Raw genomic sequence first — 81,184 nt, 5'->3', positions numbered from 1 at the left:
ATAGAGCCAAATAACACGACACTATCAACTCCTTCTGGACTTCGATGAACTGAAGCAAACCGCTGTCTAATCTTGCATAACTCTTTGTTTAACAAGGAGTTTTACGTTTCGACTGCGCCGGAAGTGGGGCGAATTATAGACTTCTAGGATCTGCGGTCAAGCGTTAATTACGCTTTTGTTGCAGAGGGTGCTTTTTTAGCAATAAGTCGGGGGATTCGGCGCGCTACCGGCGGTACACGCAACACCAGGAGCAGCGCACCTATAGAAGCATAGATCGCCCATTCCTTCAGATCGGCCCGCACGATCCACAACATATGCAACAAACCAAGCCCAAGAATCACATACACCAGACGATGCAGCTTCTTCCAACGACTACCCAGTCGGCGTTGGCTATAGCGATTGGACGTCACCGCTAGCACCAACAAAGACAGGAACCCTAATGCCCCGACAATAATGTAAGGCCGCTTACGCAGCTCCACACCCAATTGCGACCAATCCAGTCCCAGGACAAACACACAGTACGCCGCCAAATGCAGCACTACATAAGCAAAGCACCACAACCCAAGCTGCCGACGCACCGCGATCCACCCCGCCCAACCGCTCAGTTTCTGCAGCGGCGTCATTCCCAGAGTAATCAGCAGCAGGATCAAAGTGCCCAAGCCCAGCCGATCAACCAGCACCTTGCCCGGATCCGGCCCCAAGGCAAAACTCCACGCTTCATATAGCCATAACAATGGCCACACTGCCGCAGTCATAAAAACGCCAATGCGCCAGACGGGGTAACGCATCAGTAGTTCTTCCGCAGATCGAGACCGGTATATAAGGAGGCAACCTCATCCGAGTAGCCATTGAACATCTGCGTCTCACGCACATTGGGACTGAACAGGCCGCTTGGCAGACGGCGCTCCCGCGCCTGGGTCCAACGAGGATGATCCACTGTGGGGTTCACATTGGCATAGAAGCCATACTCATCTGCCGCGATGCTCTGCCAGGTGGTTTTTGGCTGCTCACTCACAAGGCTGATGCGCACGATGGACTTAACGCTCTTAAAACCGTACTTCCATGGCACCACCAGACGTAGCGGCGCACCATTTTGATTAGGTAACTCGCGCCCATACATGCCAACGGCAAGAATCGCCAAAGGGTTCATCGCTTCATCCAGCCGCAACCCTTCTACATAAGGCCAGTCGATCAAGCCAAAACTCGAACGCTGCCCAGGCATACTCTTGGCATCCTGGAGGGTTTCAAAACGGATGTATTTGGCCTTGGAGGTCGGCTCAACCTGCTTGAGTAAGGCAGAGATCGGAAAACCCATCCACGGGATGACCATCGACCACGCCTCTACACAGCGCAAACGATAGATCCGCTCTTCTAATTGATAGGGCTTCATAAAGTCTTCAAGCGCATACCGCCCCGGCTTGGCAACTTCACCATCAATCACCACACTCCAGGGCTCGGTTTTGAGTGAGCCTGCATTTTTCGCAGGATCGCCCTTGTCTGTACCGAACTCATAAAAGTTGTTGTAGTGGGTTGCATCCTTGAACGGGGTGATGGACTCATCCTTGACCGTCACCGCCTGCCATTTCGTTGCCGGCAATTTTTCGGCAAACCAATTGGGCGCCTTGCCAGCCTCAACATCGGGATAACGCGCGGCCTCGTCAGCACTGGCCCAACGCGGCAGGCTGCTGGCAGCAATGCCGACAAGCGCACCACCGAGCAAGCTACGGCGAGAAAGGTAGAAGGACTCAGGCGTGACATCCGATTCTTGGCAATCGGACGCTTTGGGCAATTTGATTAACATGGCAACTCCGCAGCATTGGAGAACTGATGCACCAATAGACTGCGGAGTATGGGGGAAATTACATTAAGGCAACGTTTTGTCCCGACGCATATGCAGCAAGTACTGAATTGGCCCCGAAGCGGCATAGACCAGGAAGGCCAACAGCAGAATCCGAGGAGGGTCACTGAAGACCACCGCAAACACCAGTACCACTGCCAGGATCGCCACAAAAGGTACACGCCCTTTGAGATCAAGCTCCTTGAAGCTGTTGTACTTGATGTTGCTGACCATCAACATACCGGCCGCAGCAACCATCAGAGCCACCAGGAACGACATTTTCGACCCCTGGATGCCGTAGTCGCTGAACGCCCAGACAATACCCGCCACCACGCCTGCCGCTGCCGGACTAGCCAAACCAATGAAGTAACGCTTGTCAGCAGTTCCCACCTGGGTATTGAAGCGCGCCAGACGCAGCGCCGCACCTGCGACATAGATGAAGGCAACCATCCAGCCAACCTTACCCATATCACCCAGCGCCCAGGCGAAGGCCAGCAGTGCAGGCGCAACACCAAAGGCAACCATGTCCGATAGCGAGTCATACTCGGCACCAAAGGCGCTTTGGGTGTTGGTCATGCGCGCCACGCGACCATCAAGGCCGTCCAGCACCATGGCCACGAAAATTGCGATGGCAGCAAAGCCGAAATACTTGCTGGCGCTCGCCGCATCACCCGCCGCCAGTGCGCTCTGGGCACTCATGGAGTTGATAATGGAATAGAACCCGGCAAACAAGTTTGCCGTAGTGAACAGATTGGGCAGCAAATAGATGCCACGATGCCGGACCTTGCGGCCTTCAGCGTCATGCCCTTCTTCGACATGCTCATCGATCGGCAGCAGGCTTTCGGCGTCAGAAGCCTGGTTTGGCTCTTCGGGACGTTCGCTCATGGACTTTACCTTGCAACGGTGTGAAAAAAATTCGACCAATACTTGCGGCGAGTGTTCGCCCGCAAACGATGCAGCTTTATACCAGAACCCGCCCCCCAAACGAAAAAACGCGGCCTAAGCCGCGTTTTCTGTTGATGCGTACGACTTAGTTTTTAGCTTTATCGACGATCTTGTTGGCACCGATCCACGGCATCATGGAGCGCAGTTGCTCGCCGATGACTTCGATACCGTGCGCAGCGTTGTTGCGACGCTTGGCGGTCATCGAAGGGTAGCCGGTAGCGCCTTCGCTGATGAACATTTTGGCGTATTCGCCATCCTGAATACGTTTCAGGGCGTTGCGCATAGCCTGGCGGGACTCGGCGTTGATCACTTCCGGGCCAGTCACGTACTCGCCGTATTCGGCGTTGTTGGAGATCGAGTAGTTCATGTTGGCGATACCGCCTTCGTACATGAGGTCAACGATCAGCTTCAGTTCGTGCAGGCATTCGAAGTAGGCCATTTCCGGCGCGTAGCCAGCTTCAACCAGGGTTTCGAAACCGGCTTTAACCAGCTCAACGGTACCGCCGCACAGAACGGCTTGCTCGCCGAACAGGTCGGTTTCGGTCTCGTCCTTGAAGGTGGTTTCGATGATGCCGGTACGACCGCCACCTACGCCAGCAGCGTAAGACAGCGCAACGTTCTTGGCGTTGCCCGAAGCATCCTGGTAGATCGCGATCAGGTCAGGGATACCGCCGCCTTTAACGAACTCGGAACGTACGGTGTGGCCCGGAGCCTTAGGCGCGATCATGATCACGTCGAGGTCAGCGCGCGGCACAACCTGGTTGTAGTGGATCGCGAAGCCGTGGGAGAAGGCCAGGGTGGCGCCCTTCTTGATATTCGGCTCGATTTCGTTCTTGTACAGCGCGGACTGGAACTCGTCCGGGGTCAGGATCATGACCAGGTCGGCAGCAGCAACGGCGGAAGCAACGTCAGTCACTTTCAGGCCGTGGGCTTCCGCCTTGGCAACGGTGGCCGAGCCTTTACGCAGGCCAACAGTCACGTCAACGCCGGAGTCTTTCAGGTTGCAAGCTTGCGCGTGCCCCTGGGAGCCGTAGCCGATGATGGCGACTTTCTTGCCCTGGATGATCGACAGGTCACAATCTTTATCGTAATAAACTTTCATGAGGTTCCTCTATATATCCAGGCCTTAAGGCCATTCGCTAATTTGGGTTAGATGCTGAGTACTTTGTCGCCACGGGCAATCCCGGTGACACCACTGCGTACCGTTTCCAGAATCGAGGCCGTCCCGATCGACTGGATGAAGCTGTCCAGTTTGTCGCTCGTACCGGTCAGCTGAACGGTATAAACGCTGGCGCTCACATCGACGATCTGCCCGCGATAAATATCGGTAGTGCGCTTGATCTCGGCACGCTGGGCACCCGTGGCCTTGACTTTAACCAACATCAGCTCGCGCTCGATGTGGGCACTCTCCGACAGGTCGACCAGCTTGACCACTTCGATCAGCTTGTTGAGGTTCTTGGTAATCTGCTCGATCACCTCATCATGGCCAACGGTGGTCAACGTCAGGCGCGACAGGGTCGGGTCTTCGGTCGGCGCCACGGTCAGGCTTTCGATGTTGTAGTTGCGTTGCGAAAACAGGCCGACAACACGAGACAGAGCGCCGGGTTCGTTCTCCAGAAGCAGGGAGATAATGTGCCGCATGATTAAGTACGCTCCGTCTTGTTCAGCCACATATCGCGCATAGAGCCGTCTTTGATCTGCATCGGGTAGACGTGCTCGCTGGTATCCACCTGAATATCGAGGAACACCAGGCGGTCCTTCATGGCGAACGCTTCTTCCATCTTCGGCTTCAGATCTTTCAGATCGGTGATGCGAATGCCAACGTGGCCATAGGCTTCAACCAACTTGATGAAATCCGGCAACGATTCCATGTAGGAATGGGAATGACGGCTACCGTAGCTCATGTCCTGCCACTGACGAACCATACCCAGCACACCGTTGTTCAAGCAGACAATCTTCACGGGAAGACCGTACTGCAGGCACGTCGACAGTTCCTGGATATTCATCTGAATGCTGCCTTCACCGGTGACGCATGCGACGTCAGAGTCCGGGAAACTCAGCTTCACACCCATGGCTGCTGGGAAACCAAAGCCCATCGTGCCCAGGCCACCGGAGTTGATCCAGCGGTTAGGCTTGTCGAACTTGTAGTACTGCGCGGCGAACATCTGGTGCTGGCCTACATCGGAGGTCACAAAGGCGTCGCCCTTGGTCACTTCGCAGAGGGTCTCGATCACGGTCTGTGGCTTGATGATGCTGCCGTCGCCCTTGTCGTAAGGGAACAGGCCACGGTCACCACGCCATTCGTCGATCTGCTTCCACCAGCTGGCAACGGATTCCTTGTTCGGCGTCTCGCCGATGTCCTTGAGCGCAGCGACCATTTCAGTCAATACACTTTCAACAGGACCTACGATCGGCACATCGGCCTTGATGGTCTTGGAGATGGACGCCGGGTCGATGTCGATATGGATGATCTTGGCATTCGGGCAGAACTTGCTCGCGCCATTGATCACGCGGTCATCGAAACGCGCGCCCACAGCCAGGATCACGTCGGCGTGATGCATGGTCAGGTTGGCGGTGTAGCTGCCGTGCATGCCCAGCATACCCACGAACTGACGGTCCGTACCCGGGAATGCGCCAAGGCCCATCAGGGTGTTGGTTACCGGCAGGTTGAGCAGCTTGGCCAGTTCGGTCAGCGGTGCGGAACCGCCGCCCAGAATCACGCCACCACCCGAGTACAGCACTGGACGCTTGGCCGCCAGGAGCATCTCTGCCGCCTTGCGGATTTGCCCCGAGTGCCCACGGACGGCCGGGCTGTAGGAACGCAGCTTGGCTTTCTTCGGGAAAACGTATTCGAATTTTTCAGCCGGGTTGGTCATGTCTTTCGGGATATCGACCACGACAGGGCCCGGGCGACCGGACTGCGCGAGGTAGAAGGCCTTTTTCATGATTTCCGGGATTTCCGACGCATGCTTGATCATGAAGCTGTGTTTCACGATCGGCCTGGAGATACCGATCATGTCGGTTTCCTGGAACGCATCGGTCCCCACCATGGTGCTTGGCACCTGGCCGGAAATGATCACCATCGGGATGGAGTCCATATAAGCAGTCGCAATGCCAGTAATGGCATTGGTTGCGCCTGGACCGGACGTTACCAGTACCACGCCGGCTTTACCGGTGGCACGGGCGTAACCGTCAGCCATATGGGTCGCGGCCTGCTCGTGGCGAACCAGGATGTGGGTAACAGCCGGTTCCTTGAACAGTGCGTCGTAGACATGCAGCAGAGCACCACCTGGGTACCCGTAGATATAGTCGACGCCTTCGTCACGCAAAAAGCGGACGAGCATCTCACCGCCAGATAAAAGCTCCACGTTGTTCACCTCTAAAACGCCAGAATACCGTCCGTTGAAAACCGACGGGTCTTAATAGGTTTACTTCTCAACAGAGCATGAGCGACGGTGGTCGCCGACTACGTCAGCACTGACTGAGCAAGTATTGGGATCGTCCCAAGTGTTGCGGGCTTTTCCCACCCAGCGCGAGGTAACGCGTTGCGGGTGTAACAGGTCGGCGCGGATGTGCGCCTCATGATCTGCTGAGCGGGCCTGCTTCTGGCAGTCCCGATACAGCGGACTTTGGATTCTTCTGTTTCAGGCCTCTCAAGTCAAGCAATAATTGCGCTTTTTTCCAACTAAGCGCATGAGAACGCAGAAGAAAGGGCTTTGATGAGGGATAAAACTCGCCTGAATGTCGTCAAGCGGTAGAAATGTGCGCAAGACTGCCGGAAAAACCGGCAGCCAGGCAATTAACGAGCGTCGACGATCAGTTGATCGAACTTTTTCAGCGCATTACGCAAGCCAAGGCTCTCTCGCGGCCGATCGGCATAGACCATCTCGGCCATTTCGAGAATGCCTGAAGCATTGGGCAACGGCAGATCCTGTTCGAGGATCTGTTTCATGCGCACCAGGAAGATCCATTGCAGCCACTGGTGGAAGTCCAAGGTGTCGACAGAGAACGGCTCAACGCTGCTCAGTGCTTCGGCGCTGGGGGACACTTCGTCCCACCAGCCCTGCACACGCAATTCGCGCTCGATCAGCAATAACTGTTCGGCAATCGCGGGAAAACGTACATCCATCAGAGGCTGACCTTGGCTTTCTGCCGGGCCTGGGCAGCGCCGGCGGCGTCACCTTGTGCCGCGCGCGCATCACCAATCAAAGCCCACAGACTGGCTTGAAGGTCAGGACGGCCGTTGGCCAGGGTTAGGCCACGACGCGCAAATTGCTCAGCCTGCGGCGCATCGCCCTGGGCCATGCGTACCTGAGCCAGGCGATACAGCACTTGCGGCTCGCGCGGTGCAACACGTTGCGCACGCTCAAGGCTGGATGACGCACCATTCAGGTCACCACCCGCCTGCTGTTGCTGGGCAGTGGTCAGCAACGCCAGTACCGGACCGTCCAACTGCTCGTCAGCCGACAGGCCGCCAGCGCTGGAGGACGATGGAATGCCACTCGGCGTCGACGGCATGTTGTAGGTGCCCTGATTGATCGGCGCGGTCTGCATCGGCGCGGAATCGATCGGCCCGGAGGCACTTGGCCCAGGCGTCCAAGGCTCGGCACTGATTGGCGCCGAGGTGGCCGCACCGCCGCCTGGCACCATTACGACCACACCCGAATCCTGCGGCACCGCCTGAGGTTTGGCCTGGGCCGGACGGTTGGTCACGGTTTGGCGAAAACCACCGTTGGCCGAGATCCGGTCGTTATTGGAAACAGCTGTACTCGAATCCACCACAGGAATAGAGCCGCGCTGCACGCTGGAGCAACCGCCGAGCAAAGCCAGAGCTGTAATAGCTGGAATAAACCACTTGTTCACTTGAAACCCTCTTTGCTTAATTCATCCAGCCCTTGACCCAATCCATCACCGATTCCGCATCTGCAGGGGCACCGCCACCGCACGCAGCACCGGGTGGTGGTTCGCTGCCGCGAATATACGGCATCTGCACCGCGCCCGGACAGTTTGCATCGGAGCCCTGGCCGGTATGCGGATCAATCCAGGCCTGCACAATGTTATCCGGCTGCGGCATGTTCAACGGCAGCGGGTCAGCCTTGCGCATAAAACTGGTCCAGACCTGCAATGCGCCGGTGGCACCGGTAAATGGCGTCTTGCCATTATCGTCACGACCCAGCCATACCACTGCGAGCACATCCTGACCGAAACCTGCGAACCAGCTATCGCGCGAGTCGTTACTGGTACCGGTCTTACCCGCCAGCGTCAGGTTGGAAGGCAACACCTTATAGACCGAGCTACCGGTACCTTCACGCATGACACGTTGCATGGCGTTCTGGATCAGATAGATGGAGCCCGCATCGAAACGCTGCTGAATTTGGAACGGATAGCGCTTGAGCGGCTCACCCTCAGCCGTCAGTACACTGCGAATCCCGCGCATCGGAGTATTGAAGCCACCGTTGGCGAGGGTCTGGTACATGGTCGCCACCTCAATCGGCGTCATGGCGCCGGCGCCCAGCAGAATCGATGGGAAGGCCGGGAATTCGCGGGTAATGCCCAGGCGAGCGAGTGTCTTGAGGACATTCGGCACGCCAACCTCAAGCCCCAGCCGAGACGTGGAAATGTTGTAGGAATGCGCCAAGCCCTGATACAGGAACACCGTGCCGTGGGAGCGGCGATCAAAGTTCTGCGGCGTCCAAACCTGGCCGTCGGCCCCTTTGACCGACAGCGGGTCATCCGACAGCCAACTGGTGAGGGTGTATTTACTCGGTTTTTCCAACGCCGTCAGGTAGACCGCTGGCTTGACCAGCGAGCCGATCGGCCTCACCGCATCCAGTGCGCGATTGAACCCGGCAAAGCTGGCCTGGCGGCTGCCGATCATGGCCTGGACTTCACCGGTTTCCGGGTTAGTCACCACCATTGCGGCTTCTACTTCGTCGGCCCCCTTACGGCCCGTCAAGCGTTTGAAGGTGTCGTTGACCGACGCTTCTGCCTTCATCTGCAGAATCGGGTCGAAGCTGGTGAAGATCCGCAGGCCCTCTTCGGTCAAGTCTTCGTCGCGATAGTCTTCACGCAACTGGCGCTTTACCAGATCGATAAAGCCTGGGAATGAACTGTCTGCCAACTTCCCGCGGGTTGTCACACCCAGTGGCATTTTCTTCGCTGCGGCAACTTGTTCAGCCGTGGCAACGCCTTGCTGCTCCAGCACATCGAGCACCAGGTTACGGCGCTCCAGCGCACGCTCGGGATTGCGACGCGGGTTGTAGTAGGACGGCCCCTTGACCATGCCCACCAACAAGGCCACTTGATGCAGCTTCAACTCGGACAGCGGCTGACCGAAGAAGAACTGGCTGGCCAAACCGAAACCGTGCACCGCGCGCTGGCCATCCTGGCCGACGAATACCTCGTTGAGGTACGCCTCAAGGATCTCCTGCTTGCTGTAGTGCAGTTCAAGCAGCATCGCCATCATGGCTTCGGTGAGCTTACGGGTCAGGCTGCGCTCGTTGGTCAGGTAGAAGTTTTTCACCAACTGCTGGGTCAGCGTACTGCCGCCCTGGGTCATCCTGCCGCCGGAAGTATTCACCCAGACGGCACGGGCGATCGACTTCGGCGAAACACCCCAGTGACTATAAAAGTCACGATCCTCTACAGCGACCAACGTTTCGAGCAGATACGGCGGCACCTGATCAAGCTTGATCAGGATGCGATCTTCAAGATTCTTCGGGTAAATCCCGCCGATCATCAGCGGTTCAAGGCGTACCACCGGTAACTTCGAGCCGTTGAGCGAGGACAGCTCGGCCACATAGTCGCCGGAGAAGCGCACGCGCACCGGCTGGGCTTTTTCCAGGCCTTCATAGAACTGAAAGCCGCGCGTATTGAGGTCGACGGTATTGCCGCTGACCGCCGCCGCGCCCGGACCATTGCTCACGGGTTCGCGTCGGTAGCCCAGGGCGTCGAGCTCGGTGAGGAAATCATCCTTGCTCAGCTTCTGGCCGGTGAACAGCTCCAGTGGGCGTGCATACACCTTGGCCGGAATGGTCCAGCGCTTGCCGGAGAATTTCTCCTGGACCACAGCGTCGAGGTACACCGCAAAGCCGGCGAGCACCACAAGGCCCACCAAGCCGAGCTTGAGCGCCCAGCCAAGCCACGGACGCAGGCCGCGGGAAGGAGGTTTTTTACGGGAACGAGGAGATCGGGATCGAGTCATGGCGGCGGATTATACGCACTTTATTGATGATCAACATGAGCCGGACAGCGGTTTGCACGACCGCCCGTAGCAGCCATAATGCGCGCCATGATTTCCCCCCGACTCTGAAGGATCGCCCGTGAGCCAGTCACTGATCGCAGCCCTGCAAAACCCGGCTTTGTACCCTCATCCGGTTGAAGCGTTCCAAGTCATCGAAACGCATATTTCCTGGGTCATCCTGACCGGTCCCTACGCCTATAAATTGAAGAAACCGATGAACTTCGGGTTTCTGGACTTCACCGACCTGGAAAAACGCGGGCATTTCTGCAACGAAGAACTGCGCCTCAACCAGCGTCTGACAACCGATTTGTATCTGGACGTGTTGCCGATTACCGGGACTGCCGACGCCCCGCAATTAGGTGGCGACGGTCCGGTGATCGAATACGCACTAAAGATGCGTCAGTTCCCGCAAAGCCAACTGCTCAGCACCCTGCAGGCCAATGGCGAACTGACCGCCGCACACATCGATGAAATGGCCAGGCAGATCGCGCACTTTCACCTCACCGCACCTAAAGTGCCGCAAGACCATGTGGCCGGCACCCCGGATGAAGTGATGGCGCCGGTACGGCAGAACTTCGACCAGATCCGTCCATTCCTCAGCGACAAAGCCGACCTGATCCAACTGGAAGCCCTGCAAGCCTGGGCCGAAAGCAGCTTCGAGCGCCTGAAACCACTCCTGGCACAGCGCAAGCTCGACGGTTTCACCCGCGAATGCCACGGTGATATCCACCTCGGCAACGCCACCTTGATTGACGGCAACGTGGTGATCTTCGACTGCATCGAGTTCAACGAACCGTTTCGCTTCACCGATGTGTACGCCGACACCGGCTTTCTGGCCATGGACCTGGAAGACCGCGGCCTCAAGTCCCTGGCCCGTCGCTTTATCAGCCAGTACCTGGAACTGACCGGTGACTATCAGGGCCTTGAAGTGCTCAACTTCTATAAAGCCTACCGCGCCCTGGTCCGTGCCAAGGTGTCGCTGTTCAGCATGCCGAGCGAGGCAAGCCCGGTGCAACGCGCCACAACCCTGCGCCAGTACCGCAACTACGCCAACCTGGCGGAAAGCTACAGCACCATTCCATCGCGCTTCCTGGCGATTACCCATGGCGTCTCGGCAGTGGGCAAAAGCCACGTTGCCATGCGTCTGGTGGAAGCACTGGGCGCTGTGCGCGTGCGCTCGGACGTGGAGCGCAAGCGCATGTTCGGCGAGCAGCAGGTGGAAAACACGCCACAGGCCGGCATCTACGCATCCGACGTCAGCGCCAAGACCTACGCGCGCTTGAATGAAATCGCGGATACCGTACTGCGCGCCGGCTTCCCGGTAGTACTGGATGCCACCTTCCTGAAACGCGAACAACGCGACGCAGCAGCCAAGGTTGCCGAAGCAACGGGGGCGCCGTTCCTGATTCTGGACTGCAACGCGCCACACGCCGTTATCACCAGTTGGTTGGCGCAACGTCAGGCAGACAAAAACGATCCGTCCGACGCGACCCTAACCATTATCGAAGAACAGCAGGCCAACCGTGACCCACTGACCGCCGAAGAACTGCTGTTGAGCAAACGCGTCGAAACCAATCAAAGCGGGACTCTCGATGCGTTGGTGGCACAAATTCGCCAGCGCCTGCCAGGACTGTAAGAAAAATTTCTTGGTCGTGTCGCCTCCTTGGGCGCACGCCCAAGGAATAGTGGCACTATAATGGCGTCATAAATCCAACAGGAGTCGTTTTCATGAGTCAGCCCAAGCTTCTAGACACACCGCTCTACGCACTCCTGCATAAAGACGACATTCGTGGTTTTAATCAGCAGCGCCCTGCAGACGGCATTATCGATATGCGTGGTGGCGATTTCCGTGGCCTGGACTTACGTGAACTGAACGCCATCGGTGTGGATTTCACCGACGCGTATTTTCGCTCCACCGACTTGCGCGGCCTGGATTTGCGCGACTGCTCTTTGGAAGGCGCCAGCCTGGCCCACGCGCAGATTTCGGGCACCTACTTCCCGCCTGAGTTGACTGCCGACGAGATCCTCATGTCGGTCAATTTCGGCACGCGCCTGCGCTATCGCACCAAGTAAGATTCGATCCAAGCCCGACTACGCGCAACGCGTAGCGGGCGCTTCACGCATGCCCGCCGTCAAAATCCCCGCGCCATTCTTATAAGCTTTTGGCCGTTTCGGACCAAAGAACCACGCTTTTCCTACTGAGCGCTACACTCCTGTTCAGGCTGTCCTGGTCACGATACCCACCGCACCATTCGGCCGTCGCAAGGAGGCTTGATGAACGATGAGCTGCAACACCTGAAAAACCTCGGCAAGACGTCAGCACAGTGGCTGCATGCGGTGGGCATCCACAGTGCGTCAGACCTGCGCCGCCTGGGAGCCGTCGATGCGTATCGAGCAGTCAGGACGCGCGGGTTCCGCGCATCAAAAGTGTTGCTGTATGCAATCGAAGGGGCACTGATGGATGTGCACTGGAACGACATTCCGGTCGAGCGTAAGGAGGCGTTGAACCGCCAGCTGGACGCTATTTCAACTCGGCAGAAGAATTAGCTCGGCTAGTAGGCCCAATATTTACGGACATTTCGAACGGACGTTTGATGAAAACGGAAAATCGTCCGAAAACAATTGTTGACTCTCAAATGAGAATCGTTATGATTATCACAACTGGTCGCGAGATCAGCCGATAACTGAAAGACCATTGGTTCGGACTCTCAGATTATCTCCTCATCAGGCTAATCACGGTTATTTGACCCGGCTCTTGCCGGGTCTTTTTTTGCCTGAAAAAAGGCACACCTCAGCGCGCAATGATCAGCGGGTGACCACGCTCCGGATGCGGCTGCACCAATACATCCAAGCCAAACACTGCTTTAAGCGGCTCAGGCCGAAGCACCCTCACCGGCGTATCCAACGCATGAGGACGCCCCTGCTCCAGCAGCAGGATACGATCACAGTAACGGGCCGCCAGGTTAAGGTCATGGAGGATCACCAGCACCGCCGCACCCCGATCGGCAAAGGTGCGAATCGCTTGCAGGGTCGTATGTTGATGCAAGGGATCCAGCATCGATGTCGGCTCATCCAACAGCAACGTCTGCCCCGCCTCACCTGGCCATAGCTGCGCCAGCACCCGCGCCAGGTGTACGCGTTGACGCTCGCCGCCAGAAAGCGCCAAGTAACTACGACCGCTCAAGTGGTCGACATCCGCCGCCTGCAAGGCTGCGCGGATAACTTCATCATCGCGCACACGCCCCGTCTGATGGGGCAGACGGCCCATGCCAACCACTTCTTCGACACGGAATGCGAAGTCCAGGGTCGAAGTTTGGGGCAACACTGCGAGTCGCTGTGCACGCTGCGATCCGCTCCAGTCTTTCAACGCCTGCGAACCCAGCCACACGCTGCCCTGATCGGGATGTAACTCACCGCACAACGCCCCCAGCAACGTACTCTTGCCTGCGCCATTGGGCCCCAGCACACCAAGCACTTCACCCGGCAGCAGGTCCAGCGTGACATCCGCCAGCACGATCTTGCGGCCACGCCGGATCTGCAGGTCTTCAACACGCAGCATCAGGCACGTCCCCGCAACAACAGGTAAAGAAAAAACGGTGCGCCAATAAACGCCGTCACGATACCAATCGGCAATTCAGCCGGCGCCAAGGCCAGTCGCGCGACCAAATCGGCAAACAGCAACAAACTCGCGCCCGCCAGTATTGACGCCGGCAACAGCACGCGGTGATCCGGCCCGGCCAGCAACCTGACCAGGTGCGGCACCACCAGCCCGACAAAACCAATCATGCCCGCCGCAGCCACCGCAGCGCCCACACCTAATGCGGTACAGAACACCAACTCGCGCTTGAGCCCTTCAACATCAATACCCAGGTGACTGGCCTCGGATTCGCCGAGCAACAGCGCATTCAACGCCGTGGCCCGGCGCGGCAACCAAAGCGCCACACCGGCACTGACCAGCAATAAGGGCCATAGCCGCGAATAGCTCGCGCCGTTGAGACTGCCCAGGTTCCAGAACGTCAGGGTACGCAGGGTGGCGTCGTCCGCCAGGTAGGTGAACAGGCCCACCGCCGAACTTGCCAGCGCAGTGAGGGCAATACCGGCGAGCAGCATCGTCGCCACATTGGTCTGACCGTTGCGCCGCCCCAGTCGATAGACCAGCGCAGTCACGCCCAGCCCGCCAAGAAACGCGCATAACGACAGCAGATAGGGCCCGAACGCCTCCGGCAACCCGCCGAAAAACGAACCGCCGACAATCGCAATTGCCGCCCCCAGTGCCGCCCCGCTGGAAACCCCGACCAACCCCGGATCGGCCAACGGGTTGCGAAACAGCCCTTGCATGGCCACGCCCGACAGTGCCAATACGCCGCCAACCGCCAGGCCGAGCAACGTACGCGGCAAACGAATCTGCCCCAGGATCAACTCAGCCTGCTCCAGGCCTTGCGCCTCGATCGGCACGCCCAGCAAGCGCAATGCTGCCTTGAGTGTATCCAGCAACGGCAAGCTCACCGGTCCCAATGCCAACGAAAGCCAGATGGCGAACAGGCATAGCAGAGACAACCCGATAAACAGCGTTTTCGGTTTAACCAGAGTGGTCATGGGGCGGGTTTAGCCTCTGACGGGTAAAAGCCGGCCGAGAGTTTCACAAGACTTTGCGGCAGGCGTGGCCCAAGCCCACCCACCAGCAAGGTCGGGTCCAGCTCGAACACGCGGCCACGCTTGGCCGCCGGCGTCGAAGCCAGGATCGGATTTTCCTTGAACAGCGCCGCGCGCGCCGCACCCCCCGTAAGGGCGCGGTCGGCAAACACCAGCACATCGGGGCTCAGCCCTGCCAACGACTCTACCGAAAACGGTTTGTAACCACTGTGCGTGGCCAGGTTACGCCCGCCGGCCTGCTGCAACACCCAATCGCCCGCCGTGTCCTTGCCGGCAATCAGCGGCTTGCCGCCAGCATTACCGATCAGCAGCAACACACCGGGTGCCTTCTGCGAGGCCCGAGCCTTGGCGACCCAGTTTTTCTGCTGATCAAGCGCCTGTTCATATCCGGCAAACAATTCACTGGCCTTAGCCTCACCTCCCAGCAACTTACCCAAGTGCTGGAGATTACCCTTCAAGGTCGGCAAATCCGGCTGCACCGAGAACATTTCGACCTGGACACCTGCACTGCGAATCTGCGCCAGCACCGGCGGCGGCCCCATCTCTTCAGTTCCTACCAGCACCTGCGGGCGCAGGCTGAGAATGCCTTCGGCCGACAATTGCCGCTGATAGCCGATACTTGGCAATGCCTTGAGCGATTCAGGATGCTGACTGGTGGTATCGACGCCTACCAACTTCGATTCACCGCCCAATGCCGCGACCCATTCCGACAGAGCCCCACCGGCACTCACCCAGCGTTGTGGCAGTTCAGAGGCTTGCGCCCCATGGTTGACCAGCAGTCCGACAACAAGCGCAATAGCGCTGGCACTCAGGCGCATAACAGGGTTTCCTTCCAAGGGCAGGGCCTTTCGAGCACTCATCGATGTGACAGATACCCCCTGCCCGGCATCGAACTGAGCACCCAGTCAGCTAACGGGCGAAGCCGGCATTTGATAATTGTTTGCATTTGAACGTCAAGGCACTTAAGGATTGAAATGAAGTTTCTCTGCCCCTCGGACACGCTCGCACCCAACAGCAGCCTCGGTTTTACAATCGATGGCAGCCCGCTGCTAGTGGTACGCAGGGATGGCATCGCCTACTTCTATATCAACCGCTGCCCACATCGCGGTATTCCACTGGAATGGCAACCCGACCAGTTCCTTGACGACAGCGCCAGCCTGATTCAATGCGCCACCCACGGCGCGCTGTTCCTGATCGAGAGCGGCGAGTGCATTGCCGGCCCATGTGCAGGTAAAAGCCTCAAGGCCCTGCGCGGTCGCGAAGACGAGCAGGGCCTGTGGGTGGATATCTAGTCGAGCAGCACCTCTAAGCGCCGCTCCACACAAATCTCTTCGGACGTCACACGCACCCCATACGCCAACACTTCCACACCGGCGGCCTTGGCCTCGCGCAAGGCCGCGCCATAGGCGGCATCGATTTCCAGCGCCGGGCGCACGGCATCAATTCCCGAGAGGTTGACGCAGTACAACTGCACCGCCCGCACACCTTCCCGGGCCAGGTGCGCCAGCTCCCGCAGGTGCTTGGCGCCACGTTGGGTCACGGCATCGGGGAAGGCGGCAACCCGGGTGCCATCAAACCCCAGCGTGACGCTTTTGACTTCCACGTAGGCTGCGCCGTCGGGGTATTCCAGTCGAAAGTCGATACGGCTTTTCTCCTGGCCGTAAGGCACTTCCCGCTTCAACGCGGTGAACCCGTTCAGCTCAGTAATCACTCCTGCGCGCAGCGCCTCCTCAACCAGCTGATTAGCCCGCGCCGTGTTAACGCACGCCAACCGGCCCTGGGGGGTTTCGGCAATTTCCCAAGTGCCGGGCAGCTTGCGCTTGGGGTCATTGGAACGACTGAACCAGACCTGCCCGCCCTCCACCATGCAGTTGAGCATCGAACCGGTGTTTGGGCAGTGAATGGTCAAAAACTCGCCGGTAACGGTTTCGATATCGGTGAGAAAACGCTTGTAGCGGCGAATCAGTCGACCTTCTTCGAGGGGAGGATAAAAGCGCATCAGCCTTGCCAGCTCCGTAGACCACGCTGGATTCGTTCCACCGCCTCCTGTAGCCGATCAAGGTTTTGCGTGTAGGCAAAGCGCACATGATGGCCGGCTTGATAGCGACCAAAATCCAGGCCGGGCGTAAAGGCGACATGTTCGGTTTCGAGGAAATGGCGACAAAACGCGAAGGCATCTCCGCCGAACGCACTGATATCGGCATACAAATAGAACGCCCCTTCCGGCTCAACGGCAATCCCGAAGCCTAACTCGCGCAAAGCGGGCAGCAGGAAGTCGCGGCGCCGGCCAAATTCGGCGCGGCGCTCTTCCAGGATGCCCAGGGTTTGCGGGGTAAAGCAGGCGAGCGCCGCATACTGGGCCAGGGTGGGCGCGCTGATATAGAGGTTTTGCGCCAGCTTCTCCAGTTCGCCCACCGCAGCGGGCGGCGCGACCAGCCAACCCAGGCGCCAACCGGTCATGCCGAAATACTTCGAAAAACTATTCAGGACAAAGGCCTCATCGTCGACCTCCAGCACGCTGGCGGCGTCAGTGCCGTAGGTCAGGCCGTGATAGATCTCATCCACCACCAGATGGCCGTTGCGCGCCTTGATTGCAGCGGAAAGTTCGGCCAATTCATCGCGTGAAAGGACTGTGCCGGTAGGATTCGCCGGGGAGGCAACCAACGCGCCCACGCTGTCCTGATCCCAATGTCTGGCAACCAGGTCAGCGGTCAGTTGATATCGCACGTCCGGGCCCACCGGCACCAGTTGCGCGGCGCCTTCCACCAGTCGCAGGAAGTGCCGGTTACACGGGTAACCCGGGTCTGCCAGCAGCCAATGTTTGCCTGGATCCACCAGCAGGCTGCTGGCCAACAACAACGCTCCGGAGCCCCCAGGGGTGATCAGAATACGCTCGGGATCGACGCTCAATCCGTAGCGTTGCTGGTAGAAACCGCTGATGGCTTCACGCAATTGCGGCAGGCCACGGGCCGCTGTATAGCGAGTCTTGCCATTGGCCAATGCCGCGTGGCCGGCTTGGATGATCGGCTCGGCGGTGGTGAAGTCTGGCTCACCGATTTCCAGGTGGATCACATCATGGCCTGCCGCTTGCAGCTCATTGGCGCGCGCCAGCAACGCCATGACATGAAAAGGTTCGATGGCGCGACTGCGCGCACTGTAGGGCTGAGCCATTAGCCTTCCTTAACGGTGAGGACAAAATCAGGATTCTACCGAACCCTCGCGGTAAAACATGCTCTATTGCCTGCCCGGCCGTCCAAGATGAACCCGGCAAGCGCTTGCAAAACGACTAAAATCAACGTTCGGGACGATACATACCCCGCCACAGCGGGCTGCTGCAGTTTGCAACCCCCGCGTGACGGGCCTCGACAACCGGGAGTGGCGCGCCCTGAATCTATCTGGTAAGTTCGCCCGCTTGCAGCCGCAGGGCCGGCAGGTGTCGGTGACGTTGCAATCCTGCGCAATGGATTAGAAGAGTGAGAGGCGGTCTATTCATGTCCACCCAAGCAAAGCAGAACATCAGCGGCTTCCAACCCTACGTTGAATCGAAGGGCGAGGAATACATGGGCAAGCCCATGCGCGAGCACTTCTCCAAAATCCTGAAGCAGTGGAAGCAGGACTTGATGCAGGAAGTCGACCGCACGGTTGACCACATGAAGGACGAAGCAGCCAACTTCCCGGACCCGGCAGACCGTGCCAGCCAGGAAGAGGAATTCGCCCTCGAACTGCGCGCCCGTGATCGCGAGCGCAAGCTGATCAAGAAAATCGACAAGACGCTGCAACTGATCGAAGACGAAGAATACGGCTGGTGCGAATCCTGCGGTGTCGAGATCGGTATACGTCGCCTGGAAGCCCGCCCAACTGCGGACCTCTGCGTAGACTGCAAGACCTTGGCTGAAATCAAGGAAAAACAGGTCGGCAAGTAATCCAGCCGAGCTGAACGAATGGGGCGTGCAAACGCCCCATTTTTGTTTCTGGGATTTACCGACTTCCAGTAGTATCCGGCCCATGACTGCCTCTACCTATATCGGGCGTTTCGCCCCCACGCCCAGCGGCCATTTGCACTTCGGCTCGCTGGTTGCCGCCCTCGCCTCCTACCTCGACGCTCGCGCCAACCATGGCCGCTGGCTGATGCGCATGGAAGACCTCGACCCTCCCCGCGAAGAGCCCGGCGCCCAGGCGGCGATCCTGCACGCCCTGGAGAGTTACGGCTTTGAGTGGGATGGCGAACTGGTCCGACAAAGCGAGCGGCATGACGCCTACGCCAAAGTACTGAACGATATGTTCAACCACGGCCTGGCTTACGCCTGCACCTGTTCACGTAAACAACTGGAGCCCTACGACGGGATTTACCCAGGCCTGTGCCGAAATGCTGGCCACGACCAGCAGGACGCCGCCATCCGCCTGCGTGTTCCCGAGCTGGAGTACCACTTTACTGACCGTGTACAAGGAGAATTCCGACAGCACCTGGGCCGTGATGTCGGCGACTTCGTCATCCGTCGCCGCGATGGCCTCTACGCCTACCAACTGGCCGTAGTGCTCGACGACGCCTGGCAAGGGATTACCGATATCGTGCGCGGCGCCGACCTGCTCGATTCCACGCCGCGCCAGCTGTACCTGCAAGAGTTGCTGGGCCTGCGCCAGCCGCGCTATCTGCACGTACCGTTGATCGTCCAGCCGGACGGTAACAAGCTGGGCAAATCCTATCGTTCCCCGCCGCTGAATCCCGACCAGGCGACGCCATTGCTGTTGCGAGCCCTGCGCGCCCTTGGCCAGCAACCTGGCACCGAACTGCTGCACGCCAGACCTCGGGAGCTGCTGGATTGGGGCATTGAGCACTGGGATGCCAGCAAGATCCCGCGCACACTGACCCTGGCCGAAGCGCAATTGAGCTGAAGGCGCTTGCAGCCTGCCAGCCATCCGTTACCATCGCGTAGGAGCGAGCTTGCTCGCGAAAAACTCCCAGGCAACACGTTTATCCAGGATGTACGCGTTTAGGTTAGCGCCCTTCGCGAGCAAGCTCGCTCCTACAGAAAACCGTTGCATTACCGCACTCTCAATCAAAGGCCAACATGTACATCTATCGATTGGTCCTGCTGCTGGTCGTCGGGATCTACCTGTTTTCCCCCGCCATCATGGATTGGTGGATCGACGCCACGGGCGCCTGGTATCGCCCCTATCTGCTGTGGCTGATCCTGATTGTCGTGACCTTCATCCTGCAGAGCCAAAAAGATGCCGATGAGCTTTAGCCTCACCCAGATGCTGCTGATCAGCGCCGCCTACCTGGCTGCACTGTTCGGCGTTGCCTGGATCAGTGAGCGCGGAATGATTCCGCGGGCGATCATTCGCCATCCGTTGACCTACACCTTGTCCTTGGGCGTGTACGCCAGCGCCTGGGCGTTTTATGGCACGGTGGGCCTGGCCTATCAGTATGGTTATGGTTTTCTCTCCAGTTACCTTGGCGTGTCCGGTGCCTTTCTGCTGGCGCCGGTATTGCTGTATCCGATCCTGAAAATCACCCGGACCTACCAACTGTCGTCCCTGGCCGACCTGTTTGCCTTTCGCTTTCGCAGCACCTGGGCCGGCGCACTGACCACCATTTTCATGCTGATCGGCGTGCTGCCCCTGCTGGCCCTGCAAATCCAGGCCGTGGCCGACTCCATCAGCATCCTGACCCGCGAGCCGGTGCAACACCGCGTCGCCCTGGCCTTCTGCGCGTTGATCTCGCTGTTCACGATTTTCTTCGGTTCACGCCATATCGCCACCCGCGAGAAACACGAAGGCCTGGTGTTTGCGATTGCGTTCGAATCGGTGATCAAGCTGATCGCCATCGGCGGCGTCGGCCTCTACGCGCTCTATGGCGTATTCGACGGCCCGCAACAGCTGGAACTGTGGCTGCTGCAGAACCAGACCGCCCTCGCCGCCCTGCACACCCCGTTGCAGGAAGGCCCATGGCGCACGCTGTTGCTGGTGTTCTTCGCCTCGGCCATCGTGATGCCGCACATGTACCACATGACCTTCACCGAGAACCTCAATCCGCGCTCGCTGGTCAGCGCCAGTTGGGGCTTGCCACTGTTCCTGCTGCTGATGAGCCTCGCTGTGCCGCTGATCCTGTGGGCCGGCCTGAAACTCGGGGCCACCACCAATCCCGAGTATTTCACCCTCGGTATCGGCATCGCTGCCAACAGCCCGGCCCTGGCGTTGCTGGCCTATGTCGGTGGTTTGTCGGCAGCCAGCGGACTGATCATTGTCACGACGCTGGCGCTCTCGGGCATGGCGCTCAATCACCTGGTGCTGCCGCTGTATCAGCCGCCGGCCGAAGGCAATATCTACCGCTGGCTGAAATGGACGCGCCGCGCATTGATCGTCGCGATCATCATGGCCGGCTACGGGTTCTACCTATTGCTGGGTGCAGGGCAGGACTTGGCAAACCTGGGCATTGTCGCGTTTGTTGCCACCTTGCAGTTCCTGCCGGGAGTGTTGTCGGTGCTGTACTGGCCGACCGCCAATCGCCGTGGGTTTATCGCCGGTTTGCTGGCCGGCATCCTGGTGTGGGTCGTCACCATGCTGCTGCCATTGGTCGGCAACCTGCAGGGGTTCTACATTCCGCTGCTGAACATGATCTACGTGCTGGACGACACCAGTTGGCACATGGCGGCGATTGCCTCGCTGGCCGCCAACGTACTGATGTTCACCCTGATATCGCTGTTCACCAACGCCAGCCCGGAAGAGACCAGCGCCGCCGAGGCGTGCGCGGTGGATAACGTGCGTCGACCGCAACGCCGCGAACTGCACGCGGCCTCGCCCCAGGAGTTCGCCACGCAACTGGCCAAGCCCTTGGGGGCCAAGGCTGCGCAAAAGGAAGTCGAGCAGGCGCTGCGCGATCTGTACCTGCCCTTTGACGAGCGCCGCCCATATGCGCTGCGTCGCCTGCGCGACCGCATCGAAGCCAACCTCTCCGGCCTGATGGGCCCCAGTGTGTCCCAGGACATGGTGGAAACCTTTCTGCCCTACAAGGCCGGCGGTGAAAACTACGTCACCGAGGACATCCATTTCATCGAAAGCCGGCTGGAGGATTACCACTCACGCCTCACCGGCCTGGCGGCCGAACTCGACGCCCTGCGCCGTTACCACCGCCAGACCCTGCAGGAACTGCCGATGGGCGTGTGTTCCCTGGCCAAGGATCAGGAGATCCTGATGTGGAACAAGGCCATGGAAGAGCTCACCGGCATCGCCGCGCAACGGGTGGTGGGCTCGCGCCTGAACACCCTGGGCGATCCGTGGAAGGAACTGCTCCAGGGTTTTATCAACTTGCCCGACGAACATTTGCACAAGCAGCACCTGGCGCTCGACGGCCAGACGCGCTGGCTCAACCTGCACAAAGCCGCGATCGATGAACCGTTGGCCCCCGGTAACAGCGGTCTGGTGCTGCTGGTCGAAGACCTGACTGAAACGCAGATGCTCGAAGACAAACTGGTGCACTCCGAGCGCCTGGCCAGCATTGGTCGCCTGGCCGCGGGCGTGGCCCACGAAATCGGCAACCCGATCACCGGTATCGCCTGCCTCGCGCAGAACCTGCGGGAAGAGCGTGAGGAAGACGGCGAAATCATCGAAATCAGCGGGCAGATCCTCGAACAGACCAAACGCGTGTCGCGCATCGTGCAGTCGCTGATGAGCTTTGCCCATGCCGGCGGCCATCAGAATCTGGATGAGGCAGTGTGCCTGGCTGAAGTGGCCCAGGATGCCATTGGGCTGCTCGCCTTGAACCGGCGCAATTTCGAAGTACAGTTCTTCAACTTGTGCGACCCCGACCATTGGGTCGACGGCGACTCACAACGCCTCGCCCAAGTACTGATCAACCTGCTGTCCAACGCCCGCGATGCAACCCCGGCCGGCGGCGCGGTACGTGTCAAGACCGAGGCTTTCGAGCATACGGTCGATCTGATCGTCGAAGATGAGGGCAGCGGTATTCCACAGAACATCATGGACAGATTGTTCGAACCCTTCTTCACCACCAAGGACCCAGGTGAAGGTACCGGTCTGGGCCTTGCACTGGTCTATTCCATCGTTGAAGAGCATTATGGACAAATCACCATCGACAGCCCGGCTGACACCGAAAGCCAACGCGGCACCCGTATTCGGGTGACCTTGCCGCGTCATGTCGAAGCGACGTCCGCTGTGAACTGAGACCGTCGAGAGAATTGAATCAATGCCGCACATTTTGATCGTCGAAGACGAAACCATTATCCGCTCTGCCTTGCGTCGCCTGCTTGAACGTAATCAGTACCAGGTCAGCGAAGCCGGCTCGGTGCAGGAAGCACAAGAGCGTTTCAGCATCCCCACGTTCGACCTGATTGTCAGCGACCTGCGCCTGCCTGGCGCACCGGGTACCGAGCTGATCAAGCTTGGCCAGGGCACTCCGGTGCTGATCATGACCAGCTACGCCAGCCTGCGCTCGGCGGTGGACTCCATGAAGATGGGCGCGGTGGACTACATCGCCAAGCCGTTTGACCACGATGAAATGCTCCAGGCCGTGGCCCGCATCCTGCGTGACCGCCAGTCAGCCGTCAGTGTGCCTGCCGAACAACGCCCCGCCGGCAAAGCCATCAACGGCGCCGACAAACCGGGCGTCGACAACAGCAACGGCGAGATCGGCATCATCGGCTCCTGCCCGCCGATGCAGGACCTGTACAGCAAGATCCGTAAAGTCGCGCCGACCGACTCCAATGTATTGATCCAGGGCGAGTCAGGCACCGGTAAAGAACTGGTGGCCCGCGCCCTGCACAACCTGTCCAAGCGCGCCAAGGCGCCGATGATTTCGGTGAACTGTGCGGCGATCCCCGAGTCGCTGATTGAGTCCGAATTGTTCGGCCACGAGAAAGGCGCGTTTACCGGCGCAAGCGCAGGGCGTGCGGGCCTGGTGGAAGCTGCTGACGGCGGCACGCTGTTTCTCGATGAGATCGGCGAGCTACCACTGGAGGCACAGGCGCGATTGCTGCGCGTGCTCCAGGAAGGCGAGATTCGCCGTGTGGGCTCGGTGCAATCGCAGAAGGTCGATGTGCGCCTGATCGCGGCCACCCACCGGGACCTCAAGAGTCTGGCCAAGATCGGCCAGTTCCGTGAAGACTTGTATTACCGCCTGCATGTGATCGCCCTCAAGCTGCCGGCCCTGCGTGAGCGCGGCGCCGACGTCAATGAGATCGCCAGCGCGTTCCTGCTGCGCCAGAGTGCGCGCATCAACCGTACCGACCTGAAGTTTGCGCCAGACGCCGAGCAAGCGATTCGGCATTACTCTTGGCCGGGTAACGTGCGGGAGCTGGAGAATGCCGTTGAACGTGCGGTGATCCTGTCGGAAAGCCCGGAAATTTCCGCCGAGCTGCTGGGTATCGATATCGAACTCAGTGACTTGGAGGATGACGATTTCATCGGCCTGGCCCCGACACAAGGCGGCGGTAGCAATACCAGCCATGAGCCGACGGAAGATTTGTCCCTGGAAGACTACTTCCAGCATTTCGTCCTTGAGCATCAGGACCACATGACCGAGACCGAACTGGCACGCAAACTGGGCGTGAGCCGTAAGTGCCTGTGGGAACGGCGCCAGCGTCTGGGCATTCCACGGCGCAAGACCGGTGTGGCCAGCGAAAGCTGAGGGTGCGCCCCCACAGGTAACACCCACCGATGTGAAAAAACTGTTACCGCTGATTTTTCACGTAACAAAAGCCGGGGCTTACGGTAACGAAGCCCCGGCTTTTTTTGGCCCCTCAAAAACCAGAAACCACCTCAACCCCCGGTTTTGCTGGTCGGCGCAAAAGTTGGCACGCACCCTGCTATATGCTTAGTACAAAAACAATAACAAGCTTTGTACAAGACAATAAAAATAAGACGAATCGACTCACGCATAACAAAAACAACACGGCGGAGGCGCAGCTAACTGATTCTTTTGGAGAGGCGTTGCATTTGGGGCTTGCCCCGCAACCAGGCCGAGAACAACAAAAACTGCCCTAAGGCAGAGCCTGAACTGGTTGGATCGTAGATCAGCAACACAGCGACCAAAGCAATCCGTTTGCTCTTGACTCCCGATTGGGAGTGTCATGAAGGTGAAGCTTCATGGCGAGGGCGATCAACAAAAACAAGAAGCCCGAAACCAATAATAAAAATAGAGCACGCAACTACTTCTGGGGGAGCTTCGGCTCCCCTTGTAGTTTCCGGGATTTGACGATTTAAGGCTTATGGCGCAAGGCCGGCAGCTTGTTCCTACACCATCCCCTGACTAAATGCTAGAATCCCGGCCCATCATGCGGTCATTCTTCGTTATGGCCGAACATTCCTTCAAACAGTGCATCCCATGCTGAAGAAGTTGTTCCAGTCATTCCGTTCTCCCTTGCGTCGTACGCAACACAAACGCAGCACGCCTGAAGTGCTCAATAGCAGCCAGCATTCGCTGCAACGCGCTCAGTTCAGCCGTTATGCGGTGAATATCGTCGAACGTTTGCAGAACGCCGGTTACCAGGCTTATCTGGTAGGCGGTTGTGTACGCGACATGCTGCTCAATATCACGCCGAAGGATTTCGACGTCGCCACCAGCGCCACGCCTGAGCAAGTGCGTGCCGAATTTCGCAATGCGCGAATCATCGGCCGCCGCTTCAAGCTGGTGCATATACATTTTGGCCGCGAGATCATCGAGGTCGCGACCTTCCGTGCTGGCCACCCGCAAAACGATGAAGAGGAAGACACCAATCAGTCCTCTCGCAACGAGAGCGGGCGCATCTTGCGCGACAACGTCTATGGCACTTTGGAAGAAGACGCGCAGCGTCGTGACTTCACCATCAATGCCCTCTATTACGACCCGGTCAGCGAACGCATTCTCGATTACGCCAATGGCGTACACGACATTCGCAATAACCTGATCCGCCTGATCGGCGACCCGACGCAGCGCTATCAGGAAGACCCGGTGCGCATGCTGCGGGCCGTGCGCTTCGCCGCCAAGCTCAATTTCGGTATCGAGAAACACACTGCCGCGCCCATTCGCGAACTGGCACCGATGCTGCGGGAAATCCCCTCGGCGCGCCTGTTCGAAGAAGTGCTCAAGCTGTTCCTCTCGGGCTACGCCGCCGACACCTTCGAAATGCTCGTCGACCTGCAGTTGTTCGACCCACTGTTCCCGGCCAGCGCCGAAGCACTGGAACACAACCCGACCTATACCCACACGCTGATCAGCGAAGCGTTGATAAACACCGATCTGCGCATCAAGCAGAACAAGCCGGTAACACCGGCGTTCCTGTTTGCCGCCTTGTTGTGGCCTGCCCTGCCCAAGCGCGTACTGCGCCTGCAGGACCGTGGCATGCCGCCGATCCCGGCCATGCAGGAAGCCGCTCACGAGCTGATCGCCGAACAGTGCCAGCGCATCGCTATCCCGAAACGTTTCACCATGCCGATCCGCGAGATCTGGGACATGCAGGAACGCCTGCCCCGCCGCAGCGGCAAGCGTGCCGACCTGCTGCTGGACAACCCGCGCTTCCGTGCTGGCTACGACTTCCTGCTGCTGCGTGAAAGCGCCGGCGAGCAGACCGACGGCCTCGGCGAATGGTGGACCGATTACCAGGATGCCAATGACAGCCAGCGCCGCGATATGATTCGCGACCTCGGCAGCAAGGGTGATGCCGAAGGCGCTGGGCCGAAGAAGCGTCGTCGTAGCGGCACCAAGCGTAAACGCAGTGCGGCCGATGCCTCGGGCGCCGCGGGCGAATAAACGTGGAACGCATCTACATCGGCATGGGCAGCAACCTGGCTGCCCCGGATCAACAATTGCGCAGCGCTGTCGAGGCGTTGGCACAATTGCCAGACACTTGCGTCGCCGGCGTTTCCGCCTTTTACCAAAGTGATTCGCTGCTACCGGGCCAACCGCGCTATACCAACGCGGTTGCCGCCCTGGACAGCAGCCTTGCGCCACTAGAGCTGCTGGACGCGCTGCAAGCCATCGAAAACGACCAAGGCCGCGAGCGCCTGGAGCGTTGGGGGCCTCGCACCCTTGACCTGGACATTCTGCTGTTTGGCGATCGCCTGATCGACGAACCGCGCTTGAAGGTGCCCCACTACCAGATGCACCTGCGTGCATTTGTGTTGTATCCGCTGGCCGAACTGGCGCCTGCCGCATTGCAATTGCCGGATGGCGAACGCCTCAGTGCCCTGCTTGAAGCCTGCCCGTTTGTCGGCCTGGAACGGCTCCCCGTTGCTGAATCGCGTCAGTAACAGCGGTAACACCGTCATCGTAACAATGCGGTAACACATCCAATTGACTTCCCGTGTCCTCCTCACGACTATAGGCGTCCCGCTGCCGCCAACCCGGCAATGAAGGGCGCAATCCAGGCCTTATAAGCACTGCTCTCAAGACAGTGCGCCTGTATAAACGAAGACTCACGCGCGTTACTCGCTGTTTCCAAGCGCCTGAACGAGGACCCTTTTCATGCCAGACATTACCCTGACCACCTTGCAGAGCCTCAAGCTCAAAGGTGAAAAAATCACCATGCTGACCTGCTATGACGCCACCTTCGCCCACGCCAGTTGCCAGGCCGGGGTTGAAGTGTTGCTGGTGGGTGACTCCCTGGGCATGGTTCTTCAAGGGAATGACAGCACGCTGCCCGTCACCACCGATGAACTCGCCTATCACACCGCCAGCGTCAAGCGCGGCAACGACGGCGCATTTATCATCGCCGACCTGCCGTTCATGGATTACGCCACTGTCGAGCAGACGTTCCACAACGCTGGCAAACTGATGCGCGCCGGTGCGCACATGGTCAAAGTGGAAGGCGCCGTATGGCTCGCCGAGTCGATTCGCCTGCTGGCTGAACGCGGCGTGCCGGTCTGTGCACATATGGGCCTTACACCACAGTCGGTGAACATCCTCGGCGGCTACAAGGTACAAGGCCGCAACGAAGCCCAGGCGCGCCAGATGCGTGCCGATGCCATCGCCCTGGAACAAGCGGGCGTTGCGATGATCCTGCTCGAATGCGTACCCAGCGAACTTGCAGCAGAAATCACCCAGGCCGTTAAAGTGCCGGTGATCGGTATTGGCGCAGGCTCGGCCACCGATGGCCAGGTGCTGGTACTGCACGACATGCTCGGTTTGTCGATTACCGGCCGCGTACCGAAGTTCGTGAAGAACTTCATGACCGGCCAGGACAGCATCCACGCCGCCTTGAGTGCTTACGTTGCCGAAGTCAAAGGCGTGACCTTCCCAGGCGCCGAACACGGATTCTCTGCATGAACACCGTAAAAACCGTACGCGAGCTACGCGCCGCCGTCGCCCACGCCCGCAAGGCCGGCAAACGCATCGGCTTCGTGCCTACCATGGGTAACCTGCACAGTGGCCATGCCAGCCTGGTCAGCAAGGCTGTGCAGCAGGCGGACTTTGTCGTGGCGAGTATCTTCGTCAACCCACTGCAATTTGGCGCTGGCGAAGACCTGGACAAGTACCCACGCACCTTGGCAGCCGACCAGGAAAAGCTCCTGCAAGCCGGCTGTAACCTGCTGTTCGCGCCGACCGTCGAGGAGATGTACCCCGGCGGCACGACCGGCCAGACCCGCGTCAGCGTCCCGCAATTGTCCGAAGGTTTGTGCGGCGCCAGCCGTCCCGGGCATTTCGAAGGTGTGGCGACCGTGGTCAGCAAACTGTTCAACATGGTTCAGCCGGACATGGCTGTATTTGGCCAGAAGGACTACCAGCAACTGGCCGTGATTCGCGCCATGGTCCACGACCTGAACATGCCGATCCAGATCATTGGCGAGCCCACCGTGCGCGCCGATGATGGCTTGGCACTGTCCTCGCGCAACGGTTTTCTCAGCGAAGAAGAACGTGCGATCGCGCCGGTGCTGTACCGCAGCCTCAGCCAGATTGCCGCCGCCATCAAAAGCGGTGACCACGACTTCGCCAGGCTTCGCGCCGAACAGGTGCAGCAGATCGAGGCGGCCGGGTTGCGCCTGGATTACCTCGAAGTGCGCCAGGGCGTACACCTGCGGACCGCCACGGCTGAGGATCGGGATATTGTGATTCTGGTGGCGGCCTTTCTGGGCACCACCCGCCTGATCGACAACCTGCACCTGAACCTCAACTGACCTCTCTGAACACCCCGCCGATTGCCCTGATCGCTGTGCCGGTATAAAAAAGTACCGGCCACAGCGCAGACAAAGCCAAGACATATCGACACGCTAGGTTTAATGTAATCGCCCGGCGCTATAGTTAGCGCTGTCTGGAACCCACTCCTTGAGATAAGACTGGATGTTCCGGGCTTTGAAGTGTCCTAAAGGCAGTCCCCGTAATAAAAGGAAACCCGCAGCGATGGCGTACTACCGCACTCCTCATGACGTTACCGCTCTGCCCGCCTGGCAAGCGCTCAATCAACATCGCCAAGCCATGCAGGATTTCAGCATGCGCGAAGCGTTCAATGCCGATCCTCAGCGCTTTTCCCAGTTCACGTTGAGCAGCTGCGGACTTTTCCTCGATTACTCGAAAAACCTGATCACCAGCGAGACCCGCGACCTGCTGGTGGGCCTGGCCAACGAGGTGGGTCTTAAAGACGCAATCAATTCGCTGTATGCCGGCGAACCGGTCAACTCCTCCGAAGGCCGCCCAGCCCTGCACACCGCCTTGCGCCGCCCGGTGGGCGACAAGCTGTCGGTCAACGGCGTGAATATCATGCCGGACGTGCACAAGGTGCTGAACCAGATCACTGACCTGGTCGGCCGCATCCACGACGGCCTGTGGCGCGGTTACACCGAAAAGCCGATCACCGACGTGGTGAACATTGGCATCGGCGGCTCGTTCCTCGGCCCGGAACTGGTTTCTGAAGCGCTGTTGTCCTACGCCCACAAAGGCGTGCGCTGCCACTACCTGGCGAACATCGATGGCAGCGAGTTCCACGAGCTGACCATGAAGCTGCGTGCCGAGACCACGCTGTTCATCGTCTCGTCGAAATCCTTCAACACCCTGGAAACCCTGAAAAACGCCCAGGCCGCCCGCGCCTGGTACCTGGCCCAGGGTGGCTCGGAAGCCGAGCTGTATCGCCACTTTATCGCCGTGTCGAGCAACAACGCGGCAGCCGTGGCCTTCGGTATTCGCGAAGAAAACATCTTCCCGATGTGGGACTGGGTGGGCGGCCGTTATTCGTTGTGGTCGGCCATCGGCTTGCCAATCGCCCTGGCCATCGGCATGTCCAACTTCAAGGAACTGCTGTCCGGGGCCTACACCATGGACCAGCATTTCCAGAACGCGCCCTTCGAACAAAACATGCCGGTGCTGCTGGGCCTGCTGGGCGTGTGGTACGGCAACTTCTGGGGCGCACAAAGCCATGCGATCCTGCCGTACGACCACTACCTGCGTAACATCACCAAGCACTTGCAACAGCTGGACATGGAATCCAACGGCAAGAGCGTGCGCCAGGACGGCAAACCGGTGTCCACCGACACCGGCCCCGTGATTTGGGGGGGCGTAGGCTGCAACGGCCAACATGCTTATCACCAGTTGCTGCACCAAGGCACCCAACTGATCCCGGCCGACTTCATCGTGCCGATCGTCAGCTTCAACCCGGTGTCCGACCACCATCAGTGGCTGTACGCCAACTGCCTGTCCCAGAGCCAGGCACTGATGCTCGGCAAGACCCGCAGCGAAGCCGAAGCCGAGCTGCGCGACAAAGGCATCGCGGAAGACGAGGTGCAGAAGCTGGCGCCACACAAGGTCATCCCGGGCAACCGTCCGAGCAACACCCTGGTGGTGGAGCGCATCAGCCCGCGTCGTCTGGGCGCGCTGGTGGCCATGTACGAGCACAAGGTGTTCGTGCAGAGCGTCATCTGGGGCATCAATGCCTTCGACCAATGGGGCGTGGAGCTGGGCAAGGAGCTGGGCAAGGGCGTATACAACCGCCTGACCGGCGCCGAAGAAACCTTGGCCGAAGACGCTTCGACCCAGGGCCTGATCAACTACTTCCGTGGTCGTCACCGCGGCTGATGCAGGTATTACAGGGCCAACGTCCGTTTGGACGTTGGCCTTGAACCCTCCCTCTACTGAGTGCATCTTTATGACTTGTCGCAAAAACAAGAATAAGGATCGCTCATGTTCGATATCAGCACGTTTCCGACCGCCGATGCCGTCCGCCGGGCTGCGCAACTCAGTCAAGAGGACTACCAGCGCCTCTATCGCCAATCCATCGAACAGCCGGACACGTTCTGGGCCGAACAGGCCAAGGGCTTTCTCGACTGGATAACGCCGTGGCACACCGTCCAGCAGTCAGACATCAAGACCGGCGCCGCCCAATGGTTTGCCGGTGGCCAGTTAAACGTCAGCTACAACTGCATCGACCGCCACCTGGCGCAACGCGCCGATCAGCCGGCCTTCATCTGGGAAGGCGATGATCCTGCAAACTCCTGCAAAATCACCTACCGCCAACTGCACCAAAACGTCTGCCGCCTGGCCAATGTGCTGAAAAGCCGTGGCGTGAAGAAAGGCGACCGGGTGTGTATCTACATGCCGATGATCCCGGAAGCGGCCTACGCAATGTTGGCCTGCACACGGATTGGCGCGGTGCACTCGGTGGTATTTGGCGGGTTCTCACCGGATGCCTTGCGCGACCGCATTCTGGACGCCGACTGCCGCACGGTGATCACCGCCGATGAAGGCGTGCGCGGCGGTAAGCCGGTGGCGCTGAAACAGAATGTCGACAAGGCCCTGGCGAGTTGCCCCAACGTCCGCACGGTGCTGGTAGTACAACGCACCGGCGCCCAAGTGAATTGGAGCGAAGGCCGCGACCTCAAGTATCAACAGGCCCTGGATGCGGCGAGCGACGATTGCCCTCCCGAACCGATGGACGCCGAAGACCCGCTGTTTATCCTCTACACCTCCGGCAGCACCGGCAAACCCAAGGGCGTGCTGCACACCACGGGAGGCTACTTGCTCCAGGCGGCAATGACCTTTAAGTACGTGCTCGATTACCGCGACGGTGAGGTGTTCTGGTGCACCGCCGATGTGGGCTGGGTCACCGGCCACAGCTATATCGTGTATGGACCGTTGGCCAATGGCGCTACCTCGCTGATGTTCGAAGGTGTGCCAAGCTACCCGGACAGTTCGCGCTTCTGGCAGGTCATCGATAAACATCAGGTGAACATCTTCTACACCGCCCCTACCGCCTTGCGTGCCTTGATGCGCGAGGGCCACGGCCCGTTGGAGACGACCTCCCGCGCCAGCCTGCGCCTGCTCGGCAGCGTGGGCGAGCCGATCAACCCGGAAGCCTGGGACTGGTACTTCAACGCTGTGGGCGAACAGCGTTGCCCTATTGTCGATACCTGGTGGCAGACCGAAACCGGCGGCATCATGCTCAGCCCATTGGTCAGCGCCCAACGGATCAAACCGGGTTGCGCCACCCAGCCGATGTTTGGCGTACAGCCCGTGCTGCTGGATGAACAAGGCAAGGTCATCAACGGCGCAGGCAGCGGTGTGCTGGCGATCAAGGCCAGCTGGCCGGGGCAGATTCGCAGCGTGTACGGCGACCCGCAGCGCATGGTCGACACCTATTTCAAACCCTACCCTGGCTACTACTTCACGGGTGATGGCGCGCGCCGTGATGAAGACGGCGACTACTGGATCACCGGGCGTATCGACGATGTGATCAACGTGTCCGGCCATCGTATTGGCACGGCCGAGGTGGAAAGTGCGCTGGTGCTGCATGACCAGGTGGCCGAGGCCGCCGTGGTGGGCTACCCCCACGATGTCAAAGGCCAGGGCATCTATGCCTTCGTCACCCCCATGAATGGCGTCGAACCCAGCGACGCACTGAAAAAACATCTGCTGGAGTTGGTCAGCAAGGAAATCGGCAGCTTTGCCAAGCCGGAACTGATCCAATGGGCACCGGCCTTACCGAAAACCCGATCCGGCAAGATCATGCGCCGGATTTTGCGCAAGATTGCCTGCAACGAACTGGACAGCCTGGGTGACACCTCGACCCTGGCCGACCCCAGCGTCGTCGACGGCCTGATCGACAAACGCCTGAACCGCTAGGAAACCCGAGTCGCCATGGAATTTATCCGCAGCCGTATCGAAACCCAACTGATGAGCCTCACCGGCTTGTCACTGGGCCAACTGGACCTGGAAAACCCCAAGGGCGATCCAGGCCTGTTCGGGCCGGACTCGGTCTGTTGGCAAGTCCATGGTGACTTCAGCAGCATGCTCATCGGCGGCATCAGCGCCTTGATGCTGCAAGCCTTGCACCCATTGGCCCTGGCCGGCGTGTGGGACCATTCGAACTTTCGCCAGGACATGCTCGGGCGCCTACGCCGTACTTCGCAGTTTATCTCCGGCACTACATTCGGCTCGCGCAAAGACGCCGACTGGCTGATCGAAAAAGTGCGCACCATTCACTTGCAAGTGATCGGTCATGCGCCTGATGGACGGCCGTATGCGGCCAGCGATCCGGAGCTGCTCACCTGGGTGCATGTGGCAGAGGTCAGCAACTTTCTCGCCGCTCACGTGCGCTATCGCAACCCGAGTCTTTCGGGCCACGATCAGGACCGTTACTACAGCGAGATCGCCCTGGTGGCGGAGCGCCTGGGTGCGCGGCATGTGCCACGCTCACGGCAGGAGATTTCCGATTATCTGGCGCGCATCCGCCCGCAACTGCTGTGCGACGACCGCAGCCGTGAAGTGCTGCGCCTGCTGCTGAACGCCCCCTCCCCCAGTGCGCTGGCCAAGCCATTTGGTGCGTTGATGATGCAAGCCGGAATCGACCTGCTGCCGGACTGGGCCAGCGCCATGCTCGATCAGCACCAGAACCCGCTGCAACGCCAGATGATTCGCACCGGGGTCAGGCGCAGCGCGCCGTTGCTGCGCTGGGCAATGCGCGATGGTTCGGTGCAGCGTGCACACCGGCGGATGGGGTTGATGTAGGCGGTAGCCCATAACTGTTAGACTTCGCGCCCTCATTTCCCCAGCAAGGCGCGCTCCATGTCTCCCTTGAATCAGGCGCTGCGCGCCGCCCTCGATCATCGCCAAGACCTGATCAACGAGCTGCACGCCCAGGGCACCGACTGCTATCGGCTGTTCCATGGCAGCCAGGAAGGCGCCGGCGGCCTGACCATCGATCGCTATGGCCCGCAGTTACTGGTGCAAAGCTTCCATCAGTCGCTGGAAACCGCCGACCTGCTGGACCTGCATCAACTGATCAACCAGTACATGGGCCTGGAGTTGCTCCTGGTATATAACGACCGCTCCCGCGGTAACTCGCGGGTCGATCGCGAAGATTCGGTGTACCGCGCCGAGCCTGCCGCGCTGGAAGACCTGGTGGGCCACGAATGGGGCCTTAATTACCGTGTGCGTGGGCGCCACGCCGGTCAGGACCCGCTGCTGTTTCTTGACCTGCGCAATACGCGCGGCTGGGTCAAGGACCACAGTGCCGGCAAGAGCGTACTGAACCTGTTTGCCTACACCTGTGGCGTAGGCCTGAGCGCAGCGGCCGGCGGAGCGCGCGAGGTGTGTAACCTGGACTTCGCCGAGGGTAACCTGGCGGTCGGGCGTGAGAACGGCGTGCTCAATCCCCAGCTTCCAACCATGGAGTTCGTGCAATCGGACTACTTCCCGGCGATTCGCCAATTGGCCGGACTGCCGATCACTCAGCGTCGTGGGCAGAAACTGCCGAGCTATCCACGCCTGGAGCAGCGCCAATATGACCTGGTATTGCTTGATCCCCCTGCCTGGGCCAAAAGCGCCTTCGGTACCGTCGACCTATTGCGCGACTACCAGAGCCTGCTCAAGCCTGCACTGCTCGCTACTGCCGACAATGGCGTGCTGATCTGCTGCAACAATCTGGCAAAAGTCAGCATGGAGGATTGGCGTGAACAGGTGCTGCGTTGTGCGGAAAAGGCTGGGCGTCCGGTGCGGGATTGGAAAATCATGACGCCAGGCGCGGACTTTCCTTCACAAGATCAACAGCCACCGCTGAAGACTCTGATACTTCAGCTGTAAGAAGCATCCTAAAGGCCCGGTTCTTCGGAACCGAAAACCCGTGCCATACTCCAAGGCACTCCTGTTTGACATAGATGGCGCCGCCCCATGCCCAAAGGATTGATTCGCGCCGCTGGCGCCTTGTTGACCGCCCTCGCGTTGTACAGCTTGCTGGGCTTTCTGATTTTGCCTGGCATCGCTCTTCGCGTTGCCAACCAACAGTTGGCCAATTACGCCACGGTGCCGGCACGCATCGAACGGATCGAACTTAACCCGTTCAGCCTGGAAGTAACGGTATGGGGCTTGAAGATCGGCGAGCCCGGTAAGGAACAGGTAGGTTTCGAACGGCTTTACGCCAACCTGCAGGTCGATAGCCTGTGGACCCGCGCCCTGCACCTGGCTGATGTGCAACTGGACAAGCCCAAGACCGAGTTGTTGTTCGACAAATCAGGCCAGCTGAATCTGGCGCAGTTGTTCAAGCTGCCACCGAGCGAGCCTACCCCTGCTAACCCCGACACCAAACCGTTCCCGCTGCGTGTCGACAGTATCAAGCTGACCAGCGGTTACGTGCATTTTCAAGACTTGCGCCCCAGCGAACCTATCGAATTCCTCTACGACACCCTCGACTTCGAGCTGAAGAACCTCAGCACCCTGCCAGAAGACAACGCGGACATGACCCTGGTGGCCGCCGGTCCTGAAGGTGGGCAGATCGACTGGAAAGGCAACTTCAGCCTGGTGCCGATCACCTCCGAAGGTACGCTGAAGGTCACCGGCGGCAAGATGAAAGCCTGGTGGCCTTATGTGCGTGACGCCTTGCCACTGGTGCTTGAAGACGGCGTGCTCAACTTCAGCACCGCGTACAAGTTCTCCCTGGCCAAAGAGACCGAACTGAACCTGACCAACACCGCCGCCAGCATCGCGCCCTTTGCCATCAAAGCGCCGGATGGCCGCCCATTGGTGCGCCTGGAACGCCTGGACGTCAGCGAAACGACGATCGACCTGGCCAAGCAGCAAGTGGTGGTCGGCAAAATCCGCAGTAACAAACTGGAAACCTGGGCAGCCCGTGAGGCCGACGGGCAACTGGACTGGCAAAAGCTGTTCGCCAGTCAACCGAACAAACCGGCCAAGGCGCCGGAGCCTGCCAGTGCACCCGCCACTGCAGACTCGCCAAAACCTGAACCGGTCGCGCCCAGCAAACCTTGGCAAGTGCTGCTCAAGGATGTGCAACTGCGCAATTATCAGGTGCACTTGGCCGACCGCCAGGCCAAACCGGCCGTCGCACTGGAACTGGGCCCGCTGAACGTCGACGTGCAGAACTTCGACAGTCTCAACCAGAGCCCGTTTACCCTGAAGGTCGACACCGGCCTGGGCAAGCAGGGCAAGATCCAGGCAACCGGCGTGGTCAATCTCAACCCGGTCAGCGCCAAGCTGAAGGTCAACACCCAAGACATCGACCTGCGAGTGGCCCAATCCTATATCAGCCCGTTTATTCGTCTGGAGCTGCGTAGCGGCATGCTTGGCAGCAACCTGGACGTGAACCTGAAAAGCACCGATCCCCTGGCGCTGCAGATCACCGGCCGAGCGCAGGTCGATCAATTGCACACTCTGGACACCCTTAAGACCCGCGACTTCCTCAAGTGGCAACGACTGGTGCTGGAGGGCGTGAACTACCAGCACGGCGATAGCCTGTCGATCGACAAGGTCAATCTGTTGCAGCCGTATGCGCGCTTCATGATCAATGATGATCGCACCACCAACGTCGATGATCTCTTGATCCCACAGCCGGCCAGCAGTGGCACCCAGTCGGCGGCAAAACCGACCAGCAAAGACAAACCTCTGGGCATTCATATCGGGCAGATTGCGATCAACGACGGCTCCGCCAACTTTGCCGACTTCAGCCTCACACCCAACTTCGCCACTGCCATCCAACAGCTGAACGGGCAGATCGGCACCATCGACAGTCGCCAAGCCAAACCGGCCAGTGTGGATATCAAAGGGAAGGTCGATCGCTACGCGCCCGTTACGATCAAGGGCAGCGTGAACCCGTTTGATCCGATGGCCGCACTGGATATTGCCACCAGCTTTAAACGTGTCGAGCTGACCACCCTGACGCCCTACTCTGGTAAGTTCGCCGGTTTCCGGATCCGCAAGGGCCGCCTCAACCTCGACCTCCACTATGTGATCATCAAAGGCCAGTTGAAGGCCGAAAACAAAGTAGTGGTCGAGCAACTGCAACTGGGTGAAAAAGTCGACAGCGCCGACGCCGTGGACTTGCCGATTCGCCTGGCGATCGCCCTGCTTAAGGACAGTGACGGCAAGATCTCTATCGAACTGCCCGTGACAGGTGATTTGAACAATCCGCAATTCAGTGTGATGCCGATCGTGTGGCAGACCCTGCGTAACTTGGTGGTACGCGCCGCTACGGCGCCATTCAAGTTCATTGGTGGGCTGGTAACCGGAGGGGGTTCGGAGGACTTGGGTAATGTGTCGTTCGCCGCGGGCTCCAGCGAATTGAACAAAGACGCCGAGGACGCCCTGGGCAAGCTAGCCAAGGCGCTCAAGGAACGCCCTACCCTACGCCTGGAAATCGAAGGCACGGCCGATGCCAGCAGTGATGGCCCGTTCCTGGCCGGTCAGCGCCTGGAACGTGAATACCAATATAACTACTACAAAATCCTGCAGCGCCGTGGCGATAAAGTCCCGGCCCAAGCATCGTTGCTTGTGGTCCCCGAGAAGGAAAAGGCACCGTTGCTGGAAGGCATTTACCGCACCCGCCTCAAACAACAACCACCGGCCGAATGGAAAAACCTGAGCGATGAAGACCGTACCGCGAAACTGCGTGACGGGGTGATCACGTTCTGGAGTTCCAGTGATGTGCTGCTGCGTCAACTGGGCCAGGACCGCGCAAGCACGATCAAGGATTACCTGGTGGACAAAGGCCAGCTGGAAGATGACCGGGTGTACTTTATTGATGCCAGCCTGGGCCAGGCAGAGAAGGATGGCCGTGTCGTGACCCCAATGCACTTGGATGCCGAGTAATCAGCGATCCACATGGATCAAGGTGTGGGAGCAAGCCCCACCTTTGATCTTTATCCGATTCACGTTTGTTTCAGCCCACAATAGAACAGGCCCCGACACAAGTGCCGGGGCCTGTAATGACCACATCCGTGTGGTCGGTCGCATGAACCCTTGAGGTGCATTAAGTGGATATCTGACTCACCCGTTGCCGCCTCTGTCTAGTTCAGACGAATCGTTAAGCGTTACTCTGCTTTCAGGCCATCGGCCGATACAGCTTTAACGCCTTTGATTTTCTTGGTGATATTCACCGCGGTGGTTTTCTGTGCTTCGGTCACTGCAACCGAAGAGGACAGGGAAACCACGCCTTTGTTGGTTTCGACTTTGATGTCGGTGCCAGGAATACCTTTCTCGGTTACCAGGTCAGCTTTCACTTTGGTGGTGATCCAGGTATCGGAGGTTGCGCCCTTGGCATCAGCAGCTGCGCTTTTGGTTTTGTCGATGCCGTCGGCCTTGGTAGCGCCGCCAGCCAGCAGGCCGTCAGCAGAAACGGCAGTTACACCTTTAATGCGCTTGGTGATTGCTACGGCGGTAGCTTTTTGCGAATCAGAGATCGCAACGGTCGAAGACAGGGAAACCACGCCTTTGTTGGTTTCAACCTTGATGTCCGAACCAGGAATGCCTTTTTCAGTCAGCAGGTCAGCTTTGACTTTGGTGGTGATCCAAGTATCCGAAGTGGATTCTTTAGCCTTGGTCACTTCACCAGCGGCCAGGGTCATTGGAGCTTGGGAAGTCTGAGCAAAGGCCACGTTAGCACCCATGGCCAGGGTCAGAGCGGTAGCAGCAGCGAAAGCGAACTTCTTCATACGAGTAACTCCTGTTTTATAAAAAGTCTGCAGCGTGTAAACCTTGATGCTGCAGCGTTAACAGGGTTGTTGCAGGCAGTGTGCCAAGTCCTGACACTCAATTAAATCCTTAAAAAACAACAAGTTACGGAAACAGCAAATTTTCGAAATCGTGCAAGTTGCATGAAGTCGATCGTGCCTGCATGCAAGTTGCGGCTTTTAGGATTTACTAAGCGCCTGATTTATCGGTACTTTCCCATGAACATAAAAAAAGGACTCCGAGGAGTCCTTCTTTTCAGCATGAGCCAGGGGTGATTAAACGCCCGAAGCCTTGGCTGCTGCTACATCCTTGATGGAGAGCTTGATACGGCCGCGGTTGTCCACGTCCAGTACCAACACTTCCACTTCCTGGCCTTCTTTCAGAATGTCGGTCACTTTCTCAACGCGAGCGTCACTCAGCATGGAGATGTGAACCAGACCGTCTTTGCCCGGCAGGATGTTGACGAATGCGCCGAAGTCGACGATGCGCTCAACCTTACCGACGTAGATCTTGCCGATCTCAGCTTCAGCGGTGATGCCCAGGACGCGCTGACGCGCAGCTTCTGCAGCTTCCTTGGTTTCGCCGAAGATCTTGATCGAGCCGTCGTCTTCGATGTCGATCGAAGCCTTGGTCTCTTCACAGATCGCACGAATGGTCGCGCCGCCTTTACCGATAACATCGCGGATTTTGTCGGTGTCGATTTTCATCGCGATCATGGTCGGAGCATTTTCCGACAGTTCGGTACGCGACTGACCAATGATCTGGTTCATCTGACCGAGGATGTTCAGGCGCGCTTCCAGGGCTTGGCCCAGGGCGATCTCCATGATTTCTTCGGTGATACCTTTGATCTTGATGTCCATCTGCAACGCGGTAACACCTTTAGCGGTACCGGCTACTTTGAAGTCCATGTCGCCCAAGTGGTCTTCGTCACCCAGGATGTCGGTCAGGATGGCGAACTTCTCGCCTTCTTTAACCAGGCCCATGGCGATACCGGCAACCGGCGCCTTCATCGGCACACCCGCGTCCATCAGAGCCAGGGAAGCACCGCAGACCGAAGCCATGGAGCTGGAACCGTTGGACTCGGTGATTTCCGACACCACACGAATGGTGTACGGGAACACGTCAGCAGCAGGCAGCATGGCCTGAACCGAACGACGGGCCAGACGGCCGTGACCGATTTCGCGACGACCAGCGCCACCCATGCGACCACACTCGCCCACCGAGAACGGCGGGAAGTTGTAGTGCAGCATGAACGGGTCTTTCTTCTCGCCTTCCAGGGTGTCCAGCAGCTGTGCGTCACGGGCAGTACCCAGGGTCGCAACGACCAGTGCCTGGGTTTCACCACGGGTGAACAGTGCCGAACCGTGAGTCTTCGGCAGAACGCCGACTTCGATGTTCAGCGGACGAACGGTGCGAGTGTCGCGGCCATCGATACGCGGCTTGCCGTTAACGATGTTTTCGCGAACGGTGCGGTATTCGATTTCACCGAACGCTGCTTTGACTTCGCTGGAAGAAGGCTGGCCTTCTTCGCCGGACAGCTTGGCAACAACCTGGTCCTTCAGCTCACCCAAGCGAGCGTAACGGTCGGCCTTGACGGTGATGGTGTAGGCGTCGGAGATCGCTGCGCCGAACTCGGAGCGGATAGCGCCCAGCAGTTCGGTGGCTTCGGCTTGCGGAGCCCAGGCCCAAGTAGGCTTGGCAGCTTCGGCAGCCAGTTCTTTCACAGCGTTGATCACAACCTGGAACTCGTCGTGAGCAAACAGTACGGCGCCCAGCATCTGGTCTTCGGTCAGCTCTTTGGCTTCCGATTCAACCATCAATACGGCTTCCGAAGTACCCGCAACGACCATGTCCAGGCTCGACGCTTTCAGCTGCTCGTAAGTCGGGTTCAGCAGGTAACCGGTGCTTTCGTGGAAAGCAACGCGGGCTGCGCCGATCGGGCCATCGAAAGGAATACCGGAGATGGCCAGGGCAGCCGAAGTACCGATCATCGCAGCGACGTCAGGATCGGTTTTCTTGCTGGTGGAAACGACGGTGCAGACAACCTGCACTTCGTTCATGAAGCCTTCTGGGAACAGCGGACGGATCGGACGGTCGATCAGTCGGGAAGTCAGGGTTTCTTTCTCGGAAGGACGGCCTTCGCGCTTGAAGAAACCGCCAGGGATCTTACCGGCAGCGTAAGTCTTTTCCTGGTAGTGAACAGAGAGAGGGAAGAAGCCTTTGCTTGGGTCGGCGTGCTTGGCGCCAACAACGGTCACCAATACGGTAACGTCGTCGTCAACGGTAACCAGCACTGCGCCGGAGGCTTGACGGGCGATACGGCCTGTCTCGAGGGTAACGGTCGACTGACCGAACTGGAATTTTTTGATAACCGGGTTCACGGTGTCCTACCTTCTTTGTGGCTCTTGGGGAACTTGTCTTCTTGCGAAATTCTTGGGCAATGTCGGGAATCGGCCCAACCCTTGTCCAGGGGTAAAACGTGTATCCAGATAAAACTTGAGGCTGGGAGCCTACCATGGGCCAGCGGGAATCCCACTGACACACGGCAGACAACCAACCTCTAGCGCAATCGCTGATTAGCGACGCAGACCCAGGCGACCGATCAGAGCCTGATAACGACCCAGATCCTTGCCTTTCAGGTAGTCCAGCAGCTTACGGCGCTGGTTTACCATGCGGATCAGACCACGACGGGAGTGGTGATCTTTACCGTTGGCCTTGAAGTGACCTTGCAGCTTGTTGATGTTGTGGGTCAGCAGTGCAACTTGCACTTCTGGCGAACCAGTGTCACCAACAGCTTGCTGATAGTCAGCTACGATTTGTGCTTTTTCTTGAACGTCGAGAGCCATGAGGCAATCCTTTTTTCAGGAAACCACCCAAAGGGCAGTTTCAACAGGCCAGGGACAAATCCCTGTATCTAAAAATGAGTGTTGACCATGCCTGTTAACAGCCACACTCGTTCGGTCATTCTGACCGAATCAGTCGACGCGGCGCGATGCGCCCGTCTTCGCTCACTTCACCGATACCGATAAAGCGACCGTTATGATCCTGTACCCGCACCATGCCGAACTTCGGGGCATCCGGGGCGCGTACCGGCTGGCCATTCAGCCAGTAGAACGCGCTGTGCTCCGAAAAGTGCAGCAATGGCCAATCCAGCAAACCGCTGTCCGATGGCATCAGGAAGCGATCAACTGCTTCGTTTCCGCCTTCAGCGTGTACCGCTTCCAACTCCTCCAGCGTGACCGTTTGGGCCAGGCTGAAAGGTCCGGCCTGAGTGCGTCGCAGCTCTGCAACGTACGCGCCGCAACCGAGTTGTTCACCAATATCTTCCACCAGGGTACGGATATAGGTGCCTTTGCTGCAGTCGACGGCCAGGCGTGCGGTGTCACCTTCACAGGCGAGTAATTCCAAGCGCGCAATAGTAACAGAACGCGGTTCGCGCTCCACTACTTCACCCGCACGTGCCAGCTTGTAAAGGGGCTGCCCATCACGCTTGAGGGCCGAGTACATCGGCGGTATCTGACTGATTTTCCCACGAAAAGCAGGTAAAGCCGCTTCGATATCAGCACGACCAACGGTCACGTCGCGAACCTGCAAAACATCACCTTCGGCGTCAGCCGTGGTGGTGGTCTTACCCAGTTGCATCAGGGTTTCGTAACCCTTGTCGGAGTCGAGCAGATATTGCGAGAACTTGGTGGCCTCGCCAAAGCACAACGGCAGTACGCCGGTGGCCAGGGGATCGAGGCTGCCGGTGTGTCCGGCTTTCTCGGCATTGAGCAACCAGCGGACCTTCTGCAACGCAGCATTGGAGGTAAAGCCAAGCGGCTTGTCGAGCAGGATGATGCCGCTGACGTTGCGACGGATACGTTTGACCTGAGCCACCGCTTACTCCTTGGCGTCTTCAGGTGTGGATGGGTGCTGACTGTCTTCCGCCACGGCGCGCTCGATCAGTGCCGACAGGTGCGCGCCACGCACGACGCTTTCGTCGTAGTGGAAGTGCAACTGGGGCACGCTGCGCAGCTTCATTTCGCGGGCTAACTGCATGCGCAGGAAACCTGCAGCAGCGTTGAGCACCTTGATGCTTTGTGCGATTTCTTCGGCACTGTCCTCACCCATCACGGTGATGAAGATCTTGGCGTGACCCACGTCACGGCTCACTTCAACGGCGGTGATAGTGACCAGGCCAACGCGCGGGTCTTTGACTTCGCGACGGATCAGTTGGGCCAGCTCGCGCTGCATCTGATCGCCGATACGCTGGGTACGGCTGTATTCTTTTGCCATGTCTTGTTACCTGTTACTGCCACACGGTGAAACCCATGGGGTCTGAAAGCGGCAAACGCCCGGCCTGACAAAAGCCAGACCGGGCGTTGCGTTTAGAGTCCGTACGCTTTGCGGGGCATTTGCATGCCCACACGCGGCGTGGCTCCGGAAGTGCGCGAGTTAGAGGCTGCGAGCAACCTGAACCTTCTCGTAGACTTCGATCTTGTCGCCAGCCTTGACGTCGTTGTAGCTCTTGACGCCGATACCGCATTCCATGCCGGCACGTACTTCAGAAGCGTCATCCTTGAAGCGGCGCAGGGATTCCAGCTCGCCTTCGAAGATAACGATGTCTTCACGCAGTACACGGATTGGACGGTTACGGTACACAGTACCTTCGATAACCATGCAACCGGCGATCGCGCCGAATTTCGGCGAGCGGAACACGTCACGTACTTCGGCGATACCCAGGATATTCTCCCGAACGTCGCTGCCAAGCATGCCGGTGAGGGCTTTCTTGACGTCTTCGATGATGTCGTAGATGACGTTGTAGTAACGCATGTCCAGGCCTTCCTGCTCGACAATCTTGCGAGCGCCAGCATCAGCACGCACGTTGAAGCCAAACAGTACAGCGTTGGAAGCCAGTGCCAGGTTGGCGTCGGACTCGGTGATACCACCGACACCGCCACCCACAACACGCACTTGCACTTCGTCGTTACCCAGGCCATTCAAGGCGCCGTTCAACGCTTCGAGGGAACCACGAACGTCAGATTTGAGGACGATATTAAGCGTCTTCTTCTCTGCCTGGCCCATGTTCTCGAAGATGTTTTCCAGCTTGCCGGCGTGAGCGCGAGCCAGTTTGACTTCGCGGAACTTGCCTTGGCGGAACAAAGCCACTTCACGGGCTTTCTTCTCGTCAGACAGCACGCTCATCTCGTCGCCAGCGTCCGGAGTACCGTCCAGGCCGAGGATCTCGACAGGGATGGAAGGACCGGCTTCCTTGATTGGCTTGCCGTTCTCGTCGAGCATGGCACGTACACGGCCATAGTTCGAACCGACCAGAACCATGTCGCCTTGACGCAGAGTACCGTCTTGAACCAATACGGTTGCAACCGGGCCACGACCTTTGTCGAGACGCGACTCAACCACAACACCACGACCTGGGGCCGATGGGGTTGCTTTCAGTTCAAGTACTTCAGCTTGCAGAAGGACAGCTTCGAGCAGTTCGTCCACGCCAGTACCGACTTTGGCCGAAACCGAAACGAACGGCGTATCACCGCCCCACTCTTCAGACGTCACGCCATGAACCGACAGTTCGCTACGGATGCGATCGAGATCGGCGCCCGGCTTGTCGATCTTGTTCACAGCAACAACCAGAGGAACACCAGCGGCTTTAGCATGCTGGACAGCTTCAATGGTCTGCGGCATCACGCCGTCGTCCGCTGCAACAACCAGGATCACGATGTCAGTCGCCTTGGCACCACGGGCACGCATTGCGGTAAACGCGGCGTGACCTGGGGTATCGAGGAAGGTGACCATGCCGCGCTCGGTTTCAACGTGGTACGCACCGATATGCTGGGTGATACCACCGGCTTCGCCAGCAGCTACCTTGGCACGACGGATGTAGTCGAGCAGCGAAGTCTTACCATGGTCAACGTGACCCATTACGGTCACGACTGGCGCACGGGAGAACGTCTCACCTTCAAACTTCAGGGACTCAGCCAGGGAGTCTTCCAGAGCGGTGTCGCTGACCAGGGTCACTTTGTGGCCCAGTTCTTCGGCTACCAGTTGAGCAGTTTCCTGATCAAGCACCTGGTTGATGGTCGCTGGAGTACCCAGTTTGAACATGAACTTGATGATTTCAGCAGCCTTGACCGACATCTGGTTGGCAAGATCGCCAACAGTGATGGTCTCGCCGATCTGCACATCACGCACGACAGGGCCGGTTGGGCTCTGGAAACCGTGGGCGTTGCGCTTCTTCAGCTTGGCCTTGCCACGACCACCACGACGGAAGCTATCGCTTTCTTCGTCGGTAGTACGTGGGGCAACGCGTGGAGCTGGCGCTTTCTCTTTGACCGAAGCACGATGCGGAGCGTTTTTACGCTCGCCATCGCCACCACCACCGCGACGATTGTTATCGTCGGCACGTGGTTTATCCGGACGACGAGGTTCGTCACGCTTGCGGGCATCAGCTGCAGGCGCTGGTGCTGCGGCTGCCGGAGCAGCCTCACGCACAGCCTCTACAGGAGCGCTAGGCGCGGCGACTGCTTCAGTGGAAGCAGTTTGCGCAGCAGCAGGCTGGCGACGCGCTTCTTCTTCGGCGCGACGCTTGGCTTCTTCTTCAGCCTTCTGACGTGCAGCATTTTCTACTGCGCGACGTTCATCCAGTTCGCGTTTGCGCTCGGCTTCAATTTCTTCCGGGCTGCGCTGTACGAAGACTTTCTTCTTGCGTACTTCAACGCTGATGCTCTTGCTACCCGCAACACGCAGGGTGCTGGTGGTTTTGCGCTGCAATGTAATCTTGCGCGGTTCTTCCACTTTCGCCTTGTGGCTGCTCTTCAAGTGAGTCAGCAAAGACTGCTTCTCACTATCGCTCACACCTTCATCGGCGGCGGTGTGCGGCAGACCTGCCTCACGCATCTGCTGCAACAGGCGCTCTACCGGTGTTTTGACCTCATCGGCCAGTTGTTTCACCGTGACTTGCGTCATGCACTTCTCTCCTCAGGCCGCGCCTAATTACTCGAACCAATGGGCTCGGGCGGCCATGATCAACTTGCCGGCACGATCATCGTCAATGCCGTCGATGTCGAGCAGATCGTCAATAGACTGCTCGGCCAGGTCTTCGCGGGTAATTACGCCGCGCACCGCCAGTTCCATCGCCAAATCCTTGTCCATACCCTCAAGCGAGAGCAGGTCTTCGGCCGGATGGGCGTCTGCCAGCTTTTCCTCAGTAGCGATGGCTTTAGTCAACAAACGATCCTTGGCCCGAGCGCGAAGCTCGTTGACGGTGTCTTCGTCAAAGCCGTCGATGTTGAGCATTTCTTCCAACGGTACGTAGGCAATCTCTTCCAGGCTGGTAAAGCCTTCATCTACCAGCACCTGCGCCAGGTCTTCGTCGACTTCCAACTCGTCGATGAAGTTGCGCAGGATGTCACCGGTTTCAGCTTGCTGCTTAGCCTGGATGTCCGATTCGGTCATCACGTTCAGGGTCCAGCCGGTCAATTGGCTGGCCAGACGCACGTTCTGACCACCACGACCAATGGCCTGAGCCAGATTGTCTGCGCCAACGGCGATGTCCATTGCATGGGCATCTTCGTCAACGATAATTGCCGCCACTTCAGCCGGCGACATGGCGTTGATCACGAACTGCGCCGGGTTATCGTCCCATAGGACGATGTCCACACGCTCACCGCCCAATTCGCCCGACACTGCCTGGACGCGCGAACCGCGCATACCGATGCAAGCGCCTTGCGGGTCGATGCGTTTATCCTTGGAACGGACCGCGATCTTGGCGCGCGAACCCGGGTCGCGGGACGCAGCCATGACTTCGATCAGGCCTTCGGCAATTTCCGGCACCTCGATACGGAACAGCTCAATCAGCATTTCCGGCGCGGTACGCGACAGGATCAACTGAGGGCCACGGTTCTCGGTGCGGATTTCCTTGAGCAGCGCACGCAAACGCACGCCGACACGGAAGGTTTCGCGAGAGATGATGTCTTCGCGGGCCAGCAACGCTTCGGCGTTATTGCCCAGGTCGACGATCACATTGTCGCGGGTAACTTTTTTCACGGTGCCGGAGATGATTTCACCCAGGCGCTCGCGATAGGCGTCAACGACTTGAGCGCGCTCGGCCTCACGAACCTTCTGCACGATGACCTGCTTGGCGGTCTGTGCAGCAATGCGGCCGAACTCGATGGATTCGATCTTTTCTTCGACGACATCACCGACCTGGGCGCCTGGGTGCGTTTCAGCAACCTTGCTTGGCCAGGTTTCAATCGCCGGATCATCAAGATCGGCTTCTTCGACAACCGTCCAGCGACGGAACGTCTCGTAGGCGCCGGTGTGGCGGTTGATTTCCACACGCAGATCAACTTCGTCTTCAAAACGCTTTTTGGTAGCAGTGGCCAGGGCCAGCTCCAACGCTTCAAAAATCACGTTTGCCGGTACGCCCTTTTCATTGGATACCGACTCAACAACCAGCAGTACTTCTTTGCTCATCGTACGCCTCGCCTTTCGCAAGCCATTGGATCCGCGGGATCCGCGTCTCAGTCAAAACTGGGAATAATGTTGGCCTTGTCGATCATATCGATCGGCAACAGGAATTCATGGTCTTCTACCTGCACCACGACATCCTGTTCTTCTACACCGCGCAGAAGGCCCTGAAAGTTGCGACGCCCTTCAAACGGGGATCGCAGCTTGATCTTCACTTGTTCACCGGCAAATTTTGCAAACTGCTCAATAGTGAACAGTGGGCGTTCCATGCCTGGCGAGGAAACTTCGAGGGTATATTCAACGGAGATAGGATCTTCAACATCCAGAACACCACTGATCTGACGGCTGACAATGGCACAATCGTCCACCAGCACACCGCCCTCTTTATCGATATAAACGCGCAACATTGAGTGGCGACCTTGAGCCGAAAACTCAATACCCCAGCATTCATAGCCTAGGGCCACGACCACCGGGGCCAACAAGGCCTGCAACTCTTCTAGCTTGCTCGACACCTGAACCCCCTCGTGCATGTATGTGCATGCTGTGCAAAATAAAAAAATGGGCGAAACGCCCATCCTTGAAACGCCGTCGAACAGCGGCGTTGAAAGTGTCCAGCTAACAAAAAGCCCCTTAAAAGGGGCTCCGCTAAAACTGGTTGCGGGGGCCGGATTTGAACCGACGACCTTCGGGTTATGAGCCCGACGAGCTACCAGACTGCTCCACCCCGCGACAAAGCTGGGGCGGAAGTATACGACCGATCCCTTACAGGGTCAATGTAACCTTCCACCTACAAGAAAGCCCGCAACAGCGGGCTCTCCTGATAATTGGTACCGAGAAGGGGACTCGAACCCCTACACCCTATGGGCACAACCACCTCAAGGTTGCGTGTCTACCAATTCCACCACCTCGGCAATACAGCGTTTACAACCCTTCTTACTTTTGCTCTTGAGCTGGAGGCACGTCAGTCGCTGGAGTAGCCGACTTTTGCTCTTGAAGCACCGGGACATCATCAGAAGCCGGTTTTGCCTTTGGTACTTCCAACACTGCTGGGTTTGGCAAACCTACTTGAGTCAGCACATGAGCTTTCTCTTTAGCAAAGTAACCTAACCCTAAGCTGGTTATGAAGAAACCGGCGGCAAGTATAGCAGTAAACTTACTAAGAAAGGTAGAGGAACCTTGGCTTCCGAACACAGTATTTGAAGCACCTGCACCGAAAGACGCACCAGCATCCGCACCTTTACCCTGTTGCAACAAAACCAGGGCAACTACGCCCAAGGCAGCCAACAGATGAAAAACGACTACGACTGTTTCCAGCATTTTTTCAGTTTCCCGCGGCGCGACAAATCGCACCGAACTCATCTGCATTCAGGGAAGCTCCACCAATGAGCCCCCCATCGATATCCGGCATGCCGAACAGTTCGACCGCATTGGCCGCCTTCACGCTGCCGCCGTATAGAAGCCGCACACCTTGTGCGACTTCAGAATTCTCTGCCGCTAACTGAGCGCGGATGGCTGCGTGCACATCCTGCGCCTGCTGCGGTGTAGCAGTCAGCCCGGTACCAATGGCCCAGACCGGCTCGTAAGCAATTACCGCTTTTGCGAACGCACCAACACCCAGCTCCTCGATGATGCTGCCAAGCTGACGCGAGACAACTTCAAGAGTTTTGCCCGATTCACGCTGCTCAAGGGTTTCCCCAATACACAACACCGGAATCAAGCCACAAGCCTGTGCCGCTGCGAACTTGCGATTGAGTGTCCCGTCACGCTCGCCCATCATCTGGCGGCGCTCGGAGTGCCCGACAAGCACATAGGAACAACCCGCATCAACCAGCTGACTCGGTGCAACTTCTCCGGTCAACGCACCTTGCATGGCTTCCACCGCAGAATTCTGCGCGCCGACCTGAATCGACTTACCTTTCAAGCCATCAACCACTTGGGTGATATGCAAGCAAGGCGGGAACACCGCGATATCAACTCCGCTAGGCAAGGCCAAGTGACGAAGGCCATTGATCAGCTCAGCGACACTGGCGCGGGTACCGTGCATCTTCCAGTTACCAGCTACCATAGTGCGACGCATGCTGTACCTCGTCGGTCAAAGTGGGCGCAGATGTTACCCAACCACATCACCACTGGCAAGCCGAATTCAGGCGCAAACTTCAGTTACCAGTTTTGCCAGGTCTTCGGCATGGCCGCGAACCTGTATTTCGTCGTCACCTTCTACCATAACGCGCACCAGAGGCTCTGTGCCGGACTTGCGCAGCAATACCCGTCCGCGACCAGCCATTGCCAACGTCGCGCGCTCGCAAGCCTCTTTCACAGCAGGATGCTCAATCGGGTTTTCCCCGCCTGCGAAACGCACGTTAAGCAATACCTGCGGGCACTTGCGTAAAGCCTGGCGCGCCTGAGCCAGGCTCTCTTCGCGGCGGCGCAAGGCCAATAGCACCTGCAACGCCGCAATAATCGCGTCACCGGTGGTCGTGTGCTGGAAGCACACCACGTGCCCGGAGTTCTCGCCACCTACCTGCCAGTTACGCTCCAGCAGCTCGGCGATCACATACCGGTCACCGACGTTGGCACGAACAAAAGGAATACCCAGGTCTGCCAACGCCAGCTCAAGCCCAAGGTTGCTCATCAGCGTACCGACGACACCGCCTTGCAGCTTGTTACGCTCATGCAGGTCGCGGGCAATGATGAACAACAGATCATCGCCATCGACCACGGCACCCGTGTGATCAACCATCAGCACGCGGTCGCCGTCACCGTCGAAGGCAATCCCGAGGTCGGCATGCTCGGCCAGGACAGCGGCCTGCAACTGCTCCATATGGGTGGAGCCGCAGTTTTCGTTGATGTTCAATCCGTTGGGCTGAGCCGACAGCACTGTCACGTCCGCCCCCAGCTCCTTGAATACGCTTGGCGCGACTTTGTAGGTCGCACCATGGGCGCAGTCGACAACAATCTTCAGGCCGGCAAAATTAGTGCTGGTTGGCACACTGCTTTTGCAGAACTCGATATAACGACCTGACGCGTCGTTGATTCGGGACACCTTGCCCAACTTACTGGACTCGACCACGGTCATCGGCGCATCCAACAATTCTTCGATCATCAGCTCAATCTCGTCCGGCAACTTGGTGCCCTGACCGGAAAAGAACTTGATGCCGTTGTCGTCATGTGGATTGTGCGAAGCACTGATCACAATACCGGCCTCAGCGTGAAAGGTACGCGTCAGGTATGCAATCGCCGGCGTCGGCATTGGCCCCAGCAACATTACATCGGCGCCTGCGGCGGATAAGCCGGCCTCAAGCGCTGATTCAAACATGTATCCCGAAATTCGGGTGTCCTTGCCCACCAGGATGCGGCACGCCCCCATGCTACGGAACGCCATACCCGCCGCCCATCCAAGCTTGAGCATGAAATCAGGAGTAATCGGAAACTCGCCGACCCGACCACGGATACCGTCGGTGCCAAAGTATTTTTTAGTCATAAGTGCTCCATCATTCTTATTCGGCTGATTCCACAGCTGCAATCATGCGTACCACATCCACGGTCTCAGCAACGTCATGCACGCGCAAGATGCGCGCACCCTTGGTCACCGCAAGCGCCGCCAGCGCAAGACCGCCGTACAACCGCTCACCCACCGGACGGCTCAATGCCAGCCCTATCATGCTCTTGCGCGAAACACCGACCAACAGGGGCCGACCAAGGGCATGCAAGGACTCCATGTGTTTGAACAAACTCAAATTGTGTTGCAGGGTCTTGGCGAAACCAAACCCCGGATCAAGGATGATCCTTTCCGGCGCAATACCTACCGCAGCGCATTGAGCAACACGCTCGGAGAGAAAACCACTCACCTCACCAACCAGGTCATCATAGTGCGGGTTGTCCTGCATATTGCCGGGCTCACCCAGCATATGCATCAAACACACCGGCAAACCGGTAGCTGCAGCTGCATCCAGAGCGCCGTCGCGCCGCAGGGACCGGACATCGTTGATCAAGCCGGCACCTAATCGAGCAGTCTCACGCATCACGGCAGGGGTGGAGGTATCAACCGAAATAATCACATCCAACTCTCGAGCGATGCGCTCGACAATCGGCGCCACGCGCTCCAACTCTTCCAGAGGAGAAACAACGCGAGCACCAGGCCGAGTCGATTCACCACCGACATCAATCAAGGTCGCGCCGGCCGCCACCATGGCTTCTGCGTGACGCAATGCAGCATCAAGCTGGCTGAAGCGGCCACCATCGGAAAAGGAGTCAGGGGTTACATTAAGAATACCCATAACATGTGTATGGGCCAAATCAAGAACCCGGTTGCCGCAAGGCAACCGGGGGGAGGACGAAACAAAAGTCATTTCAAACCTTAATGGTCAGCTGCCGGGCCACCGATCGGGGTTTCAGGGCGTTCGTTCTGAACCACAGGCGGGGTGCCCGAAGTACCCGAACCACCTTCCCAATCACGAGGTTCACGAGGTACCCGACCGGCCATAATGTCATCGATCTGGTCTGCATCGATCGTCTCGTACTTCATCAATGCATCAGCCATTGCATCAAGCTTGTCGCGATTATCGGTCAGGATCTGTTTGGCCGTGCCATAGCACTGGTCAATGATACTGCGCACCTCAGAGTCGATCAGCTTGGCTGTCTCACCGGAGAAACTGGCGTTTTGACCACCGCCGCCACGACCCAGGAATACTTCACCTTCTTCCTCGGCGTACATCAAAGGACCGAGTTTTTCCGACAAGCCCCACTTCGTCACCATGTTTCGCGCAATCTGGCTGGCACGCATGATGTCGTTGGAAGCCCCAGTGGTCACACCGTCGAAGCCCAGGGTCATCTCTTCAGCGATTCGACCGCCGTACAGCGAGCAAATCTGACTGATCAGCGCACGCTTGGAGAGGCTGTAACGATCCTCTTCCGGGAGGAACATGGTGACACCCAAGGCGCGACCACGAGGAATGATCGACACTTTATAAACTGGATCATGCTCAGGTACGACGCGCCCCACAATGGCGTGACCGGCTTCGTGATAAGCAGTGTTCTGCTTCTCTTTTTCGGACATGACCATGGATTTGCGCTCGGCACCCATCATGATCTTGTCTTTCGCCAGCTCAAACTCTTTCATTTCAACGATGCGCTTACCGGTACGGGCTGCAAACAGCGAAGCCTCGTTCACCAGGTTGGCCAAGTCAGCACCCGAGAACCCAGGGGTACCACGGGCAATCACAGCCGGTGCGACGTCGTCGCCCATCGGCACTTTGCGCATGTGCACTTTCAGGATTTGTTCGCGTCCACGGATATCTGGCAAGCCAACCACAACCTGACGGTCAAAACGACCTGGACGCAGCAGCGCAGGGTCCAGCACGTCCGGGCGGTTGGTTGCAGCGATGACGATAATGCCGTCATTCATCTCAAAACCATCCATCTCGACCAGCAACTGGTTGAGGGTCTGCTCACGTTCATCGTGACCGCCGCCCATGCCAGCACCACGATGCCGACCAACGGCGTCGATTTCATCGATGAAGATGATGCATGGCGCATGTTTCTTGGCCTGTTCGAACATGTCGCGGACGCGGCTCGCACCGACACCGACGAACATTTCAACAAAGTCAGAACCGGAAATGGTGAAGAACGGCACCTTGGCTTCGCCGGCAATCGCCTTAGCTAGCAACGTTTTACCGGTACCCGGAGGACCGACCATCAGCACGCCACGAGGAATACGCCCACCCAGTCGCTGGAATTTGCCCGGATCGCGCAAAAACTCAACCAACTCGCCGACTTCTTCCTTGGCTTCGTCGCAACCCGCCACGTCAGCCAGGGTCGTTTTCACTTGATCCTCAGAGAGCAGGCGAGCCTTGCTCTTGCCGAAGCTCATCGGCCCACCCTTGCCTCCCGCACCACCTTGCATCTGGCGCATGAAGAACATGAACACGGCGATAATCACCAAGATCGGGAAGCTGGCCACCAGGAGTTGAGTCCAGATGCTCTGCTGCTCAGGCTGCTTGCCTTCGACAACAACATGGTTATCCACCAAGTCGCCGATCAGACCGTTGTCCTGAATTGCCGGACGAATGGTCTTGAAGCTGTCGCCATCGTTGCGTTTGCCGGTGATCACGTAGCCATCAACCGCTACGCGCTCGACCTTGCCATCCTTAACTTGCTGGATGAAGTCGGAATAGTTGAGGGTCTGCGGCTCGTTAGGACTGGAGAAGTTGTTCATCACCGTCACGAGGACAGCCGCGATGATCAACCACAGGATCAGATTCTTTGCCATATCGTTCAATTAACTACCCTCTGAAGCAAGCTCCGCTACTGGCGCGCGCTTCGCATGATATTCACCGGCCTAACTTACTACATTACCTACAACTCTGGCAGGCGCCGTCTGTAACCCTTTGTGAAACTTTGACTACACAATATTCGTAAAGCTTCGTGACGAAAGCGATATAAAAAAACCTATCGCCCTCCTCGAATTTCTCAAAAACGCTCTTCACTCGCCGCGCCTTCGACGCCACGGAAGCCGCGACACAGCAGGTATTGCTCTCTGGACCTATCCCGAGAAGAGTCAGGCTTACGCGTCTGCACCTTATCGAACAACTTGCGAATGTTCTTGTGGTACTCGTCGAAACCTTCTCCCTGGAACACCTTCACCAGAAAATCACCACCGGGACGCAACACCCGACCTGCCAAATCCAGCGCCAATTCGCAAAGGAACATGGCGCGTGGCATATCAACGGCCGGTAATCCACTCATATTGGGGGCCATGTCGGAAATCACAAGGTCTACCTGCGAATTTCCCACAGCCTCAAGAATCTGGGCGAGCACCGCGTCCTGGGTAAAGTCTCCATGAACAAAGGTCACATCCGGAATGCTGTCCATTTCCAGAATGTCGGAAGCGATCAGGCGACCTTGCCCACCAATCAGACGACTGGTCACCTGGGACCAACCACCGGGGGCCGCGCCAAGATCGATAACGCTCATGCCTGGACGAATCAATTTGTCCTTGTCCTGGATCTCCAACAGCTTGTAGCTGGCCCGGGAACGATAGCCATCCTTCTGCGCCTTTTTGACGTAAGGATCGTTGAAATGCTCTTGCAGCCACTTAAGGCTAGTTTTGGAACGGGCCACGGGCCACCTCGAAAATAAAACGGGTCGTGATTAACTGGGCGGTCCCGGACTCGCTCGGGTAAACTGGCCGCCGCTTTTTACAAGATCAGACGCAGGGGTCAGATTATGCCGCTCACTCAAGAGCAGAAGAAACAGTACAAATCCATTGGCCACCATCTGAAACCAGTTCTGATTGTGGCAGACAACGGTTTGACTGAAGGTGTGTTAGCCGAACTTGAACGCGCATTGGGCGATCACGAACTGATCAAGATCAAGGTCAACATCCTTGACCGCGAAGCGCGCCTGGCCGCTATTGCAGAACTCTGCAAGGTGGGCAAGGCAGACCTGGTTCAGGTCATCGGCAAGATGGCGCTGCTGTATCGCAAGAACTTCAGCGTCAACAAGCAACTGTCGAACGTACACCGCTTCAAGTAATAAAAAGGGTCACGGGCGTGCTTCGCGCGCCCCGCCACTCCATCCCGGCGCCGGCTGTATAACCAGCACCAGGCCGGAAAACCCTAGCACAAGATAGCTGAACAACTGCCAGCGCAACGCTTCCGGCAACCACACATGCACAACGCAATACATTGCACACGCGTACAGCGCCATCAACAGCAGTTGGCCGCGAATATCCCGCCACAAACTCTCCAAGCCTTCAGCCCTGACCAGCACCAACACCTGAAGCGCTACGCACGCCGCCGCGAAACCCACCAGCAGCGCACTCAATAATCCATCGATCTCATCGATCAGCAACGGAGCCAGGCCAATCAGGCCCAGCGCCGGTAATACACCTATGTGCAACAACCACAGGCCGCCCACCCAAAGCATCTGGGAGAGCTGCCAAAGCATAGTGCCCGCGCGAAGCGGGCGCCGCCTTTCAGATGTGACGAACTTCAACAATCTCGTACTCGATCACGCCACCTGGGGTTTTTACAGACACCACGTCACCCTCTTCCTTGGCGATCAGGGCACGAGCCAGGGGTGAGCCGACGGAGATCTTGCCGAGCTTGAAGTCAGCCTCGTCCTCTCCCACGATGTGGTAGACCACGCTTTCGTCGGTCTCGACGTTGGCGATTTCCACGGTGGTGCCGAAAATCACCTTGCCGGTGTGCGGGATAGTCGTGACGTCGATGATCACCGCGTTCTGCATACGGCCTTCGATGTCACGGATCCGCGCCTCGACCATACCCTGCTGCTCGCGAGCAGCGTGGTATTCCGCGTTTTCCTTCAAATCACCCAGCTCGCGGGCCGTACCGATGTCCTGGCTCAGCTTTGGACGTACGACCTTGGTCAGATGGGCGTGCTCCTCTTCCAGGGCCTTGGCGCCCTGGACGGTCATTGGGTATTTGATCATGCCTTCAATCCTGCGTGTAGATCCTGCAAGCGACGCACGGTCTTTTCCGGACCGAACTTGAGCGCTTCGCAGATAGCTTCGCCAGCAGCAATGGTGGTGGTGCAGTAGATCTTGTGCTGCAAGGCATTACGGCGAATGGAGTAGGAATCCGCGATCGACTGGCGACCTTCGGTGGTGTTGATGATCAGTGTGACTTCGTCATTCTTGATCATGTCGACCACATGCGGACGGCCTTCCGTCACCTTGTTCACGCGGCGAACTTTCAAGCCAGCCGCCTCGATCAGCTTGGCGGTCCCGGCAGTCGCCACGACTTCAAAGCCCAAGTTGATCAGATCACGTGCCACGCCTGCAACCAACGGCTTGTCATCATCGCGCACGCTGATAAACGCAGTACCGCCGGTCGGCAGCACTTCGCTGGCGCCCATTTGCGCCTTGGCGAACGCTTCACCGAAGGTATCGCCCACGCCCATCACTTCACCGGTGGACTTCATCTCTGGGCCCAGGATCGGGTCCACACCAGGGAATTTGGCGAATGGGAACACAGCCTCTTTCACACTGTAGAAGTTCGGAATGATTTCCTTGGTGAAGCCAATTTCCTTCAGGGTCTTACCGGCCATCACACGAGCAGCGATCATCGCCAGGGACACACCGATACACTTGGAAACAAACGGCACGGTACGCGAAGCACGCGGGTTGACTTCGATGACGTAGATGTCTTCGCCTTGCAGCGCCAACTGTACGTTCATCAGGCCAACCACGCCCAACTCCAGGGCCATTTTCTTGACCTGTTCGCGCATCTCATCCTGGATGTGCGCCGGCAGCGAATACGGCGGCAGCGAGCACGCGGAGTCACCAGAGTGAACGCCCGCCTGTTCGATGTGCTGCATGATTGCGCCGATGACCACGTCGGTACCGTCGCAAACCGCATCCACGTCCATCTCGATGGCGCAGTTGAGGAAGTGGTCCAGCAGCACCGGGCTGTCGTTGGACACTTTCACCGCATCACGCAGGTAACGCTTGAGCTCTTCTTCTTCGTAGACGATTTCCATCGCCCGGCCGCCCAGCACGTAGGACGGACGCACCACCAACGGGTAGCCGATCTTGCTGGCCGCACGGATGGCTTCGTCTTCGCTGCGCACGGTGGCGTTTGGCGGCTGACGCAGGTTCAGGCGCTCAACCATTTGCTGGAAGCGCTCACGGTCTTCGGCACGGTCGATGGCGTCAGGGCTGGTGCCGATAATTGGTACGCCAGCGGCTTCCAGGGCACGTGCCAGTTTCAGCGGGGTTTGGCCGCCATACTGGACGATCACGCCTTTTGGCTTCTCGACGCGGCAGATTTCCAGCACGTCTTCCAGCGTTACCGGCTCGAAGTACAGACGGTCGGAAGTGTCGTAGTCAGTGGAAACAGTTTCCGGGTTGCAGTTGACCATGATGGTCTCGTACCCGTCTTCGCGAAGCGCAAGGGCGGCGTGTACGCAGCAATAGTCAAATTCGATGCCCTGGCCAATACGGTTAGGACCACCGCCCAGGATGATAATCTTGTCGCGGCCCGACGGTGCGGCTTCGCACTCTTCCTCGTAGGTGGAGTACAGGTACGCAGTGTCGGTGGCGAACTCGGCGGCGCAGGTGTCAACGCGCTTGTAGACCGGGAAGATATCCAGCTTGTGGCGATGCGTGCGCAGGTTCTTCTCGGTCACACCCAGCAGCTTGGCCAGGCGCTGGTCGGAGAAGCCCTTGCGCTTGAGGCGGAACATCAGGTCGCGGTCGATAGACGACAGACCGAGGGTCTTGACCTTCTCTTCTTCCTTGATCAGATCTTCGATCTGCACCAGGAACCACGGATCGATCATGTTCATGCCGAAGATGTCTTCAACGGTCATGCCGGCACGGAAAGCATCGGCTACGTACCAGATGCGCTCGGCGCCCGGCACGGTCAGCTCGCGCTTGAGAACGCTCATGCTTTCCGGGTTGCTCAGGTCAAGCTTCTCGTCCAGACCGCAAACACCCACTTCCAGGCCACGCAGGGCTTTCTGCAGGGATTCCTGGAAGGTCCGGCCGATAGCCATGACTTCACCGACCGACTTCATCTGAGTGGTCAGGCGCGCATCGGCTTTCGGGAATTTCTCGAAAGCAAAGCGTGGCAACTTGGTCACGACGTAGTCGATGGACGGCTCGAAAGACGCCGGCGTAGCGCCGCCCGTGATTTCGTTTTGCAGTTCGTCCAAGGTGTAACCGATGGCCAGCTTGGCGGCGATACGTGCAATCGGGAAGCCGGTAGCTTTCGATGCCAGCGCCGAAGAACGCGATACACGCGGGTTCATCTCGATCACGACCATGCGGCCTGTGTTCGGGCAGATGCCGAACTGAACGTTGGAACCACCGGTTTCAACGCCGATCTCACGCAATACCGCCAACGAGGCGTTACGCATGATCTGGTATTCCTTGTCCGTCAGGGTCTGTGCCGGAGCAACGGTGATCGAGTCGCCAGTGTGGACACCCATCGGGTCGAAGTTTTCGATGGAGCAGACGATGATGCAGTTGTCCTTTTTATCGCGGACAACCTCCATTTCATACTCTTTCCAGCCGATCAGGGATTCGTCGATCAGCAGCTCTTTAGTCGGCGACAGATCCAGGCCACGCGCGCAGATTTCTTCGAACTCTTCACGGTTGTAAGCAATGCCACCACCGGTGCCGCCCATGGTGAAGGACGGACGGATAATGCACGGGAAGCCCAGCTTTTCGAGAACTGCGTTGGCCTCCTCCATGCTGTGGGCGATACCGGAGCGCGGGCAGTCAAGGCCGATGGACTTCATGGCCTTGTCGAAGCGCGAACGGTCTTCAGCCTTGTCGATGGTGTCAGCGTTGGCGCCGATCATCTCTACGCCAAATTTTTCCAGGACGCCTTCGCGCTCCAGGTCCAAGGCGCAGTTCAGTGCAGTCTGGCCGCCCATGGTCGGCAGCAGTGCGTCTGGGCGCTCTTTCTCGATGATCTTGGCAACCGTCTGCCACTTGATCGGCTCGATGTAGGTGGCGTCAGCCATGTCCGGATCGGTCATGATGGTGGCCGGGTTAGAGTTCACCAGGATGACGCGGTAACCCTCTTCGCGCAGGGCTTTACAGGCCTGGGCGCCGGAGTAGTCGAATTCGCAGGCCTGGCCGATCACAATCGGGCCAGCGCCGAGAATCAGGATGCTTTTTATGTCTGTACGTTTTGGCATGGGTTTGTCACTCAAATCCGCAGGTCAGTCGGCAAGCCGTCTTGAACAATCTTCGAAGAGCCTGCGGGGGCCACCAATGCAGGGGCCGCCCGCAGGCCGCTCAGTCAGCGTCGCTTGGCCATCTCATTGATGAAACGGTCGAACAGCGGCGCTACGTCGTTCGGGCCCGGGCTTGCTTCAGGGTGGCCCTGGAAGCTGAACGCGCTCTTGTCAGTACGCTCGATGCCTTGCAGGGAACCGTCGAACAACGACTTGTGAATCGCGCGGACATTGCTCGGCAAGGTCGCTTCATCCACCGCAAAACCGTGGTTCTGGCTGGTGATCATCACAACGCCCGTGTCCAGATCTTGCACAGGATGGTTGGCACCATGATGGCCATGACCCATTTTCAGGGTCTTGGCGCCGGAGGCCAGCGCCAGCAGTTGGTGACCGAGGCAGATACCAAATACCGGAATCTCGGTTTCCAGCACTTCCTTGATAGCCTGGATGGCGTAGTCACAAGGCTCAGGATCACCCGGGCCGTTGGACAGGAACACACCGTCAGGTTGCAGGGCCAGCACATCGCAGGCAGGTGTTTGCGCCGGCACCACGGTTACGCGGCAACCACGCTCGACCAGCATGCGCAGGATGTTGTACTTGACGCCGTAGTCGTATGCGACCACGTGATAGGGCAGGTCAGCCGCTTCGATAGTCTCGTGGCTGTCGGTCTTCAAGTCCCAGACCGTGGAGCGCCACTCGTACTGTTCCTTGGTGCTGACAACTTTCGCCAGGTCCATGCCTTTCAGGCCAGGGAAGCCTTGGGCTGCAGCAATCGCCGCGGCTTCGGAAATATTGTCACCGACCATGATGCAGCCGTTCTGCGAGCCCTTTTCACGCAGGATGCGAGTCAGGCGGCGCGTATCGATACCGGCGATCGCCACAACGTTGTTGGCTTTCAGGTAATCGGACAGCGACATTGTGTTACGCCAGTTGCTGGCAACCAGTGGCAGATCACGAATGACCAGACCTGCCGACCAGACACGATCAGACTCGACGTCTTCCGGCGTAGTACCGGTGTTGCCGATGTGCGGATAGGTCAGGGTAACGATCTGTTGGGCGTAGGAAGGATCGGTAAGGATTTCCTGATAGCCGGTCATGGCGGTGTTAAACACCACCTCTCCAACGGTCTGACCGTCGGCTCCAATGGCTTCGCCGCGAAAAATGCTGCCATCAGCAAGGGCGAGTATGGCTGGCTTAGTCAAGAAGACCTCCCGTAAATAAAGCCTGAAAGGGCGATCGCAGGTTGTAAAAAAGCGGAGTGACGTATGGACACGTCACCCCGCTTCTTCACTGAATTATTCTGCGCGCTTTTAGTGGACACACTAAAGCTGTAGCTTACAGAAAAAGGCTTTTTTGGTCCACCGCTAATGAGCCTTAAAGGCAGGAGAATGCGACAGGGCGTCGCTTAGCGGGTAAAAACGGGGCCTTAGGATAATCCTGAGGCCCTGTTTTAGCTACTGATTAGTGCAGATCCAACACATCGCGCATGTCGTACAGACCAGGCTCGCGACCTTCTAACCAGAGCGCTGCACGCACCGCACCCTTGGCGAATGTCATGCGACTGGAAGCCTTGTGAGTAATTTCCAGGCGCTCGCCCTCGGTAGCGAACAATACCGTGTGATCGCCTACGACATCACCGCCACGGACGGTCGCAAAACCAATGGTGTCACGCGCACGCGCACCGGTATGCCCTTCGCGACCGTAAACCGCCACCTTGGACAGATCACGCCCCAGCGCATCAGCAATAGCTTCACCCATGCGCAGCGCCGTCCCCGACGGAGCATCGATCTTGTGGCGGTGATGAGTCTCGATAATCTCGATATCCGCCTCATCCCCCAGCACGCGCGCCGCCATATCCAACAACTTGAGCGACAGGTTCACGCCAACGCTGAAGTTGGCAGCGAAGACGACAGGAATATCCTTACCCGCCTCGACCAGCAACTGCTTCTGCTCAGCAGTCAAACCCGTGGTACCGATCACCATCGCCTTGCCCGCCTTGCGGCAGAACGCGAGGTTTTTCAGCATCACCTCCGGCAGGGTGAAGTCGATCAACACATCGAATTCGTCAGCAACCTGCTCCAGATTGCCGGACAACGAAACACCGATACGCCCCAGCGAAGCCAACTCACCAGCATCCGCACCGATCAACGTGCTGCCGGGACGCACAATCGCAGCAGTCAGCCCAGAGGCCGGGGAACGCTGCTGCACCGCTTCGACCAGCGTCTTGCCCATGCGCCCGGCAGCGCCCATTACGGCTATACGTCGCATATTCACTTCCTTACAGGTCACCGAAGAAACGTTTCACGCCTTCGAAGAAGCCAGTGGTTTTCGGCGAATGGGTGTCATCCCCCTCCAGTGAACTGCGGAACTCCTCAAGCAGCTCACGCTGACGACGACCCAGATTGACCGGGGTCTCCACCGCAACGCGACACATCAGGTCGCCAGCACCGCCACCGCGCACCGGAGCTACGCCTTTGCCACGGATACGGAACTGCTTGCCGGTCTGCGTCCCCTCAGGGATCTTGAGCTTCACTCGACCGTCGAGAGTAGGGATCTCCAACTCGCCACCCAAGGCAGCATCGACAAAACTGATCGGCACTTCACAGAACAGGTGCTTGCCGTCGCGCTGGAAGATCGAGTGCTCGCGCACATTGATCACCACGTACAGGTCGCCAGTTGGACCACCCTGAGTACCGGCCTCTCCCTCACCCGACAGACGAATACGGTCTCCGGTGTCCACGCCCGCCGGCACTTTCACCGCCAAGGTCTTGTACTCTTCGACGCGACCTTCGCCGTGGCAGGAGTCGCACGGATCGGAAATGATCTTGCCCTGCCCATGGCAACGTGGACAGGTCTGCTGCACGGAGAAGAAACCCTGCTGCATACGGACCTGACCGATACCGCCGCACGTCGGGCAAGTAATCGGCGAGGAGCCTTTCTTGGCCCCCGAACCATCACACGGTTTGCAGTTAACCAGCGTCGGCACGCGAATATTGACGCTGGTGCCGCGCACAGCTTCTTCCAGGTTCAGCTCCAGGGTGTAACGCAGGTCGCTGCCACGCTGGGCACCACCACGCTGACCACCCCGACCACCACCAAAGAAGTCACTGAATACATCACCGAAAATATCGGAGAAGTTCTGACCACCAAAACCGGCACCGCCGCCACCCATGCTCGGATCGACACCGGCATGTCCATACTGGTCGTAGGCCGCACGCTTGTTGGGATCAGACAGACATTCGTAGGCCTCGTTGGCCTCTTTGAACATCTCTTCGGATTCTTTGCTATCCGGATTACGGTCCGGGTGGTGCTTCATTGCCAGGCGACGGTAAGCCTTTTTCAGGTCCGCCTCGCTGGAGCCGCGCTCCACACCCAATACTTCGTAATAGTCACGCTTTGCCATAAGTCTTTGCACTCTTAAGGACGTTCAGCCAGACCCTCCTGAGCCCGACCAAACTCGTTGAGCCCCAATACAGGCCCGGACCCAACTCACGTCAATTCAACGATCCTGGTCATTACTACTTTTTAGCCAGGGACCCGGCCAAAAACGCGGTATTTATTGCTCGGAAAGCAGGAGCATCCCCGATCACACCGCCAACATCCGAACGCTGTCGCATGCTGTAAAAATTCGCATACCCCAGACACGCCAACGCGGGAGCAAGCTCCCGCGCGGCGACATCCTACCAGTCACCGCTTGATAGCGGTCAACCGGGCGACCAACTTACTTCTTGTCTGTAACTTCTTCGAACTCGGCATCGACAACATCGTCTTTAGCTTCAGGCTCTGCCTTTTGAGCAGCACCGTCAGCTGGCTGAGCCTGTTCGGCGTACATTTTTTGAGCCACTGGCGCGGAGACTTTCGACAGCTCTTCAACCTTGGCTTCAATAGCAGCCTTGTCGTCGCCCTTAACAGCGGCTTCGAGGGCAACCACAGCAGCTTCGATTGCAGCCTTCTCTTCAGCGGTCACTTTCTCGCCAGCATCAGCGATCATTTTGCGCGTCGAGTGAACCAGTGCGTCGCCCTGGTTACGGGCACCTGCCAACTCTTCGAACTTCTTGTCAGCTTCAGCATTGGTTTCAGCATCACGAATCATCTGTTGAATTTCTTCATCAGACAGACCAGAGTTGGCCTTGATGGTGATCTTCTGCTCTTTACCGGTAGCCTTGTCTTTCGCACCTACGTGCAGAATGCCGTTGGCGTCGATGTCGAAGGTCACTTCAATTTGTGGCACGCCACGTGGCGCTGGCGGAATCTCAGCCAGGTCGAACTTGCCCAGGGACTTGTTCTGAGCAGCCTGTTTGCGCTCACCTTGCAGCACGTGAATAGTTACAGCGCCCTGGTTGTCATCAGCAGTCGAGAACACTTGGGATTTCTTGGTAGGAATCGTGGTGTTTTTCTCGATCAGCGCAGTCATCACGCCACCCATGGTTTCGATACCCAGGGTCAGCGGGCTTACGTCCAGCAGCAACACGTCTTTCACGTCACCGGCCAATACCGCACCCTGGATGGCAGCACCCATGGCAACAGCTTCGTCCGGGTTCACGTCTTTACGTGCTTCTTTACCGAAGAACTCGGTGACCAACTTCTGAACCAGCGGCATACGGGTCTGACCGCCTACCAGGATCACGTCGTTGATCGCACCAACATCGATCCCGGAGTCTTTCAATGCAATGCGGCAAGGCTCGATAGTGCGCTGAACCAGGTCTTCAACCAGCGCTTCCAACTTGGCGCGAGAGATCTTCACGTTCAAGTGCTTAGGACCGGTAGCGTCTGCAGTGATGTACGGCAGGTTAACGTCAGTCGACTGAGCAGAAGACAGCTCGATCTTGGCTTTTTCAGCGGCTTCTTTCAGGCGCTGCATCGCCAGCGGATCACCCTTGAGGTTCATGCCGCTTTCTTTCTTGAATTCGTCAACGAGGTAGTCGATAAGACGAATGTCAAAGTCTTCACCACCCAGGAAGGTGTCGCCGTTAGTGGCCAACACTTCGAACTGGTGCTCGCCGTCTACTTCGGCAATCTCGATCACGGAAACGTCAAACGTACCGCCACCCAGGTCATAAACGATCACGGTGTGATCGCCTTTAGCCTTGTCCATACCGTAAGCCAGAGCAGCTGCGGTCGGTTCGTTGATGATACGTTTTACGTCCAGGCCCGCGATGCGGCCGGCGTCTTTGGTCGCCTGGCGCTGGCTGTCGTTGAAGTAGGCCGGAACGGTGATCACCGCTTCAGTCACTGTCTCACCCAGGTAATCTTCGGCAGTCTTCTTCATCTTTTTCAAGATTTCAGCCGAGATTTGCGGTGGCGACATTTTCTGGCCATTTACTTCAACCCAGGCGTCACCGTTGTCAGCCTTGGCGATTTTGTAAGGGACCATCTTGATGTCTTTCTGTACGACTTCTTCGTCGAACTTACGACCGATCAGGCGCTTCACCGCGTACAGGGTGTTATGCGGATTGGTCACAGCCTGACGCTTGGCCGACTGACCAACGAGGATTTCACCATCGTTGGCGTAAGCGATGATCGACGGCGTGGTACGCGCGCCTTCGGCGTTTTCGATTACTTTTGCAACGCCGTTTTCCAGCACGGAGACGCAGGAGTTGGTGGTCCCCAGGTCAATACCGATAATTTTGCCCATGATTTACTCTCCCGAAACTTGAATTGGGTTGCCGCAGCAGTGGTGGCTAACTGCGGTAGCACTTAAACGCTTGACTTATAGATGGGGGCCTTGCGGCGAATTTCAAGCCTGCTCATCAATAGAAGGTGCAACGGGTGCAGGAGCCTTGCTCACCACCACCATTGCCGGGCGCAGCAGGCGACCATTGAGCTGGTAGCCCTTCTGGAACACTTTCAACACACTATTGGGCTCAAGATCATGGCTTTCTTGCATGGCCATGGCCTGATGATGCTCAGCGCTAAACGGTTCGCCGCCTTGCGGATCAATGGCTTCGAGCTGATAACGCTTCAGGGTGTCCTGAAACATTTTCAGGGTCAGTTCGATCCCTTCGCGCATCGGACGGATGTTTTCATCATCCGGGTTGGACAACTCAAGGCCGCGCTCCAGACTGTCAATGATTGGCAGCAGGTCACCGGCGAATTTCTCCAGCCCGAACTTGTGAGCTTTTTCTACATCCTGCTCGGCACGGCGGCGGACGTTCTGCAGATCGGCGGCAACACGCAAAGACTGATCCTGCGCAGCGGCCAACTGCTCTTCGAGCACTTGCACACGAGTTGCCAGTTCATCACCGACAGCCGAATTGGCGTCTGGAGTTTGCGTATCCTGCGTCTGTTCGTCAGCCATAGATTTCTCCTTTCAAAATCATGCGCGAGCTCAACTCGCGCTTCTGTTCCGGTATATGGGGCCACAATTTCAAGGTTCAAGGGCGCAAGGGTTACCAAAAGTCTTTCGACTGCCCCAGATCAGTTTCCATACCGACATGCTCCTTTGCACTAAAAAACCTGGGTAACCAAGCAATTTGAGCTAAGCATCGGGATTGTCAGCCCAGATCAAAACACTGTATAAATAACCAGACCTAAAGCCTGGGAGCGGCCGTCATGCTCGTGCACCTGTCTGTACATAACTACGCCATCGTTGAACATCTGGATCTCGAACTGGATCGCGGGATGAGCGTAATCACAGGCGAAACCGGCGCCGGCAAGTCGATCATGCTCGACGCGCTGGGCCTGACCCTGGGCGACCGCGCCGACAGTGGCGTGGTGCGCCCCGGTGCGGACAAGGCCGATATTCTGGCCACTTTCGACCTCGCGGACATCCCCGAAGCCGAAGCCTGGCTGGCCGAGCGCGACCTTAATAATGACGGCCCGTGCATCCTGCGCCGAGTCATCACCACCGAGGGTCGCTCGCGCGGCTATATCAACGGCACGCCCTGCCCCTTAGGCGACCTGAAGGCCCTGGGTGAACTGCTGATCGACATCCATAGCCAGCATGAACACCAGTCCCTGCTCAAAACCGACACCCCTCGCCGCCTGCTCGACGAATACGCTGGCGCCACCGACCTTGCCCGGCAAGTACAACTTGCCGCCCAGCGCTGGCGCCAGACCCGACAGGAGCTGGAGCGACTTTCCAACTCCGGTGATGAGCAACGCGCTCGCCATCAATTGCTCAGCTATCAGCTTGAAGAGCTGGAAAGCCTGGGGCTTGGCGAAAACGAGCTGGAACAACTGGAACAGGAACACAAGAACCTCACCAACGCCGAAACCCTGCTGGGTATCTGCCGCCAAGTGGTGGAGCAATGCAGCGAGAGCGATTCCGGCAATGTGCTCAATGCGCTCACGGCCAGCCTCAACCGACTGTCCAGCGTTAACAGCGCCTCAGGCTCACTGAGTGAAGCCACCACGCTGCTGACCAGTGCGCAAATCCAGGTAGAAGAAGCAGTAGGTGAACTCAACCGCTTTCTGGATCATTTCGATGCCGACCCGGCGCGGCTGCAGGAAATAGAAGAGCGCCTCGACACCATCTATACCTTGGCACGCAAACATCGAATCCAGCCCACCGAAGTGGCAACAATGCAGCAGAAGCTGCTGGATGAAATCGAGACCCTGAACGCGAATGACGAATCCATTGAGCGACTCGGCGAAGAGCTAGGCGCTTTTGCCCGCCACTATCAGGAGAAGGCCCGCGAACTGAGTGACCTGCGCCAACAGGCAGCCACCAGCCTGGCTGGCGCCGTTGAGCAGGAAATTCAGCGCCTGGGCATGCCGGGCGGACGCTTCACCATCGAGTTGCGTACCAACACCAGCAATGAGCTGCAACCCCACGGCCTGGAGCAGGTAGAGCTACTGGTCAGCGCCAATCCAGGGCAACCGCTCAAGGCACTGGCAAAAGTGGCGTCGGGTGGTGAGCTGTCACGAATCAGCTTGGCGATCCAAGTGATTACCGCGCAAACCTCCCGGGTACCGACACTGGTGTTCGACGAAGTGGACGTAGGTATCGGCGGGCCCACCGCAGAAATTGTTGGTCAGTTACTGCGCCGCCTGGGAGAGCGGGGCCAGGTGCTGACCGTCACGCACTTGCCGCAAGTGGCGGCCCAAGGGCATCAACATTTGTTTGTACACAAGGTCAGAGGCAGTGATGCGACACATACAGCCGTATCCAAACTGAACAAGTCGGAACGCGTGGAAGAAGTGGCGCGGATGCTAGGCGGTATCGACTTGACCAAAGAGTCTTTGGCACACGCGAAGAAAATGGTAGTAGCCACCAAGGCTTGAGCCGAACTTTTCCTTATTATAGAAAGCACGAAGGCGACCCTAGGGTCGCCTTCGATCGTTTCGCAGAGCAATTCTGCGTCGTTTTTACTTTTTCTTACGGATGTACAACACAAGATTGTGGTCGACCAAATCGAATCCATGCTCCTCAGCAATCTCATGCTGGAGCTTTTCGATTGCCGGGCTGGTGAACTCGATAACCTCATTGGTATCCAGGTCAACCATGTGATCGTGATGACCACCGTCAGCCAATTCGAACACTGCATGACCGCCGTCGAAATTATGACGAACCACCAGCCCTGCGGCTTCAAACTGGGTCAGTACACGGTAAACCGTGGCCAGGCCGACGTCCTCGTTAGACTCCATCAGCGCCTTGTAAACATCCTCGGCACTCATGTGACGCTGCTCAGCAGAATCGAGCATTTGTAGAATCTTGACTCGTGGCAGAGTCACTTTAAGACCGGCTTTGCGTAGTTCGCTATTTTCAACCATGGTTAGCTTTCTCGCGGATGCTGCTTCGCAGCTTCTCTTAATACGGGTATGATCGGCGTTTACGTTGTCCCAGCCAAGATAGTGGAAGTCGCCCACCGATGCAAAACACCAAGCTCTTGCTAACCAGTTTCACCTTTGTGGGACTGCTCGCACTCGCCGGTTGTTCATTCCCCGGGGTTTACAAAATCGACATCCAGCAGGGCAATGTCGTCACGCAGGACATGATAGACCAGTTACGCCCGGGAATGACCCGACGGCAAGTACGGTTTATTATGGGCAACCCCCTGCTGACCGACACTTTCCACGCCGATCGCTGGGATTATCTCTACAGCCTGCAGCCTGGTGGCGGTGAACGCCAACAGGAGCGTGTCAGCGTCATTTTTAATGGCAATGACCAGCTCGTCAGCCTGTCCGGTGACTTCATGCCAGGCGTAAGCCGCGATGAAGCACTGCTGGGCAACGGCAATGGCGCTAACGTGACTGCGCCAGCGCAGGAAAGCGAGAAGCCGAAGTCCGAAGTACCGGCTAAACCAGGCTCCTTGCTCGACAAGATCCAGAAAGACGTCGACGGTGTGGAAACCGTTCCAGTCCCGACGCCTCAACCTCTGGACACCAGCCCGCAGTAATATTGCGGCACCCACAAAAAGCCCGGCATGCCGGGCTTTTTGTTACCTGCCGTTTAACCAACTGATGGATTCTACAGTTTGCCCAGCGCCGCCTTGGCTTTGGCTGCTCGCAGCCTGCGCACTTCTTTAGGGTCGACCAGCAATGGCCGATAGATCTCAATGCGATCGCCCGATTGCACGGGGCGCACGTCAGCATCCGTGGCAACCTTACCGAATACCCCTAAAAGACATTCAACCAGATCCAGCTCAGGAAACTGCGCAGCCATTCCTGACACTTGCACTGCCGCGCGCAAACTGGTTCCCGAAGCCACCGTCAACGCCAGCAACACCTGACGATCCTCGGCGGCATATACCACCTCAATCTCAACCATGCAGTTGCTTGGCTCGCTGGCAGAATGCATCAACCAGGGTATTGGTCGCCTGATTGAACAACGGCCCCAATGTCGCCCGCACAATCGGCCCGGCGTAATCAAACGACAGGTCCAGACTGATCTTGCAGGCCTTGTCCGTCAGCGCCTTGAATACCCATACGCCATGCAACTGGGTAAACGGCCCTTCCTGCAGATTCATTTCAATGGACTTGCCGGGCACCAGCACATTACGCGTAACAAAGTGCTGACTAAGCCCGCCTTTCGCCACCCCAACACTGGCCACCATATGGTCATCACTGCTTTCCAGCACCTCGGCAGTTGAACACCAAGGCAGGAATTCCGGGTAACGCGCCACGTCGTTGACCAGGTCATAGAGCGCCTGCGCCGGATAGGGCAGCAGGGCCGAACGTTGAATATGCGTCGTCATGTGTGCGTGATTTCCACAGCTGAGCGGCAAACATCGCGAAATAACAGCCCGATCCGCGAGAGAAAATAACCAAAGTACTTCCCGCATTGTCCGGGATTCGACCAACACGCTCAAGCACGCAGGTTGACCGTAGCCGACACGCTCGCAACTCCCTATAATGCCGCCCCTATGGCTAAACAAAAGAAACAACCCACAGGGACCATCGCGCAAAATAAAAAAGCGCGACACGATTACTTCATCGAACATCGGTTCGAGGCTGGTCTGGTCCTGGCCGGCTGGGAAGTAAAGAGTCTGCGTGCCAGCAAGTTGCAACTGGTCGACAGCTACGTATTGCTCAAGGATGGCGAGGCATGGCTGCTCGGCAGCCATATCACCCCGCTGACAACCGCGAGCACCCACGTAATTGCCGACCCGGTGCGCACACGCAAACTGCTGCTCAATGCCCGCGAACTGGAAAAACTCGCCGCAGCCGTACAGCAGAAAGGCTACGCCTGCATCTGCCTGTCCTGGTATTGGAGCAAGCATCTGGTCAAGTGTGAGATCGCACTGGGCAAGGGCAAGAAGGAATACGATAAGCGAGATACTGAGCGCGAACGCGATTCCAACCGCGAATTGCATCGCGCCGTGCGCAACAAGGGCAAGGAAGAATAATCCTTGTAACGTTGTAGCCTTGGGACTTTCCCAGGCTACATCCCCTTGCGCCGCTCCGCACGCGCCACGCGCTGAACTTCCTGGCGCACTTCCTCCAACACTTCCTGTACGTACTCCAAGTGACGTGTAGAGACCTCTCGCGCCAACTCGGCTCGCCCCTCGATAATCGCCAGGTACAGTTCCCGGTGCTGGCTGATCAGCATGTCGCGGGTCTCCGTCCGCTGCTGATACATGCCACCGATATTGGTCACCACGTTACGCTTGAGCAGGTCGAACAAGCCACGGATGGTGTGCAGCAACACCGCGTTATGACTGGCCTCCGCAATAGCCAGGTGGAACCTTGCATCAGCAGCGCCCTCCTCGACCCGGCTCACTTCATCAACACGGGTATAGCAATCCTGCAGCGCGTCGAATGCAGCGGTCAGTCGTTCACGGTCGACCTCAGTCGCTCGCAATGCCGCGTAATAAGCACAAGATGCTTCCAGGGTCTGGCGAAACTCCAGCAAATCGCGCTGAGCCTCGGGATTGTTTTCCAACAGGTGCAACAGCGGATCGCTGAACGTCGAGCCCAGTGACTCAGCAACATAATTGCCTCCGCCCTGACGACTCACCAACAAGCCCTTAGCCGCCAGTTTCTGAATCGCCTCCCGCAATGACGGACGCGACACGCCAAACTGCTCAGCCAAAGCGCGCTCCGCCGGCAAGCGCTCACCCGACTTCAGCGTGCCCTCAAGGATCATCCCCTCAAGCTGCTCGACAATATCGTCAGACAAACGGCGCTGACGCACCTGATCAAACCCCATAACTCGCTCTCCACCATCCCGACCACTCGCCGGGCCCTCTATTCTGGCCTATCGCCGCCCTTCCAGCACCTATCAGAACTGCTTCGATTGACCCGATCAGACCACCTCGCCTGCCGAGCTACGACCAAAGTTTCGCAAGCGGCAAATTGACACATCCCCCCGAAGGCTTTTAACCTAGCCTCCAGCGATTGTAAATTGGTATTACCAATTATCCAAATCGACTAAGAAGTGCCTGACCAACAACAATTAGGGGCCACCCCATATGCAAACCTGGCAACAGCTCTACAGCCCTCTCGGCAGCCTCGGCCTGTCCGCATTGGCCGCCGTTATTCCGATCGTGTTCTTCTTCCTGGCCCTGGCCGTGTTTCGCCTCAAAGGCCACGTGGCCGGCAGCATCACCCTGGCATTATCGATACTGGTGGCGATCTTTGCCTTTCACATGCCAGTGGATATGGCGCTGGCCGCCGCCGGTTACGGTTTTGCCTATGGCCTGTGGCCTATTGCCTGGATCATTGTCGCGGCGGTGTTTCTCTACAAACTCACCGTTAAGAGCGGCCAATTCGAGATCATCCGCAGCTCCGTCCTGTCGATCACCGATGACCAACGCCTGCAAGTGCTGCTGATCGGTTTCTGCTTCGGCGCATTCCTGGAAGGTGCTGCCGGTTTCGGTGCGCCCGTGGCGATTACCGCCGCGCTGCTGGTAGGCCTGGGTTTCAACCCACTGTACGCGGCCGGCCTGTGCCTGATTGCCAACACCGCGCCCGTCGCCTTCGGTGCCCTGGGGATTCCAATCATCGTTGCAGGGCAAGTGACTGGTATCGATGCCTTCAAGATCGGCGCCATGACGGGTCGCCAGCTGCCGTTGCTGTCGCTGTTCGTGCCGTTCTGGCTGGTATTCATGATGGATGGCCTGCGTGGCGTTCGTGAAACGTGGCCGGCTGCGCTGGTCGCGGGCCTGAGCTTTGCCATCACCCAATACTTCACTTCCAACTTCATCGGTCCGGAACTGCCGGATATCACCTCGGCCCTGGCCAGCCTGATTTCCCTGACGTTGTTCCTTAAAGTCTGGCAACCCAAGCGCACCGCGGGCGCACAGATTGCCGGCGCCACATCCGGCGTAGCAATTACCGCCAGTGCAGGCGGTTTCGGTCTGCCACGCAGCACGGTCGTCTCGCCTTACAGCCTGGGGCAGATCTTCAAGGCTTGGTCACCCTTCCTGATCCTCACCGTGCTGGTCACCATCTGGACCCTCAAACCCTTCAAGGCAATGTTCGCCGCTGGCGGCTCGATGTACAGCTGGGTATTCAACTTCGCGATCCCGCACCTGGATCAAATGGTGATCAAGGTTGCACCAATCGTGACCAACCCGACTGCAATTCCGGCGATATTCAAGCTGGACCCGATCTCAGCGACCGGCACCGCGATTTTCTTCTCCGCACTGATCTCGATGCTGGTACTGAAGATCAATACCAAGATTGGTCTTACCACTTTGAAAGAGACCTTCTACGAACTACGCTGGCCGATCCTGTCCATCGGCATGGTGCTGGCATTCGCTTTCGTCACCAATTACTCCGGCATGTCTTCGACCATGGCGCTGGTGTTGGCCGGCACTGGCGCAGCCTTCCCGTTCTTCTCGCCTTTCCTCGGCTGGCTGGGAGTGTTCCTGACAGGCTCCGACACTTCGTCCAACGCCCTGTTCAGCTCGCTGCAAGCCACAACGGCGCACCAGATCGGCGTCAACGACACGCTGCTGGTAGCGGCAAATACCAGCGGCGGCGTGACCGGCAAAATGATCTCGCCGCAATCGATCGCTGTGGCCTGCGCGGCGACCGGACTGGTGGGCAAAGAATCCGATCTGTTCCGCTTCACCCTCAAGCACAGCCTATTCTTCGCCACGATCGTCGGGCTGATCACCCTGGCCCAGGCTTACTGGTTTACCGGCATGCTGGTGCACTAAAGCCACAAGCAATAGGGTAAAAACCGACGCCGGGCGGTAACCTCGGCGTCAGTTTTGCGTAATCGTGTCAACACGGCGCCCAGGGGGTGCTGATCCTGGAGGACCAATGAGTCTGCCTGCCGCTTTCCTTGCTGACGTCGCACAGCTGATCCCAAAAAGTCGGCGCTTCGACGATCCACTTTCCACCCTCGCATTCGGCACCGACGCCAGCTTTTACCGATTGGTCCCACAACTGGTGATCCGTGTGGAGTCGGAAGACGAAGTGGTTGCGCTGCTGCAACTGGCCCAGCGTGAACGCGTGCCGGTGACGTTCCGCGCAGCCGGCACCAGCCTTTCCGGGCAAGCGATAAGCGACTCAGTGCTGATTGTGCTGGGGGACAATTGGAACGGCCGTGAGATTCGCGGGCAAGGTACGCAGATCCGCCTGCAACCCGGCGTGATCGGCGCACAGGCTAACGCCTGGCTGGCGCCATTCGGGCGCAAGATCGGCCCCGACCCGGCGTCGATCAATGCCTGCAAGATCGGCGGAATCGTCGCCAACAACGCCAGCGGCATGTGCTGCGGTACGGCGCAGAACACCTACCACACCCTGGCCGGAATTCGTCTGGTTCTGGCTGATGGCAGTCGCCTCGATACAGAAGACTCAACCAGCGTTACGGCGTTTCGTGAACAGCACGGCGCACTGCTCGAGCGCCTGGCGACACTCGGCCGTGAGACGCGGGCAAACGCCGAATTGGCAGCAAAAATACGCCACAAATACCGCCTGAAAAATACCACCGGCCTGTCACTCAACGCCCTGGTAGATTTTGATGATCCGCTGGACATCCTCAGCCATTTATTGGTGGGCTCCGAGGGCACCCTGGGATTTATCAGCGCAGTCACCTACGACACCGTGATCGATCACCCCAACAAGGCGTCGGCGTTGATTGTGTTTCCAGACGTGGAGACCTGCTGTAACGCGGTCACCGTCCTGAAAACCCAACCGGTATCGGCCGTGGAACTGCTGGACCGGCGCAGCATGCGCTCGGTGCAGAACAAGCCGGGCATGCCCGCATTCGTACAGCACTTATCAGAAAATGCCTGCGCGCTGCTGATTGAATCCCGCGCAGCATCGCCGTCGTTGCTACACGAACAATTGGCGCTGATCATGGCGTCGCTGGCCGGTTTCCCAGTGGAGAAACAGGTCGACTTCACCGAAGACCCGGTGGAAAACGCTCGCCTGTGGACAATCCGCAAGGACACCTTCCCTGCCGTAGGTGCTGTACGCAAAACCGGCACCACGGTAATCATCGAAGACGTCACCTTCCCGGTCGAGCAACTGGCGATTGGCGTGAACCGTTTGATCGAACTGTTCGACAAACATCACTACGACGAAGCCATCCTTTTCGGACATGCCCTGGAAGGTAATCTGCACTTTGTGTTCACCCAAGGCTTCAACAGTGCGCAAGAAGTCACACGCTATCAAGCGTTCATGGATGACGTCGCGCAATTGGTCGCCGTGGAGTTCGGCGGCTCACTGAAAGCCGAGCACGGCACCGGCCGCAATATGGCACCGTTCGTCGAGCTGGAATGGGGCAGCGATGCCTATCAACTGATGTGGCAACTTAAACGCCTGCTCGATCCCAACGGCATCCTCAACCCGGACGTGGTGCTCAGCGAAGACCCGCAGATTCACCTCAAACACCTCAAACCGCTGCCGGCGGCCGACGAGCTTGTGGATAAGTGCATTGAGTGTGGTTTCTGTGAACCGGTATGCCCCTCGAAAGGCCTGACGTTGAGCCCGCGCCAACGCATCGTGATCTGGCGAGATATACAGGCAAAAAAACATGCCGGCGTCGACACCACCGAACTGGAAGCGGCCTACCACTATCAGGGCATCGACACGTGCGCCGCTACTGGCCTATGTGCCCAGCGTTGCCCAGTAGGAATCAACACCGGCGACCTCGTGAAAAAACTGCGAAGCCGCGACGCCGGCCGTACGAAAACCGCCGAATGGCTGGCCACCCATTTCGCCACGGCACTGCAAGGTGCGCGCTTTACCCTACATGTCGCCAATGGCGCACGCATGTTGCTGGGCGCTCCTCGCCTGGCGAAGCTGTCAGCTACCGTGACCAAGCTGTCCAAGGGACAGATCCCACAGTGGACCAACGCCATGCCACAACCGGAAAAAGCCATTCGCTTCAGCCCGGCCGTGACGGATGAGCGGCCACGGGTGGTCTACCTGGCGGCTTGTGTCTCACGCGCCATGGGGCCAGCGGCCGGTGACAAAGAGCAGATGTCACTGTACGAAAAAACCCAAGGCCTGCTGGAAAAAGCCGGTTACCAAGTCGTGTTTCCCGATGATCAGGACAGCTTGTGCTGCGGCCAGCCTTTCGCGTCCAAAGGCTACGCCGAACAGGCAGAACACAAACGCCAGGAGCTGATCGGTGCCCTGCTCCATGCCAGCCGTGGCGGCCTGGACCCGATCTATTGCGACACCAGCCCCTGCACCCTGCGCCTGGTGCAAGACCTCGGCGAAACGCGCCTGGACCTTTACGACCCTGTACGCTTCATCCGTACGCACCTGATGGACCGTCTCGATTTCACACCGCAAGAGGCGCCGATCGCCGTACACGTCACCTGCAGCACCCAACACCTGGGGGAAAGCCAGGCGCTGATCGACCTGGCCCGCCGTTGCGCCAAGACCGTGGTAATACCGGAAGGCATCCACTGCTGCGGATTTGCCGGCGACAAAGGTTTCACCACGCCGGAACTCAACGCCCACTCGCTGCGCTCCCTCAAGGATGCAGTGCAAGACTGCAGCGAAGGCATCTCCACCAGCCGCACCTGCGAGATCGGCCTGAGCCAGCACGGCGGCATCGATTACCACGGATTGGTGTACCTCGTGGATCGCGTGACCCAGGCCCGCGCGCATTAATCCCGCAAAAAAACAGAACCCCTGCGCGCCGGCGTAGTCATCTGCATAGGCCTCGACAAACGAGGCTCATCAGTGATGTCGCTGGCAGCCCTTGAACGCCAGCAGCGTCGAGCCCTTTGCGCAAGGAGATACCCTATGAAGCGTTCCGCTCTTGCTGGCTTGTTCATTACCGCTGCGATGTTGGCCTCCCCTGTTTTTGCGGCGGGCGAGCCCGACCTGTGCAAGATCAACCTGGACAAAATCAACAACGGTAAAGCGCTGCTCGCCACCGATTCCAGTGGCAAAAGTGGCGAAATCGACACAGCCGTCTCCCAGGCCAAGGCCGCCCACGCCGCCGGCGATGACAAGAAGTGCATCGAGATCACCTCCAAGGCCCTGCAAGACCTGCAGAACATGGACAAAGGCGGCCAATAAGCGCAGGGCCAACCTTCGGGTTGGCCTTCCGTAACCGTTTGGCGTACACTGCACAGGCTTGTCACTCACTATGAAACAACGAGTTACAAGCACGGGGCCGTTTAGGATTCGACGCCGGTCGCGAAACTTTAGGTGCATGCCGAGTTGGTAACAGAACTCGTAAATCCACTGTTGCAACTTCTTATAGTTGCCAATGACGAAAAGCCAAGCTGGGAAACCGCTATCGCTGCGTAAGCAGCCTTAGATCCTGAGCTTCTGGTACCTTCGGGTCCAGCAATCACCAGGGGATGTCTGTAAACCCAAAGTGATTGTCATATAGAACAGAATCGCCGTGCAGTACGTTGTGGACGAAGCGGCTAAAACTTACACAACTCGCCCAAAGCACCCTGCCCTTCGGGTCGCTGAGGGTTAACTTAATAGAAACGGCTACGCATGTAGTACCGACAGCGGAGTACTGGCGGACGGGGGTTCAAATCCCCCCGGCTCCACCATTTCATCATCTAAAGACGTCCACGGACGTCTTTTTTTGTGCCTGAAATCCAGTAAATACGGGGCTTTCAGCGCCATCAGGATCCGTCAGCGTCCATAGACATCCATGCAGACGTGTATTCCAAGTGGTATTCCAAGCTCTCAGCTGGTAATTTTTGGAATACATAAACAGCATTGGAATACACCATGTGCGCTCAAGCCACGCGCCTTTCAGACATGAAAGTCAAAGCCGCCAAGCCTAAGGAAAAGGACTACACACTCACGGATGGCAATGGCCTTCAGATGCGAGTGAGAATCAATGGCTCGAGACTATGGAATTTCAACTACATTCATCCTGTGACCAAAAAACGGATCAACATGGGACTAGGTACCTTTCCCGAAGTAAGCTTGGCTCAAGCACGCAAGCGAACCGTTGAGGCGAGGGAGCTCGTCGCTCAGGGGCTGGACCCGAAAGAGCAGCGCGATGCGGAGCGGCAAGCGAAAAAAGCAGCCACAGAACACACTTTCGAAAACGTGACAACAGCGTGGTTTGAGCTCAAAAAAGATTCAGTCACCCCAGCTTATGCCGAAGACATTTGGCGCTCGCTTACGCTGCACATTTTCCCAGACCTCGGCACCACACCGATCTCAGCCGTCACCGCCCCGAAGGTCATCAATTTACTCAGACCCCTTGAAACCAAAGGCAGCCTCGAAACCGTTAAACGGCTGACACAGCGACTCAACGAGGTAATGACCTATGGGGTCAATTCGGGACTGATTCATGCAAACCCGCTCAGCGGGATTCGTTCCGTCTTCAAAAAGCCCAAGAAGAAAAACATGGCGGCGCTCCCGCCCGATGAGCTGAAAGAGCTCATGGTGGCAATCGCCAATGCCAGTATAAAAAGGACAACTCGCTGCCTAATCGAATGGCAGCTCAACACCATGACCCGACCAGCAGAGGCAGCTACCACCCGCTGGGCTGACATCGACATCGAGAAGAAGATCTGGACGATTCCAGCTGAGCGCATGAAGAAACGCCGCATACACATCGTGCCGTTAACAGGCCAGGCTCTAGCCCTGCTTGAAGCAATCAAGCCCTACAGCGGACATCGGGAGTACGTGTTCCCTGCGGACCGTAATCCTCGAACCCACTGCAACAGCCAGACCGCCAACATGGCGCTAAAGCGTATGGGCTTTGAAGGGCGCTTAGTCAGCCATGGGATGCGCTCAATGGCTAGCACCATCCTCAACGAGCACGGTTGGGATCCTGAGTTGATTGAGGTAGCGCTCGCCCACGTCGACAAGGACGAGGTTCGCAGCGCCTACAACCGAGCAGATTACATCGAACGCAGGCGCCCGATGATGGCATGGTGGAGCGAGCACATTCAGGAAGCAGCGAGCGGGAACCTGTCGGTGTCAGCACTCAATCAGAATCATGACCGCAAAGTCGTTTCGATACGGTAACAATAGACAGCTTTCGACTTACAGCAGCCGGTAGAGGCTGCTATAAAACCAGGGGGCGACATTAGGAGTCGAAAAGCTTGGTATCGAGCTACTGTCGCTCAGCTATGGAAAAACGCCGCCTTCTCTTCACAGGAAAGCGGCGTTTTTGTGGCCTCCAGGCTGGCTGGAGGCTTCAGACAGTCTGAAGCCAAGGCTAAAGTGAGCGGCATCAGTCATCGACAGGGCGTTGATTACAAATCGGACTTTATCCGGCGCTTGACGAAGTGACCATAGACCTCAAACTCAAATTCAATCTTCGGCTTTGACTCGGAATCCTTGGGTCGAGGGGGAGACGAGAGAGACTCTCGGGTTTTATAAGTTTTCCTGTCATTGCGTATAACACGCATCAGAATTTCCTCAGAAACCTCTTGATAGCAGCAGTGGTCAATCCACCACATGACTCTTTTACCTTAGACCATTTACCTGTAGTAGTCTTCTTTTGAGCGACGGACGTGCCAGCTCCGTCGACCTCCAGCAGGTATTCGTGGGTTGGCGTGACTTTATGCCAGCGACGGACACCGTTGAGACTCTCATACACCCAATCGAGCGTGTTGTCGTCTATCTGGGCCAATTCGTTCGCGACATCTAGTGCCGACTGATATCTCTGGGCGCGGTCGACCTTTAGGCATTTTTCCACTATTGATTTCAGGCGCGACGGGATGTGCTCAAGAGACAATCGCCGTGGAAAAGCTTCAGCCAGAATCGCGTTTCTGAACTCGTCAAAAGAACCAAAAGCTGCAATCTGAGAATTGAAATCAGCTTCACCGATAATCAGTCTATAGATTGTCAGCCCCAGCTGATAAATATCATACTGGCTTGTGAACTCGGCGTCTGTAAAATACTCAGGTGCCATATGTTTGGTGTACATTTGAGCGGGGGTCGCCGTGTAGTCTAACCCCATTGCTTTAGCAAGCCCAAAATCGGAAACTAAGGCCTCCAGCCTATCTGAAAGCAAGATATTGTCCGGCTTTATATCAAAATGGATTAAGCCCTTCGAGTGGATATTATGCAGACCAGAGCAAATCTGAATAGAGAACCTAACAACTTCCCTTACGGTAAGGGACTTGTTCTTTGCAAAGTCCTTTAAAGAACCATTCTTATAATAAGGCAGTGCTAGGTAAATATTTTTTTCACACGCGCAGGCGTACTGAATTTGAACAACATGCGCATGTGCAGCTTTGTACAGAGATCTAGACTCCGCGAAGAACGCGTCGCTATCCTGAAATTTATCCCGAGCCATTTCTTTAATTACTAACTCGGCATCCAAATATTTATCATGCGCGATGTAAGCCTTGGAATTTTTACCATCCTGGCCAATCTCCTTCGTGTACTCGAACTCGACTTGCGCACGATTATAAATACCGTACATATCAAGCCCCCATTGCGCAGAGAGTTGCTTCGCGCTCAGTTTTAGACAAGTCACCCCAGTTTTCAAAGCCTTCGAAGCTTGCATCACCATCAACCAAAGGTTTGAACTGATTTCGTTCGACTCCAACTCTTGATGCAATACTTGAGATCTGGCCTACGTAGTAACTTCTTACATTACTACTCGCGAATGCTTCTTGGATAACACCCTCAATCTGAACACGCTCAATAGAAATACTCTGCGCCGTGGGTTCAAGAATTCGGATGCCCGCCTCGGAAATCTCGTACTCCCGAAGCACATCGAGCAAATTGAGCCGAATATGCTTGAGCTGTTCAGGCACCCCAAGTGATTTAGGAATACATATTTTTCCGATATTCACTACTTCGTCTCGCTCGGAATCAAACACACAATAAACGACTTCAGTAGGTGACGCTCGCACTCCGATCTTCACAATATTAATTCCCTTCAATTTTCTAGCCGATAGTTTCCGCTTAACGCGTTCCAATATGGGTACGGCGGACAGAGCCCCTTCGTATTTATCAGAAATTTTAGAAACAGACCAGTTCACGTAGTACAAATTGCCCAAAATCGATGAGTAATTCGCTCCCTGAATCGCTCTTAGTTTCTTAAGGACAATGATCGGATGCTTTCGCTTGCCTCCAAGTTTGACGGTTCGATACAGCTATTCGATTCAAAAAAATCTCAGCCCTACATAACCACCTTGACTACACCACCAAGGAGGTTTACCCATGTCATTGAAGTGTCCTCGCTGTCATTCCCCCAAAGTCGCTTCTTTCCATCACGCCATGAAAGTCGGCGCGGCCATCGGCACCGTGGGTGGTGCTGCGCGCGGTGTCAGTGCCGCACTGGCTGGAGGCCAAACGGGTGCGCTTATTGGCTCTATCGCCGGGCCTGTCGGCATCACGCTCGGCTCCGTATCTGGTGCCATCCTCGGCGGCCTGGCCGGTGGGGTTGGTGGTTGTGCGCTCGGCGCGCAGCTGGGTGATACGCTCGACCGTCACGTATTGGCCCACAACCTCTGCCTGCTCTGCGGTCATCGCTTCAACCTGCCGGCCTGACCTGGCCGTACGACCTATTTCTATCCATATCGTCCGGCCGGTGCTGCGCTATGCGCGGCGCTTTATGCCGGCGTGCACCTAAAGGAATCTCAACCATGGCTCATTTCGTCGAAACAATGGCCTACGCTGGAGCAGCCCCGTGGCATGGCCTGGGCAATCAGCTTACCCAGAAACAACCCATCGAGGTCTGGCAGCGCGAAGCCAGCATGGACTGGAAAATCCAGGAAAGCCCCGTGCATTTCAAGTCGGATGCCGTCGGCCATCTGGGCGCTATCCACTCGTTCCCCGAACAGAAGGTGCTGTTCCGCTCGGACACCAAGGCCCCGCTATCGGTGGTCTCCAATCGGTATCACACCGTGCAGCCTCGGGAAGTTTTGGAGTTCTACCGAGACCTGACCGAGGTCTCTGGCTACGAGCTGGAAACAGCCGGTGTGCTCAAGGGTGGACGCAAGTTCTGGGCGCTCGCGCGTACTGGGCAAGGTGCAGCGCTCAAGGGTAACGACCAAGTGAATGGCTACCTGCTGTTGGCAACTTCCTGCGACGGCACCCTGGCCACCACAGCAACGCCGACCACTGTTCGCGTAGTCTGCAACAACACCCTGACCATCGCCTTGGACGGCACCAGCCGGGCGATCAAGGTGCCGCACAACACGCGCTTTGATCCGAATGCAGTGAAGAAGCAACTCGGCATCGCCGTCTCGCAATGGGATGACTTTATGTACCGCATGCGTGCGCTGGCCGAACGCAAAGTGCAGTGGCATGAAGCGCTGGGCTTCTTTATGAACGTGTTGTGCGAGACCAATCCGACCGGCGCACTGCCGGAGGTTCTGCCCAACGAGCGTGCCCTGCGCAAGGTCCAGGAACTGTACGAGGGTCGTGGTCGGGGCAGTCAGCTCGACTCGGCACGTGGCACCGTATGGGGCCTGCTCAATGCCGTGACCGAGTTTGTCGATCACGAGCGCCGCGCCCGCAGTAACGAGTACCGCATGGACTCGGCCTGGTTCGGCCAGGGCGCGCAGATCAAGCAACGTGCCCTGGACACCGCTCTGCAACTGGGCGCCTGACTGATCTGGTCAAGTAATCTTGGACACCGATTAAGGTTCACGCCGCCAACCTTTCCTCCGCAATTGGCGACCGATAGTCGTTGTAGCTGTGA

70 protein-coding genes, 2 tRNA genes and 1 other RNA gene are annotated in these 81,184 nt (G+C 57.8%); 29 read left to right on the top strand and 44 right to left on the bottom strand.

From position 1 onward, the window contains the following. Positions 1-167 precede the first annotated feature (167 nt). The 9 genes from msrQ to mrcB all read right to left on the bottom strand — a co-directional run bounded on the left by msrQ (position 168) and on the right by mrcB (position 9,986). Positions 168-788, bottom strand: coding sequence for a protein-methionine-sulfoxide reductase heme-binding subunit MsrQ (gene msrQ, locus J1G35_RS21315; RefSeq protein ID WP_053137705.1), 621 nt, complete (start codon positions 786-788; stop codon positions 168-170). Beyond that, positions 788-1,801, bottom strand: coding sequence for a protein-methionine-sulfoxide reductase catalytic subunit MsrP (gene msrP, locus J1G35_RS21310; RefSeq protein WP_053137708.1), 1,014 nt, complete (start codon positions 1,799-1,801; stop codon positions 788-790). Before msrP ends, msrQ begins: the two co-directional genes overlap by 1 nt. 63 nt (positions 1,802-1,864) lie before the next feature. Beyond that, complete coding sequence (pssA, locus tag J1G35_RS21305; RefSeq protein WP_053137711.1) at positions 1,865-2,722, bottom strand: CDP-diacylglycerol--serine O-phosphatidyltransferase; 858 nt, start codon at positions 2,720-2,722, stop codon at positions 1,865-1,867. Positions 2,723-2,867: 145 nt separating this feature from the next. Further along, positions 2,868-3,884: a ketol-acid reductoisomerase gene (gene ilvC, locus J1G35_RS21300; RefSeq protein WP_003176099.1), complete on the bottom strand. Its 1,017-nt coding sequence runs from the start codon at positions 3,882-3,884 to the stop codon at positions 2,868-2,870. Between the two features lie 47 nt (positions 3,885-3,931). Continuing rightward, positions 3,932-4,423 (bottom strand): acetolactate synthase small subunit, encoded by a 492-nt coding sequence (gene ilvN / locus J1G35_RS21295; protein WP_003176102.1) that lies wholly within the window; start codon positions 4,421-4,423, stop codon positions 3,932-3,934. Positions 4,424-4,425: 2 nt separating this feature from the next. Further along, positions 4,426-6,150, bottom strand: coding sequence for an acetolactate synthase 3 large subunit (locus J1G35_RS21290; RefSeq protein WP_223015941.1), 1,725 nt, complete (start codon positions 6,148-6,150; stop codon positions 4,426-4,428). A gap of 431 nt (positions 6,151-6,581) precedes the next feature. After that, positions 6,582-6,911 (bottom strand): YqcC family protein, encoded by a 330-nt coding sequence (locus J1G35_RS21285; RefSeq protein WP_135290595.1) that lies wholly within the window; start codon positions 6,909-6,911, stop codon positions 6,582-6,584. Beyond that, on the bottom strand, positions 6,911-7,645 hold the full coding sequence (locus tag J1G35_RS21280) for a hypothetical protein (protein WP_223015940.1): 735 nt from the start codon (positions 7,643-7,645) through the stop codon (positions 6,911-6,913). The genes J1G35_RS21285 and J1G35_RS21280 overlap by 1 nt, the downstream gene beginning before the upstream one ends. A gap of 16 nt (positions 7,646-7,661) precedes the next feature. Next, complete coding sequence (gene mrcB, locus J1G35_RS21275; protein WP_053137721.1) at positions 7,662-9,986, bottom strand: penicillin-binding protein 1B; 2,325 nt, start codon at positions 9,984-9,986, stop codon at positions 7,662-7,664. 118 nt (positions 9,987-10,104) lie between these two features. Here mrcB and J1G35_RS21270 point away from each other — a divergent pair, with 118 nt between their 5' ends. The 3 genes from J1G35_RS21270 to J1G35_RS21260 all read left to right on the top strand — a co-directional run bounded on the left by J1G35_RS21270 (position 10,105) and on the right by J1G35_RS21260 (position 12,572). Further along, positions 10,105-11,661, top strand: coding sequence for a bifunctional aminoglycoside phosphotransferase/ATP-binding protein (locus J1G35_RS21270; protein ID WP_223015939.1), 1,557 nt, complete (start codon positions 10,105-10,107; stop codon positions 11,659-11,661). A 92-nt stretch (positions 11,662-11,753) separates the two neighbouring features. Then, positions 11,754-12,098: a pentapeptide repeat-containing protein gene (locus J1G35_RS21265; RefSeq protein ID WP_053137723.1), complete on the top strand. Its 345-nt coding sequence runs from the start codon at positions 11,754-11,756 to the stop codon at positions 12,096-12,098. 201 nt (positions 12,099-12,299) lie between these two features. Then, complete coding sequence (locus tag J1G35_RS21260) at positions 12,300-12,572, top strand: TfoX/Sxy family protein (protein ID WP_032884753.1); 273 nt, start codon at positions 12,300-12,302, stop codon at positions 12,570-12,572. Between the two features lie 244 nt (positions 12,573-12,816). Here the strand turns inward: J1G35_RS21260 and J1G35_RS21255 are convergent, their stop codons facing one another. The 3 genes from J1G35_RS21255 to J1G35_RS21245 are packed head-to-tail and all read right to left on the bottom strand — an operon-like array spanning position 12,817 to position 15,496. Next, complete coding sequence (locus J1G35_RS21255) at positions 12,817-13,584, bottom strand: heme ABC transporter ATP-binding protein (protein WP_223015938.1); 768 nt, start codon at positions 13,582-13,584, stop codon at positions 12,817-12,819. Continuing rightward, positions 13,584-14,567: an iron ABC transporter permease gene (locus J1G35_RS21250; protein WP_172681520.1), complete on the bottom strand. Its 984-nt coding sequence runs from the start codon at positions 14,565-14,567 to the stop codon at positions 13,584-13,586. Before J1G35_RS21250 ends, J1G35_RS21255 begins: the two co-directional genes overlap by 1 nt. Positions 14,568-14,617: 50 nt before the next feature. Next, positions 14,618-15,496, bottom strand: a complete 879-nt coding sequence (locus J1G35_RS21245) for an ABC transporter substrate-binding protein (protein ID WP_223015937.1) — start codon at positions 15,494-15,496, stop codon at positions 14,618-14,620. A 156-nt stretch (positions 15,497-15,652) separates the two neighbouring features. Between J1G35_RS21245 and J1G35_RS21240 the strand changes: the two genes are divergently transcribed. Beyond that, positions 15,653-15,970, top strand: coding sequence for a Rieske (2Fe-2S) protein (locus tag J1G35_RS21240; RefSeq protein WP_053137734.1), 318 nt, complete (start codon positions 15,653-15,655; stop codon positions 15,968-15,970). Here the strand turns inward: J1G35_RS21240 and sfsA are convergent. Together sfsA and J1G35_RS21230 are read right to left on the bottom strand one after the other, a co-directional pair. Next, entirely contained in the window at positions 15,967-16,677 is a 711-nt protein-coding gene (sfsA, locus tag J1G35_RS21235; RefSeq protein ID WP_223015936.1) for a DNA/RNA nuclease SfsA, read from the bottom strand. The genes J1G35_RS21240 and sfsA overlap by 4 nt on opposite strands. Further along, entirely contained in the window at positions 16,677-17,849 is a 1,173-nt protein-coding gene (locus J1G35_RS21230) for a pyridoxal phosphate-dependent aminotransferase (RefSeq protein WP_223015935.1), read from the bottom strand. Before J1G35_RS21230 ends, sfsA begins: the two co-directional genes overlap by 1 nt. Before the next feature lie 320 nt (positions 17,850-18,169). Between J1G35_RS21230 and dksA the strand changes: the two genes are divergently transcribed. From dksA to J1G35_RS21160, 14 genes are all read left to right on the top strand, one after another. Beyond that, positions 18,170-18,601, top strand: coding sequence for an RNA polymerase-binding protein DksA (gene dksA, locus J1G35_RS21225; protein WP_053137742.1), 432 nt, complete (start codon positions 18,170-18,172; stop codon positions 18,599-18,601). An 82-nt stretch (positions 18,602-18,683) separates the two neighbouring features. Beyond that, positions 18,684-19,571 carry a tRNA glutamyl-Q(34) synthetase GluQRS gene (gene gluQRS, locus J1G35_RS21220; RefSeq protein WP_053137745.1) on the top strand — a complete coding sequence of 296 codons (888 nt, stop codon included), beginning with the start codon at positions 18,684-18,686 and terminating at the stop codon, positions 19,569-19,571. A gap of 176 nt (positions 19,572-19,747) precedes the next feature. Beyond that, positions 19,748-19,924, top strand: a complete 177-nt coding sequence (locus J1G35_RS21215) for a hypothetical protein (protein ID WP_003176118.1) — start codon at positions 19,748-19,750, stop codon at positions 19,922-19,924. Then, the gene (locus J1G35_RS21210; protein WP_172681518.1) at positions 19,908-22,862 is read left to right on the top strand and encodes a sensor histidine kinase; all 2,955 of its coding nucleotides are present in this window, start codon (positions 19,908-19,910) and stop codon (positions 22,860-22,862) included. The genes J1G35_RS21215 and J1G35_RS21210 overlap by 17 nt, the downstream gene beginning before the upstream one ends. Before the next feature lie 22 nt (positions 22,863-22,884). Then, the gene (locus J1G35_RS21205) at positions 22,885-24,324 is read left to right on the top strand and encodes a sigma-54 dependent transcriptional regulator (RefSeq protein ID WP_053137751.1); all 1,440 of its coding nucleotides are present in this window, start codon (positions 22,885-22,887) and stop codon (positions 24,322-24,324) included. Positions 24,325-25,020: 696 nt separating this feature from the next. Beyond that, positions 25,021-26,424, top strand: a complete 1,404-nt coding sequence (locus J1G35_RS21200) for a polynucleotide adenylyltransferase PcnB (RefSeq protein ID WP_053137753.1) — start codon at positions 25,021-25,023, stop codon at positions 26,422-26,424. A gap of 2 nt (positions 26,425-26,426) precedes the next feature. Then, on the top strand, positions 26,427-26,924 hold the full coding sequence (gene folK, locus J1G35_RS21195) for a 2-amino-4-hydroxy-6-hydroxymethyldihydropteridine diphosphokinase (RefSeq protein ID WP_223015934.1): 498 nt from the start codon (positions 26,427-26,429) through the stop codon (positions 26,922-26,924). Positions 26,925-27,138: 214 nt separating this feature from the next. After that, on the top strand, positions 27,139-27,939 hold the full coding sequence (gene panB / locus J1G35_RS21190) for a 3-methyl-2-oxobutanoate hydroxymethyltransferase (RefSeq protein ID WP_053137759.1): 801 nt from the start codon (positions 27,139-27,141) through the stop codon (positions 27,937-27,939). After that, a complete protein-coding gene (gene panC / locus J1G35_RS21185) occupies positions 27,936-28,787 on the top strand; it encodes a pantoate--beta-alanine ligase (RefSeq protein WP_223015933.1) in 852 nt (283 codons plus the stop codon). The genes panB and panC overlap by 4 nt, the downstream gene beginning before the upstream one ends. Positions 28,788-29,010: 223 nt before the next feature. Further along, positions 29,011-30,675, top strand: coding sequence for a glucose-6-phosphate isomerase (gene pgi, locus J1G35_RS21180; protein ID WP_053137765.1), 1,665 nt, complete (start codon positions 29,011-29,013; stop codon positions 30,673-30,675). A 105-nt stretch (positions 30,676-30,780) separates the two neighbouring features. Further along, a complete protein-coding gene (gene acs, locus J1G35_RS21175) occupies positions 30,781-32,718 on the top strand; it encodes an acetate--CoA ligase (RefSeq protein ID WP_223015932.1) in 1,938 nt (645 codons plus the stop codon). 15 nt (positions 32,719-32,733) lie between these two features. Continuing rightward, positions 32,734-33,603, top strand: a complete 870-nt coding sequence (locus J1G35_RS21170) for an oxygenase MpaB family protein (RefSeq protein WP_223015931.1) — start codon at positions 32,734-32,736, stop codon at positions 33,601-33,603. A 57-nt stretch (positions 33,604-33,660) separates the two neighbouring features. After that, positions 33,661-34,677, top strand: a complete 1,017-nt coding sequence (locus J1G35_RS21165; protein WP_053137772.1) for a class I SAM-dependent methyltransferase — start codon at positions 33,661-33,663, stop codon at positions 34,675-34,677. Between the two features lie 87 nt (positions 34,678-34,764). Beyond that, entirely contained in the window at positions 34,765-37,695 is a 2,931-nt protein-coding gene (locus tag J1G35_RS21160; protein ID WP_223015930.1) for a DUF748 domain-containing protein, read from the top strand. Positions 37,696-37,916: 221 nt separating this feature from the next. On the opposite strand, the gene J1G35_RS21155 is transcribed toward J1G35_RS21160, so the two are convergent. The 16 genes from J1G35_RS21155 to rlmE all read right to left on the bottom strand — a co-directional run bounded on the left by J1G35_RS21155 (position 37,917) and on the right by rlmE (position 54,141). Next, a complete protein-coding gene (locus tag J1G35_RS21155) occupies positions 37,917-38,537 on the bottom strand; it encodes a BON domain-containing protein (protein WP_053137778.1) in 621 nt (206 codons plus the stop codon). A gap of 294 nt (positions 38,538-38,831) precedes the next feature. Then, positions 38,832-40,937, bottom strand: a complete 2,106-nt coding sequence (gene pnp, locus J1G35_RS21150; RefSeq protein WP_053137781.1) for a polyribonucleotide nucleotidyltransferase — start codon at positions 40,935-40,937, stop codon at positions 38,832-38,834. 195 nt (positions 40,938-41,132) lie between these two features. Beyond that, on the bottom strand, positions 41,133-41,402 hold the full coding sequence (gene rpsO, locus J1G35_RS21145) for a 30S ribosomal protein S15 (RefSeq protein WP_003176135.1): 270 nt from the start codon (positions 41,400-41,402) through the stop codon (positions 41,133-41,135). Between the two features lie 115 nt (positions 41,403-41,517). Beyond that, positions 41,518-42,435 (bottom strand): tRNA pseudouridine(55) synthase TruB, encoded by a 918-nt coding sequence (truB, locus tag J1G35_RS21140; protein WP_223015929.1) that lies wholly within the window; start codon positions 42,433-42,435, stop codon positions 41,518-41,520. A 3-nt stretch (positions 42,436-42,438) separates the two neighbouring features. After that, on the bottom strand, positions 42,439-42,834 hold the full coding sequence (rbfA, locus tag J1G35_RS21135; protein WP_053137787.1) for a 30S ribosome-binding factor RbfA: 396 nt from the start codon (positions 42,832-42,834) through the stop codon (positions 42,439-42,441). Between the two features lie 159 nt (positions 42,835-42,993). Beyond that, positions 42,994-45,519, bottom strand: coding sequence for a translation initiation factor IF-2 (gene infB / locus J1G35_RS21130; protein ID WP_053137792.1), 2,526 nt, complete (start codon positions 45,517-45,519; stop codon positions 42,994-42,996). Between the two features lie 27 nt (positions 45,520-45,546). After that, positions 45,547-47,028, bottom strand: a complete 1,482-nt coding sequence (nusA, locus tag J1G35_RS21125; RefSeq protein ID WP_003212187.1) for a transcription termination factor NusA — start codon at positions 47,026-47,028, stop codon at positions 45,547-45,549. Positions 47,029-47,075: 47 nt separating this feature from the next. Then, complete coding sequence (rimP, locus tag J1G35_RS21120; protein WP_038843818.1) at positions 47,076-47,534, bottom strand: ribosome maturation factor RimP; 459 nt, start codon at positions 47,532-47,534, stop codon at positions 47,076-47,078. A gap of 140 nt (positions 47,535-47,674) precedes the next feature. Beyond that, positions 47,675-47,751, bottom strand: a tRNA-Met gene (locus J1G35_RS21115). Between the two features lie 96 nt (positions 47,752-47,847). Next, positions 47,848-47,933: transfer RNA gene (locus J1G35_RS21110), tRNA-Leu, on the bottom strand. A 22-nt stretch (positions 47,934-47,955) separates the two neighbouring features. Then, on the bottom strand, positions 47,956-48,339 hold the full coding sequence (gene secG / locus J1G35_RS21105) for a preprotein translocase subunit SecG (RefSeq protein ID WP_010206600.1): 384 nt from the start codon (positions 48,337-48,339) through the stop codon (positions 47,956-47,958). A 4-nt stretch (positions 48,340-48,343) separates the two neighbouring features. Then, positions 48,344-49,099 (bottom strand): triose-phosphate isomerase, encoded by a 756-nt coding sequence (tpiA, locus tag J1G35_RS21100; RefSeq protein WP_053137795.1) that lies wholly within the window; start codon positions 49,097-49,099, stop codon positions 48,344-48,346. A 66-nt stretch (positions 49,100-49,165) separates the two neighbouring features. After that, positions 49,166-50,503 (bottom strand): phosphoglucosamine mutase, encoded by a 1,338-nt coding sequence (gene glmM / locus J1G35_RS21095; protein WP_053137798.1) that lies wholly within the window; start codon positions 50,501-50,503, stop codon positions 49,166-49,168. 16 nt (positions 50,504-50,519) lie between these two features. Further along, on the bottom strand, positions 50,520-51,371 hold the full coding sequence (folP, locus tag J1G35_RS21090) for a dihydropteroate synthase (protein WP_223015928.1): 852 nt from the start codon (positions 51,369-51,371) through the stop codon (positions 50,520-50,522). 8 nt (positions 51,372-51,379) lie between these two features. Continuing rightward, positions 51,380-53,290 (bottom strand): ATP-dependent zinc metalloprotease FtsH, encoded by a 1,911-nt coding sequence (ftsH, locus tag J1G35_RS21085; protein WP_053137803.1) that lies wholly within the window; start codon positions 53,288-53,290, stop codon positions 51,380-51,382. Between the two features lie 200 nt (positions 53,291-53,490). Continuing rightward, a complete protein-coding gene (gene rlmE, locus J1G35_RS21080; RefSeq protein WP_032862906.1) occupies positions 53,491-54,141 on the bottom strand; it encodes a 23S rRNA (uridine(2552)-2'-O)-methyltransferase RlmE in 651 nt (216 codons plus the stop codon). A gap of 105 nt (positions 54,142-54,246) precedes the next feature. Here rlmE and J1G35_RS21075 point away from each other — a divergent pair, with 105 nt between their 5' ends. Then, positions 54,247-54,555: a YhbY family RNA-binding protein gene (locus J1G35_RS21075; RefSeq protein WP_017139256.1), complete on the top strand. Its 309-nt coding sequence runs from the start codon at positions 54,247-54,249 to the stop codon at positions 54,553-54,555. 9 nt (positions 54,556-54,564) lie between these two features. On the opposite strand, the gene J1G35_RS21070 is transcribed toward J1G35_RS21075, so the two are convergent. The 8 genes from J1G35_RS21070 to grpE all read right to left on the bottom strand — a co-directional run bounded on the left by J1G35_RS21070 (position 54,565) and on the right by grpE (position 65,029). Further along, complete coding sequence (locus tag J1G35_RS21070; RefSeq protein WP_223015927.1) at positions 54,565-54,969, bottom strand: MFS transporter; 405 nt, start codon at positions 54,967-54,969, stop codon at positions 54,565-54,567. A gap of 28 nt (positions 54,970-54,997) precedes the next feature. Next, positions 54,998-55,474, bottom strand: coding sequence for a transcription elongation factor GreA (gene greA, locus J1G35_RS21065; RefSeq protein ID WP_053137809.1), 477 nt, complete (start codon positions 55,472-55,474; stop codon positions 54,998-55,000). Continuing rightward, positions 55,471-58,692, bottom strand: a complete 3,222-nt coding sequence (gene carB / locus J1G35_RS21060) for a carbamoyl-phosphate synthase large subunit (protein ID WP_053137812.1) — start codon at positions 58,690-58,692, stop codon at positions 55,471-55,473. Before carB ends, greA begins: the two co-directional genes overlap by 4 nt. Positions 58,693-58,796: 104 nt before the next feature. Further along, complete coding sequence (gene carA, locus J1G35_RS21055; protein WP_223015926.1) at positions 58,797-59,933, bottom strand: glutamine-hydrolyzing carbamoyl-phosphate synthase small subunit; 1,137 nt, start codon at positions 59,931-59,933, stop codon at positions 58,797-58,799. Between the two features lie 259 nt (positions 59,934-60,192). Next, the gene (gene dapB / locus J1G35_RS21050) at positions 60,193-60,999 is read right to left on the bottom strand and encodes a 4-hydroxy-tetrahydrodipicolinate reductase (RefSeq protein WP_053137815.1); all 807 of its coding nucleotides are present in this window, start codon (positions 60,997-60,999) and stop codon (positions 60,193-60,195) included. Between the two features lie 10 nt (positions 61,000-61,009). Next, positions 61,010-62,134 (bottom strand): molecular chaperone DnaJ, encoded by a 1,125-nt coding sequence (gene dnaJ, locus J1G35_RS21045; protein WP_053137818.1) that lies wholly within the window; start codon positions 62,132-62,134, stop codon positions 61,010-61,012. 318 nt (positions 62,135-62,452) lie between these two features. Continuing rightward, positions 62,453-64,366, bottom strand: coding sequence for a molecular chaperone DnaK (dnaK, locus tag J1G35_RS21040; RefSeq protein ID WP_053137821.1), 1,914 nt, complete (start codon positions 64,364-64,366; stop codon positions 62,453-62,455). A gap of 102 nt (positions 64,367-64,468) precedes the next feature. Continuing rightward, positions 64,469-65,029, bottom strand: a complete 561-nt coding sequence (gene grpE, locus J1G35_RS21035; protein ID WP_053137824.1) for a nucleotide exchange factor GrpE — start codon at positions 65,027-65,029, stop codon at positions 64,469-64,471. Positions 65,030-65,283: 254 nt separating this feature from the next. Between grpE and recN the strand changes: the two genes are divergently transcribed. Beyond that, a complete protein-coding gene (gene recN, locus J1G35_RS21030; protein ID WP_223015925.1) occupies positions 65,284-66,957 on the top strand; it encodes a DNA repair protein RecN in 1,674 nt (557 codons plus the stop codon). Between the two features lie 84 nt (positions 66,958-67,041). Here the strand turns inward: recN and fur are convergent, their stop codons facing one another. After that, on the bottom strand, positions 67,042-67,446 hold the full coding sequence (fur, locus tag J1G35_RS21025) for a ferric iron uptake transcriptional regulator (RefSeq protein WP_010562662.1): 405 nt from the start codon (positions 67,444-67,446) through the stop codon (positions 67,042-67,044). 98 nt (positions 67,447-67,544) lie between these two features. On the opposite strand from fur, the gene J1G35_RS21020 reads away from it, so the two are divergent. After that, positions 67,545-68,072: an outer membrane protein assembly factor BamE gene (locus J1G35_RS21020; RefSeq protein ID WP_053137830.1), complete on the top strand. Its 528-nt coding sequence runs from the start codon at positions 67,545-67,547 to the stop codon at positions 68,070-68,072. Positions 68,073-68,143: 71 nt separating this feature from the next. Here the strand turns inward: J1G35_RS21020 and J1G35_RS21015 are convergent, their stop codons facing one another. Then, on the bottom strand, positions 68,144-68,443 hold the full coding sequence (locus tag J1G35_RS21015; protein ID WP_053137833.1) for an RnfH family protein: 300 nt from the start codon (positions 68,441-68,443) through the stop codon (positions 68,144-68,146). Continuing rightward, positions 68,436-68,870 (bottom strand): type II toxin-antitoxin system RatA family toxin, encoded by a 435-nt coding sequence (locus J1G35_RS21010; RefSeq protein WP_053137836.1) that lies wholly within the window; start codon positions 68,868-68,870, stop codon positions 68,436-68,438. Before J1G35_RS21010 ends, J1G35_RS21015 begins: the two co-directional genes overlap by 8 nt. Positions 68,871-69,038: 168 nt before the next feature. Between J1G35_RS21010 and smpB the strand changes: the two genes are divergently transcribed. Further along, the gene (gene smpB, locus J1G35_RS21005; RefSeq protein WP_223015924.1) at positions 69,039-69,521 is read left to right on the top strand and encodes an SsrA-binding protein SmpB; all 483 of its coding nucleotides are present in this window, start codon (positions 69,039-69,041) and stop codon (positions 69,519-69,521) included. A gap of 35 nt (positions 69,522-69,556) precedes the next feature. On the opposite strand, the gene J1G35_RS21000 is transcribed toward smpB, so the two are convergent. Next, a complete protein-coding gene (locus J1G35_RS21000) occupies positions 69,557-70,324 on the bottom strand; it encodes an FCD domain-containing protein (protein WP_053137839.1) in 768 nt (255 codons plus the stop codon). Between the two features lie 262 nt (positions 70,325-70,586). On the opposite strand from J1G35_RS21000, the gene J1G35_RS20995 reads away from it, so the two are divergent. From J1G35_RS20995 to J1G35_RS20975, 5 genes are all read left to right on the top strand, one after another. Then, positions 70,587-72,281 (top strand): lactate permease LctP family transporter, encoded by a 1,695-nt coding sequence (locus J1G35_RS20995; protein WP_223015923.1) that lies wholly within the window; start codon positions 70,587-70,589, stop codon positions 72,279-72,281. A gap of 106 nt (positions 72,282-72,387) precedes the next feature. Further along, on the top strand, positions 72,388-75,198 hold the full coding sequence (locus J1G35_RS20990; RefSeq protein WP_223015922.1) for an FAD-binding and (Fe-S)-binding domain-containing protein: 2,811 nt from the start codon (positions 72,388-72,390) through the stop codon (positions 75,196-75,198). A gap of 135 nt (positions 75,199-75,333) precedes the next feature. Then, positions 75,334-75,612: a hypothetical protein gene (locus J1G35_RS20985; protein ID WP_053137848.1), complete on the top strand. Its 279-nt coding sequence runs from the start codon at positions 75,334-75,336 to the stop codon at positions 75,610-75,612. A 93-nt stretch (positions 75,613-75,705) separates the two neighbouring features. Beyond that, positions 75,706-76,103: a transfer-messenger RNA gene (gene ssrA, locus J1G35_RS20980) on the top strand. Positions 76,104-76,287: 184 nt separating this feature from the next. Beyond that, complete coding sequence (locus J1G35_RS20975; protein ID WP_223015921.1) at positions 76,288-77,544, top strand: integrase domain-containing protein; 1,257 nt, start codon at positions 76,288-76,290, stop codon at positions 77,542-77,544. Positions 77,545-77,929: 385 nt separating this feature from the next. On the opposite strand, the gene J1G35_RS20970 is transcribed toward J1G35_RS20975, so the two are convergent. Both J1G35_RS20970 and J1G35_RS20965 read right to left on the bottom strand, forming a co-directional pair. Continuing rightward, positions 77,930-79,036, bottom strand: a complete 1,107-nt coding sequence (locus tag J1G35_RS20970) for a serine/threonine-protein kinase (protein ID WP_223015920.1) — start codon at positions 79,034-79,036, stop codon at positions 77,930-77,932. Next, a complete protein-coding gene (locus J1G35_RS20965; protein WP_223015919.1) occupies positions 78,954-79,517 on the bottom strand; it encodes a hypothetical protein in 564 nt (187 codons plus the stop codon). The genes J1G35_RS20970 and J1G35_RS20965 overlap by 83 nt, the downstream gene beginning before the upstream one ends. Positions 79,518-79,698: 181 nt before the next feature. Here J1G35_RS20965 and J1G35_RS20960 point away from each other — a divergent pair, with 181 nt between their 5' ends. After that, positions 79,699-80,028, top strand: a complete 330-nt coding sequence (locus J1G35_RS20960) for a hypothetical protein (protein WP_262417362.1) — start codon at positions 79,699-79,701, stop codon at positions 80,026-80,028. A gap of 95 nt (positions 80,029-80,123) precedes the next feature. Further along, complete coding sequence (locus J1G35_RS20955; RefSeq protein WP_223015918.1) at positions 80,124-81,092, top strand: DUF932 domain-containing protein; 969 nt, start codon at positions 80,124-80,126, stop codon at positions 81,090-81,092. Positions 81,093-81,184 lie beyond the last annotated feature (92 nt).

The sequence above is a fragment of the Pseudomonas sp. SH10-3B genome (assembly GCF_019891415.1).
Lineage (GTDB): Bacteria > Pseudomonadota > Gammaproteobacteria > Pseudomonadales > Pseudomonadaceae > Aquipseudomonas.
This window is presented reverse-complemented; position numbering and strand designations above follow the sequence as displayed.

Coding starts and splice junctions, on each gene's coding strand:
- msrQ (WP_053137705.1), bottom strand. CDS start 788: ATGCGTTACCCCGTCTGGCGCATTGGCGTTTTTATGACTGCGGCAGTG.
- msrP (WP_053137708.1), bottom strand. CDS start 1,801: ATGTTAATCAAATTGCCCAAAGCGTCCGATTGCCAAGAATCGGATGTC.
- pssA (WP_053137711.1), bottom strand. CDS start 2,722: ATGAGCGAACGTCCCGAAGAGCCAAACCAGGCTTCTGACGCCGAAAGC.
- ilvC (WP_003176099.1), bottom strand. CDS start 3,884: ATGAAAGTTTATTACGATAAAGATTGTGACCTGTCGATCATCCAGGGC.
- ilvN (WP_003176102.1), bottom strand. CDS start 4,423: ATGCGGCACATTATCTCCCTGCTTCTGGAGAACGAACCCGGCGCTCTG.
- J1G35_RS21285 (WP_135290595.1), bottom strand. CDS start 6,911: ATGGATGTACGTTTTCCCGCGATTGCCGAACAGTTATTGCTGATCGAG.
- mrcB (WP_053137721.1), bottom strand. CDS start 9,986: ATGACTCGATCCCGATCTCCTCGTTCCCGTAAAAAACCTCCTTCCCGC.
- J1G35_RS21265 (WP_053137723.1), top strand. CDS start 11,754: ATGAGTCAGCCCAAGCTTCTAGACACACCGCTCTACGCACTCCTGCAT.
- J1G35_RS21260 (WP_032884753.1), top strand. CDS start 12,300: ATGAACGATGAGCTGCAACACCTGAAAAACCTCGGCAAGACGTCAGCA.
- J1G35_RS21255 (WP_223015938.1), bottom strand. CDS start 13,584: ATGCTGCGTGTTGAAGACCTGCAGATCCGGCGTGGCCGCAAGATCGTG.
- J1G35_RS21245 (WP_223015937.1), bottom strand. CDS start 15,496: ATGCGCCTGAGTGCCAGCGCTATTGCGCTTGTTGTCGGACTGCTGGTC.
- J1G35_RS21240 (WP_053137734.1), top strand. CDS start 15,653: ATGAAGTTTCTCTGCCCCTCGGACACGCTCGCACCCAACAGCAGCCTC.
- sfsA (WP_223015936.1), bottom strand. CDS start 16,677: ATGCGCTTTTATCCTCCCCTCGAAGAAGGTCGACTGATTCGCCGCTAC.
- J1G35_RS21230 (WP_223015935.1), bottom strand. CDS start 17,849: ATGGCTCAGCCCTACAGTGCGCGCAGTCGCGCCATCGAACCTTTTCAT.
- dksA (WP_053137742.1), top strand. CDS start 18,170: ATGTCCACCCAAGCAAAGCAGAACATCAGCGGCTTCCAACCCTACGTT.
- gluQRS (WP_053137745.1), top strand. CDS start 18,684: ATGACTGCCTCTACCTATATCGGGCGTTTCGCCCCCACGCCCAGCGGC.
- J1G35_RS21215 (WP_003176118.1), top strand. CDS start 19,748: ATGTACATCTATCGATTGGTCCTGCTGCTGGTCGTCGGGATCTACCTG.
- J1G35_RS21210 (WP_172681518.1), top strand. CDS start 19,908: ATGCCGATGAGCTTTAGCCTCACCCAGATGCTGCTGATCAGCGCCGCC.
- J1G35_RS21205 (WP_053137751.1), top strand. CDS start 22,885: ATGCCGCACATTTTGATCGTCGAAGACGAAACCATTATCCGCTCTGCC.
- J1G35_RS21200 (WP_053137753.1), top strand. CDS start 25,021: ATGCTGAAGAAGTTGTTCCAGTCATTCCGTTCTCCCTTGCGTCGTACG.
- panB (WP_053137759.1), top strand. CDS start 27,139: ATGCCAGACATTACCCTGACCACCTTGCAGAGCCTCAAGCTCAAAGGT.
- panC (WP_223015933.1), top strand. CDS start 27,936: ATGAACACCGTAAAAACCGTACGCGAGCTACGCGCCGCCGTCGCCCAC.
- pgi (WP_053137765.1), top strand. CDS start 29,011: ATGGCGTACTACCGCACTCCTCATGACGTTACCGCTCTGCCCGCCTGG.
- acs (WP_223015932.1), top strand. CDS start 30,781: ATGTTCGATATCAGCACGTTTCCGACCGCCGATGCCGTCCGCCGGGCT.
- J1G35_RS21170 (WP_223015931.1), top strand. CDS start 32,734: ATGGAATTTATCCGCAGCCGTATCGAAACCCAACTGATGAGCCTCACC.
- J1G35_RS21165 (WP_053137772.1), top strand. CDS start 33,661: ATGTCTCCCTTGAATCAGGCGCTGCGCGCCGCCCTCGATCATCGCCAA.
- J1G35_RS21160 (WP_223015930.1), top strand. CDS start 34,765: ATGCCCAAAGGATTGATTCGCGCCGCTGGCGCCTTGTTGACCGCCCTC.
- J1G35_RS21155 (WP_053137778.1), bottom strand. CDS start 38,537: ATGAAGAAGTTCGCTTTCGCTGCTGCTACCGCTCTGACCCTGGCCATG.
- rpsO (WP_003176135.1), bottom strand. CDS start 41,402: ATGGCTCTCGACGTTCAAGAAAAAGCACAAATCGTAGCTGACTATCAG.
- rbfA (WP_053137787.1), bottom strand. CDS start 42,834: ATGGCAAAAGAATACAGCCGTACCCAGCGTATCGGCGATCAGATGCAG.
- infB (WP_053137792.1), bottom strand. CDS start 45,519: ATGACGCAAGTCACGGTGAAACAACTGGCCGATGAGGTCAAAACACCG.
- nusA (WP_003212187.1), bottom strand. CDS start 47,028: ATGAGCAAAGAAGTACTGCTGGTTGTTGAGTCGGTATCCAATGAAAAG.
- secG (WP_010206600.1), bottom strand. CDS start 48,339: ATGCTGGAAACAGTCGTAGTCGTTTTTCATCTGTTGGCTGCCTTGGGC.
- tpiA (WP_053137795.1), bottom strand. CDS start 49,099: ATGCGTCGCACTATGGTAGCTGGTAACTGGAAGATGCACGGTACCCGC.
- glmM (WP_053137798.1), bottom strand. CDS start 50,503: ATGACTAAAAAATACTTTGGCACCGACGGTATCCGTGGTCGGGTCGGC.
- folP (WP_223015928.1), bottom strand. CDS start 51,371: ATGACTTTTGTTTCGTCCTCCCCCCGGTTGCCTTGCGGCAACCGGGTT.
- ftsH (WP_053137803.1), bottom strand. CDS start 53,290: ATGGCAAAGAATCTGATCCTGTGGTTGATCATCGCGGCTGTCCTCGTG.
- J1G35_RS21075 (WP_017139256.1), top strand. CDS start 54,247: ATGCCGCTCACTCAAGAGCAGAAGAAACAGTACAAATCCATTGGCCAC.
- J1G35_RS21070 (WP_223015927.1), bottom strand. CDS start 54,969: ATGCTTTGGCAGCTCTCCCAGATGCTTTGGGTGGGCGGCCTGTGGTTG.
- greA (WP_053137809.1), bottom strand. CDS start 55,474: ATGATCAAATACCCAATGACCGTCCAGGGCGCCAAGGCCCTGGAAGAG.
- carB (WP_053137812.1), bottom strand. CDS start 58,692: ATGCCAAAACGTACAGACATAAAAAGCATCCTGATTCTCGGCGCTGGC.
- dapB (WP_053137815.1), bottom strand. CDS start 60,999: ATGCGACGTATAGCCGTAATGGGCGCTGCCGGGCGCATGGGCAAGACG.
- dnaJ (WP_053137818.1), bottom strand. CDS start 62,134: ATGGCAAAGCGTGACTATTACGAAGTATTGGGTGTGGAGCGCGGCTCC.
- dnaK (WP_053137821.1), bottom strand. CDS start 64,366: ATGGGCAAAATTATCGGTATTGACCTGGGGACCACCAACTCCTGCGTC.
- grpE (WP_053137824.1), bottom strand. CDS start 65,029: ATGGCTGACGAACAGACGCAGGATACGCAAACTCCAGACGCCAATTCG.
- recN (WP_223015925.1), top strand. CDS start 65,284: ATGCTCGTGCACCTGTCTGTACATAACTACGCCATCGTTGAACATCTG.
- fur (WP_010562662.1), bottom strand. CDS start 67,446: ATGGTTGAAAATAGCGAACTACGCAAAGCCGGTCTTAAAGTGACTCTG.
- J1G35_RS21020 (WP_053137830.1), top strand. CDS start 67,545: ATGCAAAACACCAAGCTCTTGCTAACCAGTTTCACCTTTGTGGGACTG.
- J1G35_RS21015 (WP_053137833.1), bottom strand. CDS start 68,443: ATGGTTGAGATTGAGGTGGTATATGCCGCCGAGGATCGTCAGGTGTTG.
- J1G35_RS21010 (WP_053137836.1), bottom strand. CDS start 68,870: ATGACGACGCATATTCAACGTTCGGCCCTGCTGCCCTATCCGGCGCAG.
- smpB (WP_223015924.1), top strand. CDS start 69,039: ATGGCTAAACAAAAGAAACAACCCACAGGGACCATCGCGCAAAATAAA.
- J1G35_RS21000 (WP_053137839.1), bottom strand. CDS start 70,324: ATGGGGTTTGATCAGGTGCGTCAGCGCCGTTTGTCTGACGATATTGTC.
- J1G35_RS20995 (WP_223015923.1), top strand. CDS start 70,587: ATGCAAACCTGGCAACAGCTCTACAGCCCTCTCGGCAGCCTCGGCCTG.
- J1G35_RS20990 (WP_223015922.1), top strand. CDS start 72,388: ATGAGTCTGCCTGCCGCTTTCCTTGCTGACGTCGCACAGCTGATCCCA.
- J1G35_RS20985 (WP_053137848.1), top strand. CDS start 75,334: ATGAAGCGTTCCGCTCTTGCTGGCTTGTTCATTACCGCTGCGATGTTG.
- J1G35_RS20975 (WP_223015921.1), top strand. CDS start 76,288: ATGTGCGCTCAAGCCACGCGCCTTTCAGACATGAAAGTCAAAGCCGCC.
- J1G35_RS20970 (WP_223015920.1), bottom strand. CDS start 79,036: ATGCAAGCTTCGAAGGCTTTGAAAACTGGGGTGACTTGTCTAAAACTG.
- J1G35_RS20960 (WP_262417362.1), top strand. CDS start 79,699: ATGTCATTGAAGTGTCCTCGCTGTCATTCCCCCAAAGTCGCTTCTTTC.
- J1G35_RS20955 (WP_223015918.1), top strand. CDS start 80,124: ATGGCTCATTTCGTCGAAACAATGGCCTACGCTGGAGCAGCCCCGTGG.